Here is a 115343-nt window from a genome sequence, read left to right as displayed (position 1 = left end):
TGCAATAACATATCTAGGAACGTTCACAATCAATCCTTTACCAAATCAAAATTCTGTATCGGATTATTGCTTAGAATCTAAATAAGATCAATTATCAATTGCATTATCATTTGCGTGTATTTATGATTCTCTCAGTTTTTAGCGAATAGTCTTCCAGACTTTGCTATGTAAGTGTTTAGAGAGATTATATGAGTCTTAATATTTATAAATTTGACGAATCAATCTTGGGCATTTCTAGCCCTGATCCGCTTCGTTTTGCGTTTGCGAAAAAGCATTCTGCACATGCCGGAGGAAGTTCAATTCCGGTCGACCCCAGTAAGAAGTTAGAACTCTTTGACGAACTGATGCTGAGTGAAGGGAAAAAACAGGATAAGCGTTGCTTGTATATCCACATTCCTTTCTGTCGTGTGCGTTGTACGTTCTGCAATTTCTTCCAAAATGCCGCAAGCCGTAAATTAGTGGATGAGTATTTCGATGCACTGATGGTCGAGCTAAAGCAGAAAGCCAAAACGCCTTGGGCTCAGTCTGGACTATTTCACGCCGTCTATATTGGTGGCGGAACACCCACCGATTTGTCACCTCAGCAAGTTGAACAGCTGGGTAAAGCGATTCGTCAATATTTCCCACTAGCAAACGATGTTGAGATGACATTGGAAGGGCGCATCAATCGATTTGGTGACGAGATGTTTGATCGTGCGCTTGAAGGTGGCTTCAATCGTTTCTCATTCGGTATTCAAAGTTTCAATACTCAAGTTCGACGTAGTGCTAAGCGCCTAGATGACCGAGAGGTTGTGCTAGAACGTATCAGTTCACTGAGCCGTACCGAGCAAGCGCCAATCGTTCTTGATCTGCTATACGGATTACCACACCAATCTATGGAAGTGTTCCAGCAAGATTTAGAAGACTACATGTCTACTGGCGCGCACGGCATTGACCTCTACCAACTGATTGTAGCGGGCAATGCACCTATGCTTAATCTTGTTGAGAAAGGAAAAATCCCACCACCTGCGAATACGCCAGATAAGGCGAGCATGTATTTGGCGGGTGTGGAGTTCATGGCAAAAAATAAGGTCAAGCAACTGAGCGTAAACCACTGGACTCGTGATAACCGCGAACGAAGCATTTACAACAGCTTAGCGAAAACTTATGCCGAAGTTCTACCCATTGGTTGTGGTGCTGGTGGCAACATCGGTGGCCATGGTGTAATGCAGCATCGAACTTTAGATAGCTACATGGAGTCTATAAAGCAAGGTCAATTACCTATTGCCATGATGACTAAGCAAAGTTCATTAGAGCCTATCTTCTCAACATTAAAGGCAGGTTTCGATTCTGGTGTTGTTAGAAGAAGTACGCTACCGAGCTTTATGGGGCAAGACACGTTCGACTACCTTAAGCCTTTGTTCGCGCATTGGGAAAAAAACGGTTTGGTTGAGCTTTCGGAAGATTATCTGAGCCTGACTATTGCCGGCAGTTTTTGGGCGGTAAGCCTAGCGCAGAGTGTAATTCAAGTGCTTAACGCTGAATATCAAGCTATGCACCCAGCGCCTAAAGCGTCAGGTTCGGGCGTACACCCGCATGCAAGTTTGAAGCACGCTTAATATCGAATTTTTAGTTTATAACTTACGTAAATTACTCGTTTATACGGAACATATTCAATGACAGATACAACATTAGAAATGACAGAAACTCTAGAACAACGCGTAGCTCTAATTTTAGAAGAAGAGCCAAAACTACTGCCAACAGCAATTGCTGAGAAGCTAGGTGTTTCAGAAGTTGAAGTGGTTGCTGCTTTTCCAAACGACATGGCGGTAATGCTAGATGGCAGCCGTGCTCAGGAGATTCTAGAAGGTTTAGTGGGTTGGGGCCCTGTGACCACTATCGTGCATTCATTTGGTTCTATCTTTGAAGTAAAAGCACCATTCCCGAAAGGTAAAGTAGCGCGTGGTTACTACAATCTGATGGGCAAAGAGGGCGAGCTTCATGGCCACCTAAAACTGGATAACGTTAAACATATCGGTTTGGTGAGCAAGGCGTTCATGGGTCGTGAAAGCCATTACTTCGGCTTCTTCAGTGAAACCGGCGAGAACATTTTTAAGATTTACCTAGGCCGCAACGAAAAGCGTGAGCTTATTGCCGACCAAGTAGAACGCTTCAAAGCGCTAAAAGAACAAGCTTAAGTTCAGTCAATAGTAAATAATCAGCAGCAATCTGACATAGGGTTGCCAACTGGCTTAAACAAGACATCAATGCTCGAGGATCGTTTAGTTCGCTAATGATCGCTCAACCTCGGGCAAAAATAATAAATCAGAGAAAGTGAAGAAAGGAATTACCCATGGAACAGCAAGTAAAACAAGAACGTCTACAAGGTCGCCTAGGTCCAGAAATCAAAGAGTTTCGCCAAGAGCGCCGTACCCTTCAACTTGCAACGGTTGATGAAGAAGGTCGCCCGAACGTAAGTTACGCACCTTTCGTTCAGAACCAAGAAGGTTACTTTGTTCTAATTTCTGATATTGCTCGTCATGCTCGTAACTTGAAAGCGAACCCTCAGGTCTCTTTGATGATGATTGAAGACGAAGAGAGCTCGAAGCAACTTTACGCACGTAAACGTTTAACGTTTGATGCACAAGCGAGTGTTGTAGAGCGTGAAACAGAGCTTTGGACTCAAGTGATCGGCCAGATGCAAGAGCGTTTTGGTGAAATCATTGATGGTTTGAGCCAACTGCAAGACTTCTCTCTGTTCAACCTTAAAGCAGAGAATGGCCTGTTCGTTAAAGGCTTTGGTCAAGCATACCAAGTGTCAGGCGACGATCTGGTGGACTTCGTTCACCTACAAGAAGGCCACAAAAAAGTATCTAATGAGTAATCTCGTTTAACCGATTTCTTCAGGAGCCCTCCAATGTGAGGGCTTTTTTATGTCTAAATCAAAGAGTTTGGTATATTGGCGTTTGATAACTATTTATGTGTAAGGATCGGTACGTGAAACCAGTAAGTCGAGATTGGGACGAGTTTTGTTATCCGTTTATCTATGAAGACAGTCCTATCTGTGATTTTGAGATTTTGTCGGATGAACTTTGTTGCCGAGTTGGATTAGTGTTGTCTTTAGAGCAAGAGCCTCAGGTTCGTGAGATCCTGCAACGCTTGCAGCCAAACATCTACCATTTGAATGGCTCTGTGCGCGGTAAGCTTGCCATCACCGAGTCTGAATTGGTCGAGCTCAAGCAAGACTATCATCGTATCCGTGAGCAGCTAGAAGGTGGTTTTAAAGGTTTTGTCTTACCCGGTGGGCACCGAGTGTCTAGTGAACTTCACTTGTGTCGTTGTCAGGCTAAGAAAGTTGTGCGAGCTTTGGTGAGTATTGAACATCATGAAAGTAAAAAGTCGCCAGACCCGATTCTTTTCAAATACGCCAACTTAGTCGCGAACACTCTCTATGCATTGGCCTCTTTTACCAATCATGTCAATGAAGTCGAGGAAGTGGAATTTGTGAGTAAGAGCTACTCTATGCCGAAAAAGTCTATGCCAGAAAATAAAGACTAACGGTTAGCTCTATTCTTATTAAGATTTGAAGAAAGAAGAGACTAAGAAGCTAAACCATTGAGCACTATGCTAGGTTTAGCTTCTAAAACAGAGCCTAAGCAGCCGTAGAGGCGCCGTTTAAGACTTTTGCACCGCGTAGCATAGCTTCGATTAATTCACCCGCGTTGAACTTCTCAAGCGCTTCATGCGCCCCCACCTGATTGGCACGGTCGACACAGATTTCACTGGACAGTGAGGTATGCAAAATACAGTAAGCGTGACTTAAAGCGCTGTCGTTTTGCACTTCAAATGCAAGCTCATAACCATCTAATCCCGGCATCTCGATATCACTCACCAGAAGATCAATGGCATTGCCAGCGCTGGCTTGGCGTCGCATCAGGTCGATGGCATCTAAGCCGTTGTTACATATGCTGTAAGGGATGTTGATGCTGTCTAAAGCATCAGATAACTGTTTACGTGCAATCAAAGAGTCATCCACTAATAAGATGTTCAACGCTTTGAGGCGTTCCCTTTCTATATCGGTCAGCATCGGGATATGCGCATTCTCATACGCTGGGTAGATCTTAGAAAGCAGCAGTTCCACGTCGAGCATTTGCACAATACGGTCTTCGAAACGTGTAATACCGGTAACAAACACATTGCGACCTACACTGGTGGGTGGAGATTCAATACTCTTCCAGTCGCATTCAATAATTTTATCAATCGAACGAACCAAGAACGCCACAACTGTTCTTAAACAATCAGTCACGATGAGTACACAATCTTGGTATTCAGCGGGTGTTATCGGACGGAAGCCAATCGCAGCGGACATATCAATAACTGGAACTGTAAGGTCGCGGATAGTCACTGTACCAATCACGTGATGATGGGAGTAGGGGATCTGAGTCATCGGCTGAAAAGGGACGATTTCTCTGACCTTAAGCGTGCCAATCGCAAAACTTTGAGTGAGGGATAACTTGAACATCAACATTCCCTGTGACTGACTCGCTTTACTGATCGGTTTGGCCATAAGTGGCTCCTACTTAATACACGCTTAATTTATAAGGATTAATTTAAAGGGAAATGGAAGCCGCAGCAAGTAGCGATACGGTTTTTAATGGCCTTTAAGGCAGTTGTTTTCGGTTATAGAGTGAAGAATAGCGGTTCTTGGGTTAAAATCACGCTAAACGCTGGCTGTCGATGAATTTATGTCGATAAGACGTTAGCGGAAAACAGATTTACAACAGTCAGTTCATTAGCGATGTTCTAAGCTATCGTCGTAAGTAAATTGGCAGCAACAAACTGAGAATTATCATGGCAAGAACAGCAGCAGCGCTTCATATTTTGGTAAAGCATAAAGAACTAGCAGAAGACATCATGACGCAGCTTAAAAAGGGCGCTAAATTTCAAACGCTAGCGAAGAAACATTCAACCTGTCCATCTGGTAAGAAGGGCGGCGACCTAGGTGAGTTCAAAAAAGGTCAAATGGTGCCTCAGTTTGATAAGGTTTGTTTCTCTGGCGAGACGCTTGTACCACACCTTGTGAAAACAAAATTCGGTTGGCATGTGGTGAAGGTTCTTTACAGAACTTAGTCATAAATATGTGTTAGATTGAATAAAAGGAGCGTATATACGCTCCTTTTTTGTGACTTTTTTGCGCATTTTAAAGCACCACGGTTGAGTGTTCATCCCAGACGTTATGCGATAATTGGCGCTACGCCCTTAACTATCCGCCGTGACTAATCGGTGGGAGGATGAGGGGTTTTAATGAGTAACTCATATAATAAATACCATTCTTAAGGAAATTTATGCAGCTTTGCCTTTTAGCCTTTGTATTTATCTAGAAAGCTGTAAACGAGTTTGGTAGGAGAACAACATGGAGAGTTCAGCTATGTTAAGCAACCCAGCGACAGATGTCATATTGCATGCCTTTGACTGGTGCTACGCTGACGTAATGAAGAACGCCCAACTGATCCAAGAGTTGGGTTATAAATCTGTTTTAGTATCACCGGCGATGAAATCGCTGCGCGGCCCTAAAGGTTGCGACCGAAATTCTGGCACCCAATGGTGGCAACGTTATCAGCCCCAAGATTACCGTGTGATCGATAATCAACTTGGTGACACGCAAGACTTCACTGCGATGGTGAACACGTTAAAGCAACACGGGCTTCGTACTTATGTAGATGTCGTTTTTAACCACATGGCCAACGAATCGGGTATCCGCGGTGATCTAACGTACCCAAATCAGCAAGACATGGCGTCTTATCAAAAAGATGCTGATTATTATGAATCCATACGTTTGTTTGGTGACCTTTCTGAGCCTTTATTTGATGAGAACGACTTCGTGGAAGCGTTTGGCATCAAGAACTGGAAAGACACTTGGGAAGTGCAAAACGGGCGTATTACCGGTGGCGCGAGCGATCCTGGCCTGCCAACGCTGCTAGATAACGATAATGTGGTGGCACAACAAAGAGCCTACCTAAAAGCACTGAAAGCCATTGGTGTAAAAGGATTTCGCATTGATGCGGCAAAGCATATGACACTGGCACACCTACGCAAAGTGTGGACTGATGACATCTGCGAAGAAATGCACATCTTCGGTGAGATCATTACCGATGGCGGTGCGACAGAAGAAGAGTATGAGCTGTTCCTTGAGCCTTACCTTAAACACACTCGTTTAGGGGCGTACGATTTCCCGTTGTTCAACACCATCTTCAAAGCATTTGAAGAGCAGGGTAGCTTTAAGTCTTTGATTAACCCCTACTGTTTTGGTCAGGCTCTGTCGAACATGCGAGCGATCACGTTTGCGGTCACTCATGATATTCCAAACAACGAGGTGTTTTTGGAGCATGTGATGGATGAAGTGGATGAGCGATTGGCTCATGCTTTCATTCTTGGTCGAGACGGCGGTGTGCCGCTTGTTTACAGTGAACTGAGCACCAGCGGTATTCTGGACAAGAGTGGTCAGCCTCGTTGGCTTAACGACTGGCAAGCGCCTTACATGAAAAGCATGATTCAATTCCATAACCATGTTCATGGCGAAGCGATGCGTGTGGTTGAAGCGAATGATGATTTGTTGGTGTTTGTCCGTGGTGATAAAGGCATTGTGGTGATCAACAAGTCGAAGCGAAGCAAAACAGCCTCATTAAATTGGACTGGCGCAGTGACCGATTTGTTGTCTGGAGAGGTGTTCGACTGTGTCGGAAAGGAGTTAACCGTTAAGGTTGAGCCTAACCAGTGCATGATGTTGACGACCAACTCGACCGAATCTGTTATGAGTTAAGCCCAATCGGCAAGAAAGACAATATTGAAAAGAAAGCCCCGCTAGTGGTAATCAGTAAGCGGGGCTTTTTATTTGAAGCTGTTTATTAGTTGCTATACAAGAGTGTTAGTTCAACGGTAAGGCGATTAAACCGTAAACTTGTTCAATAGCTCGTCTTGTTGGCGAACATTGTCCGTTTGAACCTGCATTGCTGTGTTCGCTTCTTGAGCTGCGTTGGATACTTGTGTTGAAAGGTCTTTGATCTTAACTGTGTTGTTATTGATCTCTTCCGCTACCAAGCTCTGCTCTTCTGCCGCTGAAGCAATCTGGATGTTCATATCTGAGATACGTTGAATCGCGTCACGGATACGGTCAAGTGAAGAGTTCGCTTGCTGAGCGCGTTCAACGGCGTCAGTGGCTGTGTCTTTACTTTGGTTCATCGCGTTCGATACTGAGCTTGCACCCGCTTGGAGCTGTTCAATCATGTTGCGGATTTCAGTCGTCGACTCTTGAGTACGCTGCGCCAGAGTGCGAACTTCATCGGCAACGACTGCGAAACCACGGCCTGACTCACCAGCGCGCGCCGCTTCAATAGCCGCATTCAACGCCAGTAGGTTGGTTTGGTCTGCAATATCGTTGATTACTTTTAGAATCGTTTCGATGTTGGCTGTTGCTGATTCAAGCACTTGTACTTCGGCAACCGCTTGGTCGATACGTGCTGAAAGGTTATCAATCGCTTGAGTGGTGTCACTTACAACAGATGTGCCGTCTAGCGTTGCTTCGTCTGCTTCACGGGCTGCCGCTGCTGCGCCTTGAGCATTGTTTGCAACTTCAGTTGCAGTAACCGCCATCTCGTTCATTGCAGTCGCTAACTGTTCAAGCTCTTGCAGCTGGGTATTCATTGCTTTCGCTGATTCGCCCGCGCCTTTCACTGTGATTTCAGTACCGCGTTTAATCTCAACACCAATCGCTTTCGATTGAATGATCTGATTTTGCAGATTTTCGGTAAAGGTATTGAAGCCTTTTGCTAGGTCAGAGAACTCTTTGTCTGTGTTGGTATCTAGGCGCTTAGTTAAGTCACCTTGTCCGCTTGCTACGTCTTGAATCGCTTGGTTAAGTGCATCCAGTGGGCGCATTAACACGCGAATCAGAACTGTTAGAGCAATGATGCTGAGAATCACCGCAATCAAAGAGTAGATCATTGAGCTGTTCTTCAACTCTTCAACGGTTTGGAACGCGATCTCTTCATCCAGGATTGCACCAATGTACCAATCTTCACTTGGGATGTGGGTGAAGTTAACTAGGAACATTTTACCGTCGACTTCAATTTCTTGAGAGCCTTCACGAATAGTCGCTTGTGGCATGTAGCTTGATAGCGTTTCACCGTTGTTTTTCGCATTCGGGTGAGCAATCGTGGTGCCGTCGGCAGTGACTAGGAACAGATAACCCGCATCAAACAAGTTCACTTGGTTGACCAAGGTAGCAAGGTTCGTCAGCTCTAGGTCGTAGAACATACCTGCAGTAAAGCGACCATTGTCTTTAACTGGAGTGCCCACAGAGATGATGACTTTCTTACTTGATGCATCCACATAAGGAGCGGTAACAACTAAACTGTTTTTGGATTTAGCATCAATGTACCAAGGACGAATTCGTGGGTCGTAGTCTGGACCGGCATCCCAACCATCATCATTTTCAATAACGAAACCGTTTGCTTCATAACCAAAACCAACCGCTAGGAAGCTGTTTTTAAGCTTTGGCTTTTCTAAGATATCTTTAACGTAAGCGCGATCTTCAGGGTTGATCTCGATGACTTCAGTCGTCGATTGAGCCAACGCTTTCTTGGCGTTCATCTCCGATACGACGGTATTTTTCACGCCCGAGACCATCTCTTTCAGGCTCGCATTGACGTGGTTTTCTACTGCACTTCTTACAGTGTAAAGTTGTTGTATTGAAAGCAATGATACTGTCACTAGCAGCAAGGCTGATGATGCAGCAACCACCTTATGGCTAAATTTCATTGAGTTTTCCCCTTCTCACAGGCTTTTCGAAGACTAAAGTTAATCGTGTTTTTGTAATTATATATATCGACTCGATTGGGTTTTACTTGAATGTATTTTCACAAAATAGACTACAAAAATACAACAACCTAAACAATACAAAATTCAATAAAGCGCATATTTGTTACTTTTAGTATTTGGTTCAATGAGTTGGGGAATGGGGCTAGACGGAGTTTAAGGAGGAATTAAGAATCTATTAATTTGATGGTTATGCGTTCAGTTTTCTATTAACAAGAGGCGAGGTGAATAAACGATATGAAATCAAATGATATGCAGAACTTATAAATTAATTGAACTCCAAATAATAGTGTGTATATATTTTCGCAAATAAAAAGCCCCACAAAAGTGAGGCTTTATAAACTGAATCTTTATTGAATTATATAAGTAGCATCTAATTTAGAATATTAGATGAGCTACACCAGCGATAACTGGAAGCGTAATTAACGTACGTAGAATAAAGATAATAAACAGTTCTAAGATGTTCACTGGAATCTTACTGCCAAGAAGTAGAGCGCCTACTTCAGACATGTAGATCAGTTGAGTAACCGACATTGCTGCAATAACAAAGCGAGTCATCTCGTTGTCGATAGAAGCGGCAAGAATCGCAGGAATAAACATATCCGCAAAACCAACAACAATTGTTTCAGATGCTGCAACCGCTTCAGGAACACCAAGTAGCTCTAGGAATGGAATGAAAGGCTGACCTAGGAATGAGAATACAGACGTGTATTCCGCAATAACCAGCGCCATCGTACCAAGGCCCATAACAACAGGCAGTACGCCAAATACCATATCCACGGCGTTACGGATGCCTTCAGCAAATACTGATTTAGCAGACTTAACTTGTGATGCTTTGCTTACTGCTAGCTCAAGGCCCCAAGAGAATGTTGAGTGACCCGCTGGGATAGCGTCAGCGTCTTTGTGTGGCTTGCTGCCATCAATGAAAGTATCTTTCTTCATGCTTAGTGGTGGAAGGCGAGGGATGATCACCGCTGCCACAATACCCGCTAAACAGATTGCTGCGTAGAAAGGTAGGAATAGGTGCTCTAGTTCTACCTGAGCAATAACCACAAGACTGAATGTGATAGATACTGCTGAGAAAGTCGTACCAACAACCGCAGCTTCACGCTGAGTGTAGAATTTCTTCTCGTACTGTTTGCTTGTAAGCAGGATACCAACGCTGCCGTCGCCTAACCAAGAAGCCATACAGTCAATCGCACTGCGACCTGGGAGGTTGAAGATTGGACGCATGATTTTACTTAGTAGCGTGCCAAACAGCTCTAGTAGACCAAAGTTAAGTAGAAGCGGAAGTAGCAAACCAGCAAAGATGAATACTGAGAACAGTGTCGGAAGCAGGCCTTCTAGAACCAGACCACCGGTGTTTTCTTCCCAAATAACCTCAGGGCCAACTTGGAAAAAAGCCATAACGGCTGCAGCACCACCAATTAAACGAACCAGCAACCACAGTGGAGATGGGTTGAAAAGGCCGTTTAAAAATGAATTTGATGTAATGAATGTAGGCTTAAAAATGGTGCTTAAAACTGAAGCTACAGACATGAAAGCAACGATCGCAGTGATGATAGGGACTAGATATTCACCGAAAACCGCTTGAATTGATTTGGCTAAGATAGCTACAGGGATGGTTAGATCACCTTGATAGCTGATTGGCGCCATGAAAAGGAATAAACCAATCAATGATGGGATTAAGAAAACCCAGAAACTGCCTTTAGATTTCTCTGTTTGAGCAGTATTCGTGTTGTTAGACATGTTATTGTTCTCGAATTTCTACACGTAAAAAAGCCACATCCTTGGCATTTTTATTCACAAAACGTCCGTATTTTCTCATTGGGTGCAAGATTACCCAGTATTAATATTGCTTGCAATACTATTCATCAAATATCGCTAAATATTCATGCTGGTTATTCTGCAACGTATTAAGAGTTTAGAATAAAGTGTTGCGGATGTTACGTAGTTTGAGGTTATTTTGCCAGATATTTATAAATTGATTGGGGTTTCAGTTCGATAGGTCAAGTATAGCCAGTAGCTAAACGCAATAATGAAGGCGAAAGAGGCAGGGAAAGCCAATGCCAAGATTTCGAAGCGTTGGAACAGACAAGCGCCACTTAAGCCGCCAAACAAGAAGCCAACCACAATGAACATCAGAAGTTTGGCTTTACGACGGTCAAAAGGCATCCCCTTTAAGCGAGCGCCAATCATGATCCCCAGATCGGTAATGATCCCGCTCATGTGTGTTGTTCGAATGATCGCCCCGCTGTAAGTGGTGATCATCGCGTTCTGCAAACCACACGCGGCTGAAGCGAAATACTGGCCGGAAGTGTAGCCTTGCAACAGTGCCCACAGCGCCAAGAACAGCAATCCACCCTCAATACATAGCGCAACACCGTAACGGCGTCCTAACTTCAATGCTTGGTTTTCAATAAAGAACCCGCTGAACGCCGCACCTAACATGAAGCTCATGATCACCAATAGGAGGTGAACAGAAGCCGAGGTCGGTGTAAGCAGGCTACTGCCGAGCAAAGACATGGTGCCGGAGATATGGGAGATAGCTTGATGTTGGAAGCCAAGTAAGCCGATAGCATTAACACTGCCAGCAAGGGCTGCTAACAGTAAGGCGCCGTATTCAACCCAGCGAGGTAGCTTAGAAATCATGTGGTTCACCCTGGGTTAAATAGAGGAGCAAGATTATAACGCTAGAGAAAAGATACGCTAGCGCTGTGGAGCGTTGATATTTGATCTTAGGCAACAGTATTGCAGTTTGTTCTAATACTGTTGCTATATAAAGATAACGGTCAATAACGAGATAAAGATAACGCTCAATGACGAACTAGTTGTAATGGCTCATTTGGTGGTCGAACTTAACCCAACCGTGCTTGCGCTCTTCATAAACCGAAAAGCTCGGCAGTGGGAAATCTTGCTCTTTAAACAATCCGAGCGGGACGATATAAAAATCGGCGGCGGCAACCGACTGCAAAAGCATGGTGGTGCCACACTTGGGGCAAAACTGATAGGTGACTTCATTACCCGTATCGCTGATGCGTGAAAAAGAGGTCACTTCCCCGCTGAGTGTGACTTGTTCAATAGGGAACCGAGCCTGAACGCCGAAAACACTTCCGGTGCGTTTCTGACACTCATAGCAATGGCAGACAGATGTACGTTGAGGTTCGCCTCGGCATACTAGATTGACTGCTCCACAGCGGCATTCGCAACTTCTGATATTTCTATCTTTAATATGATTGATATCCATCCATGCTCCACTTCTGGTTAAGCCTGTATTGATAATTATACTAAAGCCCTTTATGGTCTGCACAACTGGATGAAAACAAAAGAATATAATTGCCCATGAAAAAGAAAATCTTACCTATTCCTCTGATTCTACTGATTCCAATTGTCATGCTGGTTGTGGTGATAGTGGCGGGTGTTTATCGCTTTAGCTTAAGTGATGAAGAGATCTTGGCGAAGTTTCCTTCTTCTCAAGTGAGTTATGACCCAGTCGTAGAAACCGTTTTTGATTTGAAGACGACCAACCCATGGACAATTAAAGTTCCTGAAACTAACGCCTACGCGTTTATTAATGAAGTTGATGAGCCTAGAGCCATCGCGTTTGGACGCTATGACTCAGGTGTTGAGCGCGGCGTGGTAACGGTAGACACCAATAATCTTTCAGCCGCTACGCTGGGCAAGGCGAGTTTCTTTGTCGCGCCGATGTGGATATCTAACCAAGGCAGCGGTGTTTTCTATTATCTAGGCCTGTTTAAACATGACCAACAACGAAGCCGAGTGGTGTTAGTCGACCAACTTTTTCTGGGCGACCGTATACGAATTCAAACATTGGAGGTCGCTCAGCAGCCAGATTCGCAATCACAGAATAAACTCACTGGGGAAGGTTTTATCGGCTTTACTCAGCATTCTGCGGAACAATCATTTGCAGAACCCCCTTCTGAAAAGGTGTTAATGAGTTTTTCTTTTGATACGCAATCAATTGGTAAGCAATAACGTTTTCGCGAATGTAAGGATCTGTTGTTTATGTGAGCCAAATTACATATTATCTTAGTTAGATGAATGAAATTTAGACACACTTAGCTTTGTGTCCGCTTATTTTTACAAATGGAGCTTGCGAATGATTAATAAACGTTTTTTTAAGACGAAAGATGAAGTTGAAGTGACCTTCGAGCTAGAAGCTCAGGAAGCGAACTCTGTATCCATCGTTGCTGACTTTCTTGATTGGAAAGCTACCCCAATGAAAAAACTAGCCAAAGGGAAGGTTTACAAGTTTAAAACTCGCCTACCTAAAGATGGCGAGTTTCAATTCCGCTACCTAGTTGATGACCAACAATGGGTGAACGATGCGAACGCTGACCGTTACATCCCAAATGAGTTTGGTGAAGACAACTGCTTAGTGTCGACGGTAAACGCATAATCTTTTCTTAAAACCAGCGACTAATTCGCTTCGTTTATTAATTATTCGAAACGGAATAACGTCAACCAATAGAAAGCAGAAGCTAGCCGTTTCTGCTTTTTTATTTTTAAATTTAGCGGTTAATTTTATTTCTTATCTAGTGGCTCTTCATCTACGGCAACTCAATGACTTAGGCTAAGTTGGGCAGATTCACATCATATTATGACAATGCATTGATGATTTATGCGTTTGAAAAGCATATCCTATGCCTTTATATCGTAGAAAGACCTGTTTACCGTGTATTCAAAAATATTTTCCTCTCCGTTTGCCGAGCTTTCACCTGTAAAAAAAGTAGCTATTTTAGGATTGCCACTTATTGCAGCGATTGGGGTTGCTCTGCAATCTTCGCAATCAAATCTGACGAAAACGATCGAGCTTGATCTACCAGACTCAACCGTTATTGAGTCAATTCTGTCACCATCTTCTGTTACCGTTATTGAGCCACCGACATTTGAGTATCAAATTCAATCTGGCGATAACTTGAGTAGTATCTTCACGCAACTTGGATTTTCTTATAAATCGATGATGAGCGTGATGGAAACCGATTTGAACTTCCTTGCTTTAGATACGCTTCGCCCTGGTAATACATTACGCTTTTGGCGTGATGAAGCGACCGGCGACCTTTCTAAAATGGAACTTCAATTTAGCGTCGCAGACAAAGTGGTTTATCGACTGCTTGATGACGGCAGCTACGAATTCGAAGACATCTCTATTCCGGGTGAATGGAAGCAAAAACCTTTAGTCGGTGATATTCAAGGCAGCTTCTCTATGTCGGCGAACAAGGTTGGCCTGAGCAGTCTTGAGATTGACCATATTGTGACTCTTCTTAAAGACAAGCTGAACTTTAGCCGAGATCTGCGCGCTGGCGATCAGTTTGAAGTGCTTCAAAAAGCGCAATATGTTGATGGTGTTGCAACCGGAAAACGTGAAATTGAAGCAATTAAGATCATGAATCGTAACCGCGTTGTATCAGCGTACTTGCACACTGATGGTCAATATTACGATGCCAATGGCGATAGCTTACAACGAGCTTTCCAACGTTACCCTGTGAGCAGTAGCTGGCGCCAAAGTTCTCAGTTTAATCCTAAGCGCTTACACCCTGTGACTGGCCGCATTTCACCGCACAACGGTACAGATTTCGCGACGCCAGTTGGTACGCCGGTTCAAGCAACGGGTGATGGTAAAGTGATTATGACGCGTAAGCACCCATATGCGGGTAACTACGTGGTCATTCAACACGGCAGCACATACAAAACACGTTACCTACATTTGAGTAAGATTCTGGTTCGTAAAGGACAAACGGTATCTCGTGGACAGCGTATTGGCTTGTCTGGCAAAACTGGCCGGGTGACCGGAGCACACTTGCACTATGAACTGATTGAACGTGGTCGTCCTGTCAATGCAATGACAGCAAATATCCCGATGGCAGATTCTGTGCCTAAAAGGGAAAAAGCGACGTTTGTAGCTTCAAGAGATGAAGCAGATAAACTGTTAAAGGTCGCTTTAGAAGCCCAATCTAATAACAGCTAGTTAGACTCTTTGAGATAACCCTGAATAAAGTTGTTATTCATCAAGCATAATTAGAACCGCGAGAGCATCACTCCGAGTAGAGTCATGACCTCGCGGTTTTTTTGATCCTAAGTCAATTCAAGGATAGCGGTTTAAGCCAAAGGCTCAGAATGAGTAACATAGCTGACGATAGCTTCAGGTCGCATGGGTGGTGAGTAGAGGTATCCTTGTATCTTGTCACATCCCATTGCGTGCAGTTTATCTAATTGCTCACGCTTCTCTACGCCTTCCGCAACCAAAGACACATCGAGTCTGTGAGCAAGCTGGATAATCAGCCAAACAACGCTTTCTGAGGTTGAGTTGGTCAGCAAATTACGGATAAAGGTGGCGTCAATTTTAATGCAATCGATAGGGTAGCTGTGAATGTAGTTCAAACTGGAGTAACCCGTACCGAAATCATCGAGCGCAATAGTGAAGCCTTGCCCTCTCAAAAAGTTAAGTGCCGATTTTGTCTCTTGGGTTGGAGATAACAGCACCGTTTCGGTTAACTCAATAACAAACTCATCAGCTTTAAAGTGATGCTGTTCAATCGTTCGTGTGAGATAGGAAATATAGCGTTTCGAGTCGGTAAGCTCATGAGCAGAACAGTTTATTCCAAGCTTAACCTTGTAACCTAAGCCTTGTTCTAATGTGGTTTTTGCGCGGCACACTAACTCAATAATACGCTCACCTAGCTCGACAATCAGCCCAGACTCTTCAGCCACTTGAATGAACTCCACAGGCGATATGTCACCGTGTCTGGCGGTCTTCCAGCGAGTCAGTACCTCGAAATATTCCCATTGCGTCTCGCCTTGGCCCACAATGGGTTGGACAACTACGTACATTCCATTGCTATCGGGGATATAGCTTTGTGAAATCGGGTTTTCGAGTTCATTTCGCAGTGCTGCAATTAGCTCGGTTTTTCTTTGGTAGCGAGATCTCAAGTGGGTGTCATAACATTGAATATGAGTATCTTGGCTGTGTTTACACTCTTTAAGCGCCAAGCTAGTGTTGAATATGATCTGTTCAACGTCTTTGTTGTCTCCGTCCGAACTGGCAATTCCAATGCTGAGTTCCAAATCTATCTTAATATCAACGCTGCTATAGCCTTGCTTAATTTTTGCCAGTATCTGCTCGCACACCGCTATCGGGTCAGAGTGGTAGGTAATGAAGGCGAATTCATTGCCAGCAGTTCGGAAAGTCAGGTTGCTCTCGGGTAAGGTTCGACGCAAGGTTTCTGCGACAAATTGAAGCACTTTATCGCCAATATAATTGCCGTGCATGTCATTGATGGCTTTGAAGCTATTGATATCGAGTAAAGCCAATGTAAACGGAGTGACGCTCTGTTGAGTAATCGACTCTAAGGTATCGGATAGACAGCTTCGGTTGAGTAACCCGGTTAGGCTGTCGTGTGACACCTCATAACTAAGTTGATTTACCAATTGTTCGGAGCGATCGTTAAACCACATTTCACGTAAGGTGTGGATGATGATGTCGGCGAACAATTGATGGTGTTTTATCACGTCTTGCTGCTGATCAGGGCTAAGAGGTGAGGTAAACGTTGAAAATAGCACGCCCATTACTTCGCCACTTTGAGTTCGAGTCGGGATCGCGATGGAGTTTTGTGAGGTGATTTCCTGCCTAAATGCCGATGTCGGCAATGACTGGACGACATATTGAGCAAACGAGCAATCAGGGTGTCTTTGATTGACGGCTTGTTGGTAGATGTGACCATGGCGCGCATTGATTTTGTCATGCAATACATGGTCAGAATGGGCGATCACCAAAGGAACGATTTGGTCAGGGAAGTGCTTCTTCTCAATGATGCTAGTGTATTGAGTATCAAAGGTCTGATGTAAAGTAAGCACAGCTGACTCTAAAAGGTCGATACCTTCCAATTTCAGCAAACGGCCAATGCGCTCTGTGTCTATCATGCTGTTGTGCGTATGTTGAGTCATAGTCACCATCCCTAGTTAACCAGATTCACTGTGTCAGCTGTATACGTTTTATCTTGTATATGTGCGAACTTGTATAATCTATATGCGTCACGTTTATTATCGGCCGTGTCGTATAACTTTTCAAATTAAAATGTGACTTATTTCACAGAGCTTGCGTGCTACGCTCTTTGTCTAGTCTATCTTTCAGATGGTCCAAAAAGAGCTTGGTTCGCGTATGCGAGTAATCAAGCTTAGGGTAGTACGCGTAAACCATCACTTCGTCGGCAGTAATATTTGGCAATACTGGAACTAATGTCCCTTGTTTTAGATCCTCTTTGATCATCGCTTTGATGGTTAATAGTACGCCCATTCCTCGCTTCGCAGCATGAAACAAAGCCTCTGGATTGGTGGTAGCAAAGTTACCGTTGAGGGTGATGCGCTGCCCTTTGGTGAGTGTGACTTCTCGGGTAGGGCGCTCTCCCCAAATTAAAGAGTTGTGTTGTTCTAAGTCCTGCTCGTTGGTGGGGTAACCATGTTTAGCTAAATAGCTTGGCGCCGCATAGAAGCTGGCTTTGTGCTCAAACAGCGGTGTTTTCTTAAAGCTTAACGAGTTGAGCTGTTCCAGTTCGCGACTGATAACCAGATCCAGGCCCAGTTCTGGTAATTGCCCTGGCGTGGTCGTGATCAGCTGCACCTTAATGTCCGGATACTTTTCTAAGAAGTCGTCCATGTATTGCACGAGAAACTTAGAACCAACCGCAATCGTTGCACCTATCTTTAATAGGCCAGCTGGGGTTTGGTTAACCGAGCGTGTCTCATCAATTATAGACTGCCAATTGTCGAGCTGATCCTTGGCTCGCAGGTAAAAGAGTGCGCCGGCTTCGGTTTGGCTAATTGAGCGTGTGGTGCGCTTTAACAGTTGAGTGCCAATACGTTCTTCTAGCCAGTTCACTCTTTTGCTGATCGCCGAGCTGGTGGTGTTTAGTTTTCTAGCAGCACCATTGAAGCTGCCTTCTTCCACTACTCTGACATAGCTTTTTACGTTAAGAATCCAATCCATATTATTTCCTGTTGGGACTTAATAAAATTCCAATTTAGCTAATTATCAATTATTGGTTTTGAATGTAAACTCATCTAATGAACAAATATCAAACGAATAGGGAATTTTTTGAACCAATCGACCTTTAAAAAAACGCCGTTACTCTTAGCAATGATGATTATTGCTACGGGACAGGTGGGAGTGAGCATCTACTTGCCAGCATTGCCGTTAATTGCTTCTGACTTAAGTGCTACTCAAGTTGATGTACAGCTGCTCGTCACGCTGTTTCTAGTGGGTTTTGGTTTGTCTCAGCTATTTTACGGACCGATGTCCGATGCGGTGGGAAGAAGACCTATTTTCTTGTTAGGTCAGGGTGTTTATTTGATTGGTACTGTCGTTTGTGTTGTGTTTTCTGACAATATGACGGCGCTAGAAGTTGGTCGCTTGCTGCAAGGTTTAGGGGCGGGTAGTGCCTCGGTTCTTGGACGAAGCGTGCTTCGCGACAGCTATGATGGTTCTCAGCTTACCAAAGCGCTGTCTTATATATCGATCACCGCGTCGATCATGCCGATCATTGCGCCGGTATTCGGTGGTTGGATTTCATTTCATCTCGGTTGGCAGGCGGTGTTCCTGTTCGTTTTATTGTACCTACTAGCGATATTCACACTGGGTTACTTTGTTCTGCATGAAACTTTGCCATACGGAAAGAGCCGCTTTGATGCCTGCCAAGTTGTGAAGAACTATGGGCGCTTGTTGACCAATCGCCAAGTGTTAACCAGTGCCAGTTACAACTGGATGAGCTATATGGCGAGTTTGGTTTCGTTGTCGTTGTTTCCATTCTTAATGCAAGAGCAATTGGGGCTGACCGCCGCTGAATATGGTTCATTGATGATTGTTCCTTCGGCGGGCTTACTGATAGGTAGTGTCGCCTTAAACTTACTCAATCGTAGGTTTAGTACACCCCAATTGATGAGCCTAGCTATTTTGATTATCTTGGCGTCGGGAACTTGGCTTCTTACTCATGAGTTATCCATCTTTAACTTGGTTTGGGCGTTTACTTGGTTGGCGATAGCACAAGGTATCTCGTTCCCATTGTCAATCAGCATGTTATTAGAACCTCATAAGAAACAAGCGGGCGCGGTGTCGGCATTGTCTGGCTCAATTCAGATGTGTTTAGCGGGTTTATTGGGTGGGTATCTAGTAGAAAGTTGGGTCACGACTCATCTGCAGTTAGGCGTGTTCTATCTCATTATTGGCGCAGCCATGGGCGGAGTGCTTTGGTCTTCAACCAAAATGAACAGCAAAGGCGATACTGTTGAAGTGGAATATAGCTAAACACTAAATTCACTATCGTTTAACGCACCCTCGTTAATACGTTGTATTTGTGCTGATGGTTTTCTACAATGCTTCGGTCCATTGAATAGGTAAAAACAAAATGCAGCAAAATGAATTTGAAGTACTGGTAAAAGCTATCTGCGCACTAGATGGCCTGCCCCAAGCGCTTGAGCTATTGAAATCCAATGAGGATACAGAAGTCGCTGAGGCTGCTGCATCACTGACTGGTCAATTTGCACTTGCTGAAGTGGAAGGCGAAAAGCGTATTTACCACGTGACGCTTCAAGAAAATGAACAAGGCGAAGAGCAAGAGTACATCGAACATGTCATGAATGAAGGCGATGACTTAATCAAATTTGCAGCTTGGTTCTTTGAAACGATGTTTGAATTGAAGCAAAAAGACACATACCAAATTGCCGGTAAAACTTACAGACAGCCGAAGCGCAGCTAGGTTTCTCAGTAAAGTATTTTAGAAAGCAGCTCTCTTGAGCTGCTTTTTTTATCAGTGTCTAAACCAATGTTTTTGATTGTTATTAGGAATGGAGCATTAAGCTCAAACCAGAATTTAGGTTAACTCATTGATATACAAATGCAATGCTGATTAGCACACAGACAAAATTAGGTTAATTGCAAATTAATACTTAGCATTGCATTAAAGTGTGATTTAGATCTTGTTTTTAGGTGTTTTAAGTGTAAAATCCGCGCTAAAGAAAGTTGATTATGTGCGGAGATAAGCATGAATTACGAACTAGGCCACGCATACCTTGGTCAAATGGCAGCAAAAAACATGATGCACGAAGCATTGTACGGCACTTCAAAGCCAAAGAAACCATCGTTCTTTAAGCGAATGATGAAGAAAATGGCTAAATAAGCATTTTCAAAAACGGAATTTTAAAAGGCCTTAAACTCAATGAAGTTTAAGGCCTTTTTCGTTTTAGCGATTGGTGAAAGTTATCGCTTTGTTTTGTTGTGGATGGACACAAAAACACTAAATAAACTTCTGACTAACGGCTTTTAATGGATTTAGCCAGCAGATTGATTGGATAAGTCGACTACGTTATTAGGGATGCTATCTAAGCCATTCTCTTTCATCCACGCTTCTAAGTTGTCGGCACCACCGATGTACTTACCATCAAGCCAGATCTGCGGGACGGTGACCGGTGTTTTCTCACCAATGTGTGCTTTTACCTCTGGAATCATACGGTACAAAGCGGCGCTGTCTTTTACTACATCGTGGTATTGGTATTCAACACCCGCTTCATCCAACATTTTCTTTGCTTTAACACAGAATGGGCAGGTCGCCTTACCATAAACGATGTTGCCTTTTAGGCTGTCTCGTTTGGTCCACTCTTTGATCACGGATTGAACCAAGACTCCACGATTAAGCGCTTCACCTTGGCTGACAACCTTGCCTTCAACAACAAGAATTGGAGCATGCCAAGAGCCTAGTTTTAGCGGCTCCCACCAGTGAGACAACCAATCTTTCACTTCCAGTTCGACATCGACATCGGCCAACTCATTCTCAAAAGTATCCTTCAGAATGTCTTTGGTAAGGGTACATTCCCCACATGGGATATTAACTTTAAATGGACCCCAGCTGCCTGCCCAACGGTATAGTGTAATCTTGACTGGTTTCTTCATGGTTACGGCCTCGTTTGAATTCTCTTATCCATATAGAACGGACAGTCGAACTATTTATTTCACCAACCTTAAACTTTCTTCACTTTTGAAGGTTTTTTGGTTTCCCAGTGCGTTATAAATGCAACTGACGCAATAATAATAGCAGCCCCTAGCCATAAACGACCCGGTGGAACCCAACTAAACACAATCCAACCTGCTAAAACATTTAGCGGTAATTTGGCGTGGTCAAAAGGTTGCACAAACGAAGCATCAGCGACTGAGTAGGCTTTCACAATCGCCCATTGAGCGAGTGCCGTCATAACACCGATAACAATCAATATAGCCCAAATTGTACCGCCGCTTGGCGTCTGCCAATCTGGCGCGGCAAGCAGGATGTTAAATGGTGTGATTAATAGCAGCAGGTACACCACCATGGTTGAAGGACTGTCTTGCGAAGATAGCTTTTTCACCATGAGTGAGTAGCATGCCCAGAAGAAAGCGGCACCGACTGGCAATAACGTTGCCCAGTTAAAATCTTCAGCCCACGGCTCTAGAATCACCATCGCACCTACGAAGCCGGCTAAGGTTGCGCCCCAGCGAGCAGCTCCAACTTTCTCTTTTAAGAAAAGCCCTGAACCTATGGTTGCAAATAATGGCGACGTCATGAGAAGGGCAATGCCTTGCCAAATTGGTACTGGGTAAGCCAGTGCCCATATCCAAAGTTGAATACCAATAACAGACAAGAAGACACGGAATACGTGCAATTTGAGGTTGTCGGTTTTTAGCGCACGGCGAATGCCCAGCGTTTTCAGATAAGGAAGAATAGCGAACAACGCGATAGCGTATTGAATGACGGCAACGGTGGTAGAAGTAAGTCCGAAATGAATGCTAGCAATTTGAGTTAGGCTGTTAATAACGGCAAAGGCTAGGCCTGCGGTTAGCATCCAGCTAGCGCCTTGGATCGGATGGTGTTGTGACATGATGCTTCTAATTATTTGATGTGGTTCACCTATGATACGGATTTAGCACCACTTAACCAGAAAAAGCATTAATGAAGTCGGTCAGAATATTTGAACATGAAAAAAGGTTGAGCCATTGCCCAACCTTTTTAGTCTGTATCTAAAGTCGATTTAGATTAGAAGTCGTAACGTACACCTAGGCGAAGTGTGTCTTCACCTTGAGTTGTTAGGCCTGTAGTTACGTCTTTCACTTCATCTAAGCCGTTGATGTAGTATGCAAGATATGTACGGAAGTTGCTGTTTAACTTGTAGTAACCAGCTAACTCGATGCCGTCAACAGAGTCTGCTGTAGAGCCGTTTGCTGCTTCGTCTTCTTGATACGTGTAAACAACCGCAGCTGAGATTTGTTTAGTGAATTTGTACTGTGCTGCAAATTCCATAGCGGTAAACGACTTATCCTGAATTAGGACTGCTTTATCATTTACATCACCTGTTGAATATGTAGCTGCTAGGTAAAGGTTGTCTAAAGAGTACGCTAGACCTGCTAGGATTTGGTCGGCACTACCGTTACCCGCACCTAGGTCCTCACCAGAGTACGCTAAACCAAGGTCTAGGCCGAATGGTAGTGAATACACACCAGAAATTCCGTAACCATCAGAGTCTTTTTCGCTGTTTGTTTTGTAAGTTGCTTCTAACTGAAGTGCATCAAAACCGCCACGGTATGCAATAACACCATCTTCTTTATCAGATGCTGCATCGAATACTTGTTGAACACCAGAGAATTCAGTGATATCCGTAAAGTCAGAAACGATTACTGAAGCCATGTCTTGACGACCGAAAGAAACCGCTTGGCCATCGAAATCAACACCAGCGTACATGTAACGGTTGTTAAAAGTAACGCCGCCAGTCCCTTGCTCTGCTTCGTAGAAACCGAATGCAGATACAGAATCTGTTAACTGGGTTTCACCACCAATATTAAGGCGGAAGCGAGTTTCATCGCTCATTGAACCTTCAAGTTCAGCACCTTTTGACGTACCAATGAAATCACCACGGAATTCCGCACGACCACCAATTTTAAGTTCTGTACCATCAGAGCTGTAAACTGTTGCTGCTAGAGATGAACCTGAAACTAGTGCCGCTACCACTGCAGAAGCTAAAACTGCCTTTTTCATAATCACTTACCTTGTATTTTAAAATCCGTGAGCAATGTGCTCTCCGTTTCGATATGAAGCTAATTTAGAGCAGATAAATTAAGCTTTCATTTCCATAAAATTACATTTTCGTGAATGGGGAACTTTTTTAAGTGTTGATTTTATTGCACTTTTATTTCATGCGACTGAGTGTTCTGTGAATAGATATACAAGTTGCGTGTATTTCAAAGGTCACATTGACAAGTTTTACCTTGGAATCACGGATGTCGATGGTGATGAATTTTGGTAGCGCTTGAGGGCTTGTTAATCTGATTAACTGCTTGTACTGGTTAGGATATCCTCTATGATGCAAAAACTTAGAAGAGAACAGATTCTGCTCAACAAGATGGAGACGTTGGATGAAAACAGAGTACTTAGGCGATGTTTTACAAGGTAGGCAGGTTATTGGCTCCTTGAATGTTGAAGACCTACCCGTTGGAGAGCACCAGTTTTGGTTTCAAGTCACCAGTGATGGGTTAGGGCAACCCAAAAACATGCCGGTTTCTGTTTTCAAAGGCAGTCATGAAGGTCCTAAGTTGATGATCACCGCCGGTATTCACGGTGATGAGCTAAACGGAGTGTTGGCTGCACAGCAAATTATCAGGGACTTAGTCGGTAAAACGCTCAAAGGTACGGTAACGATTGTGCCTACTGTGAATTTGTCTGGCTTGCTGAACCATAGCCGTGATTTCATCTCTTCGGATCCGGGCTCTTGTCCTGCTAATCTTAATCGACTCTTTCCGGGTGATGCTAATGGCTTGGCAGCGGAGCGCTTTGTTGCGTCTTTGTGGGAGCGTTTGCTTAAGCATAATGCCACCTTCGCCGTTGATCTCCACACTCAGACTCGTGGTGCAGTCTACCCACTTTATGTGTTTGCTGATTACCGCATAGAACAATGTTTGGAGATGGCGAGGCTGATGCAACCCGATTGTGTTCTGAATGACCCTGGCGACCCAGGTATTTTAGAAACAGTTTGGAATCGAAGTGGAATTCCGAGCATCACGGTGGAAGTTGGGATGGGGAAATTTACTCAGCCTGACATGATTCAACGAGCGGTAGACGGTGTTTTTAACATGCTGTCTTATTATGAAATGTTCGAGGTTGAAATAAATCATCCCGAGAACATGCAACTGCCGAGCATGGATTGGATAGAGGGTAATGATGTGGTTTCTATCCGCGCTGATATTGGTGGCTTTGTATTGCCGCAGGTTGAGCTTCTACAGAGCGTAGAACAAGATGATTTATTGGCCATTCAGTATGACGCTTTTGGTAATGAGTGTCGCCGTTATCACGCGCCGTCTGCTGGACGTGTCCTTAGCTATAACGTGGATGCGTTAAGGGAGCCGGGTGCGCTTGTTTGTCGCTTGCTAAGTTAGGGCTTAGTCGGTTGAACGTTTCCGTGTTAATGCACTGTGTCGCCATTTAAAACACGAAAAAAAAAGACCGAGCAGGGCTCGGCCAAAGGACAGTTGTCTAGAGTAAGCACGTCTTGGACTCATCGAGAGAACTGCTTTTAGAGTAGCGAGGCTAGATTAAGAATCCATTGCAAGATAGTGACACTTCGACTGTTTTTCTGTTTCAAAAATAATATTGAAAACATTATCTTAAGCTCATAAAAAAGCCGACTGCGAGTTACGCGAGTCGGCTTTTTATTCACTTCTCTTTCGAATTTTTATCTCTAACTACACTCGATTAAAAAGCGTCATCTACGATCTCTTTTAATCGGTCGTAAGGCACGTATCCCGGTAAGATCTGCCCGTTCATCATTAATGTTGGTGTGCCAGTTAAACCCAATGCGCTAAAGGTTTGGTGGTTGGTCATTAGCGTGTTGCTTTGTTCTGTGGTGGTGTCTAGTTGCGCTTCTGTTCCCGTCTTCTTGGCTACAGCTTGCAGTGACGATTTTGTGTGGCTACCGCTTTTTGCCATTAATAGTCGGTCTACTTCAGGGAACGCTTCTGGATTATCTTTCCATACTTTCATCGCGTATAGCGCTGCGTTGGTGTTTAGACCCGAAACCTGTTGCTGCTTAAATGATAGGTAGACATTGATGACCTTAATGTCGCTATTTTCAGAGGTGAGTTGAGTTAACCCTTTTTCTAAGCGCTTACAGAAAGGACAGTTGTAGTCGGTAAAATTGACGATGACCGATTTGCCATCTGGATTGCCAAGGATCGGGTGAGCGTCATTGTTGTATAACCAATCATGGCTTTCCGCTTGGGCTTTCTTCGCTTGCTCTTGACCTGCTACGTACTGCTCTAAACTGGTATGCAATCCAGAGATCGTCGATGGGTTTTCCTTCAGGAATTGATTAATTTCTTCAAGTTGTTGAGTTTGTTCTTTGTTTAATTCTGCGAAGGCATTAGTACTCATTAGTGAGCCTAAAATTAGTGCGCTTATCAGATGCTTTTTCATATTGTCTTTTCTCTAATTCGTGATAATCGTGAGCGCTTATTGGGTTGCGCTCACATTAATATTGTTTGTTAAACTGGCTGAGTCGGTTTATTCACTTAGCTTTGCTCTGTTTTGCTTTGTGAGCGAGTTAGGCAAAGTAGGTTCTTAACCACAGCCCTATAGGAGAAGTAACGCCTGTTGCGATACTGCTAATCTTTCCGTCTTTGATGATGACGATGCTTGGAGTGACATTAACGCCCCAACTTCTGTTGATTGATCCAGAAAGATCATTGATAACAGGGAAGTCATACTCTTTTGCATCTAAGTAGCGCTGGACACGTTCGTCTGGACCAGACGATAGAGCGACCGAAACCACCTGATGGGAATCGCTGAAGCTATTGACGGTTGGGCTTACAAATTTGCAGGCACCACACCAAGTCGCCCAAAAATAGACAATGACTGGCTTACCATTTTTACTTAGCTCGATAACATCAATATCTTCGCCTTGGAGCGATTGACCCACAATTGGAATCGCATCGCCCTGAGGCATACTTCTGCTGTGATAAAAGTCCATGGCAAATGAAACCACGCCAACGATCAATATCATTGAAATCAGTTCCTTTCCCCACTTCTTAAGACGACTTGGCTTTTTGGCCTCACCCTTTACAGCGCTATCTTCAGTTGTGCTAGATTTATCTTCATTGTTGGGAGTCTTCATCGGTTATCTCGCAGCGTCGATGGCTTGAACGACAGTGTCACTGTTGAGAATTACAGGCAGTGGAATACCGCTTTTATAGCTCGGACCGTAGACGATATTAAATGGCACACCAAATCGCCCATTACTTTGTAAGTATTGAGTGACACTTTCACTTGGTGTTGTCCAATCACCTTTCATCAAAACAATGTCTTCTTGCTGTAGGTGGCTGTAGACAGGGTCTTGAAGGATGACGCCGATCTTGTTGGCTTTACAGGTGATACACCAATCAGCAGTCACATCAACAAACACCGTTTTGCCTTCATCAACGAGCTGAGGGATTTGCTTCGCATCCAGCTTTTGCCAAGCGAGATCGTCAACAATCGGTGTCGCCCAGTTATCAGCGGTGACACTACCGACGATCAATGCAGCACCAAACACCAAGGTTGTGGTTGCCATGATAGGAATAAGCACCTTGCGACCCAACTTACGGCCAATCCAAATCAATACTGAAATCACGATAAATAGTGACAGCAGGATAGTTGGGAATTTACCAATGAATGGGCTCAGAAGGCTTGTTAGCCAAAGGCTGGTAATGAACATCATTAAGCCAAAGATAAGCTTAACTTTGAACATCCATGCCCCAGGTTTTGGAAGCAGCTTGGTTAGGCTCGGGAATAGCGCAAAGATCAACCAAGGCGCACTCATACCGATACCGAGTGCGATGAAGATTGCCCATAACTCTTGATAGCTTGCTCCAAGTGCATACGCGACTGCGGTTCCTAGGAATGGCGCGCTACACGGCGTTGCTAACAGCGTCGCAAACATGCCTTGAACAAAGTGGCCTGAATGTGAGTCATCGCCTTTGGTTGCTATCCAAGTGTTTAAACCTGATGGTAGTCTGAATTCGAATAACCCAAGCAGGTTAATTGAGAACAGCAAAGTGATGATCAGCATGAATCCGATGAACCAAACATTTTGGAATTGGATTCCCCAACCAATCGCATTACCACCCATTTTTAGAGCGGTCATACCTAGGGCTAACAGCGCAAATGATGTAATGACACCTGAAGCAGAAGCTAAGAATGAGAGTCTAATATGACGATTAGATGCACCTTGGTTTTGAATGATGCTGTTTAATTTCATTCCTAATACTGGCAACACACATGGCATGATGTTGAGGATCAAACCACCAATTAAAGCAAAGCCAATCATTGCTAGAAAGCCGTTGTTGCTTGTTTGGTAAGCGATCGGTTCTGAGCCAACTTGGGCCGTCATCTCTTCGGCGAAATTAGTATCTGAAACAGTGACACTCACGGTACGGTCCGTTAAGTCGACTTCACCTATCCAGTTGCTCACATCAAATACGGCAGTCATTGTATTGTCTGTGATGTGGACGCTTGGTTGAGAGAAGAAGTCATCAATCACTTCTTGCCCGTCAATCAACACCATCGGCTTATCCCAGCCATCTTTACTTGTCAGCTGAGTAACCAGTTGCTGCTTGCTCTTGTCCCAAAATAGACCATTGACTGAAGTGCGGTTAGCTTCTCGTGGAGATTGGCTCATGCCTTGGTTGAACAAGAACATCGCTTCTTCATCGAGTGCTAAAGCTTGTGGGTCAATCGGCAGTTCGATATCGTAATCGGTTAACACACAGATATTGGTACACGACGGAAAGGTAAACGACGCCCTGAATATCGCAGGCTTCGTGTTGTCTTTCAGGGTTAACGTGACAGGAAAGCTGACATGCTTTTTGTAGCCTAACGTCATGACGTCAAGCTGCTCGTAGTACTTAGGTATCGGCCAGTGCCACTCTACTGACTCAATGTTTGTTGAACCAGACCAGTCCCAGCTTGGCGGAATGCCACCTTCGCCTGGGCTACGCCAGTAGGTTTTCCAGTCGCCGTCGAGCACGACATCGAGCACGGTTTGGATCTTAGAGCCGTCATCCGACTGTTCTCCCGTCGACATCATTCGCATCTTCACAGGCGGATGCTCAGGCACACTAAGCCAGCCTGTTGTCTGTGCCAAGGCGGTAAATGACGTCATAACCAAAAGGGCAGTGACTAAGGTTTTCGCGCATGTACGCATAGAGAATGCCAATGAATCGACAAACTTAGTTAGTAGTGTGTTGTACACAAATGTATCTCCAAAAAATAAATAAAAGGGTGTAGTAGCCCGCTTATTTACTCTCTAAATATACAGTGCTTTAGATGCAATCGGTGTTTTGTCGGTCGAGTAGAGCGATGATTGTCTCTAGATAATCTCGATATGTGGGGAGGTAAGTTAAATGCAACAGCAATAATAAGTACGAATGGGATCAGCCAGCCGGTTTTTGGGGCGGCAAAGGTCAGCATTTTCGAACTCAGGCTGCATGAACTTGAATTGGGGGACGTTAACATTTTTGACGCTTCTAAGCCGAAAACACTGGCGTATAGAGTGGCCATTTTTTCTGAAGAAGCGATGTCGGTTTGAGGATTACTGGTTTCTGTATGAGTTTGCGCGCCAACTAGGACTGATTGACCATTAGCGGATGCAGATAACGATACTTTCTTTACGGCAAGAGTGCTCGCCAGACAAGTTACGATAACCAGTCCGGTAAGGAAGAGCGCCCAAAGCGAATGCTTTTGTCGGCGGTTCTGTGTGGATAAGAAAAGTAGTGATGTGTTCAGCAAATTAGTCAGTAATCAAATCTGTTATTAGTTAAAGCCAGCTCATTGAATTGTGGCTAGCTTAGATAAGTTCTCTTCGCGCCACAAGTCATAAAATGGTTAAAGTGAAACTATGTATAAACGCGGAAAACGGCAGGTACACGATAAACGACGCATAAACACCAATTCACGCGAATAGGACATTGAGCTCTAGCTAAAGTTCACTTCAACTGAAAGTTATCGCTAATTTATTCTTTATCGAGTTGTTTATTCATTATCAGGACGGGACAGGTGATATAAAAAAGCCCAACAGATCGTCGTTGAACGTGTTGGGCTTTAATCATTGGTGCTATTGGAAAGGCTTAGTGAGTGCGGCGAGGGCCGTTACGTACCAAGTCTTTACCGTTATCAAACACTTCTTTGGTGATCCAGCGAGCAAGCAGAACTTTGTGGCTGCTGTTGAATACAGCAACGAAGTGACGACCATCTGAATTATTGGTTGCCATGCCTACACCTTCAACCCCTTCAAGGCCTAAACCGCCAGCTTCCACTGAAATTAGGAATTGCTCTAGTTCTTCTAGAGACTCAATAATATCAAGTTCGTTGTTCATTTTTATGCTCTCTTGCTGTGAGCCAACATCGTATTTAGGGTGCTTTAGGGCATGCACCAGAGTGAAGATATTGGCCGTTGTTCTTTGTTGGATGCGTACTCTACAGGTCATAAGAGGGGATTGGAACTCTCAAATATTAGAAGCAGGCTGATAATTTGCGAATTTTTAACATAACATACGTTTAAATGCTTGTTATCCATATTCTTTTTACTACTATTTATAGGGTCAATTTAGACAGTAATAGGAATTAATATGATGAAGGTTTGGCGTTGTCTATTGTTAATGTTGGCGTTTGTCGCATTTGGAAGTTATGCGCAGAGCGTTGAGAAAATCGCAGAAGTACAAGATCAGTTAATGCTCGATCTAGCAACATTAGAAACGGCGCATGATGCTGAGAAGCCCTTTCTTGAAGATATCTTAAGGCGTAAGAATCAGGGCCTACGCGAAGAGATTTTTTCACAGCTATCGTCAGATAAAAAAGAGGGGCTGGATGTCACTCTTGCTCAGCAGGTTGAACTGCTACAAAAATTGCTGTCATTGAATGAAACTAAAATCGTTTCAATGAGTAAAGAAAACCGTTCAGCTGAAGGTGATGCTAAAAAACGCCTTGAATTGCGTATTCAGAAACGAATCGGAATGATGGATGTCTATTATCAACAGCTTGCTAAGACCTTAAATTGGTCAAAAGAGCGTGGTGTTGATGTTTCTGTTCCTGAAGGTGAACTTAAAACGGCGTTAATTGCTCGTTCTAAATACCTGACAAATGCCATTCTTTACACAGACACACAGCGACAAGATCTAGAAGCGCGTTTGTCTTTTGTGAATGAAGAAGAGAAAGCGACCATTAAAAAGGAGCTTGAGCGTTTCAGCGAGCGCACTAGCGTTATGGTTGCTAGCTTAGAAGAAACCATCACGCTAATGGAACCGTTTGGCGTCGATGTGACTTCATACAAACGCGTTTTGCTAGCGACGACAGGCGACATTAACGCCGATGTGTTGGATGTTGATGTTGCACTGGAACTGTTGGATGGTTGGCTTCGTTCGTTCAGTTCATGGGCTTTCGAAAATACCCCTTCTTTTGTCGTTAAACTCGCTCTGTTTCTCGGTATTTTGTACGTAACTCGCCTTATTGCTAATGTGGCTCGTAAGACCGTTCGTAAGAGTGTCTCGCACTCTAAAATGGACTTCAGCGTATTGATGCAGGAGTTTTTCGTATCCATCGCATCTAAAGCGGTCGTGTTTATTGGTTTGCTTATCGCACTGTCTCAAATAGGGATAGAGCTAGCACCACTTCTTACAGGTTTCGGTGTTGCCGGTGTCATCATCGGTTTCGCATTGCAAGACACGCTATCTAATTTTGCATCGGGTTTGATGATCTTGATCTACCGTCCTTATGACGTAGGTGACATGGTTAAAGTGGCAGGCGTGCAAGGCACGGTAAAAGACATGAGCTTAGTGTCGACGACCGTTCAAACCATCGATAACCAACGCTTGGTGATCCCAAACAACAAGATTTGGGGTGACGTGATCAACAACATCACGGCAGAGCGTGTAAGGCGTGTTGATATGGTTTTCGGTATTGGTTACTCAGATGATATCGATAAAGCGAAAGCGGTATTGAATGACATCATTCTTGCGCACCCTCTAGTGTTGAAAAAACCAGAGCATATGATCAAGCTTCATACCTTGAATACCTCTTCAGTTGATTTCGTAGTACGACCTTGGGTTAAGACTGATGACTATTGGGATGTGTACTGGGATGTAACGGAAACCGTGAAGAAACGCTTCGATGAAGAAGGCATCACGATCCCATTCCCTCAACGAGATGTACATATTTACAATCACGAAGAGAACTAAGCGAAAGAGCTAGTATGAAAAGCAATTTCGAATAGAGCTATTACGAAAAAAGCTAATACGAAAAAGCTAAGCATGGCTTAGAGCCATCATTTTTAATGTGATATCAAATGGACGCTGAATAAGCGTCCATTTTTATTGGCTGCCGCTTATGTTGATCTTCATTCTTTTATGTCACTCAACCGCCTTAGAATTAAGTTATGATGAGGTAGGCTTAGTTTGGACAGTTGAAAGCGAATGAATGATTCACAGCAAAAAACGAATAGTAGAAACACAACGGTAAGAAAAGCAACACGAATTGAAAGTGTTATGAACTCTGCGATGTGGCATTTAACCCAGAGAGATATGACGGAAAGCGAGCTGATTGCGAAGCTAAAAGTGAAAACCGACAATCAAGAATGGATCGATGAAACGTTGAATACTTTGAAAGGCTTTGGGTATCTCAAGTCTGACCAAGTGTTTGCTGAACAATTCGTGGAACAAGCTTTTTCTGGTGAATTCGGTTCTCGATACATTGTCGAAAAACTGAAGAAGAAGGGGCTGACCGATTCAGTGATTTCTGATGCAATCCATAAAGTGTCGTTCGAAAAGTCTATCGATGAACAAACCATCTTGATAGACCGAATCAACCATTACTACTCAAGCTTTACCATGAGCCGTGAAAAGCTGGTTGCGACACTGCAAAAGCGTGGCTTTAGCTATCAACAAGTCAAGGTAGCGATTGACCAGCACCCACAAGCGCATCAACTGAAAAGTAACATTCAAATTAAGGCCGAGAAAGCCGATTTGGAAAAAGAGGTGCTCAAGTACGCTCGTAAAGGCAAGGGACTGACTGCCATTCAGCAAGAACTTAGACAACGACAAATCGACACAAGTGAACTGTCATCGCTCATCGACCGATTGATTAATGAAGAGCAGCTAGATTTCTATTCTTCGTGTTTAGAACAGTTGCAGAAGAAGTCTTATGACCTAAACGATCATAAAGAACGCTCCAAGGCTTACGCGATGCTAAGTCGAAAGGGGTTCTCTTCAGACGAGATCAAATTTGCTTTGAGTGAAGGTAATGAGTAGCGTGATTGAATTTAAGAAAAGTTGAGCTCAAGAAACATCGAACGTTAAGCTATTAACAGCAGCAGGGCATCAAACAACTTGCTCTAACGTGTTGTGTGTATGTTCTCTGCAATCCCCAAACCATTGCGTAAGGCGAACTGAATCAGGTCATTGTGGCTGTTTAAATTCAGCAAACCTAACATGCGGTATTTGTGCGACTCAATGGTTCGTGAGCTTAAGTGAAGCTTATCAGCACACTCTTTTGCACTAAACCCTTGAGCAATCAACGCAAGAACTTTGGTTTGCTTTTTTGTGAGCAATAATAGCTTCTCACTGTCATCTTCTAACAAGTTCTCGTTTTGCTTTAGTGTTCTGGCTAACGTCGAATGTTGCCAATAACAGAGCCAAAGTTCACAGACTAATTTTAAACGCTGGATGTCTTCGAGATTGAAGGTAGTATCGTTGTCGTGAAAGTTAGTAAAAGACAATGCACCCCAGCGTTGGTTAAACAGCTGCAAAGGAATGATGCAGTGCCATCTTCCCCCTTCTTTATAGAGCTTCTTTAACACATAGTTTTTACTTGAAACGAGTTCGTTGCTGGTAAAAGCGAGGTAAGTTTCATTGGTTTTTAAAAGCTTGAGGTAATCAAGGTAGTTACCGCCGACTAAGCTTTTTATATTAACAGGAGGAATGTGTGCTTTGGAAACTGAACACGTTTTTCCTTCTTCAAGTAAGACCATTGAATTAGGGTAGAGTGTCAAACGATCAATCCCAAACCAATCGAGTACATCAAAGCTTGCTTCTGACCAAGTTGTTTGAAAGTTTTTTGGATCGCTATTAATGAGAGATGTCGATTGTTTCATTAACAGTTGTTCAAAACTTAGCTTTAAAGCAGACACATTTTTCCTTTATAGATACATTCATTTCATCAATGCACAGAAGATATTCGTTCGAGTCGCTCAGTGCAAGATAAGATTCTTATATATATCATAGGTTCTAATCTAAAGTTTTTTATAACTCTTGGTTCTATGTGGAGGGGTGATAAGCAGTACATCTACTGCATTAATTGAACGGTGTTTTTTAATAAAATCGGGCATTTCTATAACCGAGTAAACACTGTGATAAGTTTAAGGACGTTACTGTCTATTTCAGTCTCGATGTTGAGCTTTTTCATCCGACAGCACAGCAAATGATTCTCCAATGTTTGTGTATGCTCAGTCATCCTTTCATTCAAATGTACTTTCAACACAACTCGCAGTCGAAGCGCTGAGGATTGAGAACATCCGTAATATGGATAACAGCACGGATATAGGTTTTACACTCGGATTACGTTTTTCAATATAAACGACACATTAATATATTCTTATTTCATGAAATTCACCAAAGCTATAAAATTTTCAGTAAATTTACGGTATATCAATAACCTGATTTTTTGAACAATAGCGCCACTCCAAAAGGCCGGACTAACAAGGCCGAATCAATATATATAGGTAGTGGTTATCATGAAAAAGACATTAGTAGCACTTGCGATTGCGAGCATTTCAAGTTCAGCTTTCGCTGTAAGCACAAGCAGCCAAAACAGCCAAAACGAAGACATGTTTGCATTCGATTCAATGCACAAAGATCAATTCTCAGTATCAGGTTCTTTCGGTGTTGGTGGTTACTACGATACTGGTTCTAAAGCGTTCTACGATGACTGGGCAACAGGCCTTACTCTTGCAGTTAACTACCGTAACAACCGTATTGTTGGTTACTTCGAAACTGACTTAATGGTGAACTACACGACAGACAACAACGTATCTGCGAATGACGCAGCAACCGCTGGTTGGACAAACGGTATCGATACTGGTCCAGCAACAGATGTAGATAAAGCGTGGTTAGGTTTCGATACTGGTTTCGGTATCGCTTCATTCGGTTGGGAGAACGACACAGCACTAGACAAAGTGGATGGCGCTGGCGATAACACTTACGAGTTTGGCGCTTCTGCTGGTGATGCTTCTGACGGCTTCAATGTTGTTAAATTCCAAGGTGCGACAAGCGGTATCGCTTACGGTATTTCTTACTTTGAAACAGGTGATGATCATAATGATGCGGATAAAGGCATTAATGGTTACATCGGTTTAGAGCAAGAGGTATTCAACCTATACGCAGGTTATGAAGCTCGTGATGACGATGCTGATTACGAAGTTTACACAGTAACAGGTAACGTGAAGGTTGGTGCTCTTAAACTGGGTATGAACTCTTGGATTGAAGAGAGTGATTCTGCTAAGAACACAGGCTACTACGTTTCAGGTGGTTACACGGTTTCTGAAGACCTAACAATCGCAGCAGGTTACGCGTCTAGCAACAATGAACTTGATGGCCACGCAGATGTAGATGCTTCTTACATCAACATCGCGGCAATGTACCGTATCGCTGACAACGCTGACATGGGTATCGATATCAAGCAAGACATCGATGGTGCACGTATTGGTTCGACAAGCGCACAATACGACGAAGAAACACACGTATTTGCAGCGGCTTACTACTACTTCTAAGAACTTGACCTCTTAAGAACTTCTAAGAAATTTGATGGTAATGGTGTAATAGCTTGCCCGGTCGTTACACCATGTTCTCTTCTTTTTGCAGTGTAAGTATCCACAGATTGATATGTGGTTTGTCACTCAAGTGCTACGAGTGAAATTATTATCTGGAGAAATGTAATGATTAAAAGCATTACAGCCAAGGGTGTTATTTATGGAAATGATACCCTGTTTACGTGTAAACCGAATCGTAATGGACTATTTGAATTGGCGCGTAAACATGGAAGAGTCGCAGGTACCCGCCCACAAGATCTCAAGAATAAGGTTTATGCTGAATCCCTTGATGAAGCTTGGAGTCTACTCAAAACAGAGAAGTTTTATATTGTTTTGACGGGGCAAGTATTTGGCATTCATCGAAAATCATTGCGAAGTGCTGATTCTGTTGATGTTGAGTTTGATACTGAAACTCGCTCGACATGTGTCACAGAATAAATCCAAAGCTGAATACTAAAAGGACGATAAATTATCGTCCTTTTTTCGTTTGAGTCTTGGTTCAACCTTGGTTAAAGGTGCTCAGAACCTGTTATCGACCGTATTGCCCAACAATGAATTTCTCAAACTCATGACACATCTGATGATTTGATTTGTCATTATTCGCCAACTCGGTTGCCCCATCAACGATCGATATCTTCGCATTCAAATCAGCGACTGGTGCACGTTCTCTTGTCGACAGTTGTTTGATTTTTTGCTCCTCAATAGCCCAAGCTTCCTCTGGCGATAAGTTACACTCGTCAGCGAGATATTTGGCATTAAAACCTTCCCCAGTCAGGCTTTCGATTGTCCCATTATGATTCACGCTGTTTCCTTGATGCCAATAGTGCTTAGCTAACAAAGGGCCAATCTCTGGGTTATCCGTTAAGTAGCCAAACTTATCAGTGAAATATGCACGAGTTTGAAACACCGCCATATGAGCCAGCAGGTAACCTTGATATGCGCAAGAGGCTTCATCCGACAACAGATGCGGGATCGCCATTAATGGGCGAGGGCTACAAGCTAATCCAAGAATCGTTTTCTCACTGCTACGAGCAAGAGCAGTGATCTTTTCCGGTGTCAGATCTTCATCCGCCAATTCGTAAAGTGCTCGCTCGAAATACGGAACTACTAAAATGCTGCGTTCTTGATAAGCTCTGAAGGGTTGTTTGTTATCGATGATTGCTTTGATTAACTCGTCAGGTACTGCTTGGCCATCTGCATTAAGCGCGTATTGTTTGAGCCAATCGGCGTCATTCAATAAGCTGTCACAGAACATGGATTGCGTTTCGGCATAAGCCATCGAGGTTGGTGCAAATTCCTGAGAGAAACAAGGCGCGTTCATCTTAACGTTGGCGAAATGCGCTGCGTGGCCGCCCTCGTGAAATAGCGTGTTGATGCCATCATAGCCGCTGCCCACTTGATCGGGCTTTGCGTTGCTCGTGAAGTTAACTTGAGCCGCTACCCATGTGTCTTGATCGTAGAAAGAAGGGATAGGCCCATGACAGAAGCCATTAGGGTACTTACCTTTGCGATCAAGCAGATCCAATTTTAATGTCGCTTGAGAGTATTCGATGTTGAGGCGACCAAAAGATTCAATCCAGCGTCGAAGTGACTTTGAGAACGGAACATAAGGATCAAGATCATTCATAACGTCACCTGCAAAAGAGTAGGTAAAGTTATGGGCTTGAAGTGCATTCTCGCCTTTCTGTTCTGCCAAATTGACTAGGCTTTGCTGATGGCTATCGCGTGTGCGTACTTCGAAATCATCCAGAATCGTAAACAGTTGTTCTGTCGTCATCTGTTCGGTTTTTACCACCGAGTAATCAAAGAAGGTTTTAAACCCAAGTGATTGAGCAAATTGGTTACGTTTTTTGATCAGCTCAATAAAGCCGTTAGCCAGCAGCCATTGCTCTAAATCTAATAATGCTTGATGTGCAGAAAGCCTAACTTGTTCATTACCATTACTTCTAACGGCTGAGCCTAAAACAGGCAGTGACCCTTCTGTTTCATCGCCTGTTTCATTTACGTAAGTCATCACATGATTCTGCTTTTTCTCAAACAGTTCAGCCTCAAACTTTATGAGATCGGCTTTAAGCTTCTGAGATTGCTCAGACTCAATAGCGTGAGATCTAAAGGTCGCTAACCAACCATTCAAGCCTGTTAGTGTACTCTCTTTTTCGAGAGGATCTTGAATTTTATCGATAGCAGCAAGTTGCGTTTCGATAGCAGTAATCTGTTCGGCAGCGCTTAGAAATTCCGTCCACTGAGTCTGTGCGAGTGTCGAACCATCGTGGTCGTCACTGATACCCATATATGTATCCCAAAAGAAGTCTTCTTTCGCTTTATGAGTCGCAAGATACTTTTGATTCAATTGGTTGAGATAGCTCGTTGCAGTCATGACATTCCTTGAAATTTAACCAGTAATTTCAACATTATGACACATTCATTGAATGTATTTTGTGACGATAGATATAACTGAATGCAAGTCACAGCCTATCGGTTTACTTTACAGCGTATTAGTGATAATTAATTAACTGTTAATGGTTTGTTGTTTGCTAGTATTAATTAGAAATAGTTCGCTGATTTATCCAGCCTTTTATTGAGTAAATTGATGTACTCAAGGTCAGCGCTTTTGTAACGAAGAGGTTTAGGATGGATCCTATTTTATATATCGAAGTTGGTGGTGTTGTTTGGCAAGTATTCCCTGATGGTACTTGGCTTCAATTACCTGCTACGCAGCCAAAAGTTGAAGGCGTACAAGTCGTCAGCATTGAACCTCAGAATTTACAAGAGGCTCAGCCCTTAACTGAACCACAAATAGCCGCAGTTGAACAACAGTTGGAAAAGGTGGTCACCGAACTCGTCAACAACATTGAAAGCGCACCTCAACAGCCTAACTCAGTAAATGACCAACCTAGTTCCAGTGCCTCTTTTATCGCTTATGTTCGTTCCACCTTAGATGAAACGCTTGCAGAGGCGGGTTTTGATACTCGTCCTACAGAATATGCCGACGAAGATACAACCTCGAATGAGGGTAACCTTGATATTCTGTTACCTAGTGCACTATTAACCGTTGATATATTAGATGGTGGAGACGGTTACGAAAACCAGTTTGAAGTACCTAGTGTCATGATTACGGGCACGGCAGTGGATGTTCGAGACGGGCGTACCGTTGTTCTGACCATCACTGATGTTAACGGCAACACAGTAACCACTACAGCCATCACAAGCGATGAAACGTATGTCGTCAATGGCGTCGACCTCTCTTCATTGGAGGAGGGGGATCTTCAAGTCGACGCGGTCATTGCTGATGATTTTGGCAATAGCATTGCAGCTAACGATTCCACAATCAAAGACACATTAGCCAACATTGAGGTTGACTTCGATGGCTTTGGTGATGAGTTTTACAATCAATTTGAAATATCAAATGGGGTGCTCGTTGGTACGATTGCCAATGTAGAAGATGGGCAAACCATCAACATTTCAATTACCGATAGCCAAGGTGCGGTACAAGAATACACAACGGAAGTATCCGGCGGAACTTGGACTCTGACTCTTCAAGACTACTCAAGCTTTGCAGAAGGTGAGCTGACCGTTGTTGCCAATACTATCGATATTGCTGGAAACCCTACCACAGCGACCGACACGATCGTGAAAGATACGCTAGCGAACATCACCGCTGCAGTTGATGATGGTGGTGACGGTGTCCTCAATAGCTTCGAAATTCAGTCGGCTAAATTCTTTGGTACGGTACAGAACGTAGAAGATGGTCAAACGGTCAATATTCGTATTTCTGACAGCACAACGAATGTCATAGTGCTGACAGCAACCGTGATTGATGGTGCTTGGTCTGTGGAAGGTGTGGATCTAACTAGCTTTTCCGATGGTGGCATTCAAATCGAGGCTGACACTGTTGACGTTGCCGGTAACCCTGCTTCTGCAATAAATAGCGCAGGGCAAATTGTTATTGATACTGTTTCGCCTGTTATAGACATTAATACGCTAGACGGTTTTAGTATTTTGGCATTTCGTGGCGGCCAACTCACAACCATGCAAGGCACAACTAATGTTGCCGAAGGTCTTCCTGTTTATATTGAAGTTAATGATGGCTCTCAGACTCTTGTGTTTGAGGGTGTTGTTGATGCATCAGGTAATTGGGTTGTTGAAAATATAGATGTCTCGTCCCTAAACTTGGCGTCAGAATGGACGGTTGATGCCAAAGTTTTCAATACGGTAGGCAATCAAGCTATCGATGATATGCCAAGCATTATCCTGCCCGAGTCGGTTGTGTTCTCAGAAACTGTTGTAGGGGTTTTTGGAAATCAAACTCAGACCTCTGATATTCGCATCGATTATGCGGACATCTCTTTTAGCGATGATCAAAGCATCGCAGAGTCACTTACTTCTCAAACTCTATCGATAACCGTTGCTGTATCGGCTGATAAACAAAGCCTCATCGGCACACGAAGCGATGGACAAAAAGTATTCGATGCGTCAATTTCCGGCAGCAACGTAAATATCAATTTTTATAAGGCGATTGATCAGGAGGCTGGGTTAGATTCAATTCTGACGGCTCTGCTCATCGAAGGTCTGCAAACCGATGCCGATGGTACAACGGAGTTAGTCATCGGACATTTACCTATTGTCATCAAAGATTCTGAACCTCTGGTTTTTGATGAGTCTTATCAAATGATCGAGGGTGAGATTGCGTCAGGTAACGTGTTGAATAACGACATCGATTTGGATACTCAACTTACGATTAAAAGTGTTGAAGTTGATGGTACGACCAAGACGATTGTTGGTGGCTCTCCGGTTTCATTTACTACTAGCGAAGGCTCCTTGACTGTATTTGCGAATGGCCACTGGACGTTCGTCGCCAACAGAAATTTGGACCACACCGTTGATCAGAACATCACCTTCAACTATGTTGCTGGCGACATCAGTAATGATTTCGGAAACGGCACTGCGGTCATTGATATTTTTGATGGTGATGCAGGGCTAGTTGTTGATGGGACAACGACCAGCTCTGAAGGTGATGTGTCTGATGGAATTCAAACTGTAGTCGGTCAGTTTACCGTTTCCGCTGGCTCAGATAATCCAGATCCTGCTTCTGTTGTATTTAATGCTAATACGCTGGTGCAGCTAGACGCCTTGGGCTTGACGACCGGAGATGAGACGTTCCCTCTAACCTACACGTTAGCGAATGATGGAAAAACGATCACCGCACAAGCAAATGGTGAAACGATATTCACGCTAACGTTGAGTGCAGTCGCTAGTGGTATCGATGTTCTAGCAGATGTCACATTAGTGTTAGAACAACCTATCAACCACCTGTTCAGCAACGACTCCATCACCCTGCCACTTATTATTGATGGAACGGATTTAGATGGTACTTCTTTAGATCAAGGGCAATTTGATTGGATCATCCAGGATGGAGCCGACCCAATATTAACTTCAACTAGCAATGCTGCTGTGGACGAATCAGATTTTATTCACGGCAGTGTTTCAGATACTGGCATTTTCAATCTCAACGTCGGAAGTGACTTTGTTGAGTCTGTATTTTTTGATGTTGGAGATCAGCCGCAGTTATTTAGTGGGGACGAACAGATTATCTATGTGGTCTCTGCAGGTGGAAATGAACTTACTGGTTATGTTGGCTCTGAAAGTGCTGAAAATAAAGCGTTCACCTTGAGCTTTTCCTCTCTGTCAGGTGAGGCCGATACTGATGTCACTTACACCTTTGAACTATTCAAGGGCCTCGACCAAACGAATGGAACCGACCAAATTCCTTTTGTCATTACAGCAAAAGATGATGACAACGATGAAACTCAATTAACCTTGAACGTCTCGATTAAGGATGGTGGGGAACCTACGATTGGCTCTGGCATGGTCGAGTTGAGTGAAAACCCTGTTGCTGATACAACCCCGTCTGGTGTTGGAACAACAGCGAGTGCAAGCTTAGTCGTGAGTGCGGGCAACGATCCACTCGTGTTCTTGGGGTTAGATGTGACAACTGGCCAAGCCGTTCTCGATAGTGATGGTGAGGCGGTGACGCGTAATGGAGAAGCATTGTCTTGGCGAGATAATGGGGATGGAACGTTTGATGCGGTGTTGTCGAATGGCGATGCTGTTTTCCAAGTGAGACTTCCTGAAGATTTTAGCTTAGAAGCCAATGGTTCCACGAATGTCACGGTTGAGATTGATTTGTACCAATCAATAGACCACGGAACCGGTGTGAAGGACACAGAGCTGTCGATTCCAGCCTCAATCGTCACCATCGATTCAGACGGTTCACGAGATACACAAGAATCTGATATTAAGATTTACGATGGTGCAAACCCTAAAATTACTGTTATCGGAAGCATTTCTGTTGATGAAGACGGTCTGCTTGGAGACAGCGAACAGGTTGGTGTTGAAGATTCTAGCCCTTCGTTAGGAATCATCGAAGGTTCCGATGATGTTGTCTCTGTGACGGTCAACACCGCTGCGTTTGATGCACTTTCATATTCGAGTGCAGGGAAAGACATTTCACTGCAAGCTGTCGATTCTGATGGTTGGTATTACGGTCAAGATTCTGATGGAAACAATATATTTAGGATTCGTTTTAATACTGACGGGACAACAGAGTTCGACCTTTATGCACCTCTCGATCACGCCAATGCTGATGGAGAGAATAATCTGGCTCTTAATTTTGAACTAACTGTTAACGATGCAGATGGAGATAGTTCAGACCCTGCCATCTATGAAGTGAACGTGAAAGATGCCATTCCGGTTGCGCGTTCAGGGGCAATTGAAATGGTTGAGGGTGATAACCTTAATGGGAAGTTCCTGACAGAGGAATTTGCAGGGGCTGATGGTGCCGTCATAATTAGTTTTGACTATCGTGGTGCAACCTACACTTTTACTGATGCAATTACGTCAATCGAGATTGATCTAATTAATGATTTTGATGATGACAGTATTTACGGTCAGTTCACACTTTATTCAGATGGTACATATCAGCTAACGACTAACCCCGAAGTAGCGACTGATCCAACTGATCCTAGGCTAGTGGATGAAATTAAGTACCTGGTCCGAGATACAGACGGTGATGAAGTCATTAGTACAGCGACACTTGTCCTAGATGATAACGAAGGTTTTATTCGTTATGAAGATTCTGAAACCACAGAAGACAATGACGCGATAATTGTAGTCAGTGTCTCAACCGGGGATATTGACCAAAGCGAAACCGTTACTGCAATCGAGTTCTCAGAAGCATCGCTAAACGGTGGTAGCTTGTACCTTGATGGAGTATTGCTTCAAGTTGTAGACGGCAAGGTCACCTTGTCTGGAAGTCAATTGGTGGCGATAGATACTCAATTTACTGGGCCTAATGGACAGTTGACTTATCGTCCCGCGCTTCATGAATCCAATACCACCTCAACGGTTATCCTAGCGATCAACGCAATCATTAGCACTGATACGGATCCTAAAGAACTTACTGCTGATGTTGCAGTGTCTGTTTTACCGGTGGCTGATGCACCGGATTGGTCGGCTTCCGTGTTCTCCTATCATTCAGTAGAAGATGACGCCGACCCTATCAAGCTTGATATTACCGCTCAACTCGTTGACCAAGATTCGTCTGAAACACTAACTTATACGATAAGTGGCATTCCAGATGGTCTGAATATCACCTTGAACGGAAATGCCGTTAAAGAGGGTAAGGAGTACACTCAGAATCAAATCAACAAAATGGAAATCAGAGCTGACGACAACCTAGCGGGTCGCTTTGAGTTTGAGATTACTGCGGTTGCAACTGAGTCTGGCAATTCATTCGCTGACCCAGATGATAAAACGGCAAGTATTGTACACACCGTAACTGTCGATATTTCACCTGATGCTGATACTCCTCATGTGTCTGTTAAAGACTATAAGGGACTAGAGGATGAAGCTATTTACCTCAAAGACGTTATTGAAGGCGCTTTGGCGGACACCGATGGTTCGGAATCGTTAAGTTATATTATCCAAGTTCAAGATGGTTGGTCTGTTGAAGGCGATGGTACCGCAAAGATAGGCAATAACTCTTATTCAGTCACTGCCGAAGCAATCGCCAATGGTGTTGCTTATATTCAGCCTAAAGAAGACATCAGTTCCTTTACTGAAGATCTGTCAATAGACGTAACAGCAATAGCGACTGAGTCGACGATCGATTCACTTATTCCTATCAATGGGCAAGCGTCAAGTGATACAAAAACCATCAACATCTTTTTGAAAGGTGTTGTGGATGAACCTATCGCGGTAGACGGTGGTAATGGCCATTGGCAATACGACAGTGACAGTAAAGTCATCAGCAACCAATCGGTCTTAAATGAGGATGGTTTGATTCGACTTGATTTTGTCGTCCAAACAACCGATGACGATGTTTCAGAAGAGATCAACATACTGCTTACCAACATTCCTGAAGGCACTTTGCTGGTGGATGCGATGGGTGAGCCAGTCTCTCTGACGATTGCGTATGTTGATGATGTGACAGGACCTGTATTCCAAGTCTCTAACGCTCAACTGAATGACCTGTACCTCAAGCCAGTTCTTGATTTTAGTGGTGAATTAGAACTCACCGTTATTGCTATCTCAACTGAGCCCGATGGTGATTCGGGCGAGTTTCCGATGACACTTAAAGTAGAGCTAGCACCAGTCGTTGATCAAGAAGATGGCCAAGTGGTCATTACTCAAGGCATCGAAGACAGTCAAATCGGCCTGAACCTTGAGTCTTCGGTGAATCAGGATATTGATGGCAGCGAATCCTTGACGGGATATGTCATTGATAGCCTACCTGCAGATCTCACTCTTTATTTTGATGGGAGTGTTATTCAGGTTCCAGCTTCAGGCTTAGATTTGGACACTTTACTGGACTCAACAACGCCAACGCTTTCGGATCTTCTAAGCAGCGGTCGGCTTTCTGTTACAGCGACAGAAGATTTAAGCGGAACATTCTCGATTCCTATCACCTATCAAGTCACGGATACTTCTCCAACTGGTGCAACGGATATTAAAGATATTACTGGTTCTATTAGCGTGACTGTCGATGCTCGTGTCGAGCTAGATACTCGATTAGAAGGCTCTACAGAGCTGTTACAGAGTACAGACGGCTCGCCTGTTGATATCTCTAATGCCGTGACGTTCGTCGACGCGGATATCGATGGGTCAGAGTACCTCGATTATATTTTGATCGAGATTCCCGATGGCTATTCATTGATTGTTGAGCACCCTAATGGTGCCGCGCAAGATAGCTCTGGGAATTGGATCATATCGGCGGATGGGCTAACGAGTGACTCTTTCCAAGAGCTCGCAGCGTACATTTTAGATAATGCGACGATTTCCAGCCCAAATGATACTCCGGTACTGGATATTGTGGTTCGTGCTCGTGTGATTGATGGTGAAGATGCGAGATATATTGATGCGACTTTCCCGTTGCAAATTACTGGTCATGACGGCGGGGGCGGTTCTTGTGACCCTGTTGGCCCACCGAGCCCGATTCAACCCGATGGCGAAATTAAAACACCTGAAGGGGAAGATATTGATCTCACTGGCTTACTAAACACCGATGTTGGCAGTGATCCAGACAATGAAATCTCTTTCTATATTCCTGCCGATTCACTACCTGAAGGCGTTGAGATCTCAGGTGATGGTGTGATTGCTGAATACGATGCTTCTGGTGAGATCGTTGGTTATTCGATCACTGCAGATGGTCTCTCGAAACTAACGTTAACGGGCTTGGATGAAGATTTTGCAGGGTGTATTGATTTCACCATAGAGACAATTGAGACCTCACCATGCAGCGGTGATACGGTGACGACGGTCCAAACCATTAGTATCCAAGTTTTGCCTGTGGTCGATGACATTACGGTTAAAGCCGACTCCACAACCATTCAAGAAGACATCGCGACAGGCCTTAACCTTGAACTGGTTCTTGGTGATAGCGTTGAAGATGGGCAATTAATCACTGGTGAAGGCAATAGCGCTACTGGTAAAGAAACCGTTAATTCTCTAACGGTGAGTATTTCGAATGGAGCGACCTTATCTGAAACTCCAACTGACACCGGTTTGTTAGTTGATAATGGCGATGGGACTTGGACGATCACAGACCCTAGCCGTTTGAGTGATGTTTTAGTCACGCCACCTGAGCATTACAGTGGTGAAATTACCCTCACTGTGACAGCAAATATTACCGATGAAGCGGATTGCGTGACAGAAACGGATACGCAAGATAAAACGACGGTCGTGACGATTACTGTTGAGCCAGTCGCTGATGCGGCGAACTTGATAACAGAGGATATTATCGGAGATGAAGATAATTACATTTCGTTGTCATCACTTAGCGCAGAGCTGATTGACCAAGATGGTTCTGAAAACATGTCGCTTTCGTTGAAGGGAGTTCCTGAAGGCGCAGTTGTCGCGATTAAAGTAGGGGATACTTATGAGTTGGTTCCAAACAATGGCCCTGATGGTGGTTCATTGTTTGGAAGTGCAACCTATGAATGGCAACTAGACCCAAGTCAGCTTTCTGATTTGGTTATTTTACCGCCAAGAGATTTTAGTGGCGATATCGGGTTAACCCTGGAAGCGATTACTCAAGAAATTGGCACTACTGATATTCGCTACACTCAGTCTGAATTTACCGTTGGTGTTAACCCAATCGGCGATAAGGTTGAGTTCTTTGACTTACCTGAACAGCTCACGGGAAGTGAGGATGACGTTATTGTTATTCCTCTTGATGCCAATAGTTTTGAAACCAACAGCGACGAGTTTTTGTCAATCACAGTGACAGTGAATGCGACCTCTGACGCAACAGGACTCGTCGGTTTAGACCGAATTAGAATTGGCTCGGAAACCAGTGCGTTTGTAACGTTAGGGAATGGAACAGCACAAGCGACCATCTTAGTGGCAGCAAGCTCTGTGAATGAACTCGAATTCTTTGCTGGCGATGCGTTTGGCAACCTTGATATTACGATCACAGGGCAAACCGTTGATCAAAATACGGTACTTGGAAATCTAGTGACTGATACTGGTGACCCGAGCTCACAAGACATGACACTCATCATCACACCTGAACCCGACGCTCCTCTGTTGAGTATTGAATACTCATCGATTGTGGCGGAAGCCAGCGGCACAATTCCGCTAGGGCTCGAGTTATCTTTGATTAATCCAGCAGCCTCTGAAGAAGGGTTTATCACTATTTACGATATTCCTTCAGGGTTGACGTTATCTCACGGGTCTTATGTTGATGGGCAGTACGTCGTAAATCTAGAGGATGTCGCCGACTTGGCTATTACCGGTGGTTACAGTGGTGCAACAACCTTTGATTTGACTATTGAACCTGCGGCAGAGCTAGGCAATGACCAAGCTGTGGGCTTATCACAGATTGTCTCGGTCGAATTAGTGGATGAAGGTGATTCAACCATCACCGCAACAGACGATAACGACCTGCTGATTGGTGGCACTGGCTCGGATAGTTTTGTGTTCTCATCTTCAGGTTTAGGCAGTGCAGAAGCCCCAAGCTACGATGTGATTCAAGACTTTGATGCGTCTCCAGACACTGATGTGATTGACCTGACGAGTATTCTGGTCAGCTTGGATATTAGTACTGGAGTACAAGCTCGCAATTACTTAGATCTTGAGGAGTCTGGCGAAGGCGTTACGATTTCCATTAAGCCTAATGGAGGCGATGACGTTCAACAAAATATTTTACTCTCTGGCATCACGTTCGATGACTTGACTCACGGCGATAGTAGCATCGTATCAGAGGCTCAAATTTTGCAAAAAATGATAGAAGACAATAATTTAACGCTGTAAGTTAGATGTACAGTCTATAAAAGGAAGTTTAGATTGGTAGAACAAAAAGACAGCTGGCTAGGTTGTGTTGAGTGGTTATGTGAGCATTTTAATGTCCGAAGCCATCCTTCCAAAATAGTGTCTGGCCTACCTTTAAATGAAGGAAGGCTCAATGAATCCCTTTTCCCAAGAGCGATTGAGAAATCGGGGTTAACGCTGAGCCACGTTAAAAAAGAATTACTGAATCAATGTCAGTTCCCTGTTGTTGCTGTTGAGTCCGCGACAGGGTCTCCTCTTGTCGTCACTCAAGGCTCCGGTGGCGACTTTCAAGTATTGGATTGTGAAAACAACTCAAGCCAAGAAACATCGTTAAAAGACTTGGTTGCTCAAGTGGAATCGTATGTGTGGCAAGTGGGTGCTCAAGCGCTTGATGATGCGCGTGTTCAATCTCATGAACGTAGCGAGAATAAGTCCAACACCCGTTGGTTATGGCGTGTCGTCAAAGAAGTGAGACCTTGGTATCGAGACCTGTTTATCGCTTCATTCTTGATCAACTTGCTCGCGCTAGTCGTGCCTCTTTTTACCATGAATGTGTACGATCGTGTGGTGCCAAACCAAGCGTTTAACACGCTTTGGGTGTTGGCGGCAGGCGTTGGTATTGTCGTTATTTTTGATTGGGTGTTGAGAAGCTCACGAAGCTCTGTGACCGACATGGCTGGGCGCTATATTGATAACAAGTTGTCTTCTCAACTGTTCTCGAAAGTCCTGGGTATGAAGCTCGAAAATCGACCTCAATCGGTAGGCGCATTTGCAAGACAGCTTCAAGACTTCGATAGCGTGAAAGATTTCTTCACTTCTATTTCGTTAGTCACTTTGGTCGATCTGCCATTCACTTTGTTATTCCTACTGCTTATCGGCTGGCTCGGTGGCGCAATGATGTTCATACCTGTCGCGATCATGCTTGTTTTGATTGTGCTGAGCATCGCGATGAAAGGCAAGGTCGAGAAAACATTCGATGAAACCGCACGTCTCTCGACACAAAGACAAGCCCAGCTGTTTGATTGCTTAACAACCCTTCCGGATATCAAGCAAAACAATGCTGAGGGTATTACCCAGAAGCGTTGGGAACAGACGATTTCGTCGCTCTCTCAATGGCAGACTCAATCTCGTCATTACTCCAATATCGTGACGCACTCTATTCAGTCCAGTCAGCAGATCGTTACCATCACTCTGATTATCTTCGGCGTGTATCAGATCTCTGAAGGCTTGCTGAGTATGGGTGGTTTGATAGCCGTTGTGATGTTGAGTGGGCGCGCTGCAAGTTCGGTGAACCAGCTTTCTCTTCTATTGCTGAGGTTCCAACAAACACGTTCGGCCGTAGAGGGGCTGAATCAGATTATGGAGCTACCTCAGGAAGAGTCCAAACACCAGGTTATCGATAAAGGAGACTTTGATGGTGGGGTTAGGTTAGATGAAGTGACGTTTACTTATCCTGACACTCAAAGCCCTGCATTAAAGGAGATTTCCTTTGAGATCAAACCGGGTGAGCGAGTTGGTCTTGTCGGTGCGGCAGGTGCTGGAAAAACCACACTTTTATCGATTGTGGCTCGTCAGTATTTACCAACGACAGGGCAAGCTTTCTATCAAGAGATTGATGGGCAATTATGGCCAACTAGTGTTCTACGTAGTGGAATGGGTTGGGTAGGGCAAACCACTAATTTGATCTTTGGCAGTGTTTACGACAACGTTACTTTGGGTGCGACCAACGTTGATGAAGAAAAGCTAAGACAAGCGCTGCAACAGTCTGGCCTCAACGGTTACATGGGGCGCTTAAGCAATGGTTTAGAAACGCCTGTCGGTGAAGGTGGTCGATTGCTTTCAGGAGGCCAACGCCAAGCTGTGGCTATCGCAAGGGCGCTTTATCGCTGTCCAAAGTTATTGATTATGGATGAGCCAACCAGTGCGCTAGATAATCAGGCTGAGATTCAGTTCTTCAATGCACTTCAAAGTATGCCGAGAGAAACCTCAATGCTAATTAGCTCCCACAAATCTTCATTCTTGATGATGTGTGATCGAGTGATTGTATTAGATAAAGGTCAAATCGTGGCAGAAGGTGAGCCTAAAGATATTCTCTCTTTACAGAAGAAAAGTGTACCTAAAGGTGCGAGTCGCTTTAAGACGGTATCTGTGGTGAAGGGAGGTCGTCATGAGTAATGATATTCAATGGACCAACAACCACTTAGCATTCCGCTCTCGAAAGCTGATTTGGTTGAGTGCTCTACTCATTGTCTCAATTATCGGTTGGGCAACGTGGGCAACATTAGAAGAAGTCGTGATCGGTGAAGGTAAAGTTGTTCCAAGTCTTTCGGTGCAAACCATTCAGAGTTTAGAAGGTGGACTGGTTCAAGAGATCATGGTGCGACAAGGCCAATCTGTAGTGAAGGGGCAACCTCTAGCTAAGTTAGAAGACACACGTTTTAAGGCGGCGTTTCTAGAGTCGGCTCAACAAGCGGATACGTTACTGGCTCAGCAATTAAGATTAAAGGCAGAGCTGTCGACGGTCGTTTTAAATAACGACGCAAAAGAGTGGTACGAGCGAGTGGTCTTGGTGCCTCAAGACATTGCGGTTGATGTATCAAGCCACCCTGCGTTAATGAATGCCAAGGCGAACTACCGAGAGCGTTTAGGACAGTTGAAGTCTGAACTGGAAGAGGCGGCACTTCGTATCGAGCAACAAGACCAAGCACGTGTCGATACGCTCAATAATATCCAGACTCTTGAAAGCAGCCTCGAGATTGTGATTCGTGAGCGCAACATGCTGAAAGACGTGGTAGCGAGCGGTGCTGTTGCGGAAGTTGAGCTACTTAAACTCAACCGTGATGTAGTCAAACTCAAAGGTGATATTGCTAGCTCAAAAGTAGCAGCGCAGAAGCAGATAGCTGCCTACTCAGAGTCGATAGCGGATCATCGAAGCATTGCCTTAGATTTTCGTACCAAAGTGCAAGGTCAGTTGAATGAAGTGGCGAGCAAGATAGCGCAGCTGAACGAAAGCCAGCAGGCGATTGCCGACCAACTCAAGCGTACTGAAATTGTCGCGCCCGTTGATGGCACAGTCAAAGAGATTTTTGTGCGTACCATTGGTGGTGTAGTTCGTCCCGGCGAGCCGATCATTGAGATCATCCCATCAAACAGTGACCTGATTGTTGAAGCGAGAATCTCTCCGCAAGATATCGCGTTTGTTCATAACGGGCTGGGGGCGACAGTTAAATTCACGGCTTACGATTTCGTCATTTATGGCGGACTTAAAGGCGAGGTGATTTACGTGAGTGCCGACGCCTTACAAACGGAAGACGGAAACGCCTATTATCGTGCCCATATTCAGTTAAACGAAGACCAGCAACAAAACTCTGCCTTTAGCATTATCCCAGGGATGCAAGTCGCGGTTGATATATTAACCGGAGAGAAAACAGTACTGAGTTATTGGTTAAAACCTATTTTACGAGCTAAGGAAAACTCACTTCGCGAACGATGAAGTGAGTTAAAGCATAAATATAAAAGGAAGTGTAATGCATTCAAAATTCTTACTCTCTTCTTGCTTACTAATGAGCGGGCTGACTCAAGCAGCCTCATTAGAAGAGTCCGTGGCCTTTGCCATAGACTATAGCCCAGAGATATTGGCGCAATACTCCCGATACCAATCGGTGGTCAGAGACGGAGACGCGGCGAGTGGTTTGTATATGCCGCAAGTGAACTTGTACGCGGCGGCGGGTTATGAAGAGACTCGCTACAACAGTGGTAGCAAACTCGACACCGATGATCGAGGCCTAACGAGAACGGAAATTGGCGTTAAAGTATCCCAATTACTATTCGATGGTTTTAAAACCACGTCGAATGTCGATCGACTGACGTTCGAAGCGGAAGCTGAGCGTCTAACTCTGATTTCGCGAGCTGAAAACGTATCGTTAGATGTGGTGAGAAATTACCTCGATATCCTCAAAGCAGAGACGCTACTTGAACTGTCTAAGCGTAACGTAAAAGAGCACCAAGAGATCTACCAAGATATCCAAGATAAAAAGAGCAAAGGCTTGAGTAGTAACTCGGATCTGGCTCAGATCTCCGCCCGTGTCGCGACCGCGCAGTCTTCACTTATCGCCGCTCAGAACAACCTGTTTGATTTGCAAACTCAGTATCTACGCTTGGTTGGCAAACCTGCGGTGAACTTGGTATATCCACGTTTTGATTACGCTCTATTACCAAGCTCAGCACAGGTCGCACTTGAACAAGCTGTCGAGAACCACCCTGAAATCAAAGCCTCTTTGCTTGATATCGATGCGGCTCGTAAAGAGATGCGCCGCGAGAAAGGGGATTACTACCCAGAGCTAAAACTCGAACTTCATGCTAACAAGAATGACAACGTATCTAACCCTCCAGGCGGTGTCGATGAAGACGCTCGACTGATGTTGACGATGGATTATGACTTGTTTAATGGCTTCTCTACCGACTCTAGAGTTGAATCGTCAGCTTGGCGAGTGGAAGAGGCAAGGGCGATCCGATTACGAACAGAGCGTGAGGTTCGAGAGGGTACACAACTGGCTTGGAACGCATACAAAATGCTAGAGCAGCAAAAATCTCTACTTCAACAGAACGTTGATGCAGCGAAAATTGCAGAGCTTGGCTATATCCAACAATTCAATGTTGGCAGACGAAGCCTTCTTGATGTACTTGATGCAAAAGTAGAAGTGTTTTTGGCTCGAAGAAACTTCATCAGCACTGAATATGATCAAACGTTAGCGGCTTATCGAGTATTAAATGCGATGGGTATGTTGACGTATGCGTTGAGGATTGAACATCCAGAAGAGTGGCAAGGGGAGAATAAGTAATGAGACATTTTAAACTAGCGCTACTTAGCTCTATCTTGCTAATGGGATGTGCAGAAACGCCTGATACGACAATGACGCGCCACCAAATTGATGACTTAGCCGATAATGACCGAGACGGTGTGATTAACCAGCGAGATCTATGTGCCGATACGCCAGAAGGTGTAACGGTAGACATTAAAGGGTGTGCCAATTGGAAAATTGTCGAAGATGTTGAAGTATTAAGTGTGGCATTTGATTTTGATAAGTATGACCTTAAACCTGATCATACCGCTGTATTAAATGAGTTGGTGCGTTTACTAGGAGAGCAGCCTGATGCTTCGGTTACCTTAGTTGGTGACACTAGTGCTGAAGGTACAAACGTGTATAACAAGGCATTGGCGAAGAAAAGAACGGGCGTGATTCGAGACGCATTGATTGATAGAGGCATCAATGGTGAGCGAATCTTCGAACAAGAGTTTACTCAGATAACCAGCTTAACTCAGCACCTTCACAAGCGTAAGCGCAGAACGATTGCGGTGATTAAGACAGAAAGCATGGAAGTGAATCCATCTTGGAACATCTTCACTTCAGAAATGCAGCTCGATAGTAATAGCGATGTTGAGTCTAAAACGTCGATTGATCCAGTAGGAGGCCAGTAATGAAATGTCTAGCTAATAAATCGGGCTTGCTGCTTGCTGCTGTACCTGCGTTGTTCTCTGTATCGACATTTGCGAATGACGCCACTGACATGGGTTTGGTCGCGATTGAGCCGAATATGCAGGGGCTTGTTGAAGATCTGCTTAAGAGCCAAGAGATCGACTTAGAAATCTTGTTGAGTGACAGCGTCCCAGAGCAGATGATTATGCAGCGCTCGCGTGTTGGTATCACTTCCAAAAAGTGGACTGACAAAGAGATGGCAAGGTTTGATATGCGTTACGGTTATAGGCCAACAGAGTTGATGTTCACCGCCGATGTCATAGCGATTCTAGCCAATGAAAATAACCCAGCAACATCAATCACCGTCGCTGAATTAATTGATGTGTTTGGTTGTTCTAACGATCCTAAACATCCCAAATGGTCACCAAGCAGTGATATTCGTAACGGTGAAAGCCTAGATACTCATATGTTGCCCTTTGCCATTGATCACAACCTGAAAGGACATACTACTTTTTCAAGTTGGGTCGAATGTGGAACGGAAGGAGAATATGCCCATACTCAGTTCTTGGCGGATCTGCCGGACCTGATTAACAAGATTGAAGACGAGGATGCCGCCATTGGTTATACCGTCTACTCAGATCAAATCTCAAATGTGAAGTGGCTGAGTGTGGTTGATAATCTAGGTGTGAACTACGACTTAAACAAAGAGACGATCCTCTCTGGTCGTTACCCATTAGCCACGGTTTATTATATGTACTTGAATATTCCAGCGCATCGTAAAGGGTTTACTGAGCAAGAGAAGTTCTTTGTTGAGCTTACTTTGTCGGAAGAGCATCAAAGCGTGTTGAACCAATACGGCTTCATCAGTTTACCGCCAGAAGCGATTCAACGTAACAAAGTGAGATTGTCTCTTGAAGAGCCTGCGATTGAAGGTGGCTACAAGTAATGGGTATGACATGTTGTAACTGTTGTGGGAGAGTGATATTCTCTCTTTCGTAATGGTTCTCAACGTGACGGATTACGTTATTCGGTGATGAAATTATCTAGCGGGCATGTATGCCCGTTTTTTTTCGCCTAAAATTTGCGACTCGAGCAGTTGTTTGTCGATTGGTCACGTATAATGGACACTTCATATAGCGCTAAATAAGCCCAGTCGATGAAAATCTTTCAAGTTCTAATCTTGCCTCTAATGCTGTCCCTCAATGCTATTTCATTTTCAGCGCAAGCAACCGAAAGCTGGTGGCTAAGAACAGTATTTAACAGCAGCCCAAGTCTGCCGAATTCTCAAAACTATATTAATGATATCGAGTTGATGGATTGTGGTGAGATCGAAGGTACTTTGTTGTGCAGTGACTTAACCCAATATTACGACCTGGATGTGTATGTTGAACTGGAGTTGGGGGACTCAAGTGTCGAAACGGTTCGCTTAAACCTGCCATATTCGGACCTAAGTTACACAAAGCTTCAGGCATACCTTCGCCAAGATGGCTTTGCTCTCAGTTCAATTCGTATTGGTGAAGATGAATTCGATGTTACTGCTCAACTCGAACAAGCTCGAAATGAAGGTGTTGGTTTCGATAAGGTGGATAAACAGCTGGTCGAATTTATCAACGCGCCACACGGTTCATCAGAGCAAATGAGTGTATGGAATGTTCCTAACTTATCTTCTCCTGGATCTTCCTCTCTTTGGATTAAGTTACATAGTGATGGTGACAACTTAACGGTTGAACTTAATCGCTTTTAATTGCTCAAATTTATAGATAGTTTCGTTATTTATTAGGCTAAACAAGCCTTTCAGGAGAACGGCTCGCGGGCAGACGGCAAGTTATAATTCATTTAAGTGTTCGTTTTTCTGCGGCTCTCACATTTTTAGTAAGCGTTTGCGTTTGCCATTTTTTATACGTTGAGCCTTCGGTAAAACGAGCTTAGGATACGTTCAGTATTGATAAAGGAGACAACCCATGGTTGCAAAAGTAACGATAGCGCCACAAGGCCCAGAACTTTCTGAGCTGGTGCAAGGATACTGGCGTACAGCAGAGTGGGGCATGAACCCGCAACAACGCCTGACTTTCCTGAAGCAACATATTGATCTTGGCATCACAACTGTTGATCACGCGGATATTTACGGTAACTACCAATGTGAAAAGTTGTTTGGTGAGGCGTTAGCGCTTGAACCAAGCCTTCGTGATGATATTCAAATCGTCACCAAGTGCGATATTAACCTATGTGGTGACCACACTCCTGATCGTAAGATCAATCACTATGACACCAGCGCTCAGCATATTTACCAATCAGTAAATAACTCGCTAGAGCGTTTAGGTGTTAACGATATCGACGTATTGTTGATTCACCGCCCAGACGTATTGATGGATGCAGATGAAGTAGCAGAAGCGTTCGCAGAGCTACACAAAGTAGGTAAAGTTAAGCACTTCGGTGTTTCTAACTTTTCACCGCGTCAGTTCGAACTTCTTCAATCTCGCCTTGGTAAGCCGTTAGTGACCAACCAAGTTGAAATCAACCCATTGAACTTCGAAGTGGCTCATGATGGCACGCTAGATCAACTGCAGATGAACCGCATTCGCCCGATGGCGTGGTCTTGTCTCGGTGGTGGTAGCATCTTTAGTGGCGATTCAGCGCAAGCGGTTCGCGTTCGTGATGAGCTAGAAGCGATTCGTCAAGAAGTGGGTGCAGACAGCATTGACCAAGTGATTTACGCTTGGGTTTGTCGTTTACCATCGAATCCGATCGCGATTATTGGTTCAGGTAAGATTGCGCGTGTGAAGACTGCGGTTGATGCACTGAAAATCGAACTGACCCGCGAACAGTGGTATCGCGTATGGGTGGCATCTAAAGGTCACGGTGTGCCATAGAAAGCAATTCGTATAGAAGTTAAAGCCAGCTAACAAAGCTGGCTTTTTTTGTGTTCGCCTAACATGTTTCTCCAAAACTGTGATTAAGGTGGAATAATTTTCAAAAACACTCATAATGCACTCTGTTTTTCACCAGTTGGATATTTCCATTGAGCACTTCAAAATTCTCTTCAATCGCCCTTAAACCAGAGCTTCTAAACACGTTAGATTCTCTTGGTTATACTGAAATGACGCCGATCCAAGCGTTAAGTCTTCCTACTATCCTAAATGGCAAGGACGTTATCGGTCAGGGTAAAACGGGTTCAGGTAAAACAGCTGCTTTCGGTTTAGGCGTGCTGCAGAACCTACGCGTAAAGCGTTTCCGTGTTCAGTCTTTAGTGCTATGTCCGACTCGTGAGCTTGCAGACCAAGTAGCAAAAGAGATTCGTACTCTTGCTCGTGGTATTCACAACATTAAAGTGCTGACACTATGTGGCGGTATGCCAATGGGCCCACAGATTGGTTCACTAGAGCATGGCGCACACATTCTTGTGGGCACACCTGGTCGTATCCTTGACCACCTAGAGAAAGGCCGAATTGATCTGTCTGAGCTGAACACACTTGTGTTAGATGAAGCTGATCGCATGCTAGAAATGGGCTTCCAAGACGCTTTGGATGCTGTGATTGAAGCGGCGCCAAAAGAACGCCAAACTCTGCTATTCAGTGCGACTTTCCCTAAACAGATCAAATCTGTTGCAGACCGCATCATGCGCAATCCAGAAATGGTGAAGGTTGAATCAACACACGATCACTCAAGCATCCAACAACACTTCTACAGATTAGAAGGTTCTGAAGCTCGTGATGACGCTCTAGAGTTGCTGTTACTTCATCACCAACCAGAATCTGCGGTTGTGTTCTGTAACACTAAGAAAGAAGTGCAGAACGTAAACGATGAGCTAAGCCACCGCGGTTTCAGTGTTATCGAACTTCATGGCGACATGGAACAGCGTGAACGTGACCAAGCTTTGGTTCAGTTCTCAAACAAAACCATCTCGATTCTAGTGGCGACAGACGTTGCGGCTCGCGGTCTTGATGTTGATAACCTAGATGCTGTGTTCAACTTTGAATTGTCTCGCGACCCTGAAGTTCACGTTCACCGCATTGGTCGTACTGGCCGTGCAGGAAGCAAAGGCGTAGCGATCAGCTTCTTTAGCGAAAAAGAGATGTACCGTGTTGCTCAAATTGATGAGTACATGGACATGCCAATCGAGCCATCTGAACTGCCAGCAAAACCAATTGCTAAGCCGTACTACTCAAACATGGTTACCATCCAAATTGATGGCGGTAAGAAAGCTAAGCTTCGTGCTGGTGATATTCTTGGCGCACTGACGGGCCAAGGCGGCATTGATGGTAAATCAGTAGGTAAGATCAATCTGTTCGCAATGCGTGCTTACGTAGCAGTAGAAAGATCTGTGGCTAAGAAAGCACTGAACAAAATCGAATCAGGTAAAATGAAGGGTCGTCAATTCCGCGCCCGAATCCTGAAGTAATTCGAGACTGAATCCCTTTGCTGCGATGTGTCTAATTAACGACATTGCTAATTAATGGCATTGCAGTAAAGGGTGTTCTACAAAATGCCACTCAAGTTTCTTCTCTTAGGTTTATCGACCTAATCCTCTATACCAAAGCATTATTCATCGGGTCTTATCGAATAAAGATCGTTGATATGTTTTCCTTCGCTAAGATACCAAGTCATCGCTTCCTGTCGATTGTGAACGAATATCGTGATTGTGGTTATTGATCCATCGTCAAAATAACAAAGCTCATATTCTAAATCGCTTGTATGATCAGGAATAGCGGCCATAGCTTCCCTCCCAAATATCAATCATTTGAAAATACGTTCCCCTAACTCTTTTAAAGGGTCGTATTACGTCAAATGAGTAATAAAAATCAAGTTACATCACTGCTGTTAATTATTTTTAGTTTAATCATTTGCCTAAATAGCTAGATTAGCAAGTCTGGGTCTCAATTTATCTCAAAGTTTTTACGACCACTGTTTATTAAGGCTACTTTTATAAGAGCTAGAATTAGCGTTATAAGAACTGGGCTAACCTTAAAGGGATGAGTTAATCGGTTTGTGGCTTTGTTGAATGTCGTGAGAGGGTAGAATGAGAAAGTGCCGGTGGTTAGTTTTAGTTATCTGTTTTCTATTTACTGGGTGCGGGACCAAGTTCGCCTATAACAATATAGGTTGGTTTGTCGTTAGCTATATAGAAGATTTTGTCTCCCTCTCAAATAGCCAAGAATCCGAGCTTGAAGAGCGATTAGATATATTACAGAAATGGCATAAAGAAACTCAGCTACCTCTGTATATCTCGCAATTAGAAGCGATTCAAAACGTAGATCGGTCGGATATGAATCCCGCTTTTATTGTGGGTCAAAGTGAACAAACTAAAGAGCATATTCGCTCAATCGTCAATAAGTTCGCTCCAGATATTTACGCCTTGAGTATGCAGCTTAGCCCTGAGCAAGACAGAGAGTTTTTAAAGAACTTTCGTGAAAAGCAGCAAGACTATTATGAAGAAAGGTTGTCGTTGAACGATGAAGATTCGAGAGAGCGATACCGAAACAGAATAGAAGAGCGGGCAGAACGATGGTTAGGTTCTGTATCGAAAGAACAAAAACAGATTATTCTGGCTTGGTCTCAAGAGTGGGTAAATACCAATAACAGCTGGCGACAATATCAAAACAACACCTATCAAGAGCTAACGACGCTGATGGCAAAGAAGAGCGATCTGCATATTGCTCAGCCGATTATCATGAAGTTGCTTTTAAACAATGAAGCTTATTATCCTGATGAACTTGAGTCACAACTCAACCAAAATATGGAAACATCAGCCAAGTTTTTAGTTGATATCGCTGCGACTAGCAGTAACAAGCAGTGGGCGTATTTTATGAATGAGTTAGAAAGCCTTAAGGGAACGTTGGAGTCATTGCAAGAGTAGAGCATTCTTTTTAAAGGCTAGCGGTTATTATCGAGCTAGCCTTTCATCAAACTGAATTTCGGAACCTAACCCCTGTTACTCATCAGTAGCTTTGGAATCGAACCTTTGGCTGTCTTCGATATTTTCTGCATTAATTGGAAGCTCGGTTGTTGAATACCGTGGTCACTCTGTAGCTCATCGATCATTAACAGCCACAATCTTGCTGTCATTTCTGAATCGGCTAATGCTCTGTGGAAAGTGCCGTCGTTGTCGATATTCTTAAAACGCACAAGGTCGCCGAGTTTATGAGTCGGAGCATCTTGGATGAGACGGCGAGCAATCAACATCGAGCATGCAAACTGTCCGTTGTAATCACGTCCAATATCGTCTAGTTCTGCGTCGAGAAAGCGTTTATCAAACGATGCATTATGAGCCACAAGCTGACTGTCTTGAATAAAGTCTGCAAACTCATCCATCACTTCACTGCAACTGGCCGCGGTGCTCAGCATACGGTTAGTAATGCCGGTGTAGCTTTCAATGAAGCCACTAACACGAAACCCTGGATTCATGAGTTGTTGGAAGGTGTCGACGACTTCGCCGTTAACGAGTTTAACTGCACCGATCTCAATCGCTCGGTCGCCCATATTGGGTGATAAGCCTGTGGTTTCGAAATCGAGAACGATAACGGAATCTGCGGAGTTTGAAGCCATCGTGTTTCCTAATTGCTGTTTGGTAGTATCGCTTTATATGGGGCGTTTGGTGTTGCTATGGGTCAATCAGTTATTTGCTAGTGCCGATAGTAAGTTCAGTGTAACCCGTCGAATCGTCGTGCTCTCTGCTGAAGGTCAAAGTATCGTAGCGGTGAACGATAAGTTCGGCGGTGGTTGCGATAATCGTCCCTTCAAGCAAGTGCCCACCAATCACGTTGCCATTCTCATCGGCAACGGATATATGAACATGCTGGTGGTTTGGGGTTAGCGTCGCCATAAGAGACACAATTTCGAACGTAGCTGTGATTAGCTTGGTGTTGTTGGCATTAGCTAAACGAATATTGAGTTGAGAGACACAACCGACACAAGATGCGATAGAGCCTGCCGAGATGTTGTGTGTGGTCACTAACCTTTGGATCTCAAGCTTTAGGTCTTGGCCGCGGGTTAATCTCGTTGCGATAGGAGTGATCATCTTATTGCCTCAACGTTATATGTATTTCAAAGAACAAAACGAAGCCACATAGGGCTTCGTTTTGTTTTCATTTTGGCTAACGCGACTTTTCTTTTGGTTAATGCAACTTTGCATTTTCTGTCGCTGAAATTACTTAGTCTTGTTGCTGTTCTCTTTTCTTCTTAGGAACGAAGTTCAATACTGAAATTGGTACTTCTTTGCGTGGTTCGAAACCTTCAACAACGCGACGTTCAATCAAGTGACCCAGACGCTTTTCAATGATGCACAGGTTCTTGAAGTTATCTTTCGATAGGAAAGAGATCGCTTCACCAGATGCGTCAGCACGGCCGGTACGACCAATACGGTGAACATAGTCGTCCGCTGGGAAAGGCATGTCGTAGTTTACTACGCGGCTTAGGTTGTCGATATCGATCCCACGGGCAGCAACACCCGTCGCGACTAAGTATTTTAGGCGACCTTTCTTAAAGTCAGCCAGAATCTTTTCACGAATTGCTTGGCTACGTCCACTGTGGAAAGCTTCCGCTTGAATACCACGTTTCTCAAGTTGAGCAACCAACTTAGCCGCGCCGTGCTTGGTTTCGATAAAGATAAGCGCTTGGTCCCAGTTATCTTCGGTAATCATGTGGCTAAGTAGTGCTGACTTACGGTCTTTATCTACGGTCACTAACCATTGCTCAATGTTCGCTTTAGACGCATCAGTCTTGGCAATCGAAATCTCTTCTGCTTCACTGATTGCACTTTTCGCTAGCGCACGCACTGGCGTTGAAAGCGTTGCCGAGAACAGCAGGTTTTGGATGTCTTGTGGTAAACGCGCGATGATCTTGTTGATGTCTTCAATGAAACCCATGTCTAACATGCGGTCAGCTTCATCAAGAACCAGTACTTCCACTTCATCAAAGTGAACGGCGCGTTGACCATACATGTCGATCAAACGACCTGGTGTTGCCACAAGAATGTCGACACCTTCAATCAAGCGGTCTTTCTGGTGTTGGTAAGATACGCCACCGTACATCGCTAGTGATGTTAGGTTTAGGAACTTCGCGTACTTAGTGATGTTCTGTTCAACCTGAACTGCCAGCTCACGCGTTGGTGTCAGGATAACTGCGCGGATACGTTTTTTACGCTGCGTTTCACCTTTGCTTAGCATTTCTAAGATAGGGAGAACAAAGCTCGCAGTTTTACCTGTACCTGTTTGTGCAGCAGCAATTAGGTTCTTACCAGAAAGCACAATCGGAATTGCTTTTTCTTGAATAGAGGTTGGCTTTTCATAGCCTTGTTTTGCAACGGCTTTAACAATAGGTGAGCTTAATCCAAGCTTGGAAAATGGCATAAGTTTCTCGGTATGATTTGGCTAAATAGCGATGGAAAGGTTCAACAATCTTATACAAGGATAAGATTAATGGCGGCATTCTACCATGTTGCTTGTGTACTACTAGGGCATGTTGACCTTTCGAGCTGATTTTTGCAGCGAGTTGCTGGGTATTTATACAAGGCAGAGGCTTTGATGTGTAGCTAGCCTACATGAGAAGCCGATAACGTAGTAGAAATGACCAGCAAACGCTGCCCGAAGGGTTCGGCTAAAAGCGTTTTACTCTTTGTTGAGGGAGATTTGCTTAGAATGACTAGGCTACTTCTCCCTCGCCGCGATTAAAACGCTTTTATCTCGAACAAAATTTAACCACGAAAGGTCAACACGCCCTAGCAACATACACACTTTAGTTGGATAATACTGGTTCAATAAGACGACGATAAGACAGGGATGTATGGAAATTACGCCGAATGAACGCGATGCAGTATATAAAACGATTTTTTCTCGCCGAGATGTTCGTGGTCAGTTTCTTCCTGATGAGATCCCAGAAGACGTTTTGATGCGTGTGTTAACCGCAGCGCACCATGCTCCCAGTGTCGGTTTTATGCAACCTTGGGACTTTGTCGTCGTCCGTGATATCGAAACCAAGCAACAGATCAAAGCCGGTTTTAATCAAGCTCATGCCGAATCAGCGGAAATGTTCACCGATGAAAAGCAGGCGATGTATAAGCGATTAAAGCTTGAAGGAATTGTTGAATCGCCTATCGGAATCTGCGTGACTTGCGATCGCAACCGAACCGGAAAAGTAGTTTTAGGCAGAACCATCAAACAAGAGATGGATTTGTACAGCACTGTGTGTGCGGTGCAAAACTTGTGGCTAGCAGCAAGAGCTGAAAACCTTGGGTTAGGTTGGGTGAGCATTCTTCACGACTCAACACTGCGAGACGCTTTAGATATCCCAGAAAACATCGATATCGTGGCGTATTTATGTATCGGCTACGTTGATCACTTCAAAGATAAACCCGAGCTTGAAACCATGGGTTGGTTGCCAAGACGAGACGTCAATTCAGCGATTCATGAAGGGAAGTGGAATTCAGAGCAAATAACGAATTCAGTCAAAGACTAAACGCATCTCTTATTTTGATTACGACTACGTATCATCATTGGTTATTTTGTTTGCTAAAAGAGGTGTTTATCAATTAAGTTGGATCTTGATATTATTTATATCAACAGTTTCATAAAGCATATTCCAACTTGAACGAGTAAATAGAACTCCCATTTGGGTTACAGCTATTCTCGTTCCTCTAGACGCTTAATTCGGATATCCATTGAACGACGCTAACTTACGTAGACTTCAGCAGCTTATTGCAAAGTATGAATTAGGTGAAGAGTATCACCTAACGATCGATGATCTAGAACACTCGCTATCGACTTCTCGTAGAAACACTTCGATCATTCTTAAATGCTTATCCGAATATCGCTGGATTTGTTGGATTCCGTCTAAAGGAAGAGGGAAGCTTAGCCAATTTAGAATTTTGGTCAGCTTTCCCGAAGCATTAGAACAAGTGTTAGCGCTTCAGTTAGAACAAGGGTGCTTTAACGTTATTCCCCGCCTTCTAGAAAGTTATGGTGATGCGGCAATAAAGGCCCTGACGCTAGCCACTGAAAAACATAACCTTTTCAATCAACAGCATGATCATTTGTTGATCACTCAATACCCCTGGGTTGATAATCTTGAGCCCGCCAAAACCTATAGAATCGCTGAACATCAAATTCTGAGAAGTATCTATAATACTTTGTTAGTTCAAGATCTAAATGGCGAGCCTCAAGCGAGCCTTGCGCACCACTGGAAGGTGGAAGGGCGCTTTCTGCATTTTTGGTTAAGGCCTAATGTTGTTTTCCATGACGGTGAAACCTTGAGTGCAAAAGATGTCGTTCAATGTTTGTTACGGTTAAAAAACATAGATGGCCCGGTACAGTCTTTATTTAAGCAGGTGAATGATGTTCATGTGGTGGGTGAGAAAAAACTAACTATCGAGCTCGCGCGCGCAAACCCGATGTTTATCTATGCGCTATGTAGTGCACATGCATCTATCTACCGTTGCAAGCGTAACTATTTTGCTAGCGGGCGCAGTGCCTATATCGGAACCGGCCCTTTCTCATTAGATGACTGGAGCGAAGAGCGCTTAGTTCTTAAACGTCACCGAGGTTACTTTGCTCAAAATGCCTTGTTAGAACAGATAACGCTCACCGACATAGAAGGTTTGAATGATCACACCCTGAGTTTTAATCAATCTGGCGTAGCAGAAGAAACCACAATCAATGCACTTTCGTATCTTGCGGTTAATCTTAGAGAAAACTCAGGCATAACCCCTGAAGAACTCGACAGGCTGATATCGTTTATTAAGTCCAGCAGTAAAGAGTTTGATGCTGATATGGTGACGGATGATCTGTCTTTCTCGCCTAGTAAATTAACATCCAGCAATCCCATTCCTATTTTGACGGGCACTGTTGTGTTAACACGACCTAGAATGACGATTCCTTTACTTCAAGATATAGCTGACTGGCTGCAACAAACGATTGTAAAAACGGGTGTCGCTATTGAAGTTGTTGAGCTTCCCAATATTAGTGACCCTAGCTCCATGAGTGAGTCGGCAGACCTGTTATTCATTGAAGAAGTTATCGAACAGCCAGCGGATTACGGCCTTTACGATTGGTTACTTGTTTCGTCTGGACTCAGGTTCATTTACGACAGTTCTGAGATGAGAGAGCATTGTGAAAGAGTTCATTTAGCCGTTAGTTGTGATAATCCAGTCGGCGAGTTGAAAAAGATTGAACAATCACTGTATCAACAGAAGCTACTTTGTCCGTTATTTCATGGTAAAGAGAAGGTTTCTAATAGTATTGAGGTTCAAGGCGTAGAGATTAATCAAACTGGCTACAGTGATTTCTATAAACTCTGGATATCTTCAAGCGATATGTAATTAGTCCATTTAAGGCCCTTCGTTAGAACAAAACATGCATAAATTGCCTAGCACCCTTTCATGTTTCTTTTGAATGCCAATCGCTATTATAACTGGCCATGACTATCACAGTCATTCTCGGTCATACCCCCAATGACAACCCTACTTATTAATGTATTTCATTAGGATCTCATCGAATGAAACTTAAGCTTATTTCTATCGCACTTATAGCTGGTGGCCTTACGGCTTGTGGCGGAGGAGGCGGTGGTAGCAACACAAGTGCTCCTGCTCCGCAAACGAGAGCCTTACAAGGTGTCGCCATTGACGGGTATATTTCCGGGGCGACCGCGTTTCTAGATATCAATTATAATGGCGTATTAGATGAAGGTGAGCCTAGCAGTATCACGGACCATGAAGGCAGCTATGAGCTATCTTTGACGGGCTCTAACTCAGACTGTATGGACTACGCTCCAATCGTAGTGAACGTGCCAGTAGGCGCTATTGATGCAGATAGCCCAAATACCCCGATTACTGAACCTTATCAGCTAATATTTCCGCCAGTCATGACGGTGAGTTCTGAGCAAGAAATTAAGTCGACTACGCCACTTACGACCGTGTTATGGAATGAGATCCAAGCCGACTTGTATAAAGGTGGTTTAAACAGTTGCTCTGCTTTGAAGCAAGCCGTGAACACCCAAAATAGCGTTGTCCAAAATGTGAAAGAGCATGACTTCCGAATTGCGAGCCGATACAACATCGCAGTGGAGGATTTGTATGGTGATTTCGTTAAGAATCAAAATACCGAGCTCTATGAGTTAGCGCAGAAAATGATGCCAGCTATTAAAAAGTCGTATCAAGAGACGAAAGATATTCAAAAAGAGAACCCAAAAGCTCAGCAAGCCTATGTTGATTATTACTGGGAGCATTGGGATTACACTAAGAAGAACGAAATTAATAAGTGGTATAAAGTTAAAACAGTAATGACCGCGGACAAGCTGATTGTTATTGAACATGAAGTGTCCCCTGATTTGCAGACCGAACTGGCGTTAAATAAGCATATTGAGCGTAATAGCCAAAAGAAAAATGGTTTGGAATATGACAAAGAAGCTTGGTTCTCATTGGATAGTGATGGAACGGAATATTCATGTTCGGTGCAAGAGACCATAAAGCAACAGGTTCTGCCTAACTCATTGACTACTTTTGGTGTGTTGAACCGTGGTTGGTCTAAACAACCTGATTGGGACAGTTGTTCACGTCAAAATGTCGGTGCTGGATTCATGCAAACCTTGTCGGCAGATCTTGTCGGTGACTACAAAGATCAGTTTACCCAAGTACAAGCGAAATTTAATTTTGAGAATAACGCACCACATCCAGAGTGGGTTAATCTCGGTGATTCATTGGATAGTGTATCGCGCAGCGACTTTGATGCACTCAACTACCTATCGGTAGATTTTAATGACAACAGTTCATATGGTTCTGACAGCTGGAACAGGCATAAGTATGCGTACATTGAAAATACACCGTTTGATTATACTCAGACGATAACGTCTAAATATTCTCAAGGGAACTGGACTAAAGGTTATTATTATCAGAATGGGACAAGTTTATTTGAGTGTTCAGATGATGGTGTGAATTGGTCAAAAGAGACTTGTAAGTAACGCTGACGAAGTCGTGACTTAATAACTCTAGATACCTTTATGCAATAAAAAATCCAGTGTCGACAAGACACTGGATTTTTAGTTTTGGTTGATTGCGATCTAGCTTTGCTTTATCGAAAGCGCTTAAGCGATCTCAATCTTCTCAGCTTGGTTCTGCTCTACCATTGATAGTGCTAGCGCTTCTGCAGCCTTAATGCCGTCGATACCAGCAGACAGGATGCCGCCTGCGTAGCCTGCACCTTCACCTGCCGGGAAGAAGCCCTTAAGGTTGATGCTTTGGAAGTCTTTGCCACGTTTGATGCATACAGGAGAAGACGTACGAGTTTCAACACCGGTTAGTAGGCCATCTGGCGTAGAGAAACCTTTGATCTTCTTCTCGAACGCTGGGATTGCTTCACGAATCGCTTCGATAGCAAAATCAGGCAGCGCTTTTGAAATATCAGTCAGGTGGATACCCGGCGTGAATGACGGTTGTACTTCACCGATTGCACTTGGATCGCGACCTTTCAAGAAGTCACCGATTTTCTGAGCTGGTGCATCGTAGTTTTCACCACCAAGAACATAAGCGCCGCTTTCTAGCTCACGCTGTAAACGGATACCAGCCAGTGCATCACCAGGGTAATCACGCTCTGGGTCGATACCTACAACGATTGCGCTGTTTGCGTTACGTTCTGCACGAGAATATTGGCTCATGCCGTTCGTTACTACGCGGCCTTCTTCAGACGTTGCAGCTACTACAGTACCGCCTGGGCACATACAGAAGCTGTATACAGTGCGGCCATTCTTACAGTGGTGAACCAGTTTGTAGTCCGCTGCACCTAGGATTGGGTTGCCTGCGTTCTTACCGAAACGAGCTTCATCGATCATCGATTGCTTGTGTTCGATACGGAAACCAACAGAGAAAGGCTTCGCTTCCATGTAAACGCCACGATCGTACAGCATTTCAAACGTGTCACGAGCACTGTGGCCAACTGCTAGTACAACGTGGCGAGATTTAATCTCTTCACCGTTAGAAAGCGTTAAGCCAGTGATTTGACCATCTTCCATATGAACGTCGTCAACACGAGTGCTGAAACGGATTTCGCCACCAAGTTCAATGATAGAAGCGCGCATCTTTTCGATCATGGTAACCAGTTTAAAGGTACCGATGTGTGGCTTACTTACGTATAGAATTTCTTCTGGTGCGCCAGCAGCTACGAATTCTTCGATTACCTTACGGCCGTAGTGCTTTGGATCTTTTACTTGGCTATAAAGTTTACCGTCAGAGAAAGTACCTGCGCCGCCTTCACCAAACTGTACGTTTGATTCTGTGTTCAGCGTACGCTTACGCCAGAAACCAAAGGTATCTTTTGTACGTTCACGAACTTCTTTACCACGCTCAACGATGATTGGGTTGAAACCCATTTGAGCAAGCACTAGGCCAGCGAATAGACCACATGGGCCAAAACCGATAACCACAGGGCGCTCAGTTTGGTTCTCAACCGCTTTAGCAACAAACTTGTACTCCATATCAGGAGTCACTTTTACGTGCGGGTCGCTAATGAATTGTTCTAACAACTCAGCTTCATTTTCAACGAGAACGTCAAGCGTGTAGATAAGTAAGATCTTTGATTTCTTACGAGCATCGTAGCCACGTTTAAAGATATTAAAAGAGAGTACCTGATCAGAGTTAATACCAAGTTTCGCTTCAATAGCGTCTTGAATCGCTGACTCTTCATGGTCTAGAGGGAGTTTAATTTCGGTTAAACGTATCATTTCGATGTCTCGTTTTTATAGGTGTCTTAGCTAGATCGTTTCTTGATACAGAGTTTGATGAAAACGCTGATGTTCAAAGAAGCGATAAGCTCACAATGGCGCGCATTTTACGAGAAATTGATTTATCTGTCATACTAATTTGGAAACATGGAGCAAATAGACACGATATTAGAGCCGTATGATGTTGAATTTTGCTTTGGGATGAGTATTATCCCCATTCTTCAATTTTGACTAACTTATAGAGCAGAGCATCATGGCATTTGTCGTAGGCGATAATTGTATTCAATGTAAATACACAGACTGTGTGGCAGTGTGCCCCGCAGATGCGTTCCATGAAGGCCCAAATTTCATGGTAATCAACCCAATCGAATGTATTGATTGTGGCTTGTGTGTACCTGAATGTGATGCTCAAGCAATCTTCCAAGAAGATGAACTGCCAGAAGATCAAAAGATCTTCATCGAAGTGAACGCAGAGCTCGCTGAGATTTGGCCGGTACAAACGGAAGTAAAAGCACCAATGGATGACGCTGAAAAGTGGAATGGTGTCGCTGATAAATTGGCAATGCTAGAAAAGTAATTGTTGAAAAGAACTCAAATAAAAAGGCGTACTGATTTAATCAATACGCCTTTTTTAATATCTGAACACTGTCGATTGGCTAGTTAGCTTAGAGGTCTAGCTATGCTGACGACGCATGTTGTCGAGAATAATGCCTGTCGCCATTGCCACGTTCAAAGACTCTGCGCCGCCGAATGCTGGAATCGTAATCTTATCAGTCACGTATTTAGCCGCGTGTTCACGGATGCCGTGAGACTCACTGCCCATCAATAAAATGCCGTTAGCAGTAAACTCAGTCTTATGAACACTTTCGCCTTCTAAGAAAGCACCGTAAACCGGTAGGTTCGCTTGCTCTAAGTAAGCAGGTAAGTCAGTTTGGCTTACGTGAACTCGGCCAAAACTGCCCATAGTCGCGCTGATCGTTTTAGGGTTGTATGGGTCTGCGCAATCACTGCTCGCAACAATATGCTTGATGCCATACCAGTCTGCTACGCGAATAATCGTACCTAGGTTGCCAGGGTCTGAAACGCCATCAAGCGCGATCATCAGTCCTGTTGCTTCTGGTAGCTCAAACGTTGGGATCTCAACAACCGCAATCGCTGCGTTGTTACTTACCAAAGTGCTCGCTTTGGTTAGATCATCCAGCGAAGCTTCAACACAATCAAACTCAATCAGTGAAGCATGATTTTCAGATAAGAAATCAGCGGTAGCAAAGACGTTCTTCACCACTAAGTCACTATTGAACAGCTCAAGAACGTTCTTTTCACCTTGAACTAGAAACAAGCCGTGGGCTTTACGTTGTTTCTTTTGGCCCAAAGCACGAAGGAGTTTTAATTGGTTTTTTGAAATCATGTTTTTATCCTAGATATAAGCCCGCGCATTATAGAGCAAAGGTTAGCGAACCAAAAGCGTGATGACTCTATGCGATCCATATAAAAAGCAAAAGCAACCCACTTAAAAAAGAAAAGCGCACTAAATAGCGCGCTCTTATGGGAATTACTTGCCTAAGTTAAGCTGAACTGACAGCTTAATACGGTGCAGGGTAGCGTTTAAATACCGTGTTGATATCAGCCAGGATCTCTTCTGATAGCGGTTTACTGAAAGCGGCTACGTTCTCTTTTAGCTGCTCCATAGTGGTTGCTCCAATGATGGTGGACGTCACCCCATCAACTTGATTACACCAAGCCAATGCCAGTTGGCTCGGAGTGAACCCATGAGCATTCGCCACTTCAACATAGCCTTTAACCGCTTCGTTGGCAGATTCAGTGTCACGGAAGATGCCTTTACGTTGCATGTAAGTCCAACGGCTGCCTTCCGGTCTTGCGCCATCGATGTACTTTCCACTCAACATGCCTGCAGCTAAAGGCGACCATGGCAGGTAAGCGACATCTTCATGCACACAGTTCTCAATCAGATATGGCCAGTCTTTTGCGTGGAGCAAGCTAAATTCATTCTGAATCGAAACCATACGTGGCAAATCGTGTTTCTCGCTCAGCTTGAGGTATGTGTTAATGCCCCAAGTAGAATCATCTGAAAGCCCGACATGGCGAATTTTACCCGCCTTAATGCAGGTTGCCAGTGCTTGTAGGATTTCCAACATCTCAGCTTCATGTTGCTTTCGGTCAATATCACTGAATCGAATGTGATTCGGAAAATGCTTACCAAAGTGAGGCGTTGTGCGATTTGGCCAATGAAGTTGGTAAAGGTCGATATAGTCTGTTTGTAGGCGTTTTAATGATGCGTCGACGGCTGCGATCACAGCTTCACCGGTTATCGGTCCACCATCTCGAACCCAAGGAAGTCCAGGTCCGGCAATTTTGCTCGCGATGATCAACTCTTGGCGACGCTGTGGGTTACGCGATAACCAGTTACTAATGATTGCTTCTGTTTTGCCGTAGGTATCTGGAGAAGGTGGAACCGCGTACATCTCTGCGGTATCGATAAAGTTAATACCTTGGCTTAATGCGTATTCGATCTGTTGGTCTGCTTGTTGTTGCGTATTTTGTAGCCCCCAAGTCATGCTGCCAAGACAGATACGGGAAACGGGAATTTGACTACTTCCTAGCTTTGAATATTCCATTGAATTCGGGGTTCCTGTGGTTAGGTTCTCTGGTACTCGCATTATAGTTTTGAAAAGAGGGCGAGTGAGGAATGAAAACGAATATGAATTATTAGCACAAAATGACACGACAAGGTATGGCATCGCGGAGTTTAGTGAGTCATTTCTCAGCGCCGTAAGCTAGCGTGTGCAATACGTGAAAATACATTCGCGAGAAACTATGAGCCAAACGGTGCGCGAGAAGTGAAGAACAACAAGCAATGAGCGAAGGTTTAATTAGCCGCTTTTTTGGGGGCGGGAGAGAGGATAACCGATCAAAAATAAAAAAAGCTCTACAGGATAGAGCGTAGAGCTTTTTTATAGGGGTCTTGATAGTGCTAGGTATTCATTGAGTTACGAGGTCGCGTTTGTGTCTAACCCACCCTGGGTTTGCGCCTGTCTTAGAGCTTCCTGCCTTTGAACTTCTTTCTCAGTTAATACTGGTCGAAGCGTTTCCTCAGAGGCTTGAGGAGAGAAAATGAAATATTTATTAATCGTCATAACTGTGTCTCCGTGTAACGTATGACAGATTCTGCATCAAGGATAAATTGTGATCATCATCCACTTTGTACTTTTGTTAGGCTGAGAGCGGAGGGCGTAGAATGCGTACAAAGCGATCTCTTATCATCCGTATGCAATGTTGAACTGACGAAACCCTCTGTTTTCAAGTATAGGAAGCGCATCTAATTTCGCACAATAATGATTTAGAGCAATTACATACATGGTCAGGGGCGTAAGATGAAACTCCTCGCTACTGACTCTGCGTTTGTATTTATATAACAATACATCGCTTATCTATCTTAATAACTAGGTCAGTAAATCAATTACTTAACCCATGGTGAGATGAATTATGGAAAAGCTTGTAGAACGTTTTCTGAATTACGTTACTTTTGATACCAAATCCGATCCTTCTAATCAGCAATGCCCAAGTTCACCGGGTCAGATTACCTTTGCTGAAGCCTTAAAGTTAGAATTGGTGGCATTAGACTTAGTTGATGTGTCTTTAGATGACAATGGATACTTGATGGCGAAACTGCCGTCGAATGTCGATTATCCAGTGCCTGCGATTGGCTTTGTGGCGCACATGGATACCGCTCCTGACGCATCAGGCGCCAACGTGAAACCACAAGTGATTAAAGATTACCGAGGTGGAACGATTGAATTAGGGGAAAGTGGCGAGAGTTTGAACCCAAGCCAGTACCCAGATCTTGATTCTTTACATGGTCACGACCTTATTACGACTGACGGCACAACTCTGCTTGGTGCCGACAACAAAGCGGGTATCGCTGAAATCATCAGTGCAATTGCTTACCTAAAAGCGAATCCAGACATCAAACACGGTGACATCTGCATTGGTTTCACACCGGATGAAGAGATTGGCCGCGGTGCGAACCTGTTTGACGTTGAAAAGTTTGGCGCCGAGTGGGCGTACACCATTGATGGTGGCCCAGTTGGGGAGTTGGAATTTGAGAACTTCAATGCCACGAGCGCCGATGTTATCTGTCATGGCGTGAACGTTCACCCGGGCACCGCAAAAGGTAAAATGGTGAACTCGATGAACATTGCAGCGCAATTCCAATTGATGATGCCTGCGCAAGAAACACCTGAGTGCACAGAAGGTTATGAAGGCTTCTACCACCTGAAATCGGCGGAAATGGGTGTGGCTCGCTCTGAACTGGGATACATCATCCGTGATTTTGAACGTGAGGGTGTAGAAGCGCGTAAGGTATTCATGCAGCAGAAAGTGGACGAGTTGAATGAGCGCCTTGAGAAAGGCCGCGTTGAGCTGGTGCTAACCGATAGCTACTTCAATATGAAAGAGATGGTTGAACCGCATCAACATATTATTGAATTAGCGAAGCAAGCGATGATTAAGTGCGATGTTGAGCCAATGATCAAGCCTATCCGAGGTGGTACAGACGGTGCTCGCTTATCTTTCATGGGGCTACCATGTCCGAATATCTTTACTGGCGGCTACAACTTCCACGGTATTCATGAGTTCATTACCATTCAAGGCATGGAGCAAGCGGTAAAAGTGATTGTTGAATTGTCTCAACGTACAGCGACGCATTACCAAAAATAGAACATCAGAGCGTTATATCTCTTTGTATTTTTAAGAGTATTCAATAATACTCTCTTTAAGCATAAGGGAGTACGCGATGAAAAAGTTAGTTTTACTTTGCACCCACTTAGCCGTGGGTGCTGTTGGTTTTGGGCTGGGTGTTTACGCATTACCTATCTTGATTGAGCCTGATTCTCCTTCCTCAAGTTCTGTTGAAGCGATCAGTAAGCAGGCTATCTACACGGGTGAGTTCACTAAAGATCGACAAGACAGTGACTTTTTACACTGGGGAGAAGGTATCGTTTCAGTGTCTGAAAGTGCGATAGCTTTTGAAGGTGAACTGGCGCCGGGACCTGATTACAAGGTTTACCTTTCACCTAAGTTCATTGAAACCGAGCAAGCTTTCAATGACAGCAAGAATGAGTTGCTGAGAGTCGGAGATGTAAAAACATTCGACCGTTTTATGGTTGAGCTTCCCGAAGGTACTGATCTTAATCGGTTTAATACGGTTGTGATTTGGTGTGAAACTTTTGGTCAATTTATTACTTCTGCCAAGATAAAATGATAGCCTTAGCTTGGCTAATACCAGAATGAAATCGAGCGCTCAACAATTGAGCGCTTTTTCATAGCGAAGTCTCCGCTAATCGTGAAAATGCTAATTGTTGTAAAGCTCGTCGTTATAAAGCTAAAGGAATAAGTAATGGAAAAGTTGTGGCAAGTAATTGATTTTCTACTCGCTCATAAGTTTATTTTTAGTGCGTTGATTATCACTATTATATTAATCATTCGCCGAATCACCTTATCTCAAATAAGAGGTGATGTTGCTTTCCTTAGTGAAGACCAACGTAACTGGATGTCACGAACCAAAAACGGCACATTCGCGATTATTGTTGTAACGTTATTTGTGTTGTGGAAATCCGAAATCAGCGAGTTTGCGCTGTCAGTAACGGCCATTGCTGTTGCTATAGTAGTGGCCTCAAAAGAGATCATTTTGTGTTTCACTGGTTCTATTCAACGTGCGAGTTCTCGCTCATTTAGAATCGGCGACTGGATCGAAGTGGGTAAAATCAGCGGTGAAGTGATTGAGCACAATTTGATGGCGACTGTGATTCAAGAAATCGATTTGTATCATGGGCAATATCACTTCACTGGCAAGACAGCCACGCTGCCTAATAGTATGTTCTTCACTTATCCGGTAAAGAACCTCAACTTCATGAAGCGCTATGTTTATCATAACTTTTTTGTGACGGTGAAAGACTTTGTAAACCTATACCCTATGCTGCCGGGTCTTATTGTGAAAATTGAAGAGCACTGTGAAGAGTTTATCGATGTTGCCCGCCGTTACAACGGTGTGATCGAAAAGCACGCTGGCGTTGACCTTCCGGGTTCTGAGCCTCACATCCATATCACAAGCAGTTCGACAGGTGAGCAAGAAGTGCACTTTATGATCTTCTGTCCGACCGAAAAAGCGATTCATTTAGAGCAAGATATTCGTAAAGACTTTATGGAAGCGTACGCGGAAGCATTCCCAACGAGCGCTTAGTTTGCTCATCAGTTTACAGTGACCAAGCTATAGCCTCTAAACTATAGCTTCCAAAATATAGCGACCAAACTATAAGTCCAAACAAAAGAAAGCCGAGAGCGATAATATCGACTCTCGGCTTTTTTGTTCTTGCTATCTGTTAGCTTAATCTAGGTCAGCGAGTGGTAACCAATCCACTTGTACTCCAGCTTGCTCAAACATATCTTGGCTAACTTTAATCTTGTCGCCCCAGCGAGAAAGAAAATCTTCACTTTGCTCTGGGCAATGTACCGCTGAAATACCTGTTTGGATGATTTTTGCAGCACAGTTTGGACAAGGGAAATGCGTCACCCAGATTTCGCAGCTGTCCAAATCACGTTTAGCAAATAAAATTGCATTTTCTTCAGCGTGAAGCGTCTTGAGGTACTTCATCTCTCTGTCATCAGTATCCGCACTATCAGACACGCCATGTGGGTAGCCATTAAAACCAACAGAAACGATGCGGTTGTGCTTAGTGATTACGGCGCCGACTTGAGTTGAAGGATCTTTACTCCAAGAACCGACCAATTCCGCCATTTGATAGAAACGTTTAGCCCATTTTGAAATCATGAGAATTCCTTAACAATTAAATGTGAATGCTTATCTGTCTGACAATACATTATGTTAGACAATATCCATAGAGAACAAAAGCTGAGAGATTGATTTACTTAGGAATTGTAGCGTGTTTGTAATCACTTTATAAGCGCTTGGTTTCAATTAACATATTGATACACTTTGGCCAGTTATAATTGATATTCCTCGGACAATGGTAGCAGATGTGTTACGTAAATTTTATGCTGTTCAAATACTAATAAGTGACGGTATAACCATGCGTAAAAAGTTGATCCTTACTGCTCTTGCAAGCTCTCTTATTCTTGCTGGGTGTGGACAAGATGCTCAAAATGCCAAGCAAGCACCTTTACCTCTCGTAGCTGTACAGGATGTTAGCGTTGTTTCTCACCAGCAAAGTAAGTCGTATATCGGTCGTATAGAAGCCGTTGAAGACACGGCTATTACAGCGCAGGTTTCTGGCTACCTACAAAGCCGTCATTTTAATGAAGGCCAAATGGTTGAAAAGGGTCAATTGCTTTACTCGATAGAACCTTCTTCGTTTGAAGCCGAAGTAGCAAGCGCAAAAGCGTCTGTTGCTCAAGCGAACGCGAACCTTAAAAAAGCTGAGCTTGATTTTAATCGTGGTAAAAATCTACTCCCGAAAGGCAGTATCTCTCAATCTGAATTTGATGCATTAACCGCAAACTTGTTAGGTTCTCAAGCACAGCTTGAAGCAAGCCAAGCACAGCTAAATGCTGCGAATGTTCAGCTTTCTCATACCAAAATCATCGCGCCGTTCTCTGGCCGTATTAGCGATACCAAAGTGAGCACGGGTGATCTGGTTTCACCGTCTTCAGGTGTATTGACTACGTTGGTTAGCCTAGACCCAATCCACGCATCGTTCAGCATCAGTGAGCGTGAGCGTATTGAGCTGGGTATGGACCGCATCGAAGGCGATGGCAGCAGCGACTCTGCAGGTGTTGAAGTTCAGATCATGCTTGAGAACGGTGAAGCGTTCGAACACCTAGGTCAGCTTGACTTCTTAGGCAACCGTATAAACCTCAATACTGGTACGATCGCGATGCGTGCGATTGCCGATAACCCGAATCAGCAACTACTTCCAGGCCAACACGTTCGCGTTGATCTACGTGAGAAACAATCTATTGATGTTGTGACTATTCCTCGTCGCGCAGTGCAAACCGACCTCGAAGGTGACTTCGTGATGGTATTGGTTGAAAGCGAAGCTGAACCTGTTGCTGAGCGCAGAAACATCGAGATGGGCCGTCAGATTGAAGGTGGCGTGATTGTTCATTCTGGATTAGAGAAAAACGACGCGGTCATCACTCAAGGCCTACAGCGTGTGCGTAATGGCATGTCTGTTCGTATTCAAGCTTCTGCTGAACAAGCTGAGTAAGGGGGCTATTTATGTTAAGTCGTTTCTTTATTCAAAGGCCTAAGTTCGCCCTTGTTATATCCATAATCTTAACGCTGGCGGGTGCGATTTCTCTCGCTATATTGCCAGTGGCTGAATATCCAAAAATAAGCCCACCGTCGGTCAGTGTGTCGGCATTCTACACGGGCGCAAGTGCTGAAGTGGTGGAACAGGCGATAGCCGACCCCATAGAAACGTCGGTTAACGGCGTAGAAGATATGATCTACATGTCTTCTAAAAGTGCTAACGATGGTTCATACAACCTTAACGTGACCTTTGATGTTGGTACTGATCCAGATATGGCTCAGGTCAACGTTCAGAACCGAGTTGCTCAGATCGAATCGAAGCTTCCACAAGAAGTAAGAATGGTGGGTGTAACGGTTAAGAAGCGTTCTCCAGACCTGTTGATGGTATTGAACTTCTATTCGCCAAACGGTGAGTACAATGACCAATTCCTGATCAACTACGTGAACTTGAACATTAAAGATCAGCTGGCTCGTGTGAAGGGCATCAGTGAAGTTAACGTATTGGGTGGTGGCGAATACGCGATGCGTGTTTGGTTAGATCCTGAGAAAATGGCTAACCTCAATATAACCACCTCTGACGTGAATCGCGCCTTGGCTGAACAGAACGTTCAGGTAGCGGCTGGCCGTATTGGTGCAGCACCTTACGACAACGCACAAGAAGTGCAGTTCAACTTGGTAACCAAAGGCCGACTAGAAACGGCTGATGAGTTTGAAAATGTTGTGCTTCGCGCTAGCCAGGATGGTTCAACGGTTTACTTAAAAGACATCGCACGTGTTGAGCTTGGTAAAAAGTTCTACGACGGCAATGGTAAATACCGTGGTCAAGACGCTTCTATCGTAACGCTGTCACTTCAATCAGACGCTAACGCGCTGGAAAGTGGTAAAGCGGTAATGGCGATGCTGGAAAACTTAAGCAAGAACTTTCCAGAAGGCGTGGCGTATGAAGCAAGTTACGACACCACACTGTTTGTTGCTGAGTCGATCAAAGGGGTAGTAAAGACCCTAATCGAAGCTATCTTGCTGGTTATTGCGGTAACGTACCTGTTCTTGGGTAGTGCGCGTGCAACCTTGATTCCTGTGGTCGCGATTCCGGTATCTTTGATTGGTACGTTTGCCATCATGCAGATGACGGGTTTCACCATCAACACGGTAACTCTGTTTGGTTTGATACTAGCGATTGGTATCGTAGTAGATGATGCGATCTTGGTTATCGAGAACGTTGATACCACGATGGCTAAAGACCCAACCATTTCGCCGCGTAAAGCAACGCTCATCGCGATGAAAGAAGTAACGGGTCCGATCATTACTTCTACTTTGGTTCTGTTAGCAGTATTCATTCCAGTAGCGATGCTGCCAGGCATCACTGGCATCATGTATCGTCAGTTCGCTCTGACTATCTGTATTGCGGTTGTTATCTCTTCTATTAACGCTCTAACGCTGTCACCAGCATTGTGTTCATTGGTTCTTAAGCAGGGCGGTGGTAACACAGCACGTTGGTATCAAGCGTTTAACCGTGGTCTTGAATCCGTAACCAACAAATACGGTCAAATTGCAGGCTTCCTTGTGAAAAAGGGTGTTCTACTGTTTACCTTCTTTGTTGTGGCGCTAGCGGCGGTAACTTACTTCGCGAAAACCACCTCTACGGCATTTGTACCTCAAGAAGATAAAGGCATCTTGCTGGTTAACGTGCAGCTTCCTGACGCGGCATCACTGTCTCGTACAGAAGATGTGACTGAGCAGTTGCTAGAGATGGTTGAGCAAGAGCCGGGTGTTGATGGCGTAACACTGGTTAATGGCTATGCATTCATGACGGGCGCGTCTGCTTCGAATGGTGCGTCGCTATTTATCAAGCTTCACGATTGGGATATGCGTAACGCACTGGACGGTCAACATTCAGCGCAAGCTATCTCACAACGCATTAACGGTCGAGCAGCAACAGAATTGCCTCAAGCGATTGTATTTGCAATGGGACCTCCAGCAGTACCGGGTATGGGTGCAGCTTCTGGTTTTGAGTTCGTTCTTGAAGATACATTAGGTCGTAGCCGAACTGATCTAGCGATGGTTATGAATGACGTGATTGCAGAGGCCGCTAAACAGCCCGAGATTTCACATACATTCAGTACCTTCCGTGCCAATGTACCGCACTACTATGTCGACATTGACCGTGAGAAAGCGCAGCAACTTGGTATTCCGTTGTCGGAAATCTTCCAAACACTACAAGGTAACCTAGGTTCTCTGTACGTGAATGATTTCACCATGTTTGGTAAGAACTTCCGCGTAACCATGCAAGCTGACAGTGAACACCGTAGCAGCATGGACGACCTACAACGATTCCACGTTCGCTCGTCTAATGGCGAGATGATCCCGTTAAGCACATTGGTGACTTACGACCAGATCTTTGAACCGGATGTAGCATGGCGTTACAACATGTACCGCAGTGCGGTGATTCAAGGTCAACCTGCAGAAGGTTACTCAAGTGGTGATGCGATTGCGGCAATGGAACGCGTAGCTGCAGAAGTATTGCCTCAGGGTTATCAGTACGAATGGACAGGCATGGCTTACCAAGAAGTACTAGCAGGTAACCAAGCGATCTTTGCTTTCGCACTGGCTCTGATCTTCATCTATCTGTTTATGGTGGCTCAATACGAGAGTTGGACAATACCGATTGCGATTATCCTCGTGGTACCTGTCGCAACCTTAGGCTCCTTCTTAGCGTTGAATCTAACGGGCACACCGTTGAACCTATATGCACAGATTGGTTTGGTTCTCTTGATAGCCTTGGCCGCGAAGAACGCAATCTTGATTGTGGAATTCGCAAAGGTTGAGCGTGAAGAGAAAGACGCACCGATTGAAGATGCGGCGGTGAAGGGCGGTACGTTACGTTTCCGTGCTGTGAACATGACGTCTTGGTCGTTCATCTTAGGTATCTTCCCGCTTATCTTTGCTGCGGGCGCAGGTCACGTGAGTCAGAACTCTTTGGGTATTTCACTGATCGGCGGCCTGTTATGTGTGTTACTGGCGGGTACGTTCCTAATCCCTGGCTTCTACGCATTCGTGCAACGTAAGCGTGAGAAAGCACACGGTGGTAATACCAAGCTGGTTCCGCTTGATGACGAATAGGGGATTGAGTGTCTTGTAAGATTCGTCTCTTACAAGACCAACCCTTGGGAAATTAATTACTTGTAAAAACTAAGGCTTAGCATTGCGCTAAGCCTTTTTTTATTCCACTGATGAATAAAAACGCCTTTTATATAAACAAATGTTTGTTATGTGATAGAGCTAACACTCTAATTTGGGTTTTGTAATAAAATGATGTTTTATTGGTAAGTGTATGTTTAATATGATTTTAACAAGGTTCAGCTAACGGTTGTATGCTCGAAAACATTTGCACAATAGTGTGAAGTGTTTCAAAATTACGAAGTTATATTGAAATTTTTTGTGCATTGAGGTTCTTATGAAAGTCATTGATTTATTTAAACACCGAGGCGATAGCATGTCTTCGCAACACTCAGAGTTTATGCAATGGATGTCTCCAGCTCTTAGAGATTACTGGGGCGACTTTCTTAATCGTACGCAAAATAGTCATTTCTTTGCGTGGGTTCGTGATCACCACAAACCTGCTGTCAATGAAGATGCACCAGAGATGCCGGTTGAACAGCCGATCTTACTTAAGCCAGAAGCACAACTTGTGTTTGATGAGCTTAGTCAACAGATCGGTGAAGTCATCCATACTGGCGACTGGATCAATGTAAGTCAAGACCGTATTAACCAGTTCGGCCTTGTTACTGAAGATATGCAGTGGATCCACACTGAGCCTGAAAAAGCGGAAACAGACTCTCCGTTCAAAACAACCATCGCACATGGTTTTTTAACTTTATCTCTGCTTCCTCGATTGACTGACAGTGTTGACCCTGACAAGTCTCAATTCCCAACAGCGAAGATGGTCGTAAACATTGGTCTTAACCAAGTACGTTTCCCATACCCTGTTAAATCGGGCAGTAACGTTCGTGCTAAGAGTACGCTAACAAAAGTAACGCCAATCAAGAAAGGCCTAGAGATTGAACGCGAAATTCGCGTAGAAATCGAAGGTATTCGTCGTCCTGGCGCTGTGATCGTTTCCGTGATTCAACTTCACTTCTAAACGAACTCTATAGATTCCAAAAAAAAGAGAGAGCTTAATGCTCTCTCTTTTTTTTCATAAGATAAAACTCACTCACTTATTTAATGCGAGTGTAGCCGTACTCTTCGATAAGGTCTTGCCCTTGCTTTGACTTCACGAACTTGATGAAGTCTTTGCTCTCGTCAGAAACTGAGTCTGTCTTGTGCAGCAACAAGAATGGGCGAGCCAATTCATAGCTGTGGTTAGCAATGTTCTTAGATGTTGGCTCTACGCCTTCAAATGTAATTGCTTTAATCGAACGGTCGATCGAACCAACAGAGATAAAACCAATCGCGTGCGGGTTATGGTTAACAATCGTTTTAACCATGCTGTTGCTGTTTACAACCAAGTTATTTGGGTTGATGTCAGACACTAGACGGTCATTAATGATTTTCGTTAAACCAAGCAAGCTTTCGAAGCTGTAGCGGGAACCAGAAGACGCTTCGCGAGTGACAACTGCGATAGGCTGATCTGCGCCACCCACAGCTTTCCAGTTCGTGATTTTGCCTTTGTAGATATCGAACAGCTGCTCACGTGTAACGTTGCTTACAGCGTTTGAGCGGTTAGTTACGACAGCTAGGCCGTCAAAGGCAATTGGAAATACCTTCAACTTCTCGTCTTGTTCGCGGTCGGTTAAATAACGCGAACTCATACCGATGTCAGAGACACCTTTATTAACCATGGTAATACCTGCTGTAGAACCAATGCCCTGAACCGCAATATAGTTATCAGGGTGAGTCTTGTTGTACTCCTCAGCTAATACATCCATCACTCGTGATACTGAAGTGGAGCCCGAAATAGTGGTTTCTTGTGCTAAAGCAGCATGAGAAGACAGGGCTAAGGATAAAAGAGAGGCAAGCGCGACTCGTAACATAAACAACTCCTAGTTAATAACATTTGTCGCATATGATAGGTCGGTTATATGACACTTTTGTGAAATTCCATACGCTTGATGTATAGCTGTTCACTTGGTGAGTCATAGCTTTTGGGGTTTACGAAAGCAAGATTCGTTTCTGGGAGCAGGGCGGGTATTTTGATTGCGCTTGTTCGCTAAAATGTTTGTTGAGTCCTAAGCTAAGTAGAGGAATTCACTACTTAGAAGTTTCTATGAAGTTACAAGGGGTGTTATGTCCGTTATTCATATCGAACTGAATCGTCTTTTAATTGGGGCTGAGAAGCTCTGTACATCTCGAAATCGCAGTTTACCTGTCGAGCTAGGCAAATCTCTATATGAAGAGTGTGAGGGTGGTGTGCTGTTTTCTCAGGCGCATTATCTACTCGACTCATCTCACAGTGATTATACAAACGAGATCGCCTGCGTGACCTTTGATGAGTCGTTATCTTGTTGGTTAGTGATGGTGCCGCTTGAAGGGGATGTCGAAACCGACTCTGTGAATTGGGGGCCTTATCCGTACCTGCCTAAATCGAAGGATCTTGATGCTATTTTGGCGGAAATAGAAAAAGACCCTAAATCGTACTTCTGGTCATAGTCACTCCGGCTTCCCGTTTGCTGGTGGCCTGTTCCTGAAGATAATTAGCTGAATCTCAAAACTCAACCACTAAGTCCCAAAACCAAATGACCTCACCCCAAATCCAAGTGGCCTAATATTGAAGCCACTTGGTTTACACCAGTTCCCAACTAAGACGTTCACGTCAATCCTATTGCTTTGTTTGTTTAAACTTGCGGCTTTACGCTTTGCAGTTGTGCTTGTGCCACTAGCGAACGGAAGTCTTTTGGTGTTTTGCCGTGATACGTTTTAAAGGCCGTGCTGAAGTGAGCGGCACTTTTAAAACCGGACTCATACGCGATTTGAGTGATCGACTTATCCGATGTTCTTAGCTGAGTGGCTGCATGAGCAATACGTTTTATCTTTAATAGGTTTGAGAACGACAGATCTTCAGCGGATAAGCGACGTTTAAGCGTAGCCGGTGACATTCCCATGTAACTGGCGAGCGTATCCAAAGAGATATTGTTTTCAATGTTTTGCTCGATGTAATGAATGACTCTTTGGGTCACGGTTAACCTTGAAGCTCGAGCAATAATAGCCAATAGAGCAGGGTACTGTTCCACCATCAAAGACAGCAAGCTTAAGCCTAACTGAGTGAGTGCGTAGTCATTCTGAGACGAAGAGTTGGCCAGTGACATGATGAGATCTTTCAACTGACAGAGCTCAGTATCCGTTTGATTGAACTTAATGTACTTGTCTGGGATTCGAGTGGATTCTAAATCGCTGAACTGATTAATGAACTTCTGAAAGATAGCCAAATCAAAATCTAAGCAGGTTGCGCTGAATTCGCCATTTTCAGTGTTAACCGTGATGTCTTTAATCTGACCAGAATTGTAAAGGGTGAAGTCTCCGGCTTGCAACGAGGCTTGAGTACCATTGGGTAGCACAAAAGAAATGCTGCCTTTCGATACCATAAAGATACCGTTTTTAGAGGCAGGATAACGTTCTCGTCTCCTGGGAATGAAGTTTCTGAACTGAGTAACTGTGATTGATGACATAGTGAGCTTCTTTGACGTTGTAAATTGATTGCTTATTGATTGTTTTTTTTAAGTATTGTTTAAGCATGAGACATTTACAAAAAAGGCGCTAATAATTAGCGCCTTTAGAAGTGAACCTTGAAAGCCGTAACCTTGAAAGTCGTAGCTGTTAAAGCCTTTAAGCTTCGGTTTCGTTTGTCGTTTCAGGCTCGCTAGGCAAGTCCGCAAATACTTGAGTAGGTTTTGCTACTAAGTTACGGTTTTCCTGATTAACTTCTGAGAGAACTACTTCTAAAACGTCTCCCAGTTTGTATACCATTTCTTTATCGATAGATACAGTACCCATATCACCGTTGCACTCTATTCTTTCTTTATTATTAAGAATGAGAGATCCAGGGATAAATGCAGCTGCACCATTTTCAAGTAAACGTACACGCATACCTGCACGGTTAATATCGAAAATCTCAGCTTGGAAACGAGTTTCTTCTGCTGGAGCATTGGCTAGAGTGCGAGCATACAACCAATCGCCAACATTACGCTCAGCCATGCCGTGGTGACGGCGGTGCAGGGCAAGTTCATCACCAATGGTTTCATCCGGTGTTTGAACTGGCGCTTTACCTAAAATGTGCGCTTTCAGCATACGGTGGTTAATCATGTCGCCGTATTTACGGATTGGAGATGTCCAAGTTGCGTAAATATCTAACCCCATCGCGTAGTGCGGAGCAGGCTCATTGCTGATCTCGCTGTACGCTTGGAATTTACGAATACGGTTGTCGTAGTAGCTATTGTCTAAAGAGCCTAACCAACGACGTAGAGTAGCAAAACCTTCTAGAGAAACGATTTGCTCTTCAGTGAACGGTGTTTCCGCTTGCGGGTTTACCAGTTCAAGAACGTCAGAGACTTTCTCAGCCTTGAAGCCAGAGTGGCAGTTAAACACACCTTGGTTGAAGCTTTCTTTTAGTACTCGGCCCGCACAGATGTTCGCGCTGATCATTGATTCTTCAACCAGCTTGTTTGCGCTACGACGCATGTCAGCGTGGATAGCGACAACATCGTTATCTTCGCTCAGTTCAAAACGGTAGTCAGGGCGATCTGGGAACACAACAGCATTTGCTGAGCGCCATGCTGAACGTGCTTGAGCAAATTGGTGAAGATCAGAAACAATTGCAGCAATCTCTTCTGATGGTTGCCATTTCTCTGATGTACCTGTCTCTAGCCAGTCTGATACGTTGTCGTAAGCAAGACGAGCATGAGATTTGATGTTTGCAGCGAAGAAGTTAATGTCATCACCGATAACGCCATCTTTAGATACCGTTACTGTACAGCAAAGTGCAGGACGAACTTCGTTCTCGATCAGTGAACATAGGTTGTCAGCAAGATCACGAGGCAACATTGGGATGTTGCGACCAGGAAGGTAGATTGTGAAACCGCGCTCGCGAGCCACTTTATCCATCGCATCATCTGGAGAGATGTAAGCCGTTGGATCAGCAATTGCGATAGTCAGTTCAAAATCGCCGTTCTCTTTCTTCTTCGCGTAAAGCGCGTCATCCATATCTTTTGTGCTTTCGCCATCGATAGTCACAAAAGGGACGTGCGTCATGTCTACACGTTCAAGATCGGCGTCATCGTTGATTAGCCAGTTGTCGATGCCTTCAGGCTCGCTGTTTGGTAGATCGTTTTGTGCCAGCGTTACCCACCAAGGTGCAATCTTGTCATCAGCGTCTGTGATTTTCTCAGAGATCTGAGCCAAGAAGCCATTGTCACCTTTTAATGGGTGTTGAACGATATGAGCAACAACCCAGTCACCTTCTTTAAGCGTTTCAGGGTTTAGACCCTTCATTGCTTTCGCTTTAAGTTGCAGTTTTTTGAGCTGCGGGTGATCAGGAACAACGTTCAATCGGCCTTTGAAAAGCTTAACCCGCGCAATAAAGCGAGTAAGACCTTGTTCAACCAATTCCTCAGGCTCTGCTACTTCGCGCTCTTTCTCTGTGCGAATGATGGCAATCACCTTGTCACCGTGCACACATTTCTTCATGTATGGAGGTGGGATAAAGAAGCTTGTTTTGCTATCAACTTCGAGAAAACCAAAGCCTTTTTCAGTGGCTTTGATAGTACCTTCCTTTTTAGGGAGGGTTTCTTGGATTTGCTGCTTGAGCTGAGCGAGTAGAGGATTATCTTGAAACATTTGACTTTTATCTAACGAGAACAATTGAGCACACTATAATCATTGCGAGGCCCGATTACTACTTAAAGCCGAAGAGAGCGTAAATTAATTGCCCTCTTATTTAACTCTATCAATTTGGTCGAACTCTATCGCCCTGACGAGATATTCATCAAGTTTTGACGATATGATAGCCAGTATTGATAGAAAACCGAAAAATATGTGATGTATTTCAATTTTTTCTGGCTTTTTTTATGCATTTAGGGAATAATCCGCCTCCCTTAGACGTCCCTAATGGCTTGAAGTGTTTTATTACTGCTTCGTAACTCTGAATGGAATCAGTATCTGATTGGATCAGTATTGGAATTGATAGAGCTCCCGGGACCTTTTGTTTACTTATATATAGTGGGATCCCAATGTCCGAATCTGTAATTCAATTTAATGAATTAGCCCTAAACGATAACATTCTTTCAGCTCTTGATAGCATGGGTTTCGTTTCTCCGACTCCAATCCAAGCAGCAGCTATTCCTCTTCTTCTTGAAGGCCGTGACGCACTAGGTAAAGCACAGACTGGTACTGGTAAAACAGCAGCATTCTCTCTGCCTTTACTTAACAAAATCAACCTGAACCAACACAAACCACAAGCAATCATCATGGCTCCTACTCGTGAGCTAGCGATTCAAGTTGCTGCGGAAATCAAAAACCTTGGCCGTGATATCAAAGGTCTTAAAGTTATTGAAATCTACGGTGGTGCTTCAATTGTTGACCAAATGCGTGCTCTAAGCCGCGGTGCTCACATTGTTGTTGGTACTCCAGGTCGTGTTAAAGACTTACTAACTCGTGACCGTCTACACCTAGATGAAGCACACACATTTGTTCTTGATGAAGCAGATGAAATGCTGAAAATGGGCTTCGTAGATGACGTTACTTGGATCCTAGAGCAAGCTCCAGAATCTGCACAACGTGTACTTTTCTCTGCAACTATGCCTCCAATGGTTAAGACTATTGTTGACCGTTACCTACGTAACCCGGCTAAAGTTGACGTTGCTGGTACTAACCACACAGTTGATAAAGTAGCGCAGAACTTCTGGGTTGTTAAAGGCGTAGAAAAAGACGAAGCAATGTCTCGTCTTCTAGAAACTGAAGAAACTGACGCGTCAATCGTATTCGTACGTACTCGTCAAGACACTGAGCGTCTAGCTGATTGGCTATCTGCACGTGGCTTCAAAGCTGCTGCACTGCACGGTGATATTCCTCAGTCTCTACGTGAGCGTACTGTTGATCACATCAAACAAGGTGTTATCGACATCCTAGTTGCAACTGACGTTGTAGCTCGTGGTCTTGATGTTCCACGTATCACTCACGTATTCAACTACGACATCCCATTCGATGTTGAATCTTACATCCACCGTATTGGTCGTACTGGCCGTGCTGGACGTAAAGGTAAAGCGATCCTACTAGTTCGCACTAACCAAATTCGTATGCTTCGCACAATCGAGCGCGTAACTAAGTCTCAAATGGAAGAAATCCAACTTCCTCTACGTGACCAAGTTGCTGCTGCACGTGTTGCTAAGCTTGGCGCTGAACTTGAAACTGAGAAAGAAAGCAAAGCACTAGAAAACTTTGCAGGTCTTATCTCTACTCTTCAAGAGTCTCTAGAAGTTGATGCTGCTACTCTAGCTGCAATGCTTCTTAAGCGTCAGCAAGGTAAGAGCCCACTATTCTACGTTGGCGAAGACCCAATGATCGCTGCTATTGAGCGTGATAAGAACCGTCGCAAAGAGCGTCGTGAAGATCGTGACAACGGCCGTGACGGTGGTGGTCGCAACTTCAATACTCAAGATTGGGATACTTACCAACTACAAGTTGGCCGTGAGCAAGGCGTTCAGGTTAAAGACATCGTTGGCGCACTAGCAAACGAACTTGGCCTAACTAAAGGTTCTATCGGTGCTATCAAGCTAGACCAAGGTTCTACTTACGTTCAACTGCCAAAAGCAATGAACTCTGAAACTGCTGGTAAGCTAAGCAAACTTCGCATTCGTCAAAAAGAAGCTGGCGCTGTAGTTGTTGATTTCAATGACTTCCGTGAGCCTCGTCGTGGCGGCGGCGGTCGTGATGGCAACCGTGGTGGCAACCGTGGCGGTCGTGATGGTGGCGGCTACCGTGGTAACCGTGAAGGCGGCAACCGCGAAGGTGGTAACCGTGAAGGCGGTCGTGGTGGATACCGTGGCAACCGTGATGGTGCTCGCGATGGTAACTCTGCTGGCGGACGTGATGGCGAACGTCGTTTCGACCGTAACCGTGGTGGCGATCACCGTGGTAACTTCCGTGGCGAACGTGGCCATGGTAACGGCAATGGCGGTGGTAACCGTGGTCGTCGTCCAGAGCGCAACGAAGGTTAATCAACCTGTCGCTTAGACGCTTTAGTCTAGACACTGAATTTAAAAGCCGAGCGTAATGCTCGGCTTTTTTGTGCCTGCTATTTGAACTTGAGCTTTGGTTGGTTCGATATTCGTAGCCAGCTTACTTTAATCAAGCTTCGTCCCTGTAACTATGCTTCGTTCATGTAACTAGGCATCGCGCCTAGAACTAATGTTAGTGCCTAAACTTAGCTGTATCGCGTTCTAAGCCTATACTGAAAGAACGTGCTACAAGATGCTAAAACAAAGAGTGAAGGCTATCTAAGCGACGTTACAGTGCATCTATTTGTAGAGTTGTGCTCGAAGGCAATCAAATTACTACTTTCAATTCCAGTGAGCTTTTTGATGCAAACACTGAGCAATTGAGAAATCGAGCAAAAAGTTATCGGTAATGATAAGCAGACGAAAGGGAAGGGTGGTTGTTTTCTAAGCGGATTACCTGCATTTGTTCGAGTCGCTCTAATTAACTGAATCAAGTTAAAAATAACGTGAGCACTCGTTTGCGTCACCTGTTCATTAATTTTCTTATTCAACTATTTTTTAATTTCGCTCTCGAAATAAATAATTTGATGACTAAGATCAACTTAATTGTGTTCATTTAGTGATTTTTTCAAAACAAAAGTTGAAAGATTCAAAAATTATTGAATAATGGGCTTAACTAAAATTGAAGTAAACACTTCATCCAATTCGTACTGAAACAGGATCCATATCCAATGTCTAATTCGTTTGTTCTGGTTATTAACTCGGGTAGTTCATCCCTAAAATTTGCTGTCATTGATTCTGTTTCTGGTGAAGCAGTATTGAGTGGCCTAGGGGAGTGTTTTGGTCTTGAAGATGCTCGCATGAGCTGGAAATATCAAGGCGAGAAAACTGAAATTGCCATTCAAGGTGAGGGTAACCACCACAAAATTGCCATTGGCAAACTAGTTGGCCTGATGGAAGATCTAGGCTTCACTGCTGATATCGTTGCTATCGGTCACCGTATCGTTCACGGCGGTGAGAAGTTCACTCAAACCGTTCGTATTACTGAAGAAGTAACGAACGAAATTGAAAGTCTATCTGACCTAGCTCCACTTCATAACCCTGCAGGTGCTATCGGCATCCGTGCTGCGATTGAAGCTTTCCCTTCTCTACCTCAATTTGCTGTATTTGATACGGCTTTCCACCAAACAATGCCACAACGTGCATTCACTGGTGCAATCGCAAAAGAACTATACACAGACTTTGGTGTTCGTCGTTACGGTTTTCACGGTACGAGCCACTACTTCGTTAGCCGTGAAGCTGCGAAAATGGTAAACAAGCCAGTTGAAGAAGCGAGTTTCATCTCTGTTCACCTAGGTAACGGTGCGTCTGTATGTGCTATCAAAGACGGTAATAGTGTTGATACATCAATGGGCTTCACACCGCTTTCTGGCCTTATGATGGGCACACGTTGTGGTGACCTAGACCCAGGCATCATCGAGTACCTACTTAAGAAAGGTTGGTCGCAAGAGCAAGTCTTCAACTCTCTTAACAAGGAGTCTGGCTTCCTAGGCGTGTCTGGTCTTACGAGCGATGCTCGTGGCATTTTAGAAGCAATGGAAGAGGGCCATGAAGGTGCTAAGTTAGCATTTGAGGTGTTTACTTACCGCGTATCAAAATACATTGCTTCTTACCTTGCAACGTTAGATTCTTTAGACGGAATCATCTTCACTGGCGGTATCGGTGAGAACTCTCTACCAATTCGTCGTGAGATCCTAAACAACCTTAAGATTCTTGGTTTTGTTGAAGATGTAGCTGGCAACGAAGCCGCTCGCTTTGGCGCTGAAGGCGTCATCGCGAAGTCTGAAATGCTAGACGCTGTAGCAATGGTTATCCCAACCAACGAAGAGTTCGTGATTGCTCAACAGTCGGTAGAACTTCTTTAATAGAGTCTGAGAAAATCAGATAATGAAAAGCGAGCCCAAGTGGCTCGTTTTTTGTTTTTTATGTTGGTTAAATCATCCCGAACGATACTTTCTTCATCTAGTAGACCTTCGAGTCAACGAGGCTAGAATTGACTTAATTATGCCCCAAAGTGAGTCACTTCTACATTTGTTTCCAAGCTCAAAAAAGGGCTCGGTAGAACCAAAATTCAGTCTGTAACCTAAGAATCTGGTTTTGTTAGAGAAAGTGAACGTTTTCTGAATTAGCGTTAGACGAGCATAGCTATTTAACTATGAGCGAGAACACAAAGTAAATACAGTGTTCTATTTATTACAGGTCTAAACGTTAAAGGAGCCACATGAGCTCCTTTGAGGGACAGTTGTCCTTTAGAAACCACTGTATTCAATCGATTTAGCTACCAATTGTAATTCTATCAACTTCAATTGTTGCCTCTTCCCAATTATCTTTTTCTACGTTGCCAATAATCGTTATCTGATCATTCGGAGCAATCGTCAAACCAGCCCAAGCTTCATCATCCACATCGATCACAATTGCGTTTTTACCATCAGTAAACTTGTACTCGTCGTCTCCCAGAGAGTGCACAATGTTACCCGTCACCTGAACCTGGGTATCATCTCTTGCTTCTAGAACTTGAGCAACCGTAACAGGAGCACTAGCCGTCGGGCCATTAAATCCGCCCGTTGTTGGTAAAGTGTTTGCTGTTGCGAAGCCTGAAGTCAGAACTAGTGTAGTAGCAATAAGTATGTTTTTCATAAGAACCTCTAAATAGTCATAGTTTGTTTTGATGGGTGTACTATGCAGGGGGAGTATTAATCGCGGATGAAAGTAGCGTTCATAATCTATTCATATTGAAAATACGTGGGACCATGATACATGTAATGTTTTTAAGTATTTGATATTAAAAATCATTTTAATAAAAATATTAATCGAAGAATTTTACTTGTTACGAAAATTATTCATCTTCTAGGGTGTTTGATCTTTGTTATCCAACCCTAGTTCAGCAATGAACTATGAGCGGAATCGCTTTCCAAGCTACAAGCACCAACTGAATAATCTGTAATAGAGTCTAAGAAAACCAGATAACGAAAAGCGAGCCCAAGTTGCAAGTGGCTCGCTTTTTTGTGTCTAGTAAAGATGCGTCTGAACGTTTTAACAGGGGGATAGCCTATAAGGTGTTCGTCAAACAGTTTTAGAACAGAGCTTCGATAGCGACTCATCGGGTGCTCTAGAAAAGCTAAGGTTATTTAGTCCCTGAGCGGTAGTTTGGATCTGTCCAGCATCGAGGTAACTCTTCACCTGACATAAACATCAGTTCGGACTTTTTAAACATCTCGGGGTCTTGCTGTTCTTCACCTGCTTGAAACCGACCTTCGATACTGTCTTGAAATAAGTTGGTTAATTTGGTCATTTCAGTAACATCTACGAGGTCACCGCTTTTTTTCTCTTTTAGAAACATTTTTTTGCCCTCAATCTAATCGATCACCCTTAATTATAATTGTTATTTGGAAAATGAGAGTGTTTTCAATTCCGGCACTTCTTGACTAAGCAGGTCTCAGAGCTACGCTTATGGTCATCGACAAACCAATCGAAGAACAAACCTATCCTCAACAAATAAACGGAGTCGCGATGTCATCTGCCCATATTGCAAACAATCTCAGCGAACTGATTGGCGATACTGATCTTGTTAGAATCAACAGTCTTTCAGAGATATCAGGTTGTGAGATTCTTCTTAAGTGCGAACACCAGAATCCGGGAGGTTCGATTAAAGATAGAGCAGCTCTTCAGCTTGTTAAGGATGCCGTAGAAGCTGGCAAGCTTAAGCCAGGGATGACAATCGTTGAAGGTACCGCAGGAAATACAGGGATCGGCCTTGCTCTAGTCGCTAAATCCCTCGGTTATAAAATGTTGGTGGTGATGCCAAAAGGGCAGGCACAAGAGAAAGAGCGTATGATCTCGCTTTATAACGCTGAGCTGTTATTGGTCGACCCTTGTCCGTTTGCAAAACCTGAACACTTTTACCACACGGCCAAGCGGATAGGCGTTGAAAATGAGAATTATTGGTGGGCAGATCAGTTCGAAAATCTCAGTAATTATCGAGCGCACTATTTAAATACTGGACCGGAAATATGGCAGCAAACCCAAGGGAATATTGATGCTCTAGTTTCTGTGGTGGGGACGGGCGGAACCATTGCCGGAAACTCACATTATCTATCTGAGCAGAAACCTAATCTCGAAACTTGGTTAGTTGACCCAAATGGGTCCGGCATTTATTCGTTTCTACGTAATGGACACTATCAATCAACGGGAAGTTCGTTCACGGAAGGCATAGGGATCATGCGAACGGTTGAAAATTTCAGGCAGGCAAAAATCAATCGTGCAATCACGCTTCCCGATCAGGATTTGGTGACGATATCCCGCCTTGTTGCGGAACATGACGGTATTCTTCTAGGAAGCAGTTCGTCGTTGAACGTAGCAGGTGCGCTATACGCTGCAGCTAGAATGGGGAAAGGGAAAACCATCGTTACATTTAGCTGTGACCTTGCTGAGCGCTCGTATTCGAAGCTGCATAACGAAGCGTTTCTGAAAGAAAAAGAGATACAGCTTAATAAAGAAAACCTTTCTCAACTATGGGCTCGTTATCAAGCAGAAGATGGCAGCATGGTTGTCAACGTATAGTTGTTCTAAGTTAATACTGGCCAGTGGTTTGCCACCCCTTTCGTGAGCGCTAAACATCCGTTAGCGCCAAATCTGGCACTATTGCTTGTTATTCGGGTAGTGAATCACATTATTAAATACGGCATTACCTTCACCGATATTTTTGTAGCCATGCTTCTGGTTAGCGTTAAAGCGAACGGCTTGTCCTGCCTGTAATGTTTGCCATTCACCATCAAAAAGCACGGCCATCTCTCCGGAAATACATAATATATGTTCAGTGACACCAGTGTTATGCGGGTCGGATTCATGCTGATAGCCAGGGGCGAGGGTTAGCTCGAAGATCTCAAACCCAAGTGCCTCTTCAAAAGGAAATAATAAGCTGACGAAGAAACCAACGTTATATTCTTCACGCCTTAACTCGTTTGCATCTCTGAATAAACTCGTCAGCTCATTGTTCGAACTTTCTGTGATGAAACTGGAAAATGACACTTCAAACCCAGATGCGATCTGCCAGAGCTTAGCGACTGTTGGGCTGGATTCTCCTCGTTCAATTTGTCCTAGCATTGCTTTACTCACGCCTGTTTCTTTGGCTGTTTTGTCTAAGCTCCAGCCTTTTTCTTGGCGAAGGCGTTTCAAGTTAACGCCGACTTTAATTTCTGTTTGCATATTTTCTCTACAAGTTTTTCAAAAATTAGTTGTGCGTTATAGCGCACAGGTGCTAAGTTCAGTCTATGGACGTTATAACGCACGCAGGAATAAATTAACATGACTAAGCTAAAATTTTCTCACGTCAGTACCGGCTTTATCGCTGTTTTCATTGGTTATGCGAGCGCCGCGGCGATCATTTTCCAAGCGGCAATGAGTGCTGGAGCAACCGAAGAACAAGTGGCGTCATGGTTTTGGGCGTTGGGAATTGGCATGGGCGTAACCACGATACTGCTCTCGTTTCACTACAAGAAGCCTGTGGTTACAGCGTGGTCGACGCCTGGAGCTGCGTTGTTAATCACGTCTCTTGAAGGGCTGACAATGAATCAGGCCGTGGCCGTGTTTTTGTTCAGTTCGATGTTGATCACGTTAGTTGGATTAGCGGGGATATTTGAGAAAGTCCTAAAACAGATTCCAACATCGATTGCCTCTGCGATGCTCGCGGGGATTCTATTGCAATTCGGTTTGGGTTTGTTCACGTCGTTAATGGAAGAGGCACAAGTCGTAGCGGTCATGCTCGCTGTATTTATTCTGGCGAAAGCGCGGTTAGGAAATTTACTGATCCCAAGCATTTTCATCATCGCACTGGTCATGTGTGTGGGTTTTGGCAAACTCGATGTCAGTCAGGTGACTATGGGATTAACGACCCCAGTGTTCATCACGCCCGATTTTGAGTTCTTTTCGTTGTTCAGTGTCGGTATCCCATTGTTCATAGTGACGATGGCTTCACAGAACTTACCGGGATTTGCGGTTCTAAAAGCGAACGGATACCAAGTCGATTCATCGAAGATCATTACCACCACTGGGGTGACAGGTTTGATCTTCGCACCATTTGGCGGTTTTGCGTATAACCTTGCAGCGATTACGGGCGCTATTTGCATGGGCCCGAATGCGGATAGTAATCCAAAGACACGTTATATGGCGGGGATCTGTATGGGCGGGTTTTACTTGTTAGCTGGCGTGATGGGGATGTCATTTGTGTCGCTGTTTAGCGCTGTGCCCTCCGAGATTGTCATTGCGGTTGCAGGCTTAGCGGTGATGCCGACCTTGATGAATTGTTTAGCCATTTCGATCGCAGACAACCACTATCGAGAGCCCGCACTTTTTACTTTCCTATTCACGGCTTCTGGCACCAATTTACTAGGGATCGGCAGTGCATTTTGGGGTCTGTGCATCGGGTTATTTTGTTGCTGGTTACACAATTACAAGGCTAAGTCGCGTGGAGTAGACAAGACTTCGCAAACTTCGTCGTAATGAGATGATCTCCCAAGTGAGCGAAGCCTTCAATTTATCAGTCGTCATTATGGTGCTCTGTACTTGGTAAAAATATTCAGATCGAAACAGCCTTAGGTTGTGATTGAGATAGTATTTTGCTACAAAACGCGCATAATCTCGCTATACAACATTTAAAGAAGAATTTACCTATGACTACCTTTCAATACTACTTTCACCAACTGCCTTGCTTCGACTGTAAAAAAACGACAGTAAGTACTGATCTTGGTTGGTTAACGCCTGCGATGAAAGACGATGCTATCGCACAAGTGACAGCGACACTTGCACAAGGCGAGGTTACACCCGATCTTTCAGCAGACGTGGTTTGTACGAAAGAAGAAGCTCGCGAGTACTTACTGCTTAATTTCTTTGGTTATTCAGAAGAAGAGCTAGCAAGCGGAATCGAAGCGGATGATGAAAAAGAAGTGGCAGACGAAATCGCAGAGCTAGTAGAAGAAGGTAAAGACACTATCATCTTCGAACATGAGATTGCTCTTCAGTGCTGTGCAGACTGCGATGTTGAAGACGAGTCAAACTAAGCTTTTGTATTAAGAGTATTAAACTAAGTACTCTTATTAAGGTTCATCATGAGGCTATGATGTTCTAATGATGAAAGGCGTTAGCGAATTGAAGTTCGCTAACGCCTTTTTTGTCTCTCTGTTTCTTATCTTTAAGCGGCGTTCAATCTAAAGATGTTGTGCTTTCTATAATGCCTTGTTTGCTCAGTTGCGAAAGGATCTCTGCGGTCTTCTCTCTGAATAAATCTCTCAGTAGACGCACAGTAGGGGTGATGGATTGGCGACTTGGACACACTAACCAGAGCTCGGTAGGGGTCGGCTTAAATTCAGGCATAACTTTAACCACTTCGCCTGAAAGCAGATGAGGTGACATGTCTAAACAAGATTTTATTGCCACCCCTTTACCCGCGATACACCAACGTCTTACAAGGTCTGCGTCGTTCGAAGCGCGATTTCCTTTTAGTTTCACTTTATGGTCTTGAGTACCATCGTTAAACACCCACTCGTCTTGCAACATGTCATGGAGTTGGTAAAGCAAACCATTGTGTTGTGCTAAGTCACTCGGGTGTTTTGGTGTGCCCATTTCAGCCAAGTATTCAGGAGCCGCACACAATATCCTCGGCACATCGCATATCTTGAAACCATACATGTTCGCATCGGTCGGGGAGCCGTAACGCAGCGCCATATCGACGGAATCTCGGTAGAAGTCGATATTGCTATCGCTGATGCTAGTGCGAAGCGTCGCCTTTGGGTATTCAAGTAAGAACTCATCTAACCAAGGTGTGATTAGGTTGCGTCCTAGATCCGATGAAAGCGCTATTCGAATTTCACCATCAAGAATACCGAGCTCTTCGCGCATGTTGAGCTTTGCTTGCTCCAACATCTTTAAGGCTTGTTCGCATTCCGGTAAATAACGTTCGCCTGCAGAAGAGAGCCTTAGGTGGCGCGTGGTTCTTACAAATAACTCCGCACCGAGTGCTGCTTCAACACGTTTTACTGCTGCACTCGCTGTGGCTGTACGCATATCAAGGTTGGTGGCTGCTGCGGTGATACTGCGAAACTCCGCCACTTTCAAAATGACCTGTAAGTCTTCAAGAAGCATATTATCTACCTGTATTGAATTATGTTCTAAACATGGCGTTGGGATATTTCCCCATCACAATCTGCAAATGGGTTATCTCTACTTATCACTTCTAAGTTAGCTTCAAATACTTAATTGTCAAAACCAATTTGATAATAATTCAAATGTGAGGCTGTTTTTCATTAGTAATTTTCTCACTATCATTTTCCCATATCGACAACGTAGCGCAGCACGCACTGTATGGACGAAACCTACGATCTAGGGGGATAAGATGACTAAGAAAATCACAATGGGTGTAACGGATTTGTCGTTCCACCGTACGACCGCATCATTGGTTGCCAATGTATTGAAATCCATGGGTTTTGAGGTAGAGCGTATTTTCTCTCCACATCAGGAGAACTTTGAAAAGCTGAAAACAGGCCAAGTGGATATGCTTTCTTCTGCGTGGTTGCCATCAAGTCACGGTATCTACAAAGCGGGCGTTGAAGAAGTTGAGCCACTTATCGATCTTGGGCTTCATTATGAACCTTATGCTTTGTGGGGCGTACCAGACTATGTGCCTGAAGAGGCGGTTTCTGAAGTCTCTGATTTATTAAAAGCTGAAGTGATCGAGAAAATGAACTCGACCATCCAAGGCATCAACCCCGGCGCTGGCATCACACGCTTCTCTATCCAGATGATGAAAGATTATGGCCTGAGCGATGCCGGCTACGAGTTCTTTCCTGGCAGTGAAGACGATTGTTTCAGTGCCTTTGAAAGTGCAGTCGCAAACAAAGAGTGGGTGGTAGTGCCACTGTGGAAACCTCAGTTTTTGCACTATCGTTACGATATTCGTGAGCTTAAAGAGCCAAAAGGCCTACTCGGAATAGTGGACAGAGCAGTGCTTCTTCTAAGAGGTGACAAGAAGCATCTGTTCAGCGAACAACAGATTCAGAAGTTGGATTCGCTGTGCTTCTCGAACGACATCATCGCAGAGCTGGATTACAAAGTTTGCCGTGAAGGTAAACCACAAGATCAAGTGACACATGCTTGGTTGATTGAGAATGGCCTGATTTAACCTCTAAGCCGTTGGTAATGCAGTTAGATGTCTGCATTACCCAGATAACGGCAACACTATTATCAAAAATTATTTGAGAATTATTCAAATATTAGACGGTTTATCTAGAGTGAGAATTGACTAAGATTAACTCGTCTAATTCAAGGAGAAAGCACAATGTCAGTACCATCAAAAATGAAAGCTATCGGATTTACTCAATCACTTGCGATTACAGAGCAAGACAGTTTATTTGAGTTTGAAACGAGTCTGCCAGAACTAAAAAATAATGACTTGCTGGTAAAAGTGAGCGCGACTTCTATCAATCCTGCTGACGCTAAAATTCGTATTCGTAATGCCAAAGACAAAACTCTTGAGCAGCCAAAAGTGCTGGGCTATGACGCAGTCGGTGAAGTTGTTGGTAAAGGTGCTGACATTGAAGGCTTCGAAGTCGGTGACCGTGTGTACTATGCGGGTGACGTAACACGCATGGGGGCTAACGCAGAATACCAAGCTGTGGACTACCGTATTACCGCTAAAGCGCCTAAGAGCCTTTCTGATGAAGCTGCAGCCGTTATGCCACTAGCGACGCTTACAGCATGGGAAGCGTTGTTTGACCGCTTGCGTGTTCGTCCTGAAGAGAAAAAGTCTATCCTGATCATTGGTGGAGCGGGCGGCGTTGGTTCAATTACGATTCAACTGGCTAAGCAACTGACCAACCTCAATGTTATCGCAACAGCTTCAAGACCTGAAACGGAGCAGTGGGTAAGAGATATGGGAGCGGACTATGTGGTGAACCACCGTAACCTTGTTGAGTCTGTCCGAGAGCAAGGCATTCAACATGTCGACTACATCTTCAATGTTGCTGATACAAAAGGGCACTGGGATGCGATGGTTGAGTTGATCGCACCGCAAGGCATGATCAGTTCGATTGTTGAATTTGACGGTGGAATTGACTTATCAGCGCTGCAAGGCAAATCAGCGGGCTTTGTTTGGGAGCTGATGTTCACACGTTCACTGTTCAATACAGAGGATATCCAGAAGCAGCAAGATATTCTATTCCAAGCAGCGAATCTGATTGATGCGGGCCGTATTAAAACGACCCTAACCACGACCCTAAATGGCTTTAGTGTGGATACAATCAAAGATGCACACCAACGTATTGAAAGCAGTGCCTCGATTGGTAAAACAGCCATCAAATACTAATTGCTGATGCTTTAATCCGCAGTTATTTTGAATCGTTGACAGTTTAAATAGAAGAAGCCCCTGATATCTTATTGCTAGTCAAATGGTATCAGGGGCTTTTGTTTTCGGTTTAGTCAGATTAGTCAGATTAGTCAGTTTAGTCAGGTTCTGGTGATGTGATAGGTTTCGATGTTCTGAAGTGAAGCTGTATTAGGTCTAGCTCAAAAGGCGAGGGCTGTTTGTCTGCAATCAAAAAGCCGACTTGTGTGATTTCTTGTGCCTTAAGTTCCGGCGCATCGCTCAGTAGCCGACCTCTGAACACCGCTTGAAAATCATTGAAGTGGAACGCCTTGCTAAACTGTTCTCCCTTTATCGTATCGAAATCGTGTTTGTATTGAACTCGATTGCCGTCCTTTGATGTTGTCAATCTCAGTTGGTAGGTGCGACCATCACCAACGAATACTAGCTCTGCACAATCTATTTCATGGGCAGGTGATTCAATGGAGCGCTTTACAGAACTGAAACCACCATTATTTTCTAACGATAGCTCGCCCCTAAATCGACTCATATCATCAAGATAAATGAGCTCGCCTGTAGAGATGCCACCCATTACATCGTCGTTGGTCACTGTCCAGTTTTCATACTCACTCGCTTGTGTAAAGTCGATCATGTTTGTCCTTGTTGTATCTGCCTTAAGACTAACGAATGAAGGCTGAGTAGAAGGAGTAAAGGTGTGGCTAACCTGAGAGGTAACCGCGTTTTACAATGGGTTCCGTTCATCATTTTCTCCACTGCTTCCCCATAGGCTCTGCGTTGTTTACTCGATAGCGATGGATAGTTTATGGAGAGGGTTCAGTTTCAAGCATAGCTAAACAACGCTTTATGAAGTCCTCATAGTTCGAGGTTTTGTCGTATTCGATCTTCAATGAGCCGTGGAACATTAGGGTCACGGTAACGTCTCGGTAGTTTAACCAGCAGGTGTAACCATCGTAATCGTGCCACGCTACCATCTCGCCCAATTGATATTTGCTATCCAATTGCTTGCCTGAGGAGCGAATGCAATCGAACACTCTGAGAAACTCTAAAATGGTGATTCTGTTGTCCATGTATCACTCCCGCTGCGCAGTCGATGAAAAATGCTAAGTGCTTGTATTTGAATTAACTACGGTTTGGTTCTATGCCCCGATCACTGAAAAGCACTATCTTCTCGATAACCCTTAGATATATCGTCAGCCAAAAAATTGAATAACGAAGTGAGCCCTCAAGACAAGCGAGAGCTTAAATGTGTTCATGTTGGTTCATTAAAACCAGAGTCAACAGGATAAAAATATCGGTTTATGTTTATTGGTCGAAGTGGAATCGACAAAAACTGAAGGATTTATTGGGATGGTATTGGCTAATCGATGTGCCAAGGCTGAGTTGCTATTAAGTTAAGGATTAGAGCTTGTTCTGAAGTGTTGAGATCAACAACGCCTTTCACAAAACTGCGAAAGGCGTTTTTTAGTTTTACTTCACTTTAACTAGAGTGCTTGAATCTGTATGAGCAAATGCGTTGTCGTAGATCTCTAAGCCTGTTGTTTGAGAGTACGTCAGTGTATCGTCTGAAATGCTAATGTTCATCGTGAAGCCCGTGGTGGTCGCGTTGTCCGTCATGTACTCGGACTCAGCGATACCACGTTTAGACGCAACTAACGTCATTGTATCGCCAGCAGGGCCTTCTGCGGTGACACATGTGGTACGTGGTACGCAGTAAGAGTTGTAGACGACCTGATTTTTTTGGTCGTAGATGAAGTAGCCACGTTGATCGTGGAATTTAGAGTCGTCGGCTTTTCTGAATACTTCTTGTTTGTAGTACAGAGCAACCAGATATTGATCGCTGGCATTGGTTGCATCTGCCGCAACCTCAAACGTCATCACTTCATAAAATGGTGTGACCGCGGGGCCACCTTTGCCCACTTCTGTGCCTTCTTGACCTGGAGAAATATCAACGCCGCCAGTTTCGACTGATTTCCATGTGCCGACTAGCTTTGCTAGTGGACCGAAATCCATACCATTGATTGTATTGTGGTCGGCTACTGCTGGAACCGAGATTGCTGCTGCAATACCAAGTACTAATAATTTTTTCACTGTAACTTCCTTTTTTTGTAATTATCTGACCTCAACAAAAATAAGGCTATTGTGAAACAAGTTTATTAACCCAGATCAGTATTCCTGGTTGCTATGAAAGCGATTTGTAACTTGATGTATCAGTCAATAAGGGAGTATTAATGTGTGTACATATTGAGCAAAAAGGATTGATTGGCTCGTCTAATCTCTGTCATACATCATGGGTTTGCTGACCCTTATGACTGAGTTCAGTCACATTGGATTAGGTCGTCTAAACTTAAAGCTTGTATCGCATCAAATACGACAATTTGGGCTCTAAAGATGTTCTCGAAATAAATGCAAATTAGTGCTTTACCTCAACTTAACTTGAGGTATTAGGATATACAACGTTGCTTACGAGAATACTTTAAGGAGAGAAGAATGATCCAACTTGAACATGTGAATTTAGTGGTAAAAGATATTCCAGAAATGCTAGTTTTTTATAAAGCGGCGTTCCCTCATTGGTATATCCGTGACGAGGGAAAAGGGGAGTGGTCAGGTAAGCCACGTAACTGGCTGCATTTTGGTGACGAGTACCAATACATAGCGTTGAGCGATCACGGCGAAGGTGAAAATAGAGATTTGGCAGGGCATTCTGTTGGCCTCGCACACTTCGCTTATGTGACCAACAATATCGAAAGTGTAACCAAGAGGCTTGTTGATGCGGGCTTCCCAATTGCCAAACCCGGCGCCGAAGAACCTTATCGAAAAAATGTCTATTTTGTGGATCCGGCAGGTTTTGAAATCGAGTTTGTTGAGTATTTGAGTGATGATCCCAAGTTACGAAATGCCACGAGTTAGTTACGTAATACGCCGCTTTATTAAAGTTGGTTAGCGGCATGAAAACACGTTAGAGAACATTTGTAGAAAAGGGCATTGTGGAATAATCCGCAATGCCCTTTTTCGATCTATTTAATCGCTGATTGGCTAACTGATGTTGAATTCTTTTAGCTGGTGTTTACTTAGCTTTAAACGGCACCAACAGTTGTTTGCCAAACACATTGATTAGCGCGCCAGTCACGATTAGACCACCACCGAGGTAAGTCCAAACTGATGGAATCTCGTTGAAGATCCACACACCTAATAGTGCTGAGAATACGATCTGAACGTATGAGTAAGCTGAAGCCTTGCCTGCTGCTTGAGTTTGCATCGCTTTGGTTAAACCGTATTGGCCGATTTGTGTGAAAATCCCGACCAGAACCAACATCATGGTTAGGAACAAACTAGGCCACACAAAGTCGTTCCAGATAAGGGCGGTTGAGATTGGTAGAGCAACCAGTGGGAAGTAGAAGATGATGACTGAGCTGTCTTCCGTTTGGCTAAGCTTCCTCACAATCACATAAGCAATTGAGCTACCAAATGCGCCACATAACGCCACCATAATGCTAAATAGCGGTAACTCGCTGCTCGCGCCACTGTTCATGCTTGGTTGTACCATCACTAATAGCCCAGCTAGGCAGAACGCAATGCAGATCATGGTCGATTTTTGGACGCGTTCTTTCAGGAACAACACACCAAGTAGAGCGGTAAAGACAGGATGCACGTATTGTAGAATGGTCGCTTCTGCTAATGGCAAAGTGGTCACAGCGTAGTAAACACACATCAAGGCTGCTGTGCCAACTGCGCCTCGAACAAACAACAAAGGTTTGTTATTTCCCCAGATCGAAATGCCTTTTCGCTTAACGTCGATATAACTGATGATCAAAGACACCAAAGCCCTTGCTGCAACAATTTCGAATACAGGTATGCCGTAGTTGCTGATGTACTTCACACACGCAGACATCAGTGCGAATCCAAAAGCAGAAAGGATCATGAATCTAACCCCAACAGGGATCATTGAAAAAGAGAAAGAAGGCATAAAAATATCAATCGGTTGAGGGAACAGGAATCATAACTTAGTTTAGAAGAGCCGACCAAAGTCTTTGTCCTGTTCTGGTCAGCTTGATTCAATTAATTCTCATTTCAGATCGATTCGTTTTTTATCTCACATAAGATCGGTCATAACTCAATTTTATAAAATCAACATCAACAGAAGGTGACGCTAATTCAACTCTGATTTATCGGTCGTTTTAATTGTCGCTCTTAGTCATATCATTCTCGTGAATTTATAATAAGAGATATGTTCTATGAAACCAATCAATACCCTACTCATATCCACGCTCGCGCTTTGCTCTTTTAGTTCAGCCACTTACGCCGACACCATTTTGCATGCTTTCAACTGGAAATATTCAGATGTGACAGCCAACGCCGATCAAATTGCACAAGCCGGTTATAAAAAAGTACTGGTTGCTCCGGCAATGAAATCGAGCGGCAGCCAATGGTGGGCGCGTTACCAGCCTCAAGACCTTCGCACCATTGATTCTCCTCTCGGCAACAAACAAGATTTGGCCGCAATGATTGCCGCACTCAAAGCCGTGGGTGTTGATGTGTATGCCGATGTGGTGTTGAACCATATGGCGAATGAAAGCTGGAAGCGAAGTGACTTGGATTACCCAGGCACAGAAGTGCTAAACGATTATGCGAGCCGTTCAAGCTACTATGCTGACCAGACTCTGTTTGGCAATTTGGCGCAAGGTTTTGTCTCCGCTAATGACTTCCATGCCGCGGGCTGTATTTCAGACTGGAACGACCCTGGTCATGTTCAATATTGGCGTTTGTGTGGGGCTGATGGCGATGTAGGTTTGCCTGATCTCGATCCAAATAATTGGGTGGTTTCACAGCAGCGCTTATATCTGAAAGCGTTAAAGGATATGGGTATCAAAGGTTTCCGAATTGATGCCGTCAAACACATGAGCCAGTACCAGATCGACCAAGTGTTCACGCCTGAAATTACAGCGAACATGCATGTGTTTGGTGAAGTGATTACTAGCGGTGGAGCAGGGAACAACGGGTATGAGTCGTTCTTAGCACCATACTTAAACAACACCAATCACTCCGCGTACGATTTCCCGCTGTTTGCGTCGATTCGCTCGGCATTCTCAATGGGCGGTGGTTTGAATCAGTTGCACGATCCAAAAGCGTACGGCCAAGCACTCGATGACAACCGTTCGATCACCTTCGCGATCACACATGACATTCCAACCAACGACGGCTTCCGTTACCAAATTATGGACCCACAAGATGAGCAGCTTGTTTACGCTTACATTCTTGGCAAAGATGGTGGGACGCCGCTGATCTACAGCGATGATCTACCGGATGCTGAAGACAAGGATAACGGTCGTTGGGGCAATGTTTGGAATAGCTCGAACATGAAGAATATGCTGAGCTTCCATAACGCGATGCAAGGTAAATCAATGACGATGATTTCGAGCGACCAATGTACTTTGTTATTTAAGCGTGGCAAAGAAGGCGTTGTTGGAATTAATAAGTGTGGAGAAACGCGTGGCGTGACGGTTGATACCTACCAACATGAGTTCAATTGGCATGTTCAATACAAAGACGTATTAAGCAGCGCGACGGAAACCATTTCTTCTCGCTACCATATGTTCAATCTACCCCCGCGCAGTGCGCGTATGTTTAAGCTTTAATGTTTGCTCAACAAAGTGAAACATAACGGGTAGATAGCATAAGCCGCAGCATTTGCTGCGGCTTATTGTTGTGTAAACGAGCCGTTTTGCAACTGGCGCGTTTTTACGAGCTTAATGTTTAGAAAGGTGAGCGGCTATTCGCGATAGCGAACTGTTGGTAAAGCTCCGCCACTTCGACTGGGTTGAACTCGTCTTTGTATGTTAGCTCACTGAGTCGGTGTGTGATGTTTTGCAGTTCATGCGAACGTTGCTGAGCACGCTGCTGATAGCGTTTGAATGCTTGCTCTGTACCTTCAAAGTTAGAGGCAATGCTTTGTGCCAACACATAAGCGTTCTCAATGCCCAAGCTGAACCCGATCCCCATGGTCGGCAGCACAGCGCAACAGGAATCTCCCAGTAGAACAGCATTGCCGCGATACCAAGTATCAAATGGGGCAACGTCGGTGAGTGGAGAAGGTAAGATCTTCGATTCAGGCGTATCTCGAATCATATCCAGTAGATAGCTCGGATAGTGAGAGAACTGCTCTAACACGGTTTGTTTAGACAGCGTTTCACCTTCTTGAACGGCACACGCGGCAAACCAGTATTTACCTTGGGTTTCTCGGTCGTAGGTGTAAGTGACGATGCGAGATTTATCACCCGCGAATACATAACACTCATCATCGCTGATTTCAGGTGCTTTGAAATCAATCTCACCACGGCAGCAATAGACGTTCGGTTGTCTTAGTGACACATCAGGCGCGACAAACTTTCTGACTTGAGAGAACACGCCGTCGGCACCGACAATAATATCCGCATCAATGGGTTCGCCGTTGATCAGAATCTGCGGCTCATCGTCGTTTTGAACAACAGTGCAGGTTTGGTTAGTGACGATGCAGTCATCTTCTAGCTCATTTAATAGCAGTTGGTATAAACGGCTGCGATGAAACAAACCAATTGGCGCGTTGGCTTTGCTTGGAGACTCACTCATATTGAGTGTGTTGATGGGCAACCCTGTGGCCGTTAATGTCGAGATGGTATCGACTTGGTTACATGCAGCTTTGACTTTATCGACACCCACTAATGCTGCAAGAACTTGCATGCCTTCTGGCCACATAATGATGCCAGTACCGTCAGCACGTGGTTGTGCTGCCTTCTCATATATTCGAGCTTTAATACCAAATTTGCGCAGTGATAATGCGAGTGCCAAACCATTCAGCCCCGCACCAATAATTGCGACTTTGAGACGTTGTTGTTCCATGACTTTCTCCTAAGAATAAGATGCCAATATCTGTGTACTGGTTCATAGGGCGTAAGATAGGTCATTCGAATCGATAAATAAACGTTATAAATTATAAGGTTAATGTGGTTTTGGCAAATGAGGCAACGATCCCCTAATGATCTTGGATAACACCAAACCAATGATTCTGATGAGACAGAACTTTCAGCAACTCGATCTCTTTCGTTGTCTCTTCCCTAAGCCATTCAATAAGGTCGTTGATGATAGGCGTGTGAGTACGCTGGTGCATGAAGTAAGTCCAAGCACTGTGTTGGATCTTTGCATTCTTAGGGCAGTACAAGAAGCCTCGTTGGAGATCTTGTTGTACTAACAATAGATCCGTGACCGTAACCCCTTCTCCGGATAAACAGGCACTGAGTGCCATATCCAAAGACAAGAAGCTGGTATTTCTGACGGGTTTCTTTGGTGGGAATTCAACATCGGCCAACCACACCTTCCAGTCGTGATGATCTAAGGTTGGGTGGAGTCTTGGTAAGGTTAAGATCGAATCGAGGTCGGTGTCTTTATTCGTTAAATTGGCAGAATTAGTTAAGCTAGTCGAGCAAACCGGCGCCATGAACTCTTCACGCAAGAAGGTGATGTCTAGTGCTTTGTCATAGCGTTTTTTGAAGCGCGTATGGAAGATCAGTAGGTCATACTCGCTGCTATTGATTGATTCGTCTTCCTCAATTACAGGAACAATGACGATCTCATGATCTTGATAACGCTCGTTTAATTCCCGCACTTTAGAGATCAATACTCGCGTCGCGAAACTCAAGGTCGCTTTGATCACGATACGTTTCTGCTTCGGCTCACTCCAAGAGGCAATGACAGCTTCGATATTGCCGTAGCTTTCACGCAAAGCCACATACAAATCATGACCTTGTACCGTTAATTCAATCGCTCGATGCTTACGAATAACCAGTGATGCGTTTAACTCATCTTCAAGCTGTTTGATCTGTCGGCTGATCGCACTTTGTGTCACATGCAGTTCTTCGGCAGCCAGAGTAAAGCTCATAAGCCTTGCGGCAGCTTCAAAGGCTTTTAAGCCATTATGTGAGGATGGCAAGCTAGGATATGGGGTCATAATTCGTTCGCATGAGTTTATGGAATGTTAGAGTCGCAAATTTATCAATTGAACGCCAGCCTCATCGATCGTATTTTGGGCGAAATTACCTGAGGCGCTCATGAAAAAAATACTCACACTTGCATTCCCTTTGATCATTTCACAGCTGATCTCCATGGCGTTAGTCCTTACTGATGTTTGGATGATGTCGCGTATCAGTGTGTCAGCCCTTGCGGCTGGTGGCTTAGGCGCCTCTATCTACTTTTTCATCTTCATTATTGCGAGCAGCACCGTGGGTTGTGTCGCGAACTTGATTGCGATCGCTTATGGTCAGCGAGTAGCTCGCCCTGAGTTTGGTAATACTCAAATCAGATTGGCTGTGAAAGGCGCAACCATGTTGGCATTCGTGCTCAGTGTGACCTTAATGGCCAGCTTCTGGTTTGCTCCGTTGGTATTAGAAGCAGCCAAACAGCCGCCAGAAGTGATCACTTTAGCCATGGAATATGTCCATGCTTTGAAGTGGGTGATGTTGCCTTCGCTTATCTTATTGGTGCTTCGCGGCTTAACCAGCGCGTTTGGCAATGTGCGTTCTATTCTGGTGATGTCTATTATCACCGTAATTCTGAATGTGCCAGTCAGCTACTTCTTAACCTTCCAATTAGACATGGGCTTAACAGGTTTAGGGCTAGGTACGGCTATCGCGGCATTTATCGTGATGGTTGGATACACGGTTTGGGTATTCAAACGTGACGAATTCAAGCAGTTCGCCCCTTGGTTAAACACAGAAGAGTATTCAATCAAGTTGATGAGCCCGCTTTTAATGATGGGTTTACCTATCGGATTAGCAGCATTACTTGAACATGGCCTTATTTACGGCGGCACCTTGATGGCGGGCACGATCAGTATTGCTTCGTTAGCCTTGCACCAAATCCTGCTGCAATGCTTAAGCTTTACTTGGAACTTCAATTTCGGCTTCTCACAAGCTGCGGCGATTTTAGTAGGTCGTGATTTCGGTGCGGGTAACTACGAAGGGATCAAAAGAACCTCGATTCAAAGCTTCATATTGGTGTCGGTGTTGAGTGTGGCGTTGTCGGCTGTGTTTATCATATGGCCTGAGATGATCGCTTCTATCTTCAAGTTAGATGATGGTACGGGTGCAATGACTTCGCTATTAGCTTCTGTTATCTGGGTAGTGGCGTTGTGCTTTATTGTTGATGCTTGGCAACTACTGGCGATAAACCTGCTAAGAGGCATGAAGATTGTCTCTATGCCAACCGTGATGACTGCCATCGGTTACTGGGTATTTGGGCTTCCTGCAGCTTGGTATTTGATGCATAAGTTCCAGCTTGCAGGGATTTGGGGCGGAATCGGCGTTGGTTTAGGTGTAACGGGTATTCTATTGCTTATCCAATTGATGCGTGTCATTCAAAAGAACAACCAATCTCCAGATTTGTCGAATCATGCTTATACGTGATTTGCTTATGGCGCACTGAACACAAAAAAGCCGCAGTCATCATAATGACTGCGGCTTTTTGTTGTCTATTCAGATTATCCCTTTTCTGGGGGAGATGGGAAGAATCAATATCAGGATTAGGGGCAGCTATTTTCTACCAGACGACTTATTCCAGACTACTCTCTACCAAACTATTTTCCACCAGAGAGCGCAGACTTCATCATGGTTTTGAATTGCTCTTTCTGCTCTTCCGTCAACACATTGTAAATGTTGTTCTTAAGACGCATCTCTTGCATCACCATCGACTTCTCTGTTGCTTGAACCGTGTCGATGACCTTTTCCATTTCGGCTTCATCAAAATCTGGTTGAGTCACAAGGCTGATCTGTTTCTTTTTAAGCTCTATGGCTTTATCCATATCAATCTCTGTTCTATCGGATTGATACTCTTGAACAAGAGAGAACACTTCCGCTTGTTGCTCTTCGGTTAGATTCAAAGAAGCAATAACCATTTGCAGTGGGCTAAGCGCTGGCTGTGGCGGTTGTTGTGGTGTTGAAGCACTCACAAACGGAGCGGTAACGAGTAAAGCTGAAGCAGTTAATACACAAAGCGACTTTTTCAGTGATTTCATTGAGTTTCTCCTGTTAGTGGAAACATGAGTATAGGTGAGTAAGCTGAACTCGATATGAACATGTCGTTCAGTTTAATTCGCCGAGCTCATTGCGTTCACTTAGTTACCTTCATCTAAGCGTGGAACGAGTTAGACCTTGGTCTTACAGAAACAGAGCTAAAAGGTGACTAGAATGACTTAAGTCGCTCACCGTTTTATCAAGGAATACACAAATGGAAGTTGGATTGTTCTGGGCTGAAAAAGGGATGTTAGTGCTTGGCGCACTGTTTGTTTTGACGAGCATGATGCAGTACGGAAGACGCAGTAGCGATTGGAAAGGCGTGATTACGATGTTCTACAAGCGTATCCCGATGAACATCGCCGAATACAAATGGTATCGTTTAGGTATCGCTTTATTGGTGTTTGCTGTGGTCATTCGTTTCGCTTTACTGATCTTATGGCCTTCATATCAGTTCTAGTTCTTCACATTACGTCTCTTATCATTGCTGCATAAAGCCGATAAATGAATGAGTCAGCCGAGCCTTAATAAACCCGCTTGTTAAGGCTGCTGTTAAATAAAATAGTGCTATTACTCAAACGTAAGGAGTGGCTATTACCTTTGTAGCATATTGTTTTTCATGAAGAATAATGTGAAATAATAGCTTACCCACCTGTTTCATCATTCTTACTAATAATCTGCACATAAATCCATTCACCCCGTACCTGATACCATAATGTTCTGTTACACTCGTTCGAATTAGCTTTAATTTGTCAGTGGTGCATTTATGTCGTTCCCAGTTCTTATATGTGATGATTCTGCGTTAGCAAGGAAGCAGATGGCTCGGTCACTGCCTAGTTCTCTAAATGCAGATATAACTTTTGCTGTTCATGGGCTTAATGCACTTGAAGAGCTCGCTAAAAACCAGTTCAAATTGATGTTCCTCGACCTCACTATGCCGGAATTAGACGGCTATGGCACATTGGAAGAGATGCAACGTTTAGGCGATACCACGCCTGTTGTCGTTGTTTCTGGTGACATACAACCAAAAGCACAACAGAAGGTGCTGGATCTCGGCGCCAAAGCATTTTTGCAAAAGCCGATCGATAAAGAAGCGCTAAAAGCCATTTTACGTGAGCATGTCGAGCCGCCAAAACAACCTCAAATCATTACCCCAACCGCTTTAGAACTGCCAATACTTCGCAGACGCGATATCTATATGGAAGTCGCGAACGTAGCGATAGGCCGTGCAGCAGATGCACTGGCTCGTCACTTTAATGTGTTTGTTCACCTACCGCTGCCGAACGTCAACATCTTAGAAGTGAGTGAATTGCACATGGCACTTCGCGATCTAGCGGATAACGACCAAGTGTCGGGTGTTTGCCAAGGTTTTAGCGGAGAAGGCATTGCAGGCGAAGCATTAGTCTTGTTGAGTGATTCTAGTGTGAGCGATCTTAAGAAGCTCATGAAGGTGCCAACAGAGAGCGAGCAGCTAGAAGAACTAGAGTTGTTGATGGATGTGTCGAACATCTTAGTTGGCTCATTCTTGAATGGATTAGGGGAGCAATCAGAAGTTCGTTTCTTCCAGAGCTCTCCTGTGCTGCTAGGGCAGCATATCTCGATCGACTCGGTCATCGAAAATACCAGTGGCTCATTTAAAAAGACCATGACGTTCGAAGTCAGCTACAACATCGATGGCACTTCCATCCGTTGTGACCTTCTATTTATGTTTGTTGATGAGTCTTTGCCACTTCTAGACAACAAATTGGCCTACCTAATGGAGGAGTTTTAATATGCTGAATCTTCCTGCTGAATTTGAACAGTTCCACTGGATGGTGGATATGGTTCAAAACGTCGATATGGGGCTGGTGGTTATTAATCGTGATTTTCAGGTACAAGTCTGGAACGGTTTCATGACGCACCATAGTGGCAAGCAATCACATGATGCGATCGGTAAGTCGATCTTTGAGCTGTTCCCTGAAATTCCAGAAGAGTGGTTTAGGCTGAAAACCAAGCCAGTCTACGATTTAGGCTGCCGTAGCTTCATTACATGGCAACAAAGGCCTTATCTGTTTAAGTGTCGTAACGTTAGGCCAGTAACCCAACAAGCTGATTTCATGTATCAGAACGTGACGCTAAACCCGATGCGCTCGCCAACAGGGCAAGTCACCTCATTGTTCTTGTCTATTCAAGATGCGACTGCAGAAGCGTTAGTCTCTCAAAAGAACTAGATCGTTCTATTCGTCAAACAACGCTTTCTTATACGCGTATTAGCATCAGTCTAATCAGCGAATAAAAATGGCTAAGGTTAACCACCTTAGCCATTTTTTTGCTTTCTATTCTTAAAATCTTATCTTTTCCCCCAGTTTTTCACATCAACCAATCCTCTTTTACTGAGCTCTTTGCAGAGTCTTCTAGGTTACATGAACGAAAGGGCGGCGACGAAACGCGCTTTTGGAACCGTAATGCCACGGGTTAATAGAGATTGGTTTTATAAAGTGCAAGCTGGAAAGGGGTATTTAATGGAGTGTGAAGGTTGAATTATCAAACCCAAGTGGATATTGGTCTCTAGATTGAGTCGTTTTCATCCTACTTTTCCAAGTGACAGCAAAACAAAAACGTCACGAGATTACCCAATTTGGTCGAAAACAGATAAAAATTAGAAAAAATCGAATTTATTTAAGAAAAAAGGCATTTTTTTGTTGGAGAAAAGTGTGATTTTTATGTGATTTCGAGTCACTTTCTTCACATATTTGCATTGTGAGGGCGATATTGTGTGAAATCTGAAGGAAAACGATTGCGCAATAAACCAACAGAGTTTGCGTGGATGGTTCGCTAAGTTATTAATTAGTAAGAATTTAGTTGGAAAGTACAGCTAGGGGAGTTTTAGCGGATATGGAATCTTTGAGAGGATAGCATAAAAAAAAGTGAAATATCAGACTTGCTGTTACTAAATCACGACCTATAATGCTGAAAACCGGAGCGTCTGCCAACGCTCCGGTTTTTTTGTGTCCGAAGAAAAGTAAACCCGTCTGCCAACGGTTTTACTACGCATTTCGCGAGAGACACATAATTTTATGAATCAAGGAAAACACCATGCGTATCGAACAAGAACTTAAGTTAGGTTTCAAAGATGTACTCTTCCGTCCGAAGCGTTCTACCCTTAAAAGCCGTTCTCAAGTTGAATTAACCCGCGATTTTACATTCAAGCATAGCGGTCGTCAATGGTCTGGTACTCCAGTAATTGCAGCTAACATGGATTCGGTAGCAAGCTTTGAAATGGCAGCTGCTCTAGCAGAGCACGGTGTTATGACTGCAGTACACAAGCACTACACAGTAGAGCAGTGGGCTGAGTTCGCTAAAACAGCAGACAAGAAAACACTGAACAACGTATTTGTGTCAACGGGTACATCTGAAGCTGAGTTTGAGAAAACAAAGCAAATCATGGCGCTTAGCGAAGACTTCGTATTTATCTGTATTGATATCGCTAACGGCTACTCAGAGCACCTAGTTGAGTACGTACAAAAAGTACGTGCTGAATTCCCGAACAAAGTTATCTCTGCTGGTAACGTTGTAACGGGTGACATGGTTGAAGAGCTAATTCTAGCTGGCGCAGACATTGTTAAGGTTGGTATCGGCCCTGGTTCTGTTTGTACTACACGTGTTAAAACAGGCGTAGGTTACCCTCAACTTTCTGCAATCATCGAGTGTGGCGACGCAGCACACGGCCTTGGCGGCATGATCATCGGTGACGGTGGCTGTTCATGTGCGGGTGACGTATCTAAAGCGTTCGGCGGCGGTGCTGACTTCGTAATGCTAGGCGGCATGCTAGCAGGTCACTCTGAGTCAGGCGGCGAAGTGGTAGAGCAAGACGGTAAGCAATTCATGAAGTTCTACGGCATGTCTTCACAGTCGGCTATGGACAAGCACTCAGGTGGTGTTGCTAAGTACCGTGCTGCGGAAGGTAAAACTGTTTTACTTCCATACCGTGGTTCAGTTCACAACACAATTTCTGACATCCTTGGTGGTGTACGTTCAACTTGTACATACGTAGGCGCAGCAAAGCTTAAAGAGCTAACTAAGCGTACGACTTTCATCCGTGTACAAGAGCAAGAGAACAACGTATTCGGTAAAGAGTAATCTGAACGAGTTCGAATAGTTTGAAGATCAAGAGCCGCTTTTTAGCGGCTCTTTTTTTTTGGAATTTACGGCGGAACCATTTTGATTTTACATGGATGATATCAAGTATCGGTGTTCCGATGGGAAGTCGAACCTATCGAGTACGTGATGCAAAAAACACGTGTATCACTTGTTTCAATGTTAGACGTTCAAACAACACATTATTGCCCCATTCCTGTTCCGACTGATTCAACAACCACTCTACCAAAGTAACGATTGACTCAATTTTCTTCATCTAACTATGTAGCCAAATTTATTACCCAACTACAAGCACCATATTGCTTTGGGGAGATAATTTCCCTTGCTTTTGTTGTGGTTATAAAGAGCAATACATGGCAGTATGCGACATGTCTCATATTTGCAGACACCACAATAAATGTTCAGTAGTAACTTAACTGATAAATTGAGGAACATTCATGAAACTTCAGCTTGATTTGGCTAACTGTTATGGCATCAACCAACTATCTAAAGAGTTAGACTTTACAAAGTCAGCTACTAACGATGGAATTAATTCTCTATACGCTCCAAACGGGACGTTAAAAACTTCGCTAGCTAAGACCTTTAAGGATGTGGAAGAAAACAAGGACACAAAGGATCTTATCTTTCCAAGTCGTACAACGGTAAGAAATATCAAAATTGATGGTGCCGATATAGCGTCAACCCAAGTGATGGTGATTGATTCTTATAATGAAAGCTATAGCTCTCAACAACTTTCAACTTTATTGGTTAACGAAGAGTTGAAACAACAATATGACACGGCTCTAAAGGAAGTTGATGGCAAACGTTCAACTCTAATAAACGGGATTGCTAAAAAGTCAGGGAAGCGAGATGTTCCGAGTTTATTCAATGAAGCTTTTGGGATTCCTCAAAAAGAACTTTTAGGGTTACTTGTAACACTTTCTGAGCAGACAAACCCTGATTATACCCAATATGGAAAATATAAGTACGATACTTTGTTTAATCCAAAAGCTCTTCAGCTCATTGCCTCAGAAGGCTTAAGTAAAGACCTTGCAGACTATGTTGATACTTATGACAAGTTGATTGAAAAATCTACAGTTTTATCCAAAAATTTTAATCACCAAAAGGCTGATGTCGTTTCAAAAAGCTTAACAGATAACGGCTTCTTCAATGCTTCGCACAGTGTCAATATTTCAGTCGATGGTTCTAAGCAAGAGGTTTCTTCAAAAAAGGAGCTAAATGAGTTACTACAATCCGAGCAAGATAAAGTACTACAAAATCCCGAATTAAAAGAAAAGTTTAACCGTGTTGATAACAAGTTGAAAAACAAAGAAACTCAAGCTTTTCGAGACCTAATTTCAGAACATCAAGACTTGCTAGGTGAATTTACTGATGTTTATGAGTTTAAAAGAAAAGTTCTCATAGGGTATTTACAATCTAATCAAGCGTCTTGGGATGAGTTAGTTGCGACATATAAGTCCAATCAGGAGTTGGTGGCGAACATTGTCCATCAAGCACAACAACAGAAAACAACTTGGGAAACCGTCGTTGATACTTTCAATAAACGCTTCAAGGTTCCATTTAAACTTAGTATAGAAAATCAGGATGAAGTGATTCTAAATAACGCAGCTCCAGCTATAAAGTTCGAATTTGATGATGGACGAGGTGAGTCAGAGGTCGTTAGTCAGTCAAGTTTGGTAGATGCTTTGAGTCAAGGCGAAAAGCGTGCACTTTATATCCTTAACGTACTTTTTGAAATTGAAGTGAAACGAAACAGTATTCAGCCACGCTTGGTTGTGATAGATGATATTGCCGATTCTTTTGACTACAAGAACAAATATGCCATCGTTGAGTATCTTCGTGATATTGCAAAGGTGGCTCATTTCAGCTTGCTATTACTTACTCACAACTTCGATTTTCATCGAATTGTGAGTAGTCGACTCGGTGCGAAACGTCAGAATCGTCATATGGCAATAAAGTCATCAACGGAACTTGTTCTAAAGCCAGAAAAATATCAAAAAGATGTATTTAGTACTTGGAAGCAAAGTTTAGCTACAAATGAAGCTTACCTGTTAGCTAGTATCCCATTTGCTCGAAATCTTGCAGAGTATTGTGGTCATGAGGATCATTACAGTAGTTTGACATCTCTTTTGCACCTAAAAGTAGATACCAAAGACATCAAAGTTAGCGATATGCAAGCGATGTATCGTGAGATCTTTGTAGATCAGCCTGCACTAGAACTGCCAGACAGTGAGTCGTTGGTGTTTGATAAGATAATAGAGCATAGTGATGCGCTTGTAGCTGATCCTCAAGAATCACCCGAGCTTGAATATAAAGTTATTTTGGCTATGGCTATCAGGTTACAAGCTGAGCACTTTATGATCACCAGAATAGCCGATCCAGCTTTTGTTGAGGGGATTAGTTCAAACCAAACTCGTGCACTTTACGACAAATTCATTGAGCTACACCAAGCTGAGCAAGACACCATTAGTTTGCTGGATCAAGTTAACTTGATGACTCCAGAGAACATTCATTTGAACTCATTCATGTATGAACCAATCTTGGATATGTCCGCTCATAGCTTGTATCAGCTGTATTCTGACATACAAGAGTTAGTAAATAATCAAGAGTAAGGAAAGTAGAATTGTTTACCAAGATGCGATCAATTGACTTTCTTAATGGGTGCTGCTTTAGCACCCATTAAACATTGTTGTTCCAACTGCTTGAATATTGAGAACGAGCTAAGACTACAAAGATCTTGACATACTCGCAATGATTGATACTGTGTTTATATACATATATATTCAGTGTGGTATGAATTTGTTTATAGATACTCCTCGAAACTTAAGAGCTGTGGTTCGAAGCTTACTTGAGAATCCGTTCGACTTTTCGTTATATGATTCCCTATCGAAACTGGATTCTGGAAATTTCCTAGAGAAACGTAGTGATAAAGAGCAACTACTAGATATCGCTAATTTTTACGACCAAATTAAAGTAAACCTCTCCTCTCAACTACCTTTGCTTATTTATGAACTTGAAAATAAATATAAGTTCAAAGTAACTGACTTGAGTCATGCCCGCGAATTAGTTAGATACAACTTGGATACTAAAAGATGTGGTGATTATGGTTTCGACCCAGAACAGGCGATGGAAACTAACGTAGTTTCTAGGCAACTTGATCGACTCTATGATTACTTCTCCCTGACCAGATCTGGCAAGGAACCTCCATTGACAGGAGGTTCTCTATGTCGAGTACTAAAATTTTTCATATTTAATGAGTTGCTAGCGTTGACGCTAGCAGGGAAATTAAATGTGTCCAAACTCGAAAAAACATATGTATTTCAAGTTCGAGATCTAGAGCAACGTCAAATTATAGATAGGCATTTATTCGCCAAATCAATGGCTGCTGAGTCCTCAAAGGCTGATATGTATTTAGTCCGTCTTATATCTGAGTTGAACCTTAAGCTTAATAAAAAACATATCGACTTAGTGGGAGAGTTAATACTTAACAAAGAACTCTTTATAAAAAAACAACATCTAACCCAAAAATCATATGAAATCAAGTCGACAAATTTCATTGTTAACACTGCTAATCTAATAGGCGCGTTGCTTTTAGCAAAAGTAAAGCAAACCAACATAAAATTAAATAGATACGAACTTAGTATGATTGGATTGGACTATGACTTTGTAAAAGGCTTTGTCTTAGAGCATAAATCTAGACTAATTACAGAGCAGTTTATCGTCTGTAATGACAATGCAATCGAGCTGTCTGTAGAGTCATGGGCTTCAAACTTGCCAGCGCTTCTTAAAGATAAGGTTGAAGAGTTAGGTGAGCTTGACAAGGTTCGAGAGCATCTAGGAGGCAAATTTTTTGAAGTGGGCTACATATTCAACGAGCTAAATGAAAGCCCTGAATATTCAGATCGATTTATAGTAAAGAAAGGGTTTGATAGAGATCAAATCGTCGGGAGCTATAAAAATAAGGCCGATGTAGACATTGTTTTATATGATACGAACATTAAGCATTATTATTTCCTACAAGTTAAATACTCTATAGAAGGAAATACACCATACTTCAGCGGAGCAGTCAAAAGACTACAGCGGGACTTATCTAAAGGCATTGAGCAGTTAAGTGAAGCTAAGCGATTGCTAGAGAGTGGTAGATTAGGTGAAACAGTTAAAAATTTAGGTTTCAAAGATACGCCTTCACTCAACAACTCAAGCTTTATAGTTCTTCATAATTTACCCGATTATGATTATCAGGCCACTAACTATGGTATTGCCTTATATGACTGGAACTCTTTTCGCAACTTGATACTTGATTTTAGAATATTATCTCCTCGCGAAGAAGGGCTGTTCGAGTATAGAGGCAATTACATCGCGAAGTTGGATGACCCTGATGCCGTAATTGGCAAGTTCTTTAGTCATCATCCTGTATTCAAGGGACAAAAGGACAATGTTCTGTTAGCAAAAACATCCAAACTAAATTTT

At 43.9% G+C, this 115343-nt stretch carries 93 protein-coding genes and 2 pseudogenes (2 of these 95 cut by a window edge); 56 read left to right on the top strand and 39 right to left on the bottom strand.

The features are described from left to right. A protein-coding gene (locus MSG35_RS01675; protein WP_248336090.1) for an energy transducer TonB crosses the window boundary here: on the bottom strand, window positions 1-27 show its start. The gene continues 777 nt to the left of window position 1, outside the view; 27 of the gene's 804 nt are visible here — the first part of the coding sequence; the start codon lies at window positions 25-27; its stop codon lies beyond the left edge, outside the window. A 161-nt stretch (window positions 28-188) separates the two neighbouring features. Between MSG35_RS01675 and hutW the strand changes: the two genes are divergently transcribed. From hutW to MSG35_RS01655, 4 genes are all read left to right on the top strand, one after another. Then, on the top strand, window positions 189-1598 hold the full coding sequence (gene hutW / locus MSG35_RS01670; RefSeq protein WP_050643294.1) for a heme anaerobic degradation radical SAM methyltransferase ChuW/HutW: 1410 nt from the start codon (window positions 189-191) through the stop codon (window positions 1596-1598). Window positions 1599-1655: 57 nt separating this feature from the next. Then, window positions 1656-2177 (top strand): heme utilization cystosolic carrier protein HutX, encoded by a 522-nt coding sequence (gene hutX, locus MSG35_RS01665; RefSeq protein WP_016784265.1) that lies wholly within the window; start codon window positions 1656-1658, stop codon window positions 2175-2177. A 155-nt stretch (window positions 2178-2332) separates the two neighbouring features. Further along, window positions 2333-2863 carry a heme utilization protein HutZ gene (hutZ, locus tag MSG35_RS01660; RefSeq protein WP_004731858.1) on the top strand — a complete coding sequence of 177 codons (531 nt, stop codon included), beginning with the start codon at window positions 2333-2335 and terminating at the stop codon, window positions 2861-2863. A 113-nt stretch (window positions 2864-2976) separates the two neighbouring features. Further along, window positions 2977-3537, top strand: a complete 561-nt coding sequence (locus tag MSG35_RS01655; protein WP_248382608.1) for an ATP:cob(I)alamin adenosyltransferase — start codon at window positions 2977-2979, stop codon at window positions 3535-3537. Between the two features lie 94 nt (window positions 3538-3631). Here MSG35_RS01655 and MSG35_RS01650 read toward each other — a convergent pair whose 3' ends face one another. Further along, window positions 3632-4546: a chemotaxis protein gene (locus MSG35_RS01650; protein ID WP_248336089.1), complete on the bottom strand. Its 915-nt coding sequence runs from the start codon at window positions 4544-4546 to the stop codon at window positions 3632-3634. Window positions 4547-4830: 284 nt separating this feature from the next. Here MSG35_RS01650 and ppiC point away from each other — a divergent pair, with 284 nt between their 5' ends. After that, complete coding sequence (gene ppiC / locus MSG35_RS01645) at window positions 4831-5109, top strand: peptidylprolyl isomerase PpiC (RefSeq protein ID WP_017062750.1); 279 nt, start codon at window positions 4831-4833, stop codon at window positions 5107-5109. Window positions 5110-5392: 283 nt separating this feature from the next. After that, window positions 5393-6799, top strand: coding sequence for an alpha-amylase family glycosyl hydrolase (locus tag MSG35_RS01640; protein WP_248382607.1), 1407 nt, complete (start codon window positions 5393-5395; stop codon window positions 6797-6799). 125 nt (window positions 6800-6924) lie between these two features. Here the strand turns inward: MSG35_RS01640 and MSG35_RS01635 are convergent, their stop codons facing one another. The 4 genes from MSG35_RS01635 to MSG35_RS01620 all read right to left on the bottom strand — a co-directional run bounded on the left by MSG35_RS01635 (window position 6925) and on the right by MSG35_RS01620 (window position 12163). Next, a complete protein-coding gene (locus tag MSG35_RS01635) occupies window positions 6925-8796 on the bottom strand; it encodes a methyl-accepting chemotaxis protein (protein WP_122081179.1) in 1872 nt (623 codons plus the stop codon). 435 nt (window positions 8797-9231) lie between these two features. Continuing rightward, a complete protein-coding gene (locus MSG35_RS01630) occupies window positions 9232-10602 on the bottom strand; it encodes a YjiH family protein (RefSeq protein ID WP_048609722.1) in 1371 nt (456 codons plus the stop codon). Window positions 10603-10830: 228 nt separating this feature from the next. Beyond that, the gene (locus MSG35_RS01625; RefSeq protein WP_248382606.1) at window positions 10831-11505 is read right to left on the bottom strand and encodes a YoaK family protein; all 675 of its coding nucleotides are present in this window, start codon (window positions 11503-11505) and stop codon (window positions 10831-10833) included. Between the two features lie 175 nt (window positions 11506-11680). Further along, entirely contained in the window at window positions 11681-12163 is a 483-nt protein-coding gene (locus MSG35_RS01620) for a GFA family protein (protein ID WP_170926836.1), read from the bottom strand. 32 nt (window positions 12164-12195) lie between these two features. On the opposite strand from MSG35_RS01620, the gene MSG35_RS01615 reads away from it, so the two are divergent. From MSG35_RS01615 to MSG35_RS01605, 3 genes are all read left to right on the top strand, one after another. Next, a complete protein-coding gene (locus tag MSG35_RS01615) occupies window positions 12196-12849 on the top strand; it encodes a hypothetical protein (RefSeq protein WP_248382605.1) in 654 nt (217 codons plus the stop codon). Window positions 12850-12973: 124 nt separating this feature from the next. Next, window positions 12974-13273, top strand: a complete 300-nt coding sequence (locus tag MSG35_RS01610; protein WP_009845720.1) for an isoamylase early set domain-containing protein — start codon at window positions 12974-12976, stop codon at window positions 13271-13273. Between the two features lie 276 nt (window positions 13274-13549). Then, window positions 13550-14842 (top strand): peptidoglycan DD-metalloendopeptidase family protein, encoded by a 1293-nt coding sequence (locus MSG35_RS01605; protein ID WP_248382604.1) that lies wholly within the window; start codon window positions 13550-13552, stop codon window positions 14840-14842. Window positions 14843-14973: 131 nt separating this feature from the next. Here MSG35_RS01605 and MSG35_RS01600 read toward each other — a convergent pair whose 3' ends face one another. Together MSG35_RS01600 and MSG35_RS01595 are read right to left on the bottom strand one after the other, a co-directional pair. Further along, window positions 14974-16818, bottom strand: a complete 1845-nt coding sequence (locus MSG35_RS01600) for a GGDEF domain-containing phosphodiesterase (RefSeq protein ID WP_248382603.1) — start codon at window positions 16816-16818, stop codon at window positions 14974-14976. Window positions 16819-16960: 142 nt separating this feature from the next. Next, a complete protein-coding gene (locus MSG35_RS01595) occupies window positions 16961-17857 on the bottom strand; it encodes a LysR family transcriptional regulator (protein WP_048610723.1) in 897 nt (298 codons plus the stop codon). Between the two features lie 108 nt (window positions 17858-17965). Between MSG35_RS01595 and MSG35_RS01590 the strand changes: the two genes are divergently transcribed. The 3 genes from MSG35_RS01590 (at window position 17966) to MSG35_RS24010 (ending at window position 20042) form a co-directional block, all read left to right on the top strand. Beyond that, window positions 17966-19171: a multidrug effflux MFS transporter gene (locus tag MSG35_RS01590; protein ID WP_248382602.1), complete on the top strand. Its 1206-nt coding sequence runs from the start codon at window positions 17966-17968 to the stop codon at window positions 19169-19171. Window positions 19172-19271: 100 nt separating this feature from the next. Then, on the top strand, window positions 19272-19622 hold the full coding sequence (locus MSG35_RS01585; protein WP_017057980.1) for a hypothetical protein: 351 nt from the start codon (window positions 19272-19274) through the stop codon (window positions 19620-19622). Window positions 19623-19907: 285 nt separating this feature from the next. Further along, on the top strand, window positions 19908-20042 hold the full coding sequence (locus MSG35_RS24010; RefSeq protein WP_010431176.1) for a hypothetical protein: 135 nt from the start codon (window positions 19908-19910) through the stop codon (window positions 20040-20042). 152 nt (window positions 20043-20194) lie between these two features. Here MSG35_RS24010 and MSG35_RS01580 read toward each other — a convergent pair whose 3' ends face one another. The 3 genes from MSG35_RS01580 to MSG35_RS01570 all read right to left on the bottom strand — a co-directional run bounded on the left by MSG35_RS01580 (window position 20195) and on the right by MSG35_RS01570 (window position 22922). Then, entirely contained in the window at window positions 20195-20812 is a 618-nt protein-coding gene (locus tag MSG35_RS01580) for a glutaredoxin (protein WP_050620585.1), read from the bottom strand. Window positions 20813-20880: 68 nt separating this feature from the next. Continuing rightward, on the bottom strand, window positions 20881-21771 hold the full coding sequence (locus MSG35_RS01575; protein WP_017062738.1) for a DMT family transporter: 891 nt from the start codon (window positions 21769-21771) through the stop codon (window positions 20881-20883). Window positions 21772-21926: 155 nt separating this feature from the next. Beyond that, a complete protein-coding gene (locus MSG35_RS01570) occupies window positions 21927-22922 on the bottom strand; it encodes a porin (RefSeq protein ID WP_248382600.1) in 996 nt (331 codons plus the stop codon). A 377-nt stretch (window positions 22923-23299) separates the two neighbouring features. Between MSG35_RS01570 and MSG35_RS01565 the strand changes: the two genes are divergently transcribed. Further along, complete coding sequence (locus MSG35_RS01565; protein WP_248382593.1) at window positions 23300-24316, top strand: succinylglutamate desuccinylase/aspartoacylase family protein; 1017 nt, start codon at window positions 23300-23302, stop codon at window positions 24314-24316. A gap of 316 nt (window positions 24317-24632) precedes the next feature. Here MSG35_RS01565 and MSG35_RS01560 read toward each other — a convergent pair whose 3' ends face one another. From MSG35_RS01560 to MSG35_RS01550, 3 genes are all read right to left on the bottom strand, one after another. After that, a complete protein-coding gene (locus tag MSG35_RS01560) occupies window positions 24633-25352 on the bottom strand; it encodes a DsbA family protein (RefSeq protein ID WP_050647846.1) in 720 nt (239 codons plus the stop codon). A gap of 127 nt (window positions 25353-25479) precedes the next feature. After that, window positions 25480-26049, bottom strand: coding sequence for a protein disulfide oxidoreductase (locus MSG35_RS01555; protein WP_248382591.1), 570 nt, complete (start codon window positions 26047-26049; stop codon window positions 25480-25482). A gap of 3 nt (window positions 26050-26052) precedes the next feature. Next, the gene (locus MSG35_RS01550; RefSeq protein ID WP_248383235.1) at window positions 26053-28116 is read right to left on the bottom strand and encodes a protein-disulfide reductase DsbD domain-containing protein; all 2064 of its coding nucleotides are present in this window, start codon (window positions 28114-28116) and stop codon (window positions 26053-26055) included. Between the two features lie 159 nt (window positions 28117-28275). Here MSG35_RS01550 and MSG35_RS01545 point away from each other — a divergent pair, with 159 nt between their 5' ends. Beyond that, window positions 28276-28500: a hypothetical protein gene (locus tag MSG35_RS01545; RefSeq protein ID WP_248365713.1), complete on the top strand. Its 225-nt coding sequence runs from the start codon at window positions 28276-28278 to the stop codon at window positions 28498-28500. Between the two features lie 538 nt (window positions 28501-29038). Here the strand turns inward: MSG35_RS01545 and MSG35_RS01540 are convergent. Beyond that, a complete protein-coding gene (locus MSG35_RS01540) occupies window positions 29039-29287 on the bottom strand; it encodes a hypothetical protein (protein WP_017062732.1) in 249 nt (82 codons plus the stop codon). 252 nt (window positions 29288-29539) lie between these two features. Here MSG35_RS01540 and MSG35_RS01535 point away from each other — a divergent pair, with 252 nt between their 5' ends. Further along, the gene (locus MSG35_RS01535; RefSeq protein WP_122081171.1) at window positions 29540-31144 is read left to right on the top strand and encodes a mechanosensitive ion channel family protein; all 1605 of its coding nucleotides are present in this window, start codon (window positions 29540-29542) and stop codon (window positions 31142-31144) included. 234 nt (window positions 31145-31378) lie between these two features. Then, window positions 31379-32212: a RecX family transcriptional regulator gene (locus tag MSG35_RS01530; RefSeq protein WP_248382589.1), complete on the top strand. Its 834-nt coding sequence runs from the start codon at window positions 31379-31381 to the stop codon at window positions 32210-32212. Window positions 32213-32295: 83 nt separating this feature from the next. Here the strand turns inward: MSG35_RS01530 and MSG35_RS01525 are convergent, their stop codons facing one another. Beyond that, window positions 32296-33090 (bottom strand): LuxR C-terminal-related transcriptional regulator, encoded by a 795-nt coding sequence (locus tag MSG35_RS01525; protein ID WP_248382587.1) that lies wholly within the window; start codon window positions 33088-33090, stop codon window positions 32296-32298. Between the two features lie 349 nt (window positions 33091-33439). Here MSG35_RS01525 and MSG35_RS01520 point away from each other — a divergent pair. The 3 genes and pseudogenes from MSG35_RS01520 to MSG35_RS01510 form a co-directional block, all read left to right on the top strand. Next, window positions 33440-33535, top strand: a pseudogene (locus MSG35_RS01520) (DUF3187 family protein); the annotation flags it as partial. Between the two features lie 158 nt (window positions 33536-33693). Then, on the top strand, window positions 33694-34728 hold the full coding sequence (locus MSG35_RS01515) for a porin (protein WP_248365707.1): 1035 nt from the start codon (window positions 33694-33696) through the stop codon (window positions 34726-34728). 165 nt (window positions 34729-34893) lie between these two features. Then, entirely contained in the window at window positions 34894-35205 is a 312-nt protein-coding gene (locus MSG35_RS01510; protein ID WP_050646422.1) for a hypothetical protein, read from the top strand. Window positions 35206-35296: 91 nt separating this feature from the next. Here MSG35_RS01510 and MSG35_RS01505 read toward each other — a convergent pair whose 3' ends face one another. Then, window positions 35297-37144, bottom strand: coding sequence for a M3 family metallopeptidase (locus MSG35_RS01505; RefSeq protein WP_248382585.1), 1848 nt, complete (start codon window positions 37142-37144; stop codon window positions 35297-35299). 254 nt (window positions 37145-37398) lie between these two features. On the opposite strand from MSG35_RS01505, the gene MSG35_RS01500 reads away from it, so the two are divergent. The 9 genes from MSG35_RS01500 to dbpA all read left to right on the top strand — a co-directional run bounded on the left by MSG35_RS01500 (window position 37399) and on the right by dbpA (window position 56472). After that, window positions 37399-46578, top strand: a complete 9180-nt coding sequence (locus tag MSG35_RS01500) for a type I secretion C-terminal target domain-containing protein (RefSeq protein WP_248382583.1) — start codon at window positions 37399-37401, stop codon at window positions 46576-46578. A 33-nt stretch (window positions 46579-46611) separates the two neighbouring features. Beyond that, window positions 46612-48771: a type I secretion system permease/ATPase gene (locus tag MSG35_RS01495; RefSeq protein WP_248382581.1), complete on the top strand. Its 2160-nt coding sequence runs from the start codon at window positions 46612-46614 to the stop codon at window positions 48769-48771. Beyond that, entirely contained in the window at window positions 48764-50089 is a 1326-nt protein-coding gene (locus MSG35_RS01490; protein WP_019825062.1) for an HlyD family type I secretion periplasmic adaptor subunit, read from the top strand. The genes MSG35_RS01495 and MSG35_RS01490 overlap by 8 nt, the downstream gene beginning before the upstream one ends. Before the next feature lie 34 nt (window positions 50090-50123). Beyond that, window positions 50124-51437, top strand: a complete 1314-nt coding sequence (locus tag MSG35_RS01485) for a TolC family outer membrane protein (RefSeq protein ID WP_248382579.1) — start codon at window positions 50124-50126, stop codon at window positions 51435-51437. After that, window positions 51437-52075: an OmpA family protein gene (locus tag MSG35_RS01480; RefSeq protein WP_050650896.1), complete on the top strand. Its 639-nt coding sequence runs from the start codon at window positions 51437-51439 to the stop codon at window positions 52073-52075. The genes MSG35_RS01485 and MSG35_RS01480 overlap by 1 nt, the downstream gene beginning before the upstream one ends. Next, the gene (locus MSG35_RS01475) at window positions 52075-53019 is read left to right on the top strand and encodes a substrate-binding domain-containing protein (RefSeq protein ID WP_248382577.1); all 945 of its coding nucleotides are present in this window, start codon (window positions 52075-52077) and stop codon (window positions 53017-53019) included. Before MSG35_RS01480 ends, MSG35_RS01475 begins: the two co-directional genes overlap by 1 nt. Window positions 53020-53229: 210 nt before the next feature. Next, window positions 53230-53817 carry a hypothetical protein gene (locus MSG35_RS01470; RefSeq protein WP_052878714.1) on the top strand — a complete coding sequence of 196 codons (588 nt, stop codon included), beginning with the start codon at window positions 53230-53232 and terminating at the stop codon, window positions 53815-53817. 217 nt (window positions 53818-54034) lie between these two features. Further along, window positions 54035-54943, top strand: a complete 909-nt coding sequence (locus MSG35_RS01465) for an aldo/keto reductase family oxidoreductase (protein WP_248382575.1) — start codon at window positions 54035-54037, stop codon at window positions 54941-54943. A 149-nt stretch (window positions 54944-55092) separates the two neighbouring features. Then, on the top strand, window positions 55093-56472 hold the full coding sequence (gene dbpA, locus MSG35_RS01460) for an ATP-dependent RNA helicase DbpA (RefSeq protein ID WP_248382573.1): 1380 nt from the start codon (window positions 55093-55095) through the stop codon (window positions 56470-56472). 140 nt (window positions 56473-56612) lie between these two features. Here the strand turns inward: dbpA and MSG35_RS01455 are convergent, their stop codons facing one another. Next, window positions 56613-56786, bottom strand: a complete 174-nt coding sequence (locus tag MSG35_RS01455; RefSeq protein WP_065677708.1) for an RNA helicase — start codon at window positions 56784-56786, stop codon at window positions 56613-56615. A 304-nt stretch (window positions 56787-57090) separates the two neighbouring features. Here MSG35_RS01455 and MSG35_RS01450 point away from each other — a divergent pair, with 304 nt between their 5' ends. Beyond that, the gene (locus tag MSG35_RS01450) at window positions 57091-57927 is read left to right on the top strand and encodes a DUF6279 family lipoprotein (RefSeq protein WP_248382564.1); all 837 of its coding nucleotides are present in this window, start codon (window positions 57091-57093) and stop codon (window positions 57925-57927) included. A gap of 65 nt (window positions 57928-57992) precedes the next feature. On the opposite strand, the gene MSG35_RS01445 is transcribed toward MSG35_RS01450, so the two are convergent. The 3 genes from MSG35_RS01445 to MSG35_RS01435 form a co-directional block, all read right to left on the bottom strand. Beyond that, window positions 57993-58616, bottom strand: coding sequence for a 3'-5' exonuclease (locus MSG35_RS01445; protein WP_248382562.1), 624 nt, complete (start codon window positions 58614-58616; stop codon window positions 57993-57995). 70 nt (window positions 58617-58686) lie between these two features. Then, on the bottom strand, window positions 58687-59088 hold the full coding sequence (locus tag MSG35_RS01440; protein ID WP_248382560.1) for a DUF296 domain-containing protein: 402 nt from the start codon (window positions 59086-59088) through the stop codon (window positions 58687-58689). A gap of 133 nt (window positions 59089-59221) precedes the next feature. Further along, entirely contained in the window at window positions 59222-60418 is a 1197-nt protein-coding gene (locus tag MSG35_RS01435; RefSeq protein WP_248382558.1) for a DEAD/DEAH box helicase, read from the bottom strand. A 433-nt stretch (window positions 60419-60851) separates the two neighbouring features. Here MSG35_RS01435 and bluB point away from each other — a divergent pair, with 433 nt between their 5' ends. The 3 genes from bluB (at window position 60852) to MSG35_RS01420 (ending at window position 65018) form a co-directional block, all read left to right on the top strand. Further along, window positions 60852-61523 carry a 5,6-dimethylbenzimidazole synthase gene (gene bluB, locus MSG35_RS01430; protein WP_004731771.1) on the top strand — a complete coding sequence of 224 codons (672 nt, stop codon included), beginning with the start codon at window positions 60852-60854 and terminating at the stop codon, window positions 61521-61523. A 202-nt stretch (window positions 61524-61725) separates the two neighbouring features. Continuing rightward, on the top strand, window positions 61726-63381 hold the full coding sequence (locus MSG35_RS01425; protein ID WP_248382556.1) for an ABC transporter substrate-binding protein: 1656 nt from the start codon (window positions 61726-61728) through the stop codon (window positions 63379-63381). A 176-nt stretch (window positions 63382-63557) separates the two neighbouring features. Beyond that, window positions 63558-65018, top strand: a complete 1461-nt coding sequence (locus MSG35_RS01420; RefSeq protein ID WP_248382554.1) for a hypothetical protein — start codon at window positions 63558-63560, stop codon at window positions 65016-65018. 123 nt (window positions 65019-65141) lie between these two features. Here the strand turns inward: MSG35_RS01420 and MSG35_RS01415 are convergent, their stop codons facing one another. Further along, on the bottom strand, window positions 65142-66773 hold the full coding sequence (locus MSG35_RS01415; RefSeq protein ID WP_048606003.1) for an NAD(P)/FAD-dependent oxidoreductase: 1632 nt from the start codon (window positions 66771-66773) through the stop codon (window positions 65142-65144). A 253-nt stretch (window positions 66774-67026) separates the two neighbouring features. Between MSG35_RS01415 and fdxA the strand changes: the two genes are divergently transcribed. Next, window positions 67027-67350 (top strand): ferredoxin FdxA, encoded by a 324-nt coding sequence (gene fdxA, locus MSG35_RS01410; RefSeq protein WP_010431058.1) that lies wholly within the window; start codon window positions 67027-67029, stop codon window positions 67348-67350. Window positions 67351-67446: 96 nt separating this feature from the next. Here fdxA and MSG35_RS01405 read toward each other — a convergent pair whose 3' ends face one another. Both MSG35_RS01405 and MSG35_RS01400 read right to left on the bottom strand, forming a co-directional pair. Continuing rightward, window positions 67447-68181, bottom strand: a complete 735-nt coding sequence (locus MSG35_RS01405; protein ID WP_017067486.1) for an RNA methyltransferase — start codon at window positions 68179-68181, stop codon at window positions 67447-67449. Window positions 68182-68356: 175 nt separating this feature from the next. Beyond that, on the bottom strand, window positions 68357-69409 hold the full coding sequence (locus MSG35_RS01400; RefSeq protein ID WP_282449798.1) for an aldo/keto reductase: 1053 nt from the start codon (window positions 69407-69409) through the stop codon (window positions 68357-68359). Between the two features lie 868 nt (window positions 69410-70277). Here MSG35_RS01400 and pepT point away from each other — a divergent pair. The 3 genes from pepT to MSG35_RS01385 all read left to right on the top strand — a co-directional run bounded on the left by pepT (window position 70278) and on the right by MSG35_RS01385 (window position 73032). Then, entirely contained in the window at window positions 70278-71510 is a 1233-nt protein-coding gene (gene pepT / locus MSG35_RS01395; protein ID WP_081230872.1) for a peptidase T, read from the top strand. 76 nt (window positions 71511-71586) lie between these two features. Further along, complete coding sequence (locus MSG35_RS01390) at window positions 71587-72054, top strand: DM13 domain-containing protein (protein ID WP_050632925.1); 468 nt, start codon at window positions 71587-71589, stop codon at window positions 72052-72054. Between the two features lie 135 nt (window positions 72055-72189). Continuing rightward, window positions 72190-73032, top strand: coding sequence for a mechanosensitive ion channel family protein (locus MSG35_RS01385; RefSeq protein ID WP_019825095.1), 843 nt, complete (start codon window positions 72190-72192; stop codon window positions 73030-73032). 144 nt (window positions 73033-73176) lie between these two features. Here the strand turns inward: MSG35_RS01385 and MSG35_RS01380 are convergent, their stop codons facing one another. Then, a complete protein-coding gene (locus MSG35_RS01380) occupies window positions 73177-73620 on the bottom strand; it encodes a cytidine/deoxycytidylate deaminase family protein (RefSeq protein ID WP_004737813.1) in 444 nt (147 codons plus the stop codon). A 259-nt stretch (window positions 73621-73879) separates the two neighbouring features. Between MSG35_RS01380 and MSG35_RS01375 the strand changes: the two genes are divergently transcribed. The 3 genes from MSG35_RS01375 (at window position 73880) to MSG35_RS01365 (ending at window position 79201) form a co-directional block, all read left to right on the top strand. Next, on the top strand, window positions 73880-75016 hold the full coding sequence (locus MSG35_RS01375) for an efflux RND transporter periplasmic adaptor subunit (RefSeq protein WP_029405640.1): 1137 nt from the start codon (window positions 73880-73882) through the stop codon (window positions 75014-75016). Between the two features lie 11 nt (window positions 75017-75027). After that, window positions 75028-78180, top strand: coding sequence for a multidrug efflux RND transporter permease subunit (locus MSG35_RS01370; protein ID WP_050644317.1), 3153 nt, complete (start codon window positions 75028-75030; stop codon window positions 78178-78180). Between the two features lie 334 nt (window positions 78181-78514). Continuing rightward, window positions 78515-79201 carry a MaoC family dehydratase gene (locus MSG35_RS01365; RefSeq protein ID WP_172378761.1) on the top strand — a complete coding sequence of 229 codons (687 nt, stop codon included), beginning with the start codon at window positions 78515-78517 and terminating at the stop codon, window positions 79199-79201. Window positions 79202-79277: 76 nt separating this feature from the next. Here the strand turns inward: MSG35_RS01365 and MSG35_RS01360 are convergent, their stop codons facing one another. Beyond that, window positions 79278-80093, bottom strand: a complete 816-nt coding sequence (locus MSG35_RS01360) for a phosphate ABC transporter substrate-binding protein (RefSeq protein WP_017064361.1) — start codon at window positions 80091-80093, stop codon at window positions 79278-79280. 253 nt (window positions 80094-80346) lie between these two features. On the opposite strand from MSG35_RS01360, the gene MSG35_RS01355 reads away from it, so the two are divergent. After that, window positions 80347-80709, top strand: coding sequence for a DUF3024 domain-containing protein (locus tag MSG35_RS01355; protein ID WP_050632930.1), 363 nt, complete (start codon window positions 80347-80349; stop codon window positions 80707-80709). 185 nt (window positions 80710-80894) lie between these two features. Here the strand turns inward: MSG35_RS01355 and MSG35_RS01350 are convergent, their stop codons facing one another. Then, window positions 80895-81725 (bottom strand): AraC family transcriptional regulator, encoded by an 831-nt coding sequence (locus MSG35_RS01350; protein ID WP_048614807.1) that lies wholly within the window; start codon window positions 81723-81725, stop codon window positions 80895-80897. 157 nt (window positions 81726-81882) lie between these two features. After that, a complete protein-coding gene (gene rnb / locus MSG35_RS01345; protein WP_248382552.1) occupies window positions 81883-83889 on the bottom strand; it encodes an exoribonuclease II in 2007 nt (668 codons plus the stop codon). 308 nt (window positions 83890-84197) lie between these two features. On the opposite strand from rnb, the gene MSG35_RS01340 reads away from it, so the two are divergent. Together MSG35_RS01340 and MSG35_RS01335 are read left to right on the top strand one after the other, a co-directional pair. After that, window positions 84198-86267: a DEAD/DEAH box helicase gene (locus tag MSG35_RS01340; protein WP_080582207.1), complete on the top strand. Its 2070-nt coding sequence runs from the start codon at window positions 84198-84200 to the stop codon at window positions 86265-86267. A 731-nt stretch (window positions 86268-86998) separates the two neighbouring features. Continuing rightward, window positions 86999-88192 carry an acetate/propionate family kinase gene (locus MSG35_RS01335; protein ID WP_108082395.1) on the top strand — a complete coding sequence of 398 codons (1194 nt, stop codon included), beginning with the start codon at window positions 86999-87001 and terminating at the stop codon, window positions 88190-88192. 409 nt (window positions 88193-88601) lie between these two features. Here the strand turns inward: MSG35_RS01335 and MSG35_RS01330 are convergent, their stop codons facing one another. Continuing rightward, window positions 88602-88964 carry a NirD/YgiW/YdeI family stress tolerance protein gene (locus MSG35_RS01330; RefSeq protein WP_050650881.1) on the bottom strand — a complete coding sequence of 121 codons (363 nt, stop codon included), beginning with the start codon at window positions 88962-88964 and terminating at the stop codon, window positions 88602-88604. Window positions 88965-89451: 487 nt separating this feature from the next. Next, window positions 89452-89667 carry a hypothetical protein gene (locus tag MSG35_RS01325; protein ID WP_017067490.1) on the bottom strand — a complete coding sequence of 72 codons (216 nt, stop codon included), beginning with the start codon at window positions 89665-89667 and terminating at the stop codon, window positions 89452-89454. A 170-nt stretch (window positions 89668-89837) separates the two neighbouring features. On the opposite strand from MSG35_RS01325, the gene MSG35_RS01320 reads away from it, so the two are divergent. Then, on the top strand, window positions 89838-90887 hold the full coding sequence (locus MSG35_RS01320; protein WP_248383232.1) for a cysteine synthase A: 1050 nt from the start codon (window positions 89838-89840) through the stop codon (window positions 90885-90887). A gap of 78 nt (window positions 90888-90965) precedes the next feature. Here MSG35_RS01320 and MSG35_RS01315 read toward each other — a convergent pair whose 3' ends face one another. After that, the gene (locus MSG35_RS01315; protein ID WP_060980482.1) at window positions 90966-91532 is read right to left on the bottom strand and encodes an XRE family transcriptional regulator; all 567 of its coding nucleotides are present in this window, start codon (window positions 91530-91532) and stop codon (window positions 90966-90968) included. A 99-nt stretch (window positions 91533-91631) separates the two neighbouring features. Between MSG35_RS01315 and MSG35_RS01310 the strand changes: the two genes are divergently transcribed. Both MSG35_RS01310 and MSG35_RS01305 read left to right on the top strand, forming a co-directional pair. Next, complete coding sequence (locus MSG35_RS01310; RefSeq protein ID WP_248382550.1) at window positions 91632-92825, top strand: benzoate/H(+) symporter BenE family transporter; 1194 nt, start codon at window positions 91632-91634, stop codon at window positions 92823-92825. Window positions 92826-92995: 170 nt separating this feature from the next. Continuing rightward, window positions 92996-93382 carry a hypothetical protein gene (locus tag MSG35_RS01305; protein WP_248382549.1) on the top strand — a complete coding sequence of 129 codons (387 nt, stop codon included), beginning with the start codon at window positions 92996-92998 and terminating at the stop codon, window positions 93380-93382. Between the two features lie 142 nt (window positions 93383-93524). Here the strand turns inward: MSG35_RS01305 and MSG35_RS01300 are convergent, their stop codons facing one another. Further along, window positions 93525-94463: a LysR family transcriptional regulator gene (locus tag MSG35_RS01300; protein ID WP_050646645.1), complete on the bottom strand. Its 939-nt coding sequence runs from the start codon at window positions 94461-94463 to the stop codon at window positions 93525-93527. 268 nt (window positions 94464-94731) lie between these two features. Between MSG35_RS01300 and MSG35_RS01295 the strand changes: the two genes are divergently transcribed. After that, a complete protein-coding gene (locus MSG35_RS01295) occupies window positions 94732-95499 on the top strand; it encodes a glycine betaine ABC transporter substrate-binding protein (RefSeq protein ID WP_248383230.1) in 768 nt (255 codons plus the stop codon). Window positions 95500-95655: 156 nt separating this feature from the next. After that, entirely contained in the window at window positions 95656-96681 is a 1026-nt protein-coding gene (locus MSG35_RS01290) for a zinc-binding alcohol dehydrogenase family protein (RefSeq protein ID WP_248382547.1), read from the top strand. Between the two features lie 136 nt (window positions 96682-96817). On the opposite strand, the pseudogene MSG35_RS01285 reads toward MSG35_RS01290, so the two are convergent. The 3 genes and pseudogenes from MSG35_RS01285 to MSG35_RS01275 form a co-directional block, all read right to left on the bottom strand. After that, window positions 96818-97452: pseudogene (locus MSG35_RS01285) on the bottom strand (CIA30 family protein). Between the two features lie 47 nt (window positions 97453-97499). Beyond that, window positions 97500-97766: a DUF3081 domain-containing protein gene (locus MSG35_RS01280; RefSeq protein WP_048606044.1), complete on the bottom strand. Its 267-nt coding sequence runs from the start codon at window positions 97764-97766 to the stop codon at window positions 97500-97502. A 400-nt stretch (window positions 97767-98166) separates the two neighbouring features. Further along, a complete protein-coding gene (locus MSG35_RS01275) occupies window positions 98167-98787 on the bottom strand; it encodes a heme-binding beta-barrel domain-containing protein (protein ID WP_248382545.1) in 621 nt (206 codons plus the stop codon). A gap of 399 nt (window positions 98788-99186) precedes the next feature. On the opposite strand from MSG35_RS01275, the gene MSG35_RS01270 reads away from it, so the two are divergent. Then, entirely contained in the window at window positions 99187-99606 is a 420-nt protein-coding gene (locus MSG35_RS01270; RefSeq protein ID WP_248382544.1) for a VOC family protein, read from the top strand. Window positions 99607-99763: 157 nt separating this feature from the next. Here MSG35_RS01270 and MSG35_RS01265 read toward each other — a convergent pair whose 3' ends face one another. Then, window positions 99764-100663 carry a DMT family transporter gene (locus MSG35_RS01265; protein WP_048610851.1) on the bottom strand — a complete coding sequence of 300 codons (900 nt, stop codon included), beginning with the start codon at window positions 100661-100663 and terminating at the stop codon, window positions 99764-99766. A gap of 268 nt (window positions 100664-100931) precedes the next feature. On the opposite strand from MSG35_RS01265, the gene MSG35_RS01260 reads away from it, so the two are divergent. Beyond that, a complete protein-coding gene (locus tag MSG35_RS01260; protein ID WP_248382543.1) occupies window positions 100932-102332 on the top strand; it encodes an alpha-amylase family protein in 1401 nt (466 codons plus the stop codon). 118 nt (window positions 102333-102450) lie between these two features. Here MSG35_RS01260 and MSG35_RS01255 read toward each other — a convergent pair whose 3' ends face one another. Next, complete coding sequence (locus tag MSG35_RS01255) at window positions 102451-103572, bottom strand: FAD-dependent monooxygenase (protein ID WP_248382541.1); 1122 nt, start codon at window positions 103570-103572, stop codon at window positions 102451-102453. Between the two features lie 133 nt (window positions 103573-103705). Next, window positions 103706-104677: a LysR family transcriptional regulator gene (locus tag MSG35_RS01250; protein ID WP_248382540.1), complete on the bottom strand. Its 972-nt coding sequence runs from the start codon at window positions 104675-104677 to the stop codon at window positions 103706-103708. Window positions 104678-104777: 100 nt separating this feature from the next. Here MSG35_RS01250 and MSG35_RS01245 point away from each other — a divergent pair, with 100 nt between their 5' ends. Beyond that, window positions 104778-106130 (top strand): MATE family efflux transporter, encoded by a 1353-nt coding sequence (locus MSG35_RS01245; RefSeq protein WP_248382539.1) that lies wholly within the window; start codon window positions 104778-104780, stop codon window positions 106128-106130. Window positions 106131-106300: 170 nt separating this feature from the next. Here MSG35_RS01245 and MSG35_RS01240 read toward each other — a convergent pair whose 3' ends face one another. Next, window positions 106301-106738, bottom strand: a complete 438-nt coding sequence (locus tag MSG35_RS01240) for a Spy/CpxP family protein refolding chaperone (protein WP_017107831.1) — start codon at window positions 106736-106738, stop codon at window positions 106301-106303. A gap of 212 nt (window positions 106739-106950) precedes the next feature. Between MSG35_RS01240 and MSG35_RS01235 the strand changes: the two genes are divergently transcribed. The 6 genes from MSG35_RS01235 to MSG35_RS01210 form a co-directional block, all read left to right on the top strand. Continuing rightward, complete coding sequence (locus tag MSG35_RS01235; RefSeq protein WP_029223306.1) at window positions 106951-107196, top strand: hypothetical protein; 246 nt, start codon at window positions 106951-106953, stop codon at window positions 107194-107196. A 306-nt stretch (window positions 107197-107502) separates the two neighbouring features. After that, window positions 107503-108507, top strand: coding sequence for a response regulator (locus MSG35_RS01230; protein ID WP_248382537.1), 1005 nt, complete (start codon window positions 107503-107505; stop codon window positions 108505-108507). A gap of 1 nt (window position 108508) precedes the next feature. Next, a complete protein-coding gene (locus MSG35_RS01225) occupies window positions 108509-108946 on the top strand; it encodes a PAS domain-containing protein (protein WP_048606084.1) in 438 nt (145 codons plus the stop codon). An 865-nt stretch (window positions 108947-109811) separates the two neighbouring features. Continuing rightward, on the top strand, window positions 109812-110855 hold the full coding sequence (locus MSG35_RS01220; RefSeq protein ID WP_048606087.1) for a GMP reductase: 1044 nt from the start codon (window positions 109812-109814) through the stop codon (window positions 110853-110855). Between the two features lie 455 nt (window positions 110856-111310). Beyond that, window positions 111311-113485: a hypothetical protein gene (locus tag MSG35_RS01215; RefSeq protein ID WP_248382536.1), complete on the top strand. Its 2175-nt coding sequence runs from the start codon at window positions 111311-111313 to the stop codon at window positions 113483-113485. Between the two features lie 181 nt (window positions 113486-113666). Further along, window positions 113667-115343, top strand: the 5' portion of a protein-coding gene (locus MSG35_RS01210; RefSeq protein WP_248382535.1) for a hypothetical protein. The gene runs 45 nt beyond the window's last position; the window shows 1677 of its 1722 coding nt (coding positions 1-1677); its start codon is at window positions 113667-113669; the stop codon falls past the right edge of the window.

Origin of the sequence: Vibrio sp. 1CM23M (assembly GCF_023161755.1) — a bacterium.
Lineage (GTDB): Bacteria > Pseudomonadota > Gammaproteobacteria > Enterobacterales > Vibrionaceae > Vibrio > Vibrio coralliirubri.
This window is presented reverse-complemented; position numbering and strand designations above follow the sequence as displayed.

Bases quoted from the DNA above. Each gene is read 5' to 3' on its own strand.
- MSG35_RS01380 (WP_004737813.1), bottom strand. From the start codon at position 73,620: ATGATTTCAAAATGGGCTAAACGTTTCTATCAAATGGCGGAATTGGTC.
- MSG35_RS01310 (WP_248382550.1), top strand. From the start codon at position 91,632: ATGACTAAGCTAAAATTTTCTCACGTCAGTACCGGCTTTATCGCTGTT.
- MSG35_RS01270 (WP_248382544.1), top strand. From the start codon at position 99,187: ATGATCCAACTTGAACATGTGAATTTAGTGGTAAAAGATATTCCAGAA.
- MSG35_RS01555 (WP_248382591.1), bottom strand. From the start codon at position 26,049: ATGAAGACTCCCAACAATGAAGATAAATCTAGCACAACTGAAGATAGC.
- MSG35_RS01570 (WP_248382600.1), bottom strand. From the start codon at position 22,922: ATGAAAAAGGCAGTTTTAGCTTCTGCAGTGGTAGCGGCACTAGTTTCA.
- MSG35_RS01305 (WP_248382549.1), top strand. From the start codon at position 92,996: ATGACTACCTTTCAATACTACTTTCACCAACTGCCTTGCTTCGACTGT.
- hutX (WP_016784265.1), top strand. From the start codon at position 1,656: ATGACAGATACAACATTAGAAATGACAGAAACTCTAGAACAACGCGTA.
- MSG35_RS01450 (WP_248382564.1), top strand. From the start codon at position 57,091: ATGAGAAAGTGCCGGTGGTTAGTTTTAGTTATCTGTTTTCTATTTACT.
- MSG35_RS01325 (WP_017067490.1), bottom strand. From the start codon at position 89,667: ATGTTTCTAAAAGAGAAAAAAAGCGGTGACCTCGTAGATGTTACTGAA.
- MSG35_RS01510 (WP_050646422.1), top strand. From the start codon at position 34,894: ATGATTAAAAGCATTACAGCCAAGGGTGTTATTTATGGAAATGATACC.
- MSG35_RS01340 (WP_080582207.1), top strand. From the start codon at position 84,198: ATGGAATCAGTATCTGATTGGATCAGTATTGGAATTGATAGAGCTCCC.
- MSG35_RS01420 (WP_248382554.1), top strand. From the start codon at position 63,558: ATGAAACTTAAGCTTATTTCTATCGCACTTATAGCTGGTGGCCTTACG.
- MSG35_RS01335 (WP_108082395.1), top strand. From the start codon at position 86,999: ATGTCTAATTCGTTTGTTCTGGTTATTAACTCGGGTAGTTCATCCCTA.
- MSG35_RS01290 (WP_248382547.1), top strand. From the start codon at position 95,656: ATGTCAGTACCATCAAAAATGAAAGCTATCGGATTTACTCAATCACTT.
- MSG35_RS01260 (WP_248382543.1), top strand. From the start codon at position 100,932: ATGAAACCAATCAATACCCTACTCATATCCACGCTCGCGCTTTGCTCT.
- MSG35_RS01375 (WP_029405640.1), top strand. From the start codon at position 73,880: ATGCGTAAAAAGTTGATCCTTACTGCTCTTGCAAGCTCTCTTATTCTT.
- pepT (WP_081230872.1), top strand. From the start codon at position 70,278: ATGGAAAAGCTTGTAGAACGTTTTCTGAATTACGTTACTTTTGATACC.
- MSG35_RS01505 (WP_248382585.1), bottom strand. From the start codon at position 37,144: ATGACTGCAACGAGCTATCTCAACCAATTGAATCAAAAGTATCTTGCG.
- MSG35_RS01560 (WP_050647846.1), bottom strand. From the start codon at position 25,352: ATGAAAAAGCATCTGATAAGCGCACTAATTTTAGGCTCACTAATGAGT.
- MSG35_RS01515 (WP_248365707.1), top strand. From the start codon at position 33,694: ATGAAAAAGACATTAGTAGCACTTGCGATTGCGAGCATTTCAAGTTCA.
- MSG35_RS01530 (WP_248382589.1), top strand. From the start codon at position 31,379: ATGAATGATTCACAGCAAAAAACGAATAGTAGAAACACAACGGTAAGA.
- MSG35_RS01535 (WP_122081171.1), top strand. From the start codon at position 29,540: ATGATGAAGGTTTGGCGTTGTCTATTGTTAATGTTGGCGTTTGTCGCA.
- rnb (WP_248382552.1), bottom strand. From the start codon at position 83,889: ATGTTTCAAGATAATCCTCTACTCGCTCAGCTCAAGCAGCAAATCCAA.
- MSG35_RS01350 (WP_048614807.1), bottom strand. From the start codon at position 81,725: ATGTCATCAATCACAGTTACTCAGTTCAGAAACTTCATTCCCAGGAGA.
- MSG35_RS01445 (WP_248382562.1), bottom strand. From the start codon at position 58,616: ATGGCTTCAAACTCCGCAGATTCCGTTATCGTTCTCGATTTCGAAACC.
- MSG35_RS01230 (WP_248382537.1), top strand. From the start codon at position 107,503: ATGTCGTTCCCAGTTCTTATATGTGATGATTCTGCGTTAGCAAGGAAG.
- MSG35_RS01330 (WP_050650881.1), bottom strand. From the start codon at position 88,964: ATGAAAAACATACTTATTGCTACTACACTAGTTCTGACTTCAGGCTTC.
- MSG35_RS01600 (WP_248382603.1), bottom strand. From the start codon at position 16,818: ATGACTCAACATACGCACAACAGCATGATAGACACAGAGCGCATTGGC.
- MSG35_RS01435 (WP_248382558.1), bottom strand. From the start codon at position 60,418: ATGCCATTTTCCAAGCTTGGATTAAGCTCACCTATTGTTAAAGCCGTT.
- fdxA (WP_010431058.1), top strand. From the start codon at position 67,027: ATGGCATTTGTCGTAGGCGATAATTGTATTCAATGTAAATACACAGAC.
- MSG35_RS01225 (WP_048606084.1), top strand. From the start codon at position 108,509: ATGCTGAATCTTCCTGCTGAATTTGAACAGTTCCACTGGATGGTGGAT.
- MSG35_RS01550 (WP_248383235.1), bottom strand. From the start codon at position 28,116: ATGCGTACATGCGCGAAAACCTTAGTCACTGCCCTTTTGGTTATGACG.
- MSG35_RS01500 (WP_248382583.1), top strand. From the start codon at position 37,399: ATGGATCCTATTTTATATATCGAAGTTGGTGGTGTTGTTTGGCAAGTA.
- MSG35_RS01245 (WP_248382539.1), top strand. From the start codon at position 104,778: ATGAAAAAAATACTCACACTTGCATTCCCTTTGATCATTTCACAGCTG.
- MSG35_RS01475 (WP_248382577.1), top strand. From the start codon at position 52,075: ATGAAATGTCTAGCTAATAAATCGGGCTTGCTGCTTGCTGCTGTACCT.
- hutW (WP_050643294.1), top strand. From the start codon at position 189: ATGAGTCTTAATATTTATAAATTTGACGAATCAATCTTGGGCATTTCT.
- MSG35_RS01595 (WP_048610723.1), bottom strand. From the start codon at position 17,857: ATGGATTGGATTCTTAACGTAAAAAGCTATGTCAGAGTAGTGGAAGAA.
- ppiC (WP_017062750.1), top strand. From the start codon at position 4,831: ATGGCAAGAACAGCAGCAGCGCTTCATATTTTGGTAAAGCATAAAGAA.
- MSG35_RS01300 (WP_050646645.1), bottom strand. From the start codon at position 94,463: ATGCTTCTTGAAGACTTACAGGTCATTTTGAAAGTGGCGGAGTTTCGC.
- MSG35_RS01540 (WP_017062732.1), bottom strand. From the start codon at position 29,287: ATGAACAACGAACTTGATATTATTGAGTCTCTAGAAGAACTAGAGCAA.
- MSG35_RS01470 (WP_052878714.1), top strand. From the start codon at position 53,230: ATGAAAATCTTTCAAGTTCTAATCTTGCCTCTAATGCTGTCCCTCAAT.
- MSG35_RS01455 (WP_065677708.1), bottom strand. From the start codon at position 56,786: ATGGCCGCTATTCCTGATCATACAAGCGATTTAGAATATGAGCTTTGT.
- MSG35_RS01575 (WP_017062738.1), bottom strand. From the start codon at position 21,771: ATGTCACAACACCATCCGATCCAAGGCGCTAGCTGGATGCTAACCGCA.
- MSG35_RS01400 (WP_282449798.1), bottom strand. From the start codon at position 69,409: ATGGAATATTCAAAGCTAGGAAGTAGTCAAATTCCCGTTTCCCGTATC.
- MSG35_RS01265 (WP_048610851.1), bottom strand. From the start codon at position 100,663: ATGCCTTCTTTCTCTTTTTCAATGATCCCTGTTGGGGTTAGATTCATG.
- MSG35_RS01355 (WP_050632930.1), top strand. From the start codon at position 80,347: ATGTCCGTTATTCATATCGAACTGAATCGTCTTTTAATTGGGGCTGAG.
- MSG35_RS01295 (WP_248383230.1), top strand. From the start codon at position 94,732: ATGGGTGTAACGGATTTGTCGTTCCACCGTACGACCGCATCATTGGTT.
- MSG35_RS01280 (WP_048606044.1), bottom strand. From the start codon at position 97,766: ATGGACAACAGAATCACCATTTTAGAGTTTCTCAGAGTGTTCGATTGC.
- MSG35_RS01640 (WP_248382607.1), top strand. From the start codon at position 5,393: ATGGAGAGTTCAGCTATGTTAAGCAACCCAGCGACAGATGTCATATTG.
- MSG35_RS01235 (WP_029223306.1), top strand. From the start codon at position 106,951: ATGGAAGTTGGATTGTTCTGGGCTGAAAAAGGGATGTTAGTGCTTGGC.
- MSG35_RS01320 (WP_248383232.1), top strand. From the start codon at position 89,838: ATGTCATCTGCCCATATTGCAAACAATCTCAGCGAACTGATTGGCGAT.
- MSG35_RS01465 (WP_248382575.1), top strand. From the start codon at position 54,035: ATGGTTGCAAAAGTAACGATAGCGCCACAAGGCCCAGAACTTTCTGAG.
- MSG35_RS01615 (WP_248382605.1), top strand. From the start codon at position 12,196: ATGAAAAAGAAAATCTTACCTATTCCTCTGATTCTACTGATTCCAATT.
- MSG35_RS01415 (WP_048606003.1), bottom strand. From the start codon at position 66,773: ATGATACGTTTAACCGAAATTAAACTCCCTCTAGACCATGAAGAGTCA.
- MSG35_RS01565 (WP_248382593.1), top strand. From the start codon at position 23,300: ATGAAAACAGAGTACTTAGGCGATGTTTTACAAGGTAGGCAGGTTATT.
- MSG35_RS01490 (WP_019825062.1), top strand. From the start codon at position 48,764: ATGAGTAATGATATTCAATGGACCAACAACCACTTAGCATTCCGCTCT.
- MSG35_RS01255 (WP_248382541.1), bottom strand. From the start codon at position 103,572: ATGGAACAACAACGTCTCAAAGTCGCAATTATTGGTGCGGGGCTGAAT.
- MSG35_RS01650 (WP_248336089.1), bottom strand. From the start codon at position 4,546: ATGGCCAAACCGATCAGTAAAGCGAGTCAGTCACAGGGAATGTTGATG.
- MSG35_RS01630 (WP_048609722.1), bottom strand. From the start codon at position 10,602: ATGTCTAACAACACGAATACTGCTCAAACAGAGAAATCTAAAGGCAGT.
- MSG35_RS01250 (WP_248382540.1), bottom strand. From the start codon at position 104,677: ATGACCCCATATCCTAGCTTGCCATCCTCACATAATGGCTTAAAAGCC.
- hutZ (WP_004731858.1), top strand. From the start codon at position 2,333: ATGGAACAGCAAGTAAAACAAGAACGTCTACAAGGTCGCCTAGGTCCA.
- MSG35_RS01440 (WP_248382560.1), bottom strand. From the start codon at position 59,088: ATGATCACTCCTATCGCAACGAGATTAACCCGCGGCCAAGACCTAAAG.
- MSG35_RS01215 (WP_248382536.1), top strand. From the start codon at position 111,311: ATGAAACTTCAGCTTGATTTGGCTAACTGTTATGGCATCAACCAACTA.
- MSG35_RS01365 (WP_172378761.1), top strand. From the start codon at position 78,515: ATGAAAGTCATTGATTTATTTAAACACCGAGGCGATAGCATGTCTTCG.
- MSG35_RS01390 (WP_050632925.1), top strand. From the start codon at position 71,587: ATGAAAAAGTTAGTTTTACTTTGCACCCACTTAGCCGTGGGTGCTGTT.
- MSG35_RS01610 (WP_009845720.1), top strand. From the start codon at position 12,974: ATGATTAATAAACGTTTTTTTAAGACGAAAGATGAAGTTGAAGTGACC.
- bluB (WP_004731771.1), top strand. From the start codon at position 60,852: ATGGAAATTACGCCGAATGAACGCGATGCAGTATATAAAACGATTTTT.
- MSG35_RS01385 (WP_019825095.1), top strand. From the start codon at position 72,190: ATGGAAAAGTTGTGGCAAGTAATTGATTTTCTACTCGCTCATAAGTTT.
- MSG35_RS01585 (WP_017057980.1), top strand. From the start codon at position 19,272: ATGCAGCAAAATGAATTTGAAGTACTGGTAAAAGCTATCTGCGCACTA.
- MSG35_RS01580 (WP_050620585.1), bottom strand. From the start codon at position 20,812: ATGAAGAAACCAGTCAAGATTACACTATACCGTTGGGCAGGCAGCTGG.
- MSG35_RS01370 (WP_050644317.1), top strand. From the start codon at position 75,028: ATGTTAAGTCGTTTCTTTATTCAAAGGCCTAAGTTCGCCCTTGTTATA.
- MSG35_RS01485 (WP_248382579.1), top strand. From the start codon at position 50,124: ATGCATTCAAAATTCTTACTCTCTTCTTGCTTACTAATGAGCGGGCTG.
- MSG35_RS01315 (WP_060980482.1), bottom strand. From the start codon at position 91,532: ATGCAAACAGAAATTAAAGTCGGCGTTAACTTGAAACGCCTTCGCCAA.
- MSG35_RS01625 (WP_248382606.1), bottom strand. From the start codon at position 11,505: ATGATTTCTAAGCTACCTCGCTGGGTTGAATACGGCGCCTTACTGTTA.
- MSG35_RS01360 (WP_017064361.1), bottom strand. From the start codon at position 80,093: ATGTTACGAGTCGCGCTTGCCTCTCTTTTATCCTTAGCCCTGTCTTCT.
- MSG35_RS24010 (WP_010431176.1), top strand. From the start codon at position 19,908: ATGAATTACGAACTAGGCCACGCATACCTTGGTCAAATGGCAGCAAAA.
- MSG35_RS01220 (WP_048606087.1), top strand. From the start codon at position 109,812: ATGCGTATCGAACAAGAACTTAAGTTAGGTTTCAAAGATGTACTCTTC.
- MSG35_RS01405 (WP_017067486.1), bottom strand. From the start codon at position 68,181: ATGATTTCAAAAAACCAATTAAAACTCCTTCGTGCTTTGGGCCAAAAG.
- MSG35_RS01480 (WP_050650896.1), top strand. From the start codon at position 51,437: ATGAGACATTTTAAACTAGCGCTACTTAGCTCTATCTTGCTAATGGGA.
- MSG35_RS01635 (WP_122081179.1), bottom strand. From the start codon at position 8,796: ATGAAATTTAGCCATAAGGTGGTTGCTGCATCATCAGCCTTGCTGCTA.
- MSG35_RS01240 (WP_017107831.1), bottom strand. From the start codon at position 106,738: ATGAAATCACTGAAAAAGTCGCTTTGTGTATTAACTGCTTCAGCTTTA.